104 protein-coding genes, 5 tRNA genes, 1 other RNA gene, 5 pseudogenes and 1 riboswitch (1 of these 116 running past the window's edge) are annotated in these 115343 nt (G+C 37.2%); of the genes and pseudogenes, 47 read left to right on the top strand and 68 right to left on the bottom strand.

Features of this window, described 5'->3' with window-relative positions:
* Positions 1-780 precede the first annotated feature (780 nt).
* Positions 781-1824, top strand: coding sequence for a hypothetical protein (locus tag H529_RS0100895; protein WP_022854698.1), 1044 nt, complete (start codon positions 781-783; stop codon positions 1822-1824).
* Positions 1821-4493 carry a cytochrome ubiquinol oxidase subunit I gene (locus tag H529_RS0100900; protein ID WP_022854699.1) on the top strand — a complete coding sequence of 891 codons (2673 nt, stop codon included), beginning with the start codon at positions 1821-1823 and terminating at the stop codon, positions 4491-4493. Before H529_RS0100895 ends, H529_RS0100900 begins: the two co-directional genes overlap by 4 nt.
* 4 nt (positions 4494-4497) lie before the next feature.
* Here the strand turns inward: H529_RS0100900 and H529_RS0100905 are convergent, their stop codons facing one another.
* The 7 genes from H529_RS0100905 to H529_RS0100935 are packed head-to-tail and all read right to left on the bottom strand — an operon-like array spanning position 4498 to position 13676.
* Positions 4498-6297, bottom strand: a complete 1800-nt coding sequence (locus H529_RS0100905) for a KUP/HAK/KT family potassium transporter (RefSeq protein ID WP_022854700.1) — start codon at positions 6295-6297, stop codon at positions 4498-4500.
* Positions 6298-7995, bottom strand: a complete 1698-nt coding sequence (locus H529_RS0100910) for a proline--tRNA ligase (RefSeq protein ID WP_022854701.1) — start codon at positions 7993-7995, stop codon at positions 6298-6300.
* Positions 7996-8009: 14 nt separating this feature from the next.
* Positions 8010-8501: a metallophosphoesterase gene (locus H529_RS0100915; RefSeq protein ID WP_022854702.1), complete on the bottom strand. Its 492-nt coding sequence runs from the start codon at positions 8499-8501 to the stop codon at positions 8010-8012.
* A gap of 1 nt (position 8502) precedes the next feature.
* Positions 8503-9969: a menaquinone biosynthesis decarboxylase gene (locus H529_RS0100920; RefSeq protein WP_022854703.1), complete on the bottom strand. Its 1467-nt coding sequence runs from the start codon at positions 9967-9969 to the stop codon at positions 8503-8505.
* Between the two features lies 1 nt (position 9970).
* Complete coding sequence (gene purF / locus H529_RS0100925; RefSeq protein ID WP_022854704.1) at positions 9971-11347, bottom strand: amidophosphoribosyltransferase; 1377 nt, start codon at positions 11345-11347, stop codon at positions 9971-9973.
* Positions 11348-11362: 15 nt separating this feature from the next.
* Positions 11363-12688 carry a TldD/PmbA family protein gene (locus tag H529_RS09595; protein ID WP_022854705.1) on the bottom strand — a complete coding sequence of 442 codons (1326 nt, stop codon included), beginning with the start codon at positions 12686-12688 and terminating at the stop codon, positions 11363-11365.
* Between the two features lie 28 nt (positions 12689-12716).
* On the bottom strand, positions 12717-13676 hold the full coding sequence (locus tag H529_RS0100935; protein ID WP_022854706.1) for a carbohydrate kinase family protein: 960 nt from the start codon (positions 13674-13676) through the stop codon (positions 12717-12719).
* Positions 13677-13812: 136 nt separating this feature from the next.
* Between H529_RS0100935 and rnpB the strand changes: the two genes are divergently transcribed.
* From rnpB to H529_RS12035, 8 genes and pseudogenes are all read left to right on the top strand, one after another.
* Positions 13813-14200, top strand: an RNA gene (rnpB, locus tag H529_RS11120) — RNase P RNA component class A.
* A gap of 25 nt (positions 14201-14225) precedes the next feature.
* A complete protein-coding gene (gene yihA / locus H529_RS09600) occupies positions 14226-14819 on the top strand; it encodes a ribosome biogenesis GTP-binding protein YihA/YsxC (protein ID WP_022854707.1) in 594 nt (197 codons plus the stop codon).
* Between the two features lie 137 nt (positions 14820-14956).
* Positions 14957-15250, top strand: coding sequence for a DUF485 domain-containing protein (locus tag H529_RS0100950; protein ID WP_022854708.1), 294 nt, complete (start codon positions 14957-14959; stop codon positions 15248-15250).
* A 24-nt stretch (positions 15251-15274) separates the two neighbouring features.
* Positions 15275-16813, top strand: a complete 1539-nt coding sequence (actP, locus tag H529_RS0100955; RefSeq protein WP_028842966.1) for a cation/acetate symporter ActP — start codon at positions 15275-15277, stop codon at positions 16811-16813.
* A gap of 1 nt (position 16814) precedes the next feature.
* Positions 16815-18629 (top strand): putative nucleotidyltransferase substrate binding domain-containing protein, encoded by a 1815-nt coding sequence (locus tag H529_RS0100960; protein WP_022854710.1) that lies wholly within the window; start codon positions 16815-16817, stop codon positions 18627-18629.
* A gap of 17 nt (positions 18630-18646) precedes the next feature.
* Positions 18647-19294, top strand: a complete 648-nt coding sequence (locus tag H529_RS0100965; protein ID WP_169357074.1) for an exonuclease domain-containing protein — start codon at positions 18647-18649, stop codon at positions 19292-19294.
* Position 19295: 1 nt separating this feature from the next.
* Complete coding sequence (locus H529_RS09605) at positions 19296-20735, top strand: putative nucleotidyltransferase substrate binding domain-containing protein (RefSeq protein ID WP_051132396.1); 1440 nt, start codon at positions 19296-19298, stop codon at positions 20733-20735.
* 187 nt (positions 20736-20922) lie between these two features.
* A pseudogene (locus H529_RS12035) lies at positions 20923-22608 on the top strand (sulfite exporter TauE/SafE family protein).
* Between the two features lie 105 nt (positions 22609-22713).
* On the opposite strand, the gene hydE reads toward H529_RS12035, so the two are convergent.
* The 10 genes and pseudogenes from hydE to H529_RS11935 all read right to left on the bottom strand — a co-directional run.
* A complete protein-coding gene (gene hydE / locus H529_RS0100985) occupies positions 22714-23751 on the bottom strand; it encodes a [FeFe] hydrogenase H-cluster radical SAM maturase HydE (protein WP_022854714.1) in 1038 nt (345 codons plus the stop codon).
* Positions 23712-24992 carry a [FeFe] hydrogenase H-cluster maturation GTPase HydF gene (gene hydF, locus H529_RS09615; RefSeq protein WP_022854715.1) on the bottom strand — a complete coding sequence of 427 codons (1281 nt, stop codon included), beginning with the start codon at positions 24990-24992 and terminating at the stop codon, positions 23712-23714. Before hydF ends, hydE begins: the two co-directional genes overlap by 40 nt.
* On the bottom strand, positions 24989-25249 hold the full coding sequence (locus tag H529_RS09620; protein ID WP_022854716.1) for a hypothetical protein: 261 nt from the start codon (positions 25247-25249) through the stop codon (positions 24989-24991). Before H529_RS09620 ends, hydF begins: the two co-directional genes overlap by 4 nt.
* Positions 25224-26732, bottom strand: a complete 1509-nt coding sequence (gene hydG / locus H529_RS0101000) for a [FeFe] hydrogenase H-cluster radical SAM maturase HydG (RefSeq protein ID WP_022854717.1) — start codon at positions 26730-26732, stop codon at positions 25224-25226. Before hydG ends, H529_RS09620 begins: the two co-directional genes overlap by 26 nt.
* A complete protein-coding gene (locus tag H529_RS0101005) occupies positions 26723-28165 on the bottom strand; it encodes an aspartate ammonia-lyase (RefSeq protein ID WP_022854718.1) in 1443 nt (480 codons plus the stop codon). The genes hydG and H529_RS0101005 overlap by 10 nt, the downstream gene beginning before the upstream one ends.
* 96 nt (positions 28166-28261) lie before the next feature.
* On the bottom strand, positions 28262-28588 hold the full coding sequence (locus H529_RS11095) for an iron hydrogenase small subunit (protein WP_022854719.1): 327 nt from the start codon (positions 28586-28588) through the stop codon (positions 28262-28264).
* A 33-nt stretch (positions 28589-28621) separates the two neighbouring features.
* On the bottom strand, positions 28622-29998 hold the full coding sequence (locus tag H529_RS0101020; RefSeq protein WP_022854720.1) for a [Fe-Fe] hydrogenase large subunit C-terminal domain-containing protein: 1377 nt from the start codon (positions 29996-29998) through the stop codon (positions 28622-28624).
* A gap of 26 nt (positions 29999-30024) precedes the next feature.
* A complete protein-coding gene (locus H529_RS0101025; RefSeq protein ID WP_022854721.1) occupies positions 30025-31788 on the bottom strand; it encodes an NADH-dependent [FeFe] hydrogenase, group A6 in 1764 nt (587 codons plus the stop codon).
* A gap of 27 nt (positions 31789-31815) precedes the next feature.
* Entirely contained in the window at positions 31816-32142 is a 327-nt protein-coding gene (locus H529_RS11930) for an NADH-ubiquinone oxidoreductase-F iron-sulfur binding region domain-containing protein (RefSeq protein ID WP_245540262.1), read from the bottom strand.
* Between the two features lie 102 nt (positions 32143-32244).
* Positions 32245-32640: pseudogene (locus tag H529_RS11935) on the bottom strand (hydrogenase iron-sulfur subunit); the annotation flags it as partial.
* 331 nt (positions 32641-32971) lie between these two features.
* On the opposite strand from H529_RS11935, the gene H529_RS11100 reads away from it, so the two are divergent.
* The 3 genes from H529_RS11100 (at position 32972) to ftsY (ending at position 35330) form a co-directional block, all read left to right on the top strand.
* Positions 32972-34102 carry a YhjD/YihY/BrkB family envelope integrity protein gene (locus H529_RS11100; RefSeq protein WP_022854723.1) on the top strand — a complete coding sequence of 377 codons (1131 nt, stop codon included), beginning with the start codon at positions 32972-32974 and terminating at the stop codon, positions 34100-34102.
* A gap of 57 nt (positions 34103-34159) precedes the next feature.
* Positions 34160-34249 (top strand) — tRNA-Ser (locus H529_RS0101045).
* 28 nt (positions 34250-34277) lie between these two features.
* On the top strand, positions 34278-35330 hold the full coding sequence (ftsY, locus tag H529_RS09635) for a signal recognition particle-docking protein FtsY (RefSeq protein ID WP_022854724.1): 1053 nt from the start codon (positions 34278-34280) through the stop codon (positions 35328-35330).
* Here the strand turns inward: ftsY and H529_RS0101055 are convergent.
* Both H529_RS0101055 and H529_RS0101060 read right to left on the bottom strand, forming a co-directional pair.
* Complete coding sequence (locus H529_RS0101055; RefSeq protein ID WP_028842970.1) at positions 35314-35985, bottom strand: formate dehydrogenase subunit gamma; 672 nt, start codon at positions 35983-35985, stop codon at positions 35314-35316. The genes ftsY and H529_RS0101055 overlap by 17 nt on opposite strands.
* Entirely contained in the window at positions 35975-36949 is a 975-nt protein-coding gene (locus H529_RS0101060; RefSeq protein ID WP_022854725.1) for a 4Fe-4S dicluster domain-containing protein, read from the bottom strand. The genes H529_RS0101055 and H529_RS0101060 overlap by 11 nt, the downstream gene beginning before the upstream one ends.
* Before the next feature lie 131 nt (positions 36950-37080).
* Between H529_RS0101060 and H529_RS0101065 the strand changes: the two genes are divergently transcribed.
* The 3 genes from H529_RS0101065 (at position 37081) to ispG (ending at position 39125) form a co-directional block, all read left to right on the top strand.
* Positions 37081-37152: transfer RNA gene (locus H529_RS0101065), tRNA-Thr, on the top strand.
* Positions 37153-37207: 55 nt separating this feature from the next.
* On the top strand, positions 37208-38020 hold the full coding sequence (locus H529_RS0101070; RefSeq protein WP_022854726.1) for a YkgJ family cysteine cluster protein: 813 nt from the start codon (positions 37208-37210) through the stop codon (positions 38018-38020).
* 1 nt (position 38021) lies between these two features.
* Positions 38022-39125, top strand: a complete 1104-nt coding sequence (gene ispG / locus H529_RS0101075; protein ID WP_022854727.1) for a flavodoxin-dependent (E)-4-hydroxy-3-methylbut-2-enyl-diphosphate synthase — start codon at positions 38022-38024, stop codon at positions 39123-39125.
* Here the strand turns inward: ispG and rsmI are convergent.
* The 4 genes from rsmI to H529_RS0101095 all read right to left on the bottom strand — a co-directional run bounded on the left by rsmI (position 39109) and on the right by H529_RS0101095 (position 43972).
* Positions 39109-39948 (bottom strand): 16S rRNA (cytidine(1402)-2'-O)-methyltransferase, encoded by an 840-nt coding sequence (rsmI, locus tag H529_RS0101080; RefSeq protein WP_022854728.1) that lies wholly within the window; start codon positions 39946-39948, stop codon positions 39109-39111. The genes ispG and rsmI overlap by 17 nt on opposite strands.
* A gap of 108 nt (positions 39949-40056) precedes the next feature.
* Entirely contained in the window at positions 40057-41907 is a 1851-nt protein-coding gene (locus H529_RS0101085) for a TonB-dependent receptor plug domain-containing protein (protein ID WP_022854729.1), read from the bottom strand.
* A gap of 16 nt (positions 41908-41923) precedes the next feature.
* A riboswitch (cobalamin riboswitch) is annotated at positions 41924-42197 on the bottom strand.
* 65 nt (positions 42198-42262) lie between these two features.
* Positions 42263-43294, bottom strand: a complete 1032-nt coding sequence (locus tag H529_RS0101090) for a sensor histidine kinase (RefSeq protein ID WP_022854730.1) — start codon at positions 43292-43294, stop codon at positions 42263-42265.
* Between the two features lie 3 nt (positions 43295-43297).
* On the bottom strand, positions 43298-43972 hold the full coding sequence (locus H529_RS0101095) for a response regulator transcription factor (RefSeq protein ID WP_028842971.1): 675 nt from the start codon (positions 43970-43972) through the stop codon (positions 43298-43300).
* A 245-nt stretch (positions 43973-44217) separates the two neighbouring features.
* On the opposite strand from H529_RS0101095, the gene pstS (H529_RS0101100) reads away from it, so the two are divergent.
* The 12 genes from pstS (H529_RS0101100) (at position 44218) to H529_RS0101155 (ending at position 54805) form a co-directional block, all read left to right on the top strand.
* Positions 44218-45237, top strand: a complete 1020-nt coding sequence (gene pstS, locus H529_RS0101100; protein ID WP_022854732.1) for a phosphate ABC transporter substrate-binding protein PstS — start codon at positions 44218-44220, stop codon at positions 45235-45237.
* A gap of 123 nt (positions 45238-45360) precedes the next feature.
* Complete coding sequence (gene pstC, locus H529_RS0101105) at positions 45361-46302, top strand: phosphate ABC transporter permease subunit PstC (protein ID WP_022854733.1); 942 nt, start codon at positions 45361-45363, stop codon at positions 46300-46302.
* Positions 46290-47174: a phosphate ABC transporter permease PstA gene (gene pstA, locus H529_RS0101110; protein ID WP_022854734.1), complete on the top strand. Its 885-nt coding sequence runs from the start codon at positions 46290-46292 to the stop codon at positions 47172-47174. The genes pstC and pstA overlap by 13 nt, the downstream gene beginning before the upstream one ends.
* A gap of 2 nt (positions 47175-47176) precedes the next feature.
* The gene (gene pstB / locus H529_RS0101115) at positions 47177-47938 is read left to right on the top strand and encodes a phosphate ABC transporter ATP-binding protein PstB (RefSeq protein WP_022854735.1); all 762 of its coding nucleotides are present in this window, start codon (positions 47177-47179) and stop codon (positions 47936-47938) included.
* A gap of 5 nt (positions 47939-47943) precedes the next feature.
* The gene (argJ, locus tag H529_RS0101120; protein WP_022854736.1) at positions 47944-49092 is read left to right on the top strand and encodes a bifunctional glutamate N-acetyltransferase/amino-acid acetyltransferase ArgJ; all 1149 of its coding nucleotides are present in this window, start codon (positions 47944-47946) and stop codon (positions 49090-49092) included.
* 7 nt (positions 49093-49099) lie between these two features.
* Positions 49100-49864: a 5'/3'-nucleotidase SurE gene (surE, locus tag H529_RS0101125; protein WP_022854737.1), complete on the top strand. Its 765-nt coding sequence runs from the start codon at positions 49100-49102 to the stop codon at positions 49862-49864.
* A gap of 348 nt (positions 49865-50212) precedes the next feature.
* Positions 50213-50611, top strand: coding sequence for a response regulator (locus tag H529_RS0101130; RefSeq protein ID WP_022854738.1), 399 nt, complete (start codon positions 50213-50215; stop codon positions 50609-50611).
* 199 nt (positions 50612-50810) lie between these two features.
* Entirely contained in the window at positions 50811-52070 is a 1260-nt protein-coding gene (locus tag H529_RS0101135) for a sulfite exporter TauE/SafE family protein (RefSeq protein ID WP_022854739.1), read from the top strand.
* Between the two features lie 3 nt (positions 52071-52073).
* Positions 52074-52814: a hypothetical protein gene (locus tag H529_RS0101140; protein WP_022854740.1), complete on the top strand. Its 741-nt coding sequence runs from the start codon at positions 52074-52076 to the stop codon at positions 52812-52814.
* Between the two features lies 1 nt (position 52815).
* Positions 52816-53607 carry a universal stress protein gene (locus H529_RS0101145; protein WP_022854741.1) on the top strand — a complete coding sequence of 264 codons (792 nt, stop codon included), beginning with the start codon at positions 52816-52818 and terminating at the stop codon, positions 53605-53607.
* 121 nt (positions 53608-53728) lie between these two features.
* Positions 53729-53820: transfer RNA gene (locus H529_RS0101150), tRNA-Ser, on the top strand.
* A 13-nt stretch (positions 53821-53833) separates the two neighbouring features.
* Positions 53834-54805 (top strand): biotin--[acetyl-CoA-carboxylase] ligase, encoded by a 972-nt coding sequence (locus tag H529_RS0101155; protein WP_022854742.1) that lies wholly within the window; start codon positions 53834-53836, stop codon positions 54803-54805.
* Between the two features lies 1 nt (position 54806).
* On the opposite strand, the gene H529_RS11785 is transcribed toward H529_RS0101155, so the two are convergent.
* The 7 genes and pseudogenes from H529_RS11785 to H529_RS0101175 all read right to left on the bottom strand — a co-directional run bounded on the left by H529_RS11785 (position 54807) and on the right by H529_RS0101175 (position 59698).
* Positions 54807-55334, bottom strand: a complete 528-nt coding sequence (locus H529_RS11785) for a universal stress protein (RefSeq protein ID WP_211209626.1) — start codon at positions 55332-55334, stop codon at positions 54807-54809.
* A 6-nt stretch (positions 55335-55340) separates the two neighbouring features.
* Positions 55341-55391: pseudogene (locus tag H529_RS12135) on the bottom strand (hypothetical protein); the annotation flags it as partial.
* Positions 55388-55729: an adenine nucleotide alpha hydrolase family protein gene (locus tag H529_RS11790; RefSeq protein ID WP_211209627.1), complete on the bottom strand. Its 342-nt coding sequence runs from the start codon at positions 55727-55729 to the stop codon at positions 55388-55390. The pseudogene H529_RS12135 and the gene H529_RS11790, both read right to left, overlap by 4 nt.
* Positions 55730-55746: 17 nt before the next feature.
* Positions 55747-56697, bottom strand: a pseudogene (locus H529_RS12125) (ArsB/NhaD family transporter).
* Between the two features lie 35 nt (positions 56698-56732).
* Positions 56733-57467 (bottom strand): SLC13 family permease, encoded by a 735-nt coding sequence (locus H529_RS12045; protein ID WP_281166807.1) that lies wholly within the window; start codon positions 57465-57467, stop codon positions 56733-56735.
* 15 nt (positions 57468-57482) lie between these two features.
* Positions 57483-58193, bottom strand: coding sequence for a hypothetical protein (locus tag H529_RS09650; RefSeq protein ID WP_022854743.1), 711 nt, complete (start codon positions 58191-58193; stop codon positions 57483-57485).
* 20 nt (positions 58194-58213) lie between these two features.
* Positions 58214-59698, bottom strand: coding sequence for a DASS family sodium-coupled anion symporter (locus H529_RS0101175; protein ID WP_022854744.1), 1485 nt, complete (start codon positions 59696-59698; stop codon positions 58214-58216).
* 148 nt (positions 59699-59846) lie between these two features.
* Here H529_RS0101175 and H529_RS0101180 point away from each other — a divergent pair, with 148 nt between their 5' ends.
* Positions 59847-60347 carry a hypothetical protein gene (locus tag H529_RS0101180; RefSeq protein WP_022854745.1) on the top strand — a complete coding sequence of 167 codons (501 nt, stop codon included), beginning with the start codon at positions 59847-59849 and terminating at the stop codon, positions 60345-60347.
* Here the strand turns inward: H529_RS0101180 and H529_RS0101185 are convergent.
* Positions 60344-60763 (bottom strand): sigma-54-dependent transcriptional regulator, encoded by a 420-nt coding sequence (locus H529_RS0101185; RefSeq protein WP_022854746.1) that lies wholly within the window; start codon positions 60761-60763, stop codon positions 60344-60346. The two genes, H529_RS0101180 and H529_RS0101185, sit on opposite strands and share 4 nt — an antisense overlap.
* Positions 60756-63011: an ATP-binding protein gene (locus tag H529_RS0101190; protein WP_022854747.1), complete on the bottom strand. Its 2256-nt coding sequence runs from the start codon at positions 63009-63011 to the stop codon at positions 60756-60758. Before H529_RS0101190 ends, H529_RS0101185 begins: the two co-directional genes overlap by 8 nt.
* Positions 63012-63188: 177 nt before the next feature.
* Here H529_RS0101190 and H529_RS0101200 point away from each other — a divergent pair, with 177 nt between their 5' ends.
* The 4 genes from H529_RS0101200 to H529_RS0101215 all read left to right on the top strand — a co-directional run bounded on the left by H529_RS0101200 (position 63189) and on the right by H529_RS0101215 (position 67660).
* Positions 63189-64550, top strand: a complete 1362-nt coding sequence (locus H529_RS0101200; protein ID WP_022854749.1) for a sigma-54 interaction domain-containing protein — start codon at positions 63189-63191, stop codon at positions 64548-64550.
* Position 64551: 1 nt separating this feature from the next.
* Positions 64552-64866: a NifB/NifX family molybdenum-iron cluster-binding protein gene (locus H529_RS0101205; RefSeq protein WP_000697865.1), complete on the top strand. Its 315-nt coding sequence runs from the start codon at positions 64552-64554 to the stop codon at positions 64864-64866.
* Between the two features lie 72 nt (positions 64867-64938).
* Positions 64939-66171 carry a molybdopterin molybdotransferase MoeA gene (locus H529_RS0101210; protein ID WP_022854750.1) on the top strand — a complete coding sequence of 411 codons (1233 nt, stop codon included), beginning with the start codon at positions 64939-64941 and terminating at the stop codon, positions 66169-66171.
* Between the two features lie 100 nt (positions 66172-66271).
* The gene (locus H529_RS0101215) at positions 66272-67660 is read left to right on the top strand and encodes an alginate export family protein (protein WP_022854751.1); all 1389 of its coding nucleotides are present in this window, start codon (positions 66272-66274) and stop codon (positions 67658-67660) included.
* Between the two features lie 67 nt (positions 67661-67727).
* Here the strand turns inward: H529_RS0101215 and H529_RS0101220 are convergent, their stop codons facing one another.
* From H529_RS0101220 to ispF, 15 genes are all read right to left on the bottom strand, one after another.
* Complete coding sequence (locus tag H529_RS0101220) at positions 67728-68999, bottom strand: TIGR04013 family B12-binding domain/radical SAM domain-containing protein (protein WP_022854752.1); 1272 nt, start codon at positions 68997-68999, stop codon at positions 67728-67730.
* Positions 69000-69006: 7 nt separating this feature from the next.
* Positions 69007-70200 carry an aspartate aminotransferase family protein gene (locus tag H529_RS0101225; protein WP_022854753.1) on the bottom strand — a complete coding sequence of 398 codons (1194 nt, stop codon included), beginning with the start codon at positions 70198-70200 and terminating at the stop codon, positions 69007-69009.
* 14 nt (positions 70201-70214) lie between these two features.
* Positions 70215-71018 (bottom strand): glutamate racemase, encoded by an 804-nt coding sequence (murI, locus tag H529_RS0101230; RefSeq protein ID WP_022854754.1) that lies wholly within the window; start codon positions 71016-71018, stop codon positions 70215-70217.
* Positions 71015-71308, bottom strand: coding sequence for a hypothetical protein (locus tag H529_RS0101235; RefSeq protein ID WP_022854755.1), 294 nt, complete (start codon positions 71306-71308; stop codon positions 71015-71017). Before H529_RS0101235 ends, murI begins: the two co-directional genes overlap by 4 nt.
* Positions 71305-72066 carry a Rossmann-like domain-containing protein gene (locus H529_RS0101240; RefSeq protein ID WP_022854756.1) on the bottom strand — a complete coding sequence of 254 codons (762 nt, stop codon included), beginning with the start codon at positions 72064-72066 and terminating at the stop codon, positions 71305-71307. The genes H529_RS0101235 and H529_RS0101240 overlap by 4 nt, the downstream gene beginning before the upstream one ends.
* 19 nt (positions 72067-72085) lie before the next feature.
* Positions 72086-72880, bottom strand: a complete 795-nt coding sequence (locus H529_RS09655; protein ID WP_022854757.1) for a P-loop NTPase — start codon at positions 72878-72880, stop codon at positions 72086-72088.
* A 14-nt stretch (positions 72881-72894) separates the two neighbouring features.
* Positions 72895-73707, bottom strand: coding sequence for a 4-hydroxy-tetrahydrodipicolinate reductase (dapB, locus tag H529_RS0101250; RefSeq protein ID WP_022854758.1), 813 nt, complete (start codon positions 73705-73707; stop codon positions 72895-72897).
* A 157-nt stretch (positions 73708-73864) separates the two neighbouring features.
* The gene (locus tag H529_RS0101260) at positions 73865-75055 is read right to left on the bottom strand and encodes a metallophosphoesterase family protein (protein WP_022854760.1); all 1191 of its coding nucleotides are present in this window, start codon (positions 75053-75055) and stop codon (positions 73865-73867) included.
* Complete coding sequence (locus tag H529_RS09660; protein ID WP_022854761.1) at positions 75033-75662, bottom strand: RlmE family RNA methyltransferase; 630 nt, start codon at positions 75660-75662, stop codon at positions 75033-75035. The genes H529_RS0101260 and H529_RS09660 overlap by 23 nt, the downstream gene beginning before the upstream one ends.
* Before the next feature lie 17 nt (positions 75663-75679).
* Positions 75680-76039, bottom strand: coding sequence for a molybdenum cofactor biosynthesis protein MoaE (locus H529_RS0101270; protein ID WP_022854762.1), 360 nt, complete (start codon positions 76037-76039; stop codon positions 75680-75682).
* A gap of 17 nt (positions 76040-76056) precedes the next feature.
* Complete coding sequence (locus H529_RS0101275; RefSeq protein WP_028842975.1) at positions 76057-76614, bottom strand: epoxyqueuosine reductase QueH; 558 nt, start codon at positions 76612-76614, stop codon at positions 76057-76059.
* Positions 76615-76695: 81 nt separating this feature from the next.
* Complete coding sequence (locus H529_RS0101280; protein ID WP_022854763.1) at positions 76696-77910, bottom strand: cation:proton antiporter; 1215 nt, start codon at positions 77908-77910, stop codon at positions 76696-76698.
* Positions 77911-77940: 30 nt separating this feature from the next.
* Positions 77941-79935, bottom strand: a complete 1995-nt coding sequence (locus H529_RS0101285) for a monovalent cation:proton antiporter family protein (RefSeq protein ID WP_211209628.1) — start codon at positions 79933-79935, stop codon at positions 77941-77943.
* Positions 79936-80071: 136 nt separating this feature from the next.
* Positions 80072-80536, bottom strand: a complete 465-nt coding sequence (locus tag H529_RS0101290; RefSeq protein ID WP_022854765.1) for an FKBP-type peptidyl-prolyl cis-trans isomerase — start codon at positions 80534-80536, stop codon at positions 80072-80074.
* A 140-nt stretch (positions 80537-80676) separates the two neighbouring features.
* The gene (gene ispF, locus H529_RS0101295; RefSeq protein WP_022854766.1) at positions 80677-81153 is read right to left on the bottom strand and encodes a 2-C-methyl-D-erythritol 2,4-cyclodiphosphate synthase; all 477 of its coding nucleotides are present in this window, start codon (positions 81151-81153) and stop codon (positions 80677-80679) included.
* Between the two features lie 205 nt (positions 81154-81358).
* Between ispF and H529_RS0101300 the strand changes: the two genes are divergently transcribed.
* Positions 81359-82660, top strand: a complete 1302-nt coding sequence (locus tag H529_RS0101300; protein ID WP_022854767.1) for a hypothetical protein — start codon at positions 81359-81361, stop codon at positions 82658-82660.
* Here H529_RS0101300 and H529_RS0101305 read toward each other — a convergent pair.
* The 6 genes from H529_RS0101305 to H529_RS0101330 are packed head-to-tail and all read right to left on the bottom strand — an operon-like array spanning position 82657 to position 90897.
* The gene (locus H529_RS0101305; RefSeq protein ID WP_022854768.1) at positions 82657-83583 is read right to left on the bottom strand and encodes a hypothetical protein; all 927 of its coding nucleotides are present in this window, start codon (positions 83581-83583) and stop codon (positions 82657-82659) included. The two genes, H529_RS0101300 and H529_RS0101305, sit on opposite strands and share 4 nt — an antisense overlap.
* Positions 83584-83605: 22 nt before the next feature.
* On the bottom strand, positions 83606-85129 hold the full coding sequence (locus H529_RS0101310; RefSeq protein WP_022854769.1) for a tetratricopeptide repeat protein: 1524 nt from the start codon (positions 85127-85129) through the stop codon (positions 83606-83608).
* Positions 85126-85923, bottom strand: coding sequence for a polysaccharide deacetylase family protein (locus H529_RS0101315; RefSeq protein ID WP_022854770.1), 798 nt, complete (start codon positions 85921-85923; stop codon positions 85126-85128). The genes H529_RS0101310 and H529_RS0101315 overlap by 4 nt, the downstream gene beginning before the upstream one ends.
* A complete protein-coding gene (locus tag H529_RS0101320) occupies positions 85910-88294 on the bottom strand; it encodes a tetratricopeptide repeat protein (RefSeq protein ID WP_022854771.1) in 2385 nt (794 codons plus the stop codon). The genes H529_RS0101315 and H529_RS0101320 overlap by 14 nt, the downstream gene beginning before the upstream one ends.
* Positions 88295-88298: 4 nt before the next feature.
* Positions 88299-89702, bottom strand: coding sequence for a glycosyltransferase (locus tag H529_RS0101325; RefSeq protein WP_022854772.1), 1404 nt, complete (start codon positions 89700-89702; stop codon positions 88299-88301).
* Between the two features lie 10 nt (positions 89703-89712).
* Positions 89713-90897 carry a HEAT repeat domain-containing protein gene (locus H529_RS0101330; protein WP_022854773.1) on the bottom strand — a complete coding sequence of 395 codons (1185 nt, stop codon included), beginning with the start codon at positions 90895-90897 and terminating at the stop codon, positions 89713-89715.
* 279 nt (positions 90898-91176) lie between these two features.
* On the opposite strand from H529_RS0101330, the gene H529_RS0101335 reads away from it, so the two are divergent.
* Together H529_RS0101335 and coaBC are read left to right on the top strand one after the other, a co-directional pair.
* On the top strand, positions 91177-91620 hold the full coding sequence (locus tag H529_RS0101335; protein ID WP_022854774.1) for a hypothetical protein: 444 nt from the start codon (positions 91177-91179) through the stop codon (positions 91618-91620).
* A gap of 41 nt (positions 91621-91661) precedes the next feature.
* Complete coding sequence (gene coaBC / locus H529_RS0101340; RefSeq protein ID WP_022854775.1) at positions 91662-92873, top strand: bifunctional phosphopantothenoylcysteine decarboxylase/phosphopantothenate--cysteine ligase CoaBC; 1212 nt, start codon at positions 91662-91664, stop codon at positions 92871-92873.
* On the opposite strand, the gene ahbD is transcribed toward coaBC, so the two are convergent.
* From ahbD to H529_RS0101370, 6 genes are read right to left on the bottom strand one after another with little or no spacing between them, the layout of a single operon-like run.
* Positions 92834-93904, bottom strand: coding sequence for a heme b synthase (ahbD, locus tag H529_RS09665; protein WP_033396682.1), 1071 nt, complete (start codon positions 93902-93904; stop codon positions 92834-92836). The two genes, coaBC and ahbD, sit on opposite strands and share 40 nt — an antisense overlap.
* A gap of 11 nt (positions 93905-93915) precedes the next feature.
* Complete coding sequence (locus tag H529_RS09670) at positions 93916-95082, bottom strand: metallophosphoesterase (RefSeq protein WP_022854777.1); 1167 nt, start codon at positions 95080-95082, stop codon at positions 93916-93918.
* 12 nt (positions 95083-95094) lie between these two features.
* Positions 95095-96138, bottom strand: a complete 1044-nt coding sequence (pstS, locus tag H529_RS0101355) for a phosphate ABC transporter substrate-binding protein PstS (protein ID WP_022854778.1) — start codon at positions 96136-96138, stop codon at positions 95095-95097.
* Positions 96135-97103, bottom strand: a complete 969-nt coding sequence (gene pyrE, locus H529_RS11105) for an orotate phosphoribosyltransferase (RefSeq protein WP_022854779.1) — start codon at positions 97101-97103, stop codon at positions 96135-96137. Before pyrE ends, pstS (H529_RS0101355) begins: the two co-directional genes overlap by 4 nt.
* A complete protein-coding gene (locus H529_RS09675; protein ID WP_022854780.1) occupies positions 97103-97390 on the bottom strand; it encodes a FeoA family protein in 288 nt (95 codons plus the stop codon). The genes pyrE and H529_RS09675 overlap by 1 nt, the downstream gene beginning before the upstream one ends.
* Positions 97391-97406: 16 nt before the next feature.
* Positions 97407-97841 (bottom strand): Fur family transcriptional regulator, encoded by a 435-nt coding sequence (locus H529_RS0101370; protein ID WP_022854781.1) that lies wholly within the window; start codon positions 97839-97841, stop codon positions 97407-97409.
* 914 nt (positions 97842-98755) lie between these two features.
* Here H529_RS0101370 and H529_RS0101375 point away from each other — a divergent pair.
* Positions 98756-98828 (top strand) — tRNA-Lys (locus H529_RS0101375).
* 36 nt (positions 98829-98864) lie between these two features.
* Here the strand turns inward: H529_RS0101375 and H529_RS0101380 are convergent.
* Complete coding sequence (locus tag H529_RS0101380) at positions 98865-99665, bottom strand: hypothetical protein (protein WP_022854782.1); 801 nt, start codon at positions 99663-99665, stop codon at positions 98865-98867.
* 764 nt (positions 99666-100429) lie between these two features.
* Here H529_RS0101380 and rpmE point away from each other — a divergent pair.
* The 3 genes from rpmE to H529_RS0101400 are packed head-to-tail and all read left to right on the top strand — an operon-like array spanning position 100430 to position 102132.
* Complete coding sequence (rpmE, locus tag H529_RS0101390; RefSeq protein ID WP_022854783.1) at positions 100430-100651, top strand: 50S ribosomal protein L31; 222 nt, start codon at positions 100430-100432, stop codon at positions 100649-100651.
* Positions 100652-100653: 2 nt separating this feature from the next.
* Positions 100654-101757 (top strand): peptide chain release factor 1, encoded by a 1104-nt coding sequence (gene prfA / locus H529_RS0101395; protein WP_022854784.1) that lies wholly within the window; start codon positions 100654-100656, stop codon positions 101755-101757.
* A 21-nt stretch (positions 101758-101778) separates the two neighbouring features.
* A complete protein-coding gene (locus H529_RS0101400) occupies positions 101779-102132 on the top strand; it encodes an Mth938-like domain-containing protein (RefSeq protein WP_022854785.1) in 354 nt (117 codons plus the stop codon).
* Positions 102133-102145: 13 nt separating this feature from the next.
* Here the strand turns inward: H529_RS0101400 and H529_RS0101405 are convergent, their stop codons facing one another.
* Both H529_RS0101405 and H529_RS0101410 read right to left on the bottom strand, forming a co-directional pair.
* On the bottom strand, positions 102146-103396 hold the full coding sequence (locus H529_RS0101405) for a hypothetical protein (RefSeq protein ID WP_022854786.1): 1251 nt from the start codon (positions 103394-103396) through the stop codon (positions 102146-102148).
* 159 nt (positions 103397-103555) lie between these two features.
* Positions 103556-103765, bottom strand: a complete 210-nt coding sequence (locus tag H529_RS0101410) for a transposase (RefSeq protein ID WP_022854787.1) — start codon at positions 103763-103765, stop codon at positions 103556-103558.
* Positions 103766-103914: 149 nt separating this feature from the next.
* Between H529_RS0101410 and H529_RS11540 the strand changes: the two genes are divergently transcribed.
* Complete coding sequence (locus H529_RS11540; protein ID WP_155984453.1) at positions 103915-104148, top strand: hypothetical protein; 234 nt, start codon at positions 103915-103917, stop codon at positions 104146-104148.
* 84 nt (positions 104149-104232) lie between these two features.
* Positions 104233-104915 (top strand): annotated as a pseudogene (locus H529_RS12140) (sulfite exporter TauE/SafE family protein).
* A 43-nt stretch (positions 104916-104958) separates the two neighbouring features.
* Here the strand turns inward: H529_RS12140 and H529_RS0101425 are convergent.
* Together H529_RS0101425 and topA are read right to left on the bottom strand one after the other, a co-directional pair.
* Positions 104959-105031, bottom strand: a tRNA-Lys gene (locus H529_RS0101425).
* Between the two features lie 74 nt (positions 105032-105105).
* A complete protein-coding gene (gene topA, locus H529_RS09685; protein WP_022854788.1) occupies positions 105106-106764 on the bottom strand; it encodes a type I DNA topoisomerase in 1659 nt (552 codons plus the stop codon).
* Positions 106765-106994: 230 nt separating this feature from the next.
* Between topA and H529_RS0101435 the strand changes: the two genes are divergently transcribed.
* Both H529_RS0101435 and H529_RS09690 read left to right on the top strand, forming a co-directional pair.
* Positions 106995-108539 (top strand): AAA family ATPase, encoded by a 1545-nt coding sequence (locus tag H529_RS0101435; RefSeq protein ID WP_022854789.1) that lies wholly within the window; start codon positions 106995-106997, stop codon positions 108537-108539.
* Between the two features lie 41 nt (positions 108540-108580).
* A complete protein-coding gene (locus tag H529_RS09690; RefSeq protein WP_022854790.1) occupies positions 108581-109153 on the top strand; it encodes a CDP-alcohol phosphatidyltransferase family protein in 573 nt (190 codons plus the stop codon).
* On the opposite strand, the gene mtaB is transcribed toward H529_RS09690, so the two are convergent.
* The 4 genes from mtaB to H529_RS0101460 are packed head-to-tail and all read right to left on the bottom strand — an operon-like array spanning position 109129 to position 113399.
* Positions 109129-110472: a tRNA (N(6)-L-threonylcarbamoyladenosine(37)-C(2))-methylthiotransferase MtaB gene (mtaB, locus tag H529_RS0101445; RefSeq protein ID WP_028842978.1), complete on the bottom strand. Its 1344-nt coding sequence runs from the start codon at positions 110470-110472 to the stop codon at positions 109129-109131. The two genes, H529_RS09690 and mtaB, sit on opposite strands and share 25 nt — an antisense overlap.
* Positions 110473-110478: 6 nt before the next feature.
* A complete protein-coding gene (locus H529_RS0101450; RefSeq protein WP_028842979.1) occupies positions 110479-111273 on the bottom strand; it encodes an ATP-grasp domain-containing protein in 795 nt (264 codons plus the stop codon).
* A 46-nt stretch (positions 111274-111319) separates the two neighbouring features.
* On the bottom strand, positions 111320-112294 hold the full coding sequence (locus tag H529_RS09695; RefSeq protein ID WP_022854791.1) for a radical SAM protein: 975 nt from the start codon (positions 112292-112294) through the stop codon (positions 111320-111322).
* Positions 112287-113399, bottom strand: coding sequence for a 3-deoxy-7-phosphoheptulonate synthase (locus H529_RS0101460; RefSeq protein WP_022854792.1), 1113 nt, complete (start codon positions 113397-113399; stop codon positions 112287-112289). Before H529_RS0101460 ends, H529_RS09695 begins: the two co-directional genes overlap by 8 nt.
* Before the next feature lie 166 nt (positions 113400-113565).
* Between H529_RS0101460 and H529_RS11655 the strand changes: the two genes are divergently transcribed.
* The 3 genes in view from H529_RS11655 to H529_RS0101470 are tightly spaced (at most 7 nt apart) and all read left to right on the top strand, a layout consistent with a single transcriptional unit that may run on beyond the window.
* Entirely contained in the window at positions 113566-113991 is a 426-nt protein-coding gene (locus tag H529_RS11655) for a glycosyltransferase family protein (protein ID WP_051132397.1), read from the top strand.
* Positions 113988-114776: a glycosyltransferase family 4 protein gene (locus H529_RS10920; protein WP_051132398.1), complete on the top strand. Its 789-nt coding sequence runs from the start codon at positions 113988-113990 to the stop codon at positions 114774-114776. Before H529_RS11655 ends, H529_RS10920 begins: the two co-directional genes overlap by 4 nt.
* Positions 114777-114783: 7 nt before the next feature.
* Positions 114784-115343 carry the 5' end (the start) of a glycosyltransferase family 9 protein gene (locus tag H529_RS0101470; RefSeq protein WP_022854793.1) on the top strand. It continues 568 nt past the right edge of the window, so 560 of the gene's 1128 nt are visible here — the first part of the coding sequence; it begins with the start codon at positions 114784-114786; the stop codon falls past the right edge of the window.

Genomic DNA, 115343 nt, shown 5'->3' on the forward strand with positions numbered 1-115343 from the left:
AATAGTTTAGAATTTACTTAGTTGGTAAGTTTTCTTAAAAAACATAAAGATGGTCTGCAAAGAACCATATATTGTCGGATATGGGGCAAAATATAAGGGTAAAAAGTTTAACAAATATTCAAAAATTCATTTTTTAAGCGGTTTAACTCAAAATACTATGTCCCTGAAACAGATATTAGTTAGATCATTATTCTCTCACGGTAAAAGTGACCTCCATCGTGTTCTGCAAAGTCTACTTCTATATAGCCTAACCCCCCTTGAGCATACTTCCCAAAATCAGCTGAAATCGGAACTTGATGATAGATGACCAGGAACTCTTTTTAGGGTTCCAAGGGAAATAAGTTTTAGTTTCGTTGATAATATTGGTGGAATAATGTTTTAAGTGTCCTTCTTTGAGTAAAGTATCAATGGTAAGAGGGACAACAGGGTAAAGTCTTTTATCACAGGGACAAAGAAGGATTTTCCAGCAGATTTTAATGATTTCTTGATGGAGGATATGGTATTTGGAAGCGTTTTTTAGCAGTTTCTTTTAAGACCTGGGTGAGTTTGCCAAGTTGTGATAAAAATTGAGACTTTAACTTTTTTTGATTTAGCTCGTTTGTATCAAGAGGGCTAATTTTTCAACTAACTTTATTTGAAACTCCTTTTCTGTAATCATTTTTTTCCTCACTGTGCTTTAAAAATTGGGGTGTCAGGGAGGAAATTTTAATTTAAGGGACATTTTTATGATCTAATGCCGTTGACTTGACTCATTTCAAAAATTTTTCTAAAATTTTTTATATGGAAGGGTTAGTTTTTTATCCTGAAAAACTTCCCTTTTATCCTTCGATCTTGAATTTTCTGGAGCATACCTTTTTTCTCGTCCATATCTTGCTTGTTAATCTTATTTTAGGATGGGCGCTGTTTTTTGCATACCAACAGTTTAAAAAAAACTTCCTTCCGGAAATTGCTCTCCTTTTTCTTAAGAAAAAACCGATTCTGTTTGCCTTAGCTATCAACATGGCCATCCCTGCCCTTCTTTTCCTTCAGGTAGTCTATGGACCTCTATTTTTTACAAGTTCTATCATACTTGCTAACCATTGGATGCTTATCATCCCTTCTGTTATCTTGGTCTACTATCTTTCTTACCTCATCTCTAAAAAAATTTCTTTACAAAAATTCTTTAAACCCTTTATTTTTATTCAGGTTTTTATCCTCCTCTATATAGCCTTTATTTTAGTAAACAATCTCACCCTTATGGAAAATCCCGAAAAATGGAATGTCTATTTTACTAACAGAAAGGGCACCTATCTGCCCTTAGACATACCTTATCTATATTTTAAATATCTGCACTTTTTAGTAGGGTCTTTGGCTGTAAGTGGTTTGAGTTTGGGGATTTTAGGACATTATAAAAAGGATAAAATGTGCCTTATAAAGGGACTAAACCTATTTTTTAGCTTAACCCTGTTGCAAATAGTAGTAGGAATAGCTTTTCTATTATCTCTACCTTCAGAGATAAGAGGCTTATTTTTAGGCAATGCCCCAAAAGTTGCTTTCTTTTTTTACTTAAGCATTGTTTTTGCCCTCACTTCTCTATATTTTAGCAAAAAGCATCACTTAAAACTAACCACATCGTTTTTTATACTTACCCTTATTTTTATGGTAGTAAATAGGTTTAACTTGAGAACCCTTCAGTTGTCTTCTTACTATCAAACAAATTTGTTGCAAGTTTCTCCTCAAATGGGTGTTTTCTTGTTGTTTTTACTGTTTTTGGGGTTAGGGATTGTTACGGTGTATTACTTTTTAAAACATAGTTTCTCTAAGCAGGGAGAAAGAAAAATATGAACTATCCTGTTTGGGAAACTTATTTTATAAATCCTGGGCTTTGGGTAGCAATTATTGCGGTTTTTCATGTTTTTATTTCTCACTTTGCCGTAGGAGGAGGAATCTATCTCTGGTATACAGACAGACTTTCTGTGTTAAACAACGATCAAGACTTACGAGAATTTGTGCGTAAACATACCTGGTTTTTCCTTTTGATCACGATGGTTTTGGGCGGGGTTTCTGGAGTAGGTATTTGGTTTATCATAGGGATTGCAAGCCCTGAGGCTACCTCAATCCTTATAAATCAGTTTGTTTTCTTCTGGGCTATAGAATGGGTGTTTTTCTTTGTAGAAATAGTAGCTCTTTTGATATATCACTACAAGTTCGATGAACTGTCTGACAAACTGCGTCTTAGGGTAGCGATGATATATGCTATCTCTGCTTGGATGAGTTTATTTGTCATAAACGGGATTATTTGTTTTATGTTAACTCCTGGAAAATGGTTAGAAACCAGAAATCCTTGGCACGGTTTTTTTAATCCTTCAAGTTTTCCAAGCCTATTTTTTAGAACAGGTATCTCTCTTATGTTAGCTGGTCTTTTTGGAATCTTCAGTACCTTATTTTTTGCCCCCAAAGAAAAAAGACCCTTTCTTTTAAAATATAACGTAAAATGGCTTTACGTAGCCTTTCCCTTTATATTTTTTTCAAGTATCTGGTACTTTCTAACCGTCCCAGAACTATCTAAAGTGTTTAACTTTGTGTTTAACAGACAGGTTCTGATGGCTAAAAAACTTCTTTATGTTTCCTCTGCGTTGATTTATTTAATTTCTCTTGCTTTTTTAGTAAAAGTCAATCCTGGTTTACAAAGGGTATTAGCTTTTCTCCTTCTTTTTATAGGGTTGCTATGGTTAGGAAGTTTTGAACATATAAGGGAGTATGCACGAAGACCTTATGTAATATATGGTTATCTTTATTCTTTTGGGATAAGGATTGAGGAGGAAAAGAAACTTAACAGCAAAGGTTTTTTAAAACATGCAAGATGGGCTATGGTTAAAGAAGTTACAGAAGACAATAAAATTTTGGCAGGAAAAGAAATTTTCAACCTACAATGTCTATCCTGCCACACCATAAAAGGGCTAAGAAACAATGTGGTTGAAAAAGCCCGGGGGTTTACCTACTTTGGGATGATTTCCCAGTTATATGGACAAGGAAAAGTTCTTGGTTATATGCCTAAATTTATAGGTACAGAAAAAGAGAGAGAAGCTCTTGCTGCCTTTATTACCAAAGAACTTTTAGGAAAACCTGAAAATCCTCCAGAACTTAAACCTGCTATCAGGGAACTTAAGGCCCAGCCTTTTACCTTTGACCCACAAAAAGACCAATACGTTGTGTTTGTTTTTAGTCCTCTGGGCATGAAATGTATTACCGATGCAGACAGGTGGTTTAGCTTTTTATATCCGGGAAGCACTTTTGAAGCTGTGGTTATTAAAAGAGGGTCTAAACCTGAAATTCTTGACAACACAAAAGTTCAATTAGTTTACAAAGTTGAACCTGGTTTTGAAACACCCTCTAAACATGTCCTTTTCTGGGATTATGCTAGAGAATTTTTTAATAAGACTATTCCTAAAGATTTAGGTTTAACTGGGAAAGGACTTAACGGTACTTTCGATTGGGATGAAAAAAGAAAAATTTTTATAGCTAAGGGGATCCCGGTTTTACCTTATAAAAAAGACGGTACATATAACCCTTATCCTGTTTTTGAGATAGAAGCTGTAGATAAAGTTTCAGGCAAAGTTTTACAGCGCACCAAAGCCGTTTCTCCTGTAGCGACTGAGTTCCGTTGCTATGTGTGTCATGAAGGAAGCCCAAGATGGAATGGTGTAGCCGGTATCTCTGATCAAACAGCCATTAACATACTTAAAGCCCATGATAAAAACCATCAAACCAACTTCTATAAATCTGCTCTTCAAGGGAAACCTGTTTTCTGTCAAAAATGTCATGCCGATTTTATCGTAGGGAATGAGGGAATAAAGGGTCATAATAGTTTTTCAGCAGCCATCCATGGATGGCACGCAAACTATATGCCATATAAAGATGTAAAAGCTTGTTATTTATGTCATCCTGATCATCCTAAAGGCAATACAAAATGCTATAGAGATATACATAAAAAATTAGGGTTAGAGTGTGTCGATTGCCATGGGAACATAGATTTTCATGCTACCTCTCTTCTTAAGGAAACCAACACAAAAACTTCCAAATTTTTGCTTGCTCATCTCAACCCCCCAATACCTAAAGACCAGATAACACCAAGAAAGCCCTGGGTACAGCAACCTGACTGTCTTAACTGCCATAAAGGCTTTCAAAAACCAGTAAAAGAGGCTAAGGGTTATAATAACTGGACTGAAGATGTCTCAGGCCTTTTCCGGGTAAGGAAAGATAACACACAAAAACTACCTTGTCTTGTCTGTCATGGCTCTCCCCATGCATTATATCCAGCTTTTAACCCTTATGGTATGGGTAGAGATAACCTGCAACCTTTACAGTACCAGAAAAACATCCTACCTATAGGTGCAAACTTAAAATGTGAAGTATGTCATGTAAAAAAGATGAAGGTCCCTTTCCATCATCCAAACCTGATAAGAACCTTTAGAAACAGTAAACTTTTACCTTCCCAGACGGACTTAGAATAAAAGCTTACATTTCTATTCTGGTTAATACTCCGTGAAGTTTAGCAGGAGGAAGGTTAAGAAATTTGACAAAATGGGGGCTGATTTGCTTGATAAAGGCATAAATTTTCCAGATAGGATGTTGAGTCTCGATATCCTCAAGACCATAAAAGATAACCCGTTCGTTGATACCATGTTCTTTTAAAATGTCTTCAACCTTGAGCCTTTCCATATAACCGTAAGCAATCTCAAAAAACTTAGCTCCAGGGCAGATTTCTTCTAAAAAACTGGTGGTAATACCATAAGGCTCGTTTTTTCTTATTAGGGAAACAAAGATGTTTTCTTCATAGAGAATCCCATGAACAAAGATGTTTTCGATAACATAGGGGGGGAAATGTTCAGGGTCACGGATAAAATAAAGTGCCTTGCCTTGGATTTTAGGATTTTCTCTATAAAATTTAGTAAAATTAGTCACAAATTCTTTCTGATTGAAAAACCTCAGGCTTTTATATAGTCTTTTTTGTCCTTGGGTATAAATAAGGATTACAGAAAAAGGGATTCCAGCAAGCACCAAAGCCCAAAATCCTCCATGAGGGAGCTTAAAAAGAGTTGCGGTAAAGTATAAAAAGGTGACAGAGGTGGTTAAGACTGCAAGAAATAAAAAAGAATATCGTTTTTTAAGACAAAAAATCGTGATGAGAAAAAGTCCTGTGATGGTCATATCTCCTGTAACTGCAAGACCATAAGCTGCTGCTAAATTGGTAGAGCTTTGAAACTCAAACATGATAAAAACCACAGCAAAGAAAAGAAACCAATTGATCGTTCCTATGTAAATCTGAGAATGTAGCTCAGGAGAAGTATACTTTACCCTCATTAAGGGCAAATATCTGGCAGACATCGCCTGATAAACTACACTAAACATACCGCTTATCATCGCTTGAGAGGCGATTACCGTTGCCATCAACGCTAAACACAAGAAAGGCACATAAGCTGAAGCAAAGGTATTTAAACACATCTCAAAAAGAATGCTTTTTGACTCAGGATGTCTTAAAAGAAAAGCCCCTTGGCCAAAATAATTCACCACCAGGGCTGTTAGAACTAAATACCAAGCCCTTTTTATAGGTTTTGCCCCGAGATGCCCCATGTCAGCATACATAGCTTCACTACCTGTAGCACAAAGGATAACCTCTCCTAAGATCAGGTAGGCCTTCCAACCGTTTTGTTTAAAAAACTCAAAGGCATACCAGGGATTTATCGCTAAGATAACCTCAGGACTCAAAAACAAGTTTAAAAAACCAAGGATAAAAAGACTTAAAAACCAAAGGCTCATGATAGGGCCAAAGGCCCCTGAAACCTTTTCTGTCCCTCTTTTCTGAAAATAAAACAAACCTAATGCAATTAACACACTAAGTAAAACTACCTCTGTTTTTTCTAAAGGCCTTAAACCCGGTATATAAGAAATTCCTTCCACCGCACTCATTATACTTATAGCAGGGGTGATAACACCATCTCCCATAAGAAGGGAAATACCTATAAAAGACAAAAAAACAACCAACCCTAAAAGTCTCTTACGACCTCTTAATAACGTACGCAATATCTCAGAAAGAATTAAAGTCCCTCCTTCTCCTCGCAAACTAAGACTCATGGCTAAGACGGTGTATTGAATGGTAGGGATGATAATCAAAGTCCAAAAAATCAAGGATAATACGCCTAAAACATTTTCTTTTGTGGGTGGCAGAAAAAGGAAAATAACAGGTAAGGTATAGATAGGGCTTGTTCCTATGTCTCCAAAAACAAGCCCTATAGCCTTGACAATTTTTTGGATCATCTAAACTCCCTTTTTCGCAAACCCTTGAACATAGTTTTCTATTTCCTCAGGCTTAAGATATACCCTTTCTCCTGTCTTCCTTTGCTTGATTTCTACCTCTCCTTTTTCTTCAAAAGCCTTACCTAAGATGATTTGCAGAGGCACCCCTATGAGATCAAGGTCGTTAAACTTTACCCCTGGGCGTTCATCTCTGTCATCAAGCAAAACATCCCACTTTTGACTTAAACCCTGGTATAAACTTTCTGCCTTTTCTTTAAAACTATCTTTTAAAGGTATAATTCCTATTTGAAAAGGTGCTATTTGCCAGGGGAAAATGATACCTTTTTCGTCATGGTTCTGTTCTATGGTTGCCGCAAGCACCCTGCTAACCCCTATACCATAACAACCCATGATAAAAGGTTTCATCTGGCCGTCTTTATCAAGAAACATGGCTTTCATGGAAAGGCTGTATTTAGTGCCAAGCTTAAAAATATGTCCTACTTCAATCCCTTTCAAAAAACTTAATGGTTTTCCACAACGAGGGCAAAGGTCTCCTTCCGTTGCTTTTCTGACATCAGCTATTATGTCTGGTTTAAAGGTTTCTCCAAGGTTAGCGTTGATATAGTGATATTCGTCTTCGTTAGCACCTATAACAAAGTTAGGATATCCAACTAAACTTTTATCGGCAATTATCTTTATCTTTAATCCCTTAGGACCAATAAAACCAGGACTTGCTCCTGCTATTCTTCTTATTTCTTCATCCTTTGCCATCCTAAAGGGTTTACCACCTAAAATCTTCTCAAGTTTTATTTCGTTTACCTCATGGTCTCCTCTTATACAAACTGCTACAGCCTCGTTTTCTTCTACGATATAGATTAGGGTTTTGGTAATTTTTGCCACAGGTAAACCTAAGAAATCTGCTACCTCCTTAGCTGTCCTTACCCCTGGGGTATAAACCTTCTCTAAAGGCTTAGAAGGTTCTTGAGAATAGGTTTCTGAAGTTTCGGCAGGGGTTAACTCTATGTTTGAAGCATAACCACAGGCTTCACAAAAGGCTATGGTATCTTCTCCAGTTTCTGCAAGTACCATAAACTCGTGAGAAACATCGCCTCCTATAGCTCCGGTATGAGCCTCTACAGCCTTAAACTTAAGACCACAGTTTTCAAAGATCCGATGATAGGTTTCGTACATTTTCTGATAACTTTTTTCTAAACCTTCTTCGTCAGCATCAAAACTGTAGGCATCTTTCATGATAAACTCTCGTGCCCTCATGATACCAAACCTGGGGCGTATTTCATCTCTAAACTTAACCGCAATCTGATAAAGGATTAAAGGTAGGTCCTTATAAGACTTAACATCCCTTCTCACGATATCGGTTACCACCTCTTCATGGGTAGGCCCAAGACAAAAATCATGGTCCTTTCTGTCTTTTATCCTCAGAAGCTCTTTTCCATAAAGCTCCCATCTCCCTGTTTCTTGCCAAAGTTCAGCAGGCTGGACCAAAGGCATAAGTATTTCAAGAGCACCTGCCTTATTCATTTCCTCTCTCACTATTTGTTCTATCTTCTTTAAGGCCTTAAAACCTAAAGGTAAAAAGTTATAAATTCCAGAGGCTAACTTTCTTATCATTCCGGCCCTTAAAAGCAACTTATGACTAACTGTTTCAGCCTCTGAAGGGTCTTCGCGAAGGGTAGGCATAAAATATCGGCTTAATCTCATGGTTTACTCCCTCCTTACAGAAGGTCTAATTTTTCCCAAGTCTTAGAGGTTAAATCAAGGACTACCATAGTAGGAACACCTTCTTTACCCAAAACCTCTCCTGGGTTCACCACCAAGGCCTTTCCTATCTCTTTTACTTCAAACTTATGGGTATGACCACAAAAAACATAATCAAACTCCTGACTTTTTGCTAAAACATAGGCAAGTTTAGGGTAATGCACCATCGCTACATTAAAACCCTTTATCTCCAAAAACGCCTGATCTCCGTGAAACTTAACCCACGGATATTTTTTAAGATGTTCATACATCAAGGCTATATCTCCTCGATTATTTCCAACGATAAGATGTACCTCTTTCTGAAAAGAAGCTAACAGAGGTATCATAAAAGGAGAAATAAGGTCTCCACAGTGGAAAAGGATTTCACAGCCTTTTTGTTGAGCAACCTTTATAGCCTTTTCTGTGTTAAAAATGTTGTCATGGGTATCACTGATAACCCCGACCAACATCTTACTTTATCCTCCTCATCTGTTCCTCGATTTTTTTCCAAACCTTTTCAACCTTAGCTTTGACTTCATCAGACATAACCGCCTCTTCTGGCCATTCCCTTAAATATCCCTCTTCTCTCCATTTTCTGGTAGCATCGATACACATCTTAGACCCATAGGCTGGATAAGGGCTTGCATGGTCAAGGGCATCAACCGGTCCTTTAACTATCATGATATCCCTTTCTGGGTCTACGTTGCCTGACATGTAAAACAGCACCTCACTTATATTCTGAACGTTTACCTCTTTGTCAACCACCACGATTATTTTGGTAAACATCATCTGCCCAAGGCCCCATAAGGCTGAGGCTACTTTAAAGGCATGACCTGGATACCTTTTATCTATTGATACAAAGGCTAAGTTATGAAAAACTCCTTCCCAAGGAAGATGAATATCTATTATTTCAGGGAGCACCTTTTTAAGCAGAGGTAAAAACAACCTTTCTGTAGCCTTACCAAGAAAACAATCCTCTTGAGGAGGTTTACCTACGATGGTAGCCGGATAGATAGCATCCTTTCTTAAGGTGATACAGGTAACTCTAAACACAGGGTAATAGTCTGGAGGGGTGTAATAGCCAGTATGATCTCCAAAAGGGCCTTCAAGCCTTCTTTCGAAGGGCTCTACATATCCTTCAAGGACGATCTGACTTTCTGCAGGCACCTCAAGGGGCACAGTCAAACATTTTACCAGTTCAACCGGAGACCTTCTTAAAAATCCTGCTAACAAAAACTCGTCTATGTCTTCAGGTAAAGGAGCTGTGGCTGCATAGATAATTACAGGGTCAGGGCCTATAGCTACAGCTACCGGCAACCTTTCTCCTTTTTTTTCTGCTTTTCTATAGTGCTTAGCCCCGGTCTTATGTATTTGCCAGTGCATACCGGTTTCGTTCTTACTAAACACCTGCATCCGGTACATACCTACGTTATAAGTCCCGGTTTCAGGATCCTTGGTGATCACACAAGGAAGTGTTATAAAAGGACCTCCGTCCTTAGGCCAGCATTTAAGTATGGGAAGTTTGTAGAGATCTACCTCATCTCCCTCCCAAACTATCTCCTGACAGGGGGCTTTTTCAACCCTTTTAGGAAAAAGATTGGAGGCACGTAAAAGCTTAGGGACAAGCTTCAATTTCTCAAAAAAAGACCCAGGTTTTGTTATTTCTATAAACTCAGCAACCTCTTTTCCAAGCTCATCAAGATCCTTTACCCTCAGGGCTAAACATATCCTTTTATAACTTCCCATAAGGTTGGTAACCACAGGGATTTTATGGCCCTTTACTTTTTCAAACAAAAGAGCTGGGCCAAATTTTTTACAAACCCTGTCGGTAATCTCGGTTATCTCAAGTTCAGGAGAAACCTCTTCTTTAACCCTTATCAACTCCTTTTCCTGTTCCAGCACCTGTAAAAACTCTTGTAAACTTTTAAAACTTGCCATTTTATGCCTCTGCGATGTCTTTTTTAAAACTAAAATCAACCTCTATCGGATATTCCCCGGTAAAACAGGCTAAGCACAGCTTGTTTCTTAGATCACCTAACGCATCAACCAACCCTTCTATACTGAGATAATAAAGGGTATCTATGTCTAAAAACTTTCTTATCTCTTCCACACTATGTTTAGCTGCGATAAGTTCTGACCTTGAAGGAAAATCTATCCCAAAAAAGCAAGGGAACCTTATCGGGGGACAAGAAAGCAAAAAATGAACCTTTTTTGGCCCAAGCTCCTTTATCCCTCTAAATCGATTTTTACTGGTTGTTCCTCTTACCAAGGAATCGTCTACTATAATAATTTCTCTATTTTTGATAAGTTCCTTTACCGGGTTTAATTTCATCTTTACAGAAAGGTCCCTAAGACGCTGTGAAGGTTGGATAAAAGTTCTTCCTATGTAATGATTCCTTATCATTCCAAACTCAAGAGGGATACCACTTGCCTGTGAATACCCGATGGCTGCGTAAGTACCTGAATCAGGAAAGGGCATCACAAAATCTGCCTCTAAAGGACATTCTTTATAAAGATTTTTTCCTAACTGTTTTCTTACAGGATATACGGTTTTGCCAAAGATATGGCTATCAGGCCTGGCAAAATAGATAAACTCAAAAACACAGTGGCTCTTGGGAAGCTTTTCTTTTTTAAAAGGAAAATAAGATTTTGGCCCTTCTTGAGTTATAACCAAAATCTCCCCTGGGGCTACCTCTCTTAAATACTGAGCCCCGATAAGGTCAAACGCGCAGGTCTCAGAGGCTATCACATAACCTCCGTTAATCATCCCTAAACAAAGGGGACGAAAACCCCAAGGATCTCTAAAGGCAACCAAGGTGTCATCGTAAAGAAGAAGGACAGAATAGGCTCCCTTTATTTTTTTTATAGTCTCAGCAATAGCCTCTACCAGACCTTTTTTAAGATTTCTCACTATCAGATGGACGATAACCTCACTATCCATCGTGGTTTGAAAGATATGTCCTTCTTCCTCGAGGGAGCACCTGATCTGATAGGCGTTGACTAAATTTCCGTTGTGAGCTATGGCTATCTTTTTTTTAGCAAAACTCACACAAAAAGGCTGAGCATTTTGTACTATACTTGACCCTGTGGTAGAATATCTCACATGACCGATAGCTACCTTTCCTTTAAGACCTTTCAAAATCTCCTCATTAAAAACCTCACTTACCAGTCCTAAGGCCTTCCACTCTCTTATGGTTTCTCCGTCATAAACTGCAATCCCAGCACTTTCTTGACCTCTGTGTTGAAGTGAATAAAGTCCAAAATAGGTATAGTTAGCAGCTTCTTCTACACCAAAAATCCCAAAAAGTCCACACATCTTGTCTCACCTCTTTTATTCTTCTACTGTACCTCCGACAGTCAACTCAGGAATTCTTAGAGTAGGTTGGCCGTCTGAAACAGGAACCCCTTGACCGTCTTTTCCACAAACCCCAGGTTCAAAATGCAGATCCTCTCCTACCATGTCTGTGATTTCTAATACCTTGGGACCATTTCCTACTAAAGTAGCCCCTTTAACAGGATAGGCTATCTCTCCTTTATCTATGTAATAACCCTCTCTTACTTCAAACACAAAATCTCCTGTTAAAGGGTTGACCTCTCCTCCGCCCATCTTTTTTACCAAGATTCCTTTTTCTATGCTTTTAAGGATATCTTCAGATTTATGAGGCCCTTTAGCTATATAGGTATTGGCCATGCGAGGTATAGGGATGGACCTATAATCTTGTCTTCTCCCGTGTCCATTAGGTGTTTTCTGGTACTTAAATGCGGTTAACCTGTCATAAAGATAGGTTTTAAGCCTTCCGTTTTCTATCAAAACTACCGGTTGAGCATAAACCCCTTCGTCATCCACCTGATAAGAACCATAAAGACTTTCTATCGTTGGGTCGTCAACCACCGTAATCAAAGGACTGGCTACTTTTTCCCCAATCTTACCTGAATAAACCGAAAGTCCCTCTTCTGCATGGTCTGCCTCAAGACCATGTCCTACAGCCTCATGTATCATCGTTCCTCCTGCCTGACCTGCTAAAACTACAGGCATAACCCCAGCAGGAGCCTTCTTAGCTGAAAGCATCGTCATGGCCAACCTTGAAGCTCTTTCAGGAAGAAGTAAAAACTCTTCTGAATCCTTTACCTGTTCAAAGTTTATCTTTCTCCCTGCGACCTCATAACCTCTCTCAAGCCTACCGTCCTTTTCTGCAACCACTATCACTCCTAACTTGGTATATTCCCTTTTATCAGACAAAAATTTCCCCTCTGAGGTAAAAATCCACACCTCTTTTACAACCTCGCTAAAAAAAAGACGATAGTGTTTTATCTCTTTCGTAGACCAAACCTTCCTTTTTAATTCTTCTAAATATTCAAGCCTGGTGGTTAGTTTTTTAGAAACCTCTTCCTCACAAGGTCTTTTTGTCTGTAAAATCAACTCTCTTAAACCTTTCTCAAAAAATCCATTAGAAAAATAGAGTTTGTTGGTAAACTCTGGGGTGATTTTTCTTATGGCTGAGCCTTCTTCTACTCCCCAGTTGACCTCGTCTATTCTGTCTGGCTCAACCACTATTTTAAGAGTTTCAACCCTTTCTAAGTAAAGGTCTCCATAAAAAGCGTCTTTAAACCATTCTTGAGTAAGACTTTTTAAATATTTTAGGTCAACTTCTGACATTTTAATACCTTCTTAAATTTTTCATCTGTTATTTTAACAAACTTACATAATTTTGAAACTCCTTTTTGTTTAAGCAACCCCTTCTTCCGTAATCCCTGAGGCTTATTCCTGCGGTATAAATCCCAAGGTTTAAAGCTCTTTCGTCAGGCAATCCTAAGGCTATACCTGCAAGCACCCCAGCGTTAAAATAATCGCCTGCCCCGGTATTATCTACCACCTTTTCTATCTTTAGACTTGAGGCTGTGATAACCCTATCCCTACTCACCAAGGTTGCTCCCTTTTTGCCTTGTTTTAAAAATATCTTTTCTATCCCTAATTCTAAAAGGTCATAAGGAGTTTTGTTTAACATGCTCAGTTCTTCCTCTGTGATAAAAAGATATTTAGTCTTTTTTAGCCAAGGCAAAAGGAAATCCCATCCCAAAGAAGTGTATATTCTACCTGGGTCAAAACAAAGAGGAGTAACCTTGCTAAGAAGATTCAGCTGAAAATTTCTTCCTTCTTCAGAGGCAAGGGAAGAAAGGTGATAAATCCCTGTAGGTAAGACCTTGGTTGATAAAAGGGAAGGGAGATATTTTTCTGCATCCCCTGGACTTACGAGGATAAACCTGTCACGATATGGGCTTAAGATTATCAAAGCTAAACTGGTAGTTTCTTTTTTTATGATATACTCAGAAACAAGGTTTACCGAAGAAAATTCTTCTAAAATCTTCTTGCCAAAAGTGTCTTCTCCCACCGCCCCTAAAAAACTACACCTAAACCCCCAAAGACTAAGGGCATAAAGGGTATTAGCTGCAGACCCACCTCCTCCTTCAAACAAAAAGTTGCCTTTTTTCTCTAAAAAATTAAGCACCTCTAAAAATTCCTTTCTTTCTAAGGCTATTTCACCTCCTGGTATAGCTGGTATGTTTTTTTCCTTTAAAACCTCAAGGTCTTCTACCTCAAAAAAAATATCCCAATTAAGCGCCCCACAACCTACGAAATCAAACATTAAGCCTCCTTATGAAACAGTTTTATAGGTAATTTTAACGTAGAGTCTATTTTTTGGATAGGATCAAACTTTGAAAAGCCGGGTCAGTTCTGGTTGAAAAATTTTAAAAAGAACCTATGTTTTTAATATTGAGGGCAGGGTTTAAGAGGTGATTGCTCCAGGGATTAATTCCCTGGGGAGGAAAGTCCGGGCTCCACAGGGGAGGACGCCGGGTAACACCCGGAGGGAGTAATCCCTGGAAAGGGCCACAGAAAACAGACCGCCAGCGGCCAGAAAGGATTTTTTTCCTTTCTGGTGCGGGCAAGGGTGAAAAGGTGGGGTAAGAGCCCACCGCACCGGGTGGTAACACCTGGTGGCACGGCAACCCCCGTCCGGAGCAAGGCCAAACAGAGCCATGGGTGCCCCGCCCGCTAAGGCTCAGGTAGGCCGCTTAAGAAGAGGGGTAACCCTCTTCTCAGAGAAATAATCACCGCCTGGGTAATTTTTACCCAGGTAACAGAACCCGGCTTACTTAAACCCTGCCCTCGTAATCTTAAAACAAGATTGACTATGTTTAAACATATCGAGTTTGTTAAAAGTGTTTTTAAGTTGGAGGACCTGCCTCCTCCAGAATTTCCTGAAATTGCCTTTTTAGGAAGGTCAAACGTAGGTAAATCCTCTTTAATCAATGCCTTTTTAAACCGTAAAAAGGTAGCCAAAGTGTCCTCTACTCCTGGCTTTACCAAAGCCTTAAACTTTTTTAGGATAGATTTTAAGTTTTATTTAGTAGACCTACCTGGTTACGGGTTTGCTAAAGTCCCTGTTGAGGTTAAAAAACACTGGCAATACCTGGTAGAGGGATATTTAAAAGCAGTGAGAGACTTTAGAAATCTTGTACTTATTTTTGATATAAGACGTAATCCCGATGAAGCAGACATCCAGCTGGTTGAGTTTGTAAAACACCTTAAAAAACCTTACTGTATAGTTCTAAACAAGATAGATACCTTATCCCTTAGAGAAGTAGAACGTCAAGCCTCTGTTTATCAAAAAACATTCAAACCTAATCCAGAAACTTCTCTTTTCCTAATCTCTTGTAAAGAATCTAAGGGAATACCCCAGTTAAGATCTTATCTCTTGTCTTGTTTGGGCTTAAAAAATAATTGAGGAATTTTTCCTCAAAGTTTTTACTATTTTTGGTGTTTCTCCATCTAATCATTGATAATTCTATATTCTTTGTTTTGGCATAACTATTGCTATCTATTTTATCAGAAAATAAATCTCAAAAAAGGAGGTGTTTAAATATGAAAGAGGTGTTAAGTTCTCCTAAGTTTCAAACGTTAATGTCTCAAAAAAACAAGGTAGCTTTTGCTTTAACTTTTATTCAGTTGTTAATCTATTATGGTTTTATCTACCTTTTAGCGTTTAAAAAAGACTTTTTAGCCATTAAGGTTACCGGATCAATACCTTTAGGAATTCCTCTGGGGATTTCAGTAATAATTTTTTCCTGGCTGTTAACTGGGGTTTATACCCTTTGGGCAAACAGCGTCTATGACAGGTTGGTTGAAGAGATTAAAAGAGAAATAGGAAAACATTAAAATAAGGAGGGATGTAAGATGGAAATGCAGACAACCTTAGGGCAACCTAACGTGGTTTCTATTTTGTTTTTCTTTTTATTTACTTTAACTACTCTTTATATTACCTACTTGGCAGCTAAACGGACTAAAACAGCTTCTGAGTACTATGCAGCAGGAAGAAGTATCACTGGATTTCAAAATGGACTTGCGTTGGCTGGAGATTTCATGAGTGCAGCCTCTTTCCTTGGGATTGCTGGGTTGGTAGCGTTAAAAGGTTATGATGGTTTGATTTATTCCATCGGATTTTTGGTAGGCTGGCCGATAGTGATGTTTCTTATAGCTGAGCAATTAAGAAACCTTGGTAAGTATACCTTTGCAGATGTGGTAGCTTACAGGCTTAAGCAAAAGCCTATAAGGATTGCCTCTTCTTTTGGGTCTTTGGCTACCGTTCTTCTTTACCTTATTGCTCAGATGGTAGGAGCTGGTTCTCTTGTAAAACTTTTGTTTGGATTACCCTATGAGTTGGCGGTTGTTTTAGTAGGGACTATAATGATTATCTATGTTCTTTTCGGTGGCATGATTGCTACTACCTGGGTTCAGATTATCAAGGCTTGTCTTTTGCTTGGTGGAGCTACGGTGCTTGCCATTCTCACTCTGGTTAAGTTTGGTTTTAGCTTTAATGAATTGTTTAGTTTTATCAGTGAAAAGTATGGAGAAAAAAGGCTTCTTCCAGGAGGCCTTGTAGCCAATCCATGGGATGCTATTTCTCTTGGTATAGCCCTTATGTTTGGAACAGCAGGGCTCCCTCACATACTTATGAGATTTTATACCGTTCCTGACGCTAAAGAAGCCAGAAAGTCGGTTTTTTATGCTACAGGATTTATCGGATATTTTTACATTCTTACGTTTATCATAGGTTTTGGTGCGGCTGCCATAGTAGGAGAAAACTTGATTAAAAGTATAGAAAAAGGCGGAAATATGGCAGCTCCTCTTTTGGCAGAGGCTGTGGGAGGGACGATATTTTTAGGATTTATTGCTGCGGTAGCCTTTGCTACCATCCTTGCGGTGGTTGCAGGACTTACTTTAGCAGGAGCAGGAGCCCTTTCTCATGACTTATACACCAACGTAATAAAAAAAGGAAAAGCTACAGAAGAAGAACAGGTAAAAGTGGCAAGGTTAGCCACCCTTATCTTAGGTATCCTTGCGATTTTTCTTGGTATAGCTTTTAAGGGACAAAACGTGGCTTTTATGGTAGGACTTGCCTTTGCTATAGCTGCCAGTGCTAACTTTCCTTCTCTGCTTCTTTCTATCTTCTGGAAAAAAATTTCTACTGCAGGTGTGGTAGCAGGCATCTTGACAGGGGTTACCCTTTCTGTGGTTCTTATCATCTTGAGCCCCACTGTTTGGGTAGACATTTTTAAAAACCCTGCTCCCATCTTTCCTTGGAAAAATCCTGCTCTTATTTCTATGCCAGCAAGTTTTATCATGGCTATCTTAGTATCTCTTTTGACACCAGAAAAAGAAGCTCAAGAAAAGTTTGAAGAGGAAAAGGTTAGAACCTATCTGGGTGTGGGGATAGAATAGCATGCTTGATGCAGAAAGGTTTATAAGGGAAGTGCCCCCTTTTAGGGGGCTCCCCTCATCTGTTATATCTACTTTAGTAGAAAAAATAAAGGTAAAAGTCTATCCTAAAAACGAGGTTATCTACCGGGAAAAAGACCTCTCTGAATATTTATATCTTATAAGGAAAGGATATGTAGTCTTAGAAAAAAAAGGTACTATCTTAGACCAACTTCAAGAAGGAGAAACCTTTGGTTATTTACCCTTAATAACTGATCAGGAACTTGACCATTCAGCCCGTGCGGTAGAAGATACCGTGGTATTTTTAATTAAAAAAGAAGATTTTTTAAAACTTTTTCAAAACTATTCAGTAGTCCAGAGTTTTTATACCCAAAAACTGGCTCAAAAACTGGCAGAAGCTTTAAACCAGAAAAAAGACCAGTGGGGAACTTTTAGCTCTGTCCCTCTCTCAAAATTGAACCTAAAAACCCCTGTCATCGTAGATGGAGAAAACTCCGTAGAAAAGGTTATTCAGGAGATGGTAGAAAAAAACGTCACCGCTTGTTTAGTTAAATTAGAAAAAGGATATGGGATTATAACTGAGCGAGACGTTATAAAAAAACTTCTATATCAGGGGTTGGATAAAAAAGAAACTAAAGCCAAAAATATAGCTTCTTTCCCTTTGGTGTATTTAGAAAAAGAAGCCCCCTTATCTCAAGCTATGCTTCTTATGACACAACACCGTATAAGAAAAATTGTGGTGGTTGATGAAGGAATACCTGTGGGTATTTTAGAGGATACCGACATCATCTCTCTTGGCAGCAAAAACCTTATTACCATAACCAAAGAAATAGAAAGAACCAACTCTTTAGAAGAACTAAAAAAAATTTATTACCACTGTTTTTATTCTGCCATAGATTTTGCCATAAAAGAAAAAGACCCAGAGTTGATAGGAAGATATCTTTCTGAAATAAGGGATGGGATCATCAAAAAGGTATTTCTTCTAACCCTATCTGAAAGAAACCTTTCTCTTCTACCAAGCCTAATGGTTATCGGAGCCCATGGGAGAAGAGAAGCCAGTTTTAAAACAAAACTAAAAATTTTTCTAATTAAAAACAGCTCAGAAGAAGCTTTTGAGGTTGCTTTATTATTGGTCAAAAATCTGAAGTTTTTAGGGGTTGAAATAGAAGAGGAATATCTTACCCAACCTTACTGGATAAAAACCATAGACGAATGGGAAAAAACCTTTTCTCATTGGATAGCCTATCCTGACCTAAAAGATATAGGTAAAAAAGCTAATTTCTTTGACCTTCGTTTCATAGGTATCCAACCTGAAAAGGCAGACTTTTTTTACCAAAATATTTTACAAAAGATTAAAAAAAACGACCGTATTTTACCATATTTAGCCTTGGACGCAGTTAAACTCAAACCACCTTTAGGTTTGTTTAAAGAACTCCTGGTAGAAAAATCTGGTCCTTTTAAAGGTAAATTAAACCTGTTTAAATCAGGGGTTTTACCTTTGGTTTGTCTGGTAAGGGTACTTAGTTTAGAACAGGGAATTACAAACGTAAACACGTTTAAACGGATTTCTCATTTAGAATCCTCAGGAAGTATTAGACCTGAAACAGCTAAAGACCTGAAGGAGGCCTATAAATTTCTTACCACCTTACGTTTTAAAATTCAGATAGATAATTTTAACCGAGAACAAGAACCTCACGATTATTTAGACCCATCTGAGTTAGAAAAAGGAGACCTAAACCTTTTAAAAGAAGTCTTTAAATTCATAGAAAATTTGCAAAAAATGATTTTTGAAAAATACCGTCTAAGCTATTTAAGATAAACGAGGATCTTAAGAAGGTGTGGAAAGTGTTAACCACAACTTTAAAGAGAACTTACTATACTTTTTTTCGAAAAGAGAAAAACTTAAGTTGGGAGGTCGACCTAGATAAAAAAGTAAAAGATACCACCTTCGTGGTGATAGACACCGAAACCACAGGGCTTGATGTTAAAAAAGACGAGGTTATCTCTGTAGGTGCTTATAAGATTGTTGATCTTACCCTTTCTTTTTCTGAAAAACTAATTTTATATTTTAAAACAGACCTGTTCAGGGCTGAAGACTCTATCAAGATTCACGGGATTACACCAGACAAACTTAAAAACGGTCTTGAAAGAAAAGAGGCCTTGCATCAATTTTTAGAGTTTACCAAGGGTGCAGTATTGGTAGGATATTTTTTAGAGTTTGACTTAGAAATGCTAAAAAAACATCTCAAAGAAGAACTAAACCTAAACGTCTCTTTTTATGGGTTTGATGTCTTAGACCTTTATCCTAAAAAGACCTTAGATAGAATTCCTAAGCTTAACGAACTGTTAGCAGAATATGATTTACCTACCACCAGTTTTCACAATGCTTTAGAAGATGCCTACATGACTGCTTTGCTTTTTTTAAAATTAGTTTATTCTTACAGGAATAAAAAACTGAAAAAACTACCGCTAAAAATTATTTAAAATGCTCCAGAATTCATTTTTTGATCAACCTTTAAAAAATCTACCCTTAAAAACTCCTCTTATTGTGGGGGAAGAAGATTCCTTAGATAAAGTAATTAAACTTATGGTAGAAAAAGAGTACAGTTTTGTTGTGGTGCAAGGAAAAGAAGACTTAGGGATTATCACTGAAAGGGACATTTTACAAAAAGTGGTATATCAACGGAAAGACCCTTTTGGAATAAAAGCTAAAGAAATAGCCACCTTTCCTCTTGTCAGCCTTTCTACAGACCACCGTTTGTTTGAAGCCATCCTCCTTATGGCAGAAAAAAGGCTAAGAAAAGTAGCGGTTTTTGATAAAGGAATCCTTCAAGGAGTACTTGAAGACACTGATATCATAAGTTTTCAAAGCAAAAACCTGGTTTCTCTTCTATATCAAGTGGAGTTGGCCCACGAGTTAGAGGAGTTAGCCAAACTTTACAGCCTGGTAAAAGAAGCATTGTTAAATCAAATTTACGAAGGTTTTAACCCGGAGTACTTAGGGAAATACCTTGCAGAAATAAACGACAGGTTTATAAAAAAAACCTGGGAGATAACCTTAAAGGAGATAGAGCTTCATTTTCCGGCTAAGTTTGGATTCTTTGTACTTGGAAGTGAAGGAAGAAAAGAACAAAGTTTTAAAACCGACCAAGATAATGCCTTAATCTATGAAGATTTACCAGATAGAAAAAAAGAGGTAGACCTTTTTTTTGAACGCTTTTCTTCTACTTTTATCGAAAATCTTTTAAAAGTAGGATTTCCTCCTTGTCCTGGTGGGGTTATGATTTCTAATCCCCTTTGGCGAGGAGATCTGCAAACCTGGAAAAAGCGGCTTTCTAACTGGATGGACTGTTCTCAAAAAGAGGCTTTGCTTAATCTTTGTATTTTTTTAGATTTTCGAATGGTTTATGGGAATGAAGAGATAGAAAAGGAGATCAGAGATTGGATAAAAGAAAAAATAAGTAAAAATAAAGGACTTATCGTGTGTCTTGCGGCAGAAGCCATAAGGTTTGAACCACCTCTTAATTTCTTGGGAAGGTTTATAACCGAAAAAGAAGGCCCTAACAAAGGTAAATTAGACCTTAAAAAAACAGCCATTTTCCCCATAGTCCAGGGGATTAGAGCTCTGGCTTTAGAGTACAACCTTTGGCATACAAACACTTTTGATAGAATCGATGCTCTAAAAGAGGAAGGGATTCTCTCTGTAGACTTTGCCTCTGAATTAAAAGAAGGATACAGGTTTATCCTTTCTCTTCAATTTTTGCATCAAGCCAAAAAACTCCAAACCGACCCCCCCCCTGACAACTATTTAAACCCGCAAGAACTTTCTAAAAAAGACAGAGATCAACTAAAACAGGTTTTCAAAACGATCAAAACCTTCCAAGAATTCCTTTTCAGAAAATACAACTTAAGGTTTTTTACCTAACTAACAAAACCTTTTGTAACGCTCTGTCCTTAATGGGACAACCCCCTGCGCTTAAAGGTCCAAAGAATAAAAAACTTATATATTTTTAATCTTTTAAACCTCTTAATTCTTTTAATCTTTATAGTTTTTTGTTCAGGCATGATCCTTGATAAAGCCATCAAAAAAATCCAAAGGAGGGAGGCAGGTTATGCGGTACAAGTTTAAGTTAAACTTATGGTCTTTTCTTTTGTTTTTCTTTTTATTAGTTTTTTCTAAAAACCTTTTAGCTCAGCCACAGGGGAATACTACCAAACCTGAGGCTGAAGCACCACCTTTAAAGATTGAGTTAAAGGCTGACAAAACCTCTTTCAAAGGTGGTGAAAAGATCAAACTTACAGGTAAAGTCCCTGAGGGCTACAAAGTAAACTTCATCGAAATCACTTCAAAAGAAAAAGTTCAGGTAAGTAGACTTGATAGAAAAGAGTTTAAATTTTATTTAAGTAAAGAAATACCTGCTTTCTATCAAATTTGGATTAATGAGGAATATATAGCTAAGATAGACAAAAACGGTACGGTAGAAGAAAAACCGGTAAAGGAAATCTATCAAAAGTATAAACAAAATAAGAAATGGAAAATAGGAGAATTTTTAAGAGAAAGCAACGCTAATGTTGCCTTTATCACTCCTCCCAAAGAAATCAAACAAATCGATGTGTGGAAATCTACAGTTCTAAGAGCCATTATAGGTTCAAGAGGTATTAAATTAGATCCCCTTACTGATAAAAAAGAGATAAGTAAAGAGGCTGCCAGATTAATTCAAGTCAGGTTTAAGAAATTTGAAAAAATCTTTGTGCTTACTAAAATCAAGAATAATCCTGATGGGACCTTTGAAGCAGAGATAACCCTTCCTGGTAATGCCCCTAAGGGAGATTTTACTGTTTTAGCTGTAGCTAGCAAGGAAGTAAAAAGCGATCCGATTCAACTAACCCATCAAATTTCCTTTCCTACTGTATATTTTCCTGTAGCTGGAACTTCTACCAACATTTTTGGGCCCCTTATTTTATCCTTTGCTATTTGTACGTTCGGAGTAATCATGGGAGCAGGTGGTGGTTTTATCTTAAATCCCTTATTGATTCTCATCTATGGATTGCCTCACGGTGTGGTTGCTGGTTCAGTTATGCCAACAGTTCTCTTTAGTCAAGCCGCAGGAATCTATAACTATTCAAAGATAGGATTTATCAACTGGAAACTTGGTATAGGAGTAGGTATTTTTATGCTAATCGGTGGGTTCATAGGGCCTCTATTGAACCAGTTTGTGACTTTAGAAGAGTATAAGTTCATCTTCGGGGTAATCCTGTTGATCCTTGCTGCCCTTCTCTTCTGGCAGACAACACCAGGATATCTTGAAAAGAATAAGAAGGAAAGGGCTATACTTCAGGAGTACCTAAAACGTGCTAAAGAAGCTAAGGAAAAAAAATCTAGTTAGGAGGTGAAAACCATGAAGTTAAGAATAGAATTTTGGGGACAAGAGTTTTATGCTAACATGATAATAGGTGCCATAGGAGGTTTCATCATAGCAGTTGCCTCCAGTTTAGGTGGTTTTGGAGGAGGACCTTTTGTAGTTCCCCTTATGACAGTAATCATGGGTCTTCCGATTTATGTGGTGGTCGGTAGTTCTCTCTTAGCCATTTTCTTCAACACCTTGATGGCAAGCTCACGTTACTTCTTTTTTGGACAAACTGACCTTTTATTGTTTGTAGTCATGGCTGTGGGAGCAATTACTGCCGGATTCGTAGGTCCCAGAATCGCCAAAAAATTAAGCCCTATCTGGGTTAAAAGAGTGGCTGCTGTAGGAGTAACTGTCTTGGGGCTAAAACTTTTAAACGTTCTGGGTTAAAAGAGTGGCTGCTGTAGGAATAACTTACTTGGGGCTAAAACTTTTAAACGTTCCGTTTATTCCTTAATCTAAAATCTTTACACCTAAGGGCTGACCTAACTTAGACTAAACAGGTTTCAGGTCAGTCCTTAGGTTTTCTTTTTCAAAAAACCGAAAATATTCCTCTAAATTTATCCGGTAACTTCCTTTTCCTGGATATATTTCATAATGGAGTTTATACCGGTCTGGGGTTAAATCTGGCATAAGCACATTGGCACCAGCCAGGAAAGCCTTAAACCTTAAATCAGGTGCTAAAACGTTTAAAGCTGTAGTTGCAGGAATGTTAGCTTTTGGAAGAATCATCCTGGTTAAGGCTATCAGTTTAAGGGTTAACCAGGGGTCTCCCGAAGGGAAAAAAGCCAGAGGAGTTTGAGGATGAGGAATAAATGGGCCATGCCCTACCATCTCTAGGTTAATTTCTTGTAAAAAAAGAAGGTCTTCGACCAAGGTCTCTATTCTCTGTCCTGGCAACCCTACGATACAACCTGTACCAACTTCATATCCAAGCTTCTTCAACCAGTTTAAACAACGAACCCTCTTTGTTAAACTAGTATCTGGCTTTAACCAACTAAAAAGTCTTTTGTCTATCGTTTCATGTTTGAGTAAAAATCTGTCAGCTCCAGCCTCTTTTAAAACCTTATAATCCTCATAATCCATTTCACCTACAGATAGGGTAACTGCCACCCCTAATTTTTTAATTTTTTTAATTAAATGACTCAGCCTCTTAGCATCCCAAAAAGGGTCCTCACCAGATTGTAAAACTATGGTCTTAAAACCTTGTTTGCTTATTTTTTCTGCTATTTCTAAAATTTCTTCTTCCTTCATGCGATAACGTTTGAGTTCCCTGTTATCTCTTCTTATGCCACAATAAAGGCAGTTGTTTCTACAATAGTTGGAAAACTCGATGATCGCTCTTAAATAAACTACATTTCCCTTTACTCGTTTCTTTATCTCATTAGCTATTTCATATACCCACTCAGGGTCGGCTTCTAAAAGAAGAAAGGCAATTTCTTCTTTTGAAAACTTTATCCCTGATAAAGCCTTTTCTATCAGGTTGTTTTCGGTTAGTTGTTTGTTCTTTTTAAAAAGAAAGCTTTTATGCATTTAAAGTCATCTGCGATTTTTTTATAATCTCTGATTTCAGAAACAATCAACCGTTGCAAATGAGGAAAAGGAGAAAGAGCTCTTTTTAAAATCCCATGCATGTAGGCCAACATTACCCCATAATTTACGATAGGAACCTTGGCACTCTTAGCCTGCATAATCCTTGAAAGCATTTCTTTTCTGTTGAGCATGCAAGCTCCGCAATGAACGATCAGTTTATATTGCTCAAGGTTGTCAGGTAGAGGACCTCCTCCTGCTTTTACCTCTATTTCAAGGTCTTGTCCTACCTGAGCCCTAAGCCATCTGGGAATTTTTACCCTACCTATGTCATCTTCTACAGGATGATGGGTACAAGCCTCTGCGATCAACACTTTATCTCCCGGCTTAAGCATCTTTACAGCAAGAACCCCTTCTACCAGGGTTTGCAAATCCCCCTTATATCTTGCAAAAAGGATAGAAAAAGACGTAAGCCTTATGTCTGGTGGAGTGTCTGCAGAAACTTTGGTGTAAACCGAGGCATCCGTTATCACCAGAGTTGGTTTAACCTTGGTCTTTTCAAAAACAAACCTAAGCTCCCTTTCTTTTACCACCAAGGCGATAGCTTCATTATCTAAAATGTCTCTTATAACCATCTGTTGAGGCAAAATAAGTCTACCTTTAGGAGCTGCTTTATCTACCGGGACTACACATACCACAAAATCTCCAGGTTTTATCAAATCTCCTACTATAGTTGGAAGAGACCAGTCTTTGGGTGCATGCTTTATGATCACCTGTTTTAACTCGTCTATCCCTTCTTTAGTCTTAGCACTTACGAAAACCTTAGGTTCTGGAAATTTTTGTGTTTTAGCCTGAGGATAGAGGTCTATTTTATTTATCACGCACACTAACGGAGTATCATACTCCTTAGCCTTCTTTACCACCTCTTCCTCAAATTCTCCGAAACCTGTCATAGGGTCTATTATCAATAGAATTAACTCTGCTTTATTGAAAACTTCGTAAGACTTTTTCTTTCTTAACTCCCCAAGTTTACCTACATCGTCAATTCCAGCTGTATCTATGATTACCACAGGCCCTAAAGGAAGAATTTCCATGCTTTTTTCTACAGGATCGGTGGTAGTTCCTGGGACGTCCGAAACAATCGCAAGTTCTTGTCCGGTTAAAGCATTAATCAAGGAGGATTTTCCCACGTTTCTCCTTCCAAAAAGGGCTATGTGAAGCCTTTGTCCCTTAGGTATATTCATTTTAAAAGATCCTCTTTTAAAAAACTTATCAGTTGTTTTCTTTCTTCCTCTGGGATTTTCTCCCACTCGTTAGAAACAACCGCAAATCTGTCGTTAAGGTATATAGGTTCTGGAGGCAAAAAGCTATCTTCTTTGTGGCCAGCTACATAAGAATGCCTTTTTCCAAGCACCTCAACCAACCAAAGATTTACTCCATAAGTTTGTTTTATCCTTTCAGCTAAGGCTGTAAACTTAGAAATAAAGGTCTCTCTCTCCATTCTCAATCCTCTGATAATACTCTAAAAGTTTTTGATAAACCCCTTCAGGAACCATACCCTTAAGTTCTTCCATCTCTTTTTCTATAACCCTTTGGGCTACCTTCTTGGTTTCTTCTGAGGCAAAATCATCAAGCCATTCTTTAAAGGTAAGGACAGCATTTAACTTGCAAAAGATTCGTTCTTTCCCCTTAACCAGGAGGTCCATTATCCTTTCTCCTGTTCTTCCACAACGATAACCTGCGGTACAAAAGCTTGTGATGTACCCCATCTCAGCAAGTTCCCTTATTACCTCTTCAAGACTCCGAGGATCTCCTATCTGAAACTGCTGTCTTTCTAACTCTTGTTCTGTATACCTATCAGAATAAGCTCCTATTCCTATCTTGGTTGAGGCATCCGTTTGGGTCACAATTCCTAACCCCAAGATTTCTCTTCTTATATGAGCAGGTTCTCTTGCGGTAAGTATCATACCCGTATATGGTACAGCCAGCCTGATTAAACAGATTACTTTTTTAAAATCCTCGTCTGAAACTTTATATTTTGTCTCCTGCACAAAGGGGGTATTAGCCGCAGGTTCAAGCCTGGGAAAGGAAATGGTATGTGGGCCTATCCCAAACTTTCTCTCAAGGTCTCGTGCATGGTATAAAAGCCCCATCAACTCAAACCTCCAGTCATAAAGACCAAAAAGCACCCCCAGTGCTACATCATCTACACCTGCCTCTAAAGCTCTGTGATGACAATAAAGCCTCCACTGATAATGATGTTTTACCGTTCCTTTGGGATGGATTTGGGCATAGGTTTCGTGATGATAGGTCTCTTGAAACACCTGATAAGTTCCTATGCCTACTTCCTTAAGCATCTTAAGCTCGTCTATAGACATAGGGGCAGCGTTAACGTTTACCCTCCTGATCTGTCCATATCCCCTTCGGGTCTTCACCTTTACCGAATAGATAGCCTCTATCGTATCTCTAATATATTCAGCCCCGGTAGCAGGATGCTCTCCATAAACCACTATCAGCCTTTTATGCCCTATCTCTCCTGCTAAAACCTCTGCTTCTCTTTTAACCTCTTCTATGGTAAGTACCCTTCTCTTGATTACCCTATTTTCTCTTCTAAAACCACAATAAAGACAATTGTTGATGCAAAGATTTCCACAATAAAGTGGCGCAAAGGTAACAATCCGGTTGTCGTATACCTTCTTTTTAATCTCTCTTGCCGTAGCAAACATTTCTTCCCCAAGTTCCGGGTCTTTGACGTTTATCAAAACAGCCAGTTCATCAGGTTCAAGGGTCTCGATAGCAAGAGACTTAGCTAAAATTTCTCTTACCCTAACCGGGTCTGGCTCAACATGTTTGTTTAATTTTTCCCAAATTTCCTCGTCGTTGATAAAGTCCCTTCCCTTCTCTAAATACCGTTCTATTTCATTTTCTTTTATTATCTGATCTGCCAGACTTTGTGTCTCTACCGTTTCAAAATTTAAAAACATTCTTTATCCCCCCTTTTTTGTATTATTTCTTTTAGCTTTTCTAACCCGGCAATTCCTGGGGTAGTAAGCTCCTGAGGATCAAGTATCAACCTTAACTCTTCTTCAGTAAAATAACCTCGAGCCAACAAGATCTCTTCTACCCTTTTACCTGAACTCACAGCCTCTTTAAAAACTTCTGCACAAACTTCATAACCTAAATAGGGACTAAAGGCTGTGATCACACAAGCACTTTGATCAAACAATTCTTTACATCGTTCTTGATTCACAGTTATGCCTGAGATACATTTTTCTCGAAAGATGTTACAACTTTTCTTAAGAAGCTTTAAGCTTGTGATAAGTTCTTGAGAGATAAGCGGTAAAAAAGGGTTTAACTCTAAATTACCAAGGCTACATCCTAAGGTTATGGCATGGTCTGCTGCTATCGTCTTTATACCTACTTGAATTACCATCTCAGGAACAACCGGGTTCACCTTTCCTGGCATGATAGAGGAACCAGCCTGCAACTCTGGAAGTTTAATTTCTCCTATACCTGCCTTAGGTCCAGAAGAAAGAAATCTTAGGTCTCCTGCTATTTTCATAAGGTTTGCTGCCAAGGTTTTCAAAAACCCAGAAACTTCACAAAGACCATCCAGGTTTTGTGTAGCCTCAAAGAGGTTTTCTGCTTTTGCCACCGGAAGTCCTGTAATCTCTCTCAACTTTTCTATGGCTATTTCTCCGAATTCCTTAGGGCAGTTCAGACCTGTACCTACAGCTGTTCCTCCAAGGTTTACCTGTCTTACCCTTTCTGAGGCTTTATTTAACCTCCACCAATCTCGATTTAAAGCTTCAGCCCAAGCTCCAAATTCTTGCCCTAGAGTTACAGGGCAACCATCTTGCATCTCAGTCCTACCAACCTTTAAGACTTGGGCAAAATCTTTTTCCTTTTTCTGAAACTCTCCTTGAAGAAGTGCTACCTCTTGAGCCAACTCCTTCAAAAGTCTTAAAACTGCTACCTTCACCGCCGTGGGAAAGACATCGTTGGTTGACTGATGTAGGTTTACGTCTTCTATAGGATGCACGATCTCATACCTTCCTTTAGGATGACCCAGAATTTCAAGAGCACGATTAGCAATGACTTCGTTAACGTTCATGTTAAACGATGTACCTGCCCCTCCTGCCAGAGGATGGATTAGAATTTGGTCATCAAACCTTCCGTCAGCAAGTTCTTCACAGGCCTGTAAAATAGCATAAGCTTTTTTTTCCTCTAAAAATCCCAGTTCTTTATTGGCAAAGGCACAAGATTTTTTAACCAAACCTATAGCCCAGACAAGCTCTCTATGAACCCTTTCTTCAGATAAAGGAAAATTTTCTGAGGCCCTTAAAGTATGGATACCATAGTATACTTCTTGTGGAACAAGTTTTTCTCCAAGAAAATCAACCTCTTTTCTAAACAAGTTTTTTAAACCTCCCTAAAAACACCCCTTGGGGAAGGAGGGGAAGGGTATGCAGAGATGGCCTCCCAAATAGTTTTTACCCCCAAGGGATTGAAGTTATCCTCTTTTCTTATAGTAAGTATGTAAAAGTCTTTCGCTTATTCCACTTAAAGGATGATGGGCAAACTTTGTATAAAATTCTTTAATCATCGGATTTTGATGGCTTGCAACTATTTTAAATTTTTCTCTTACTATCTTATCGTCTTTATACTGAGCAGACTGTCTTGCTTTAATAAGCTCAAGCTTTTCTCTACCTACAGAGGTTTCAAAAAAGTTTTCTTTAACCTTCTCCTGAGAATAAACTGCCTTAGGCACCCCTATGGTAAAGGCTACATAGCTTATACCTAAAAACTTTATAAAATCTCTTCTGTTTACTTTTTGCATAGTTTCCCTCCTGTGTTCTAACTTAGTTTATGTTTAAGCCCTACCCAGCTTATAAAATACTTTTTGAATAAACCCTATACTCATCGCCTGCTTGGGCTGACCTCCTCCATTAATACAGCCCCCTGGACAGTTCATAACCTCTATAAATTGATAAGGGCTTTTTCCTTTAAGTACTTCTTCAACCACTGGCTTTAAATGGGCCCCGTTATGGCCAATACCGTTTACTACACAAACCTTAAGCCTTATAACTTTATCATTAAAAACTTTTTGATATTCAGGTCTCAAAGGTATGGTCACTGTAGCTCTGACCACAGGGTTAGTAAGCCCTCTTACATCATGAAACTCCCATTCTGAAGCAGTAGGAGAAGGAGATTTTCCAGAGAGAACATGAAAAGCAAACCTTATCGCAGCCTCCATCACCCCTCCACTTACACCAAAAATGGTAGCACCTCCTGAATACCACATAAAATTTTTAGGATCCCTTTCCTCTGGTAAGCTCATAAAATCGATGTTAAGTCTTCTAAAAATTTCTGCCAAATCTCTGGTAGTAAGTACCGCGTCTACATCCCTTATATTCTCATTTTTATGATATTTACCGGCAGAATTAAACTCAGGCCTAAAAGCCTCAAAAATCTTAGCTGTACATGGCATAACCCCTACGGTATAAACTTTTTCTACCGCAACTTTCCACACATCTTTAGCTCCATAGGTCTTAGCCGTAGCTCCAGCCATCTGCTGAGGAGATTTACAGGTTGAAAGGTATGGAATAAGATCAGGATAATAAAGCTCTGCATACCTTACCCAAGCAGGACAACAAGAGGTAAACTGTGGTAAAGGTTTGTGTTTATATTCCTCTACCTCTAATACCAATTTTTTATCCCATAAATAAACAGGCAGTTCCTTTAATCCTGCATGTGCGGCAATCCTTGCTAAAAGTTCTGTACCTTCCTCTAAGATAGTCTGGTCAGCCGCAAAGTTGTTGTCATAAATCTCAAATCCAGCCTTTTTAAGCGCAACCCAGAGTTTTTCTAAGGCTAAGGTCCCAGGCCTTGCACCAAACTCCTCTGCTATAGCTACCCTTACCGCAGGAGCCACTATCGCCACCACCTTGGTTTGCTTGTCTTTTAGTTTGGCCAATACATCCTCCACAAAGCTCATCTGCTCAACAGCATCAAAAGGACAGTTAACCAAACACTGCCCACATACCACACATTTGTCTAAGTTGATCTTATGCTTTTCTCCTACAGAACCTTCTATAGCCTCAGCAGGACAAACTCCTCTACAAGTATCACATCCTACACAAACTTCTTCGTTTATCCGAATGACACCTCTAAGTTCTCCTCTTCTGTAAGTACCTACATCCTGAGATAACCCTTTTTCTGATTTGAAAGTTCTAACTTTACTAACCATGGTTTCTCCCTCCTGCTAACGTATTTTTACCCTCTTGGAGTGTAATGGGTATGGAGAAGCTTATGAGATTTTTCTCCAAGAGGTTCCTTTAAAAACTCTTGGTAAATTGCTTTTATTTCAGGGTTTTCATGGCTTTTTCTTATAGGTAACTTTTTATCCCTTTCATATATTCCTTTAATACGCTCCTCCCTTGCCTCAACTGTGGTAGGAATGGGCTGACCACCACCTCCGATACATCCACCAGGGCAACACATTATCTCTATAAAATGATAATCCTTTAATTCTCCGGATCTTATCTTATCCATCAGCTTTCTTGCAGCCCCTAAGGAATGGGCTACCAACACCTTAACGGTTATCCCATTCATCTCTACAGCCGCTTCCTTAATATCCTTCATCCCTCTTACTTCCTCGAAATCAAGTCTTGGTAAAGTCTTCCCTGTGACTACCTCATAAGCTGTTCTTAAGGCTGCCTCCATAACTCCTCCAGTTGCCCCAAAAATTTGAGCAGCTCCTGTACCTTCCCCCATAATAGGGTCATAAGGACTATCTGGTAGATTGGCAAAGTCTATCCCAGCCTCTTTTATTATCCTGATAAGCTCTCTTGAGGTTAACACCACATCTACATCTCTGGTGATATTAGGGTTATTCCAGTACTTTTGGGCAGAAACCATTTCAGGACGAGCAGCTTCATATTTTTTTGCAGTACAAGGCATGATGGAAACCACAAAAATGTCTTCAGGATTGATACCCTTCTTTTCTGCATAATAAGTTTTGGCTACAGCTCCAAACATCTGTTGAGGAGACTTGCAGGTTGAAAGATGAGGTATTAGGTCTGGGTAGAACTCCTCAACAAACTTAATCCATCCAGGAGAACAGGAGGTAAACTGAGGAAGGACTCCATTGTTTTTAATCCTGTGGATCAACTCATACCCCTCTTCCATGATGGTAAGATCCGCCGACCAGTTAGTATCAAAAACCGCATCAAACCCAAGCATTTTCAAAGCTGTAACCATTTTTCCGGTAATGTCTGTCCCTCGAGGTAACCCAAAGGCCTCACCTATGGTTACATGGGTAGCAGGTGCTGTCTGAACAACCACATGTTTCTTAGGATCACTTAACGCCTCCCAGACAAGAGACGTGTCGTCTTTTTCTACGATAGCCGCGGTAGGACACACCAAAGCACACTGCCCACAGGCAACACACTTAGTCTCTATAAGAGACTTGCCACCCACCGGCCTTACTATGGCCTCAAACCCATTCCCATAAAGTTCTAACACATCAACCGTCTGTAAAACCTTACAAGCAGTGATACATCTCTGACAGACAATACACTTGTTAGGATTTCTAACGATCGAAGGAGAAGAACTGTCTATCTCATAAGTCTTCATCTCCCCTTTAGGTCTTATGCTTCTTATGTTAAGCTCAGCACATAAACTTTGGAGCTCGCATATCCCATTTTTAGGACAGGTAGGACAATCCAAATGATGGTCGCTTAACATAAGCTCAAGGTTCAATTTTCTGGTAGAAAGAACCCTTGGAGTATGTGTGTAAACCACCATACCTTCTTCTACCAAAGTATTGCAAGAAGACAACAAATCGTTTTTACCTTGAACCTCTACCACACAAACCCTACAAGCCCCCACATCATGTTTGATATGGTTTAACCCTACTCCGTTTAAATAACACAACGTAGGAATTTTTATCCCCACTTTTTTAGCAGCCTCCAATATAGTAGTCCCCTCAGGAACTTTAACGCTTATACCATCGATGGTTAACTGAACCTCTTTCATCTTTTCACCTCCGACAGATTCTTATTTTTATAAAGGCACTACTTTATCCCACCCAGGATGTCCCGGGATGGTTTCTTTACATCTACCTTGCTTATGAGAAAGGAGATCTTCATAACAACATTCAAGGGCATACTTAACCGATTTGCCAGCAAGCCTCCCAAGGTCACATTTGCTTGAATATCCTATGTCTTCTGCCAAAAGTCTTAACAATCTTTCGCCATCTTCATCGATACTACCTGCTAAAATCTCTGATAAAACCTCTTGCATTCTTTTAGTTCCTATCCTGCAAGGAATACATTGGGCACAAGAATTTTTTTGAACAAACTCAAGAAAAGAAAGAATAACATCGGTCATACATTTTGATTCATCCCAGAAGACCTTACCTGCAGAACCAACCCCAGCAACCACCCTACTAAGTTCCTTCCAATCCAGCTTATCCTTAAGCTCTATCTTGACAGGACCTAAGGACTTAATTTTTTCGGTAAATTCCGTAGCTACCTGAGCAAACTTTAATCCCTCTGCTCCAGATATCCATTCAAGCCTAAGCCTCTCTTTTTCGATCCCTATAACCTCTAAAAACCTCTGCAAAAGGTTATACCTGCGATGGGCATAATAATTACCATAGCGATAGTGACAATCCCCAGGATGACACCCGCCTATAAGTACCCCATCTGCCCCGCTAAAAAAAGCATGAAAAACAAACTCTGGCTCTACTCTTCCGCTACAAGGAACCCTGATGAGATAAACGTTAGACGGATAAGCATACCTTAAAGACCCAGCCAAATCAGCTCCAGCATAAGTACACCAATTACAAGCAAAAACAATAATCTTGGGTTCAAAACCTTGACACATTTCCTCCTCCTTAACCAAGGCATTTATGTTTTACTATCTTAGTAATACTAATTTTAGAATTATGTTATTAAATTTTAAAAGTCAAATATTTTTATTCGAAGTTTTTCCTAAAAAATTTTGATTTTTCTCATATTTTTAAAAAATTTTTTATTTTTTTACACTTTTTTAAATTTGATAACAAAAAACATCATAAAGAACCTTTTAAAAAAGTTTAGTTTTTTAGACTTCTAAAAAGTGTTTAACGGTTTATGGATGAATCAAAAAGTCTGAAAATAACTGTTAAGAACTAAGGTCTTTGTGGTTTTCTATAAAAAGGTTTATAATAGAAAGTATGCCTAAAAGACCTCTGTTTTTCTTTAAAACATTTTTGCAAAAAATATTAAAAGACGAGGTTTTGGTATATGCCCAAGGACTTTCTTTTAACACCATACTTACCCTCATTCCCCTTTTGGGGCTAATTTTATCTATAGCTAAAGTTTTTATTCCTCAGGAAAAGATAATAGACGAATTTCTCCTACAGGTTACCAAGTACCTTACCCCTGAAGCCACCCAAAAGGTCACTCAGGTGCTGATCAAACTTATCAAAAAGCTTGAGACCTTTCCCTTGGGAAAGTTTAGCGTTTTGTTCTATTTCATAATGAGTGTGGGACTTTTGTTTCAAATAGAAGATGTTTTAAACAAAATATTTGAAAGTACCAAAAGAAGAAGTTTCTATCAAAGGTTGCTTTTCTTCTGGCTTTGTATCACCCTTACCCCTTTTATCTTTCTTGTACCCTTTATTTTTTCTTCCTACGTAGGAAAATTTTTTATTTTTTTAAATTTTTTGTTTATGGTCTTTTTCTTTTTGTTGATCTATCTTTTTTTTCCTGCCAAAGACGTCCCTAAGAAAGAGGCTCTGGTTGGTGCGGTTTTTTCTACCTGTCTTTGGTTTACCAGCTCTTATCTATATTCATTTTATGTAAAATATGCCGTAAGTTACTCTAAAATCTATGGTTCATTAGCGGCTTTTCCGCTTTTTTTGCTTTGGATCTTTTTAAACTGGGTGGTGTTTTTGATAGGGGCAGAACTTATCGTTTTTTTAGAAAAAAAGGCCTGGGAGTCAGAACCCTCAAACATCCCTAAAAACCTTTTTGCGCTTTTTGTGATGTATCTTTTAGGAAAAAATTTTTACTCTGAAGGTCCTATAGAGGTTTATACTCTTTGTCAAAGATTAAAAATTTGTCCCATTGAATTTGAGACCCTTTTACAACAGCTTGAAAACCAGGGTCTGGTGGTATTAAAAGAGGGTAAGATTTACTTAATTAAAGCCCCTGAAAAAATAAGCCTTTTCGAAATTCTAACCTTAGAAAATAAACCTGATTTAAAAGACCTAAGCAAGGTTTTTCCTGAAGATTTTATCCAAAAACTCTCCTCCATAATGGATCAAACCTCAAAATTCACCTTAAAAGACCTTTTAAACTAAAATCAGAACCTCATTTATAGCTTTACTTATTTGGGTTTTGTATTATATTTAGTGATTGGAGGAGTGCCCGAGTGGACGAAGGGGGCGGCCTTGAAAGCCGTTGAGGGAGTTCACCTCCCTCCGGGGGTTCGAATCCCTCCTCCTCCGCTTATAAAATCCTTTTAAACCTTGCCTAATGTTTAATTTCTTCAAGAGAAAAAAAGAAGAAAAAAGAGAAGCCCAAGAACAAACTCAAAATCTTATTACCTCTTCTCAAGAAGTTTCTCAACCAGAGCCTGAAGAAGAAAAATCTGGGTTTTTAGGTTTTTTTAAAAAAGAAAACCTGATAGAAAAATTTAAAAAAGGTCTTTCTAAAACTAAAGAAAAGCTTTCTGAGTCCCTCTCGGATCTTTTTGAGGTTGAAAGGGTAGTAGACCTTAAAACCTTAGAAGAAATCGAAGAAAACCTTATCCTTTCAGACCTCGGAGTCGAGACTACTTTGGCTCTTATCGAACCTTTTAAAGATCGAGTAATAAACGGAGAAACCCTAACCACCAAAGAGCTTAAAAAGTTTCTTAAATCTCAAATGTTGTCTTTTTTAAAAGAGGCAGAAGCCCCTTTTCCTCCTCAAGGACATCCCTCTGTGCTTTTTTTTCTCGGGGTTAACGGGGTAGGTAAAACCACTACCATCGCCAAAATAGGTAAAAAACTCAAAGAAAATGGATTTTCTGTGGTGCTGGTTGCTGCTGACACCTTTAGAGCTGCAGCCATAGACCAGTTAAAAACCTGGGGGGAACGGATAGGAGCACCTGTTATAGCCCTTCAAGAAGGCTCTGACCCGGCAGCTGTTATCTATCAAGGTATAGAGTATGCTAAAAAAAACAACATCGATGTAGTTTTAGTAGATACAGCTGGAAGGCTTCATACTAAATACAACCTTATAGAAGAGCTAAAAAAAATGGTAAGGGTGATGCACAAATTAGTTCCACCTGATGCCTGTGAAAACATCCTGGTGCTTGACGCAACCACAGGGCAGAATGCTCTAAGTCAGGCCAAACATTTTACCGAAGCTGTGCCAGTAAACAGCGTAATCATTACCAAGATGGATGGAACCGCTAAAGGAGGTATTGCCATAGCCCTTTCTTATCAATTTAACCTACCTATTAGATTTATAGGATTAGGGGAGAAGGCCGAAGACCTCGTCCCCTTTAACAAAGAGAGTTTCGTAGACGCTATCCTTCCAGATTAACCTTTCCCTTTATTTTTTCATACCAAAGATGATGTCTCTTTTTTACATATTCTTCGTCCACATATCCGGTGATCATGGCTTTAAGTAAAGGCCAGTTAGGTTTTACCGCTAAAACAAAAAATACATGAATTATAAACATCAGGATAAAAATCCCCCCACTTATGGTATGAGTAAGGTTAAGGAGAGTTTCTGCTTTCGGGGAAAAGACCACCCATTCTAAGTTTTTAAGCACCTTTAAAAAGCCTGTACCTCCTACCACCAAGATGTTTAACCCGATAAACAAATAAGCTACCCTTTGTTCTGGAAGCCATTTATCACAAGGAGGCTCCTTACCTATACCAAAAGAAGCAAGTATTACCTTAAAGGAATCTATAAAATCCCTTGGTCTCGGAATAAGGCCGAAGTCTTTTCTCAAGCCATGATAAAAGAGATGAAAAAGGACTCCCATCACAAAAAAGATGGCAGCTATATAATGGATCTTAGTTACCGTATAAAAATCAGCCGTCCAGCCAAATCCTGGTAGTTCAATGATATAATACCGCTTAAAGAGAGGAAGACACCCAAGGCCTGTAAAGATAAGAGCTATGCCTGATAAAGCCACTGTCCAGTGTTCAAGCCTAACCAAAATACCATATCTTTGGATTCTATTCTTCATCTCTATCTACCTCCTTTTGCTTCGAATCATCCTGTGATCTATTCATCAAAGCCCCAGCTATGCCAGCTAAAGAGGAAAGCACGGCAGTAGCTACCATCCCTTTGCCTATAGGATTAATTTCTTGATGATACCTGTTAGGTATGTTTACAGGCATCCGGAACCTTGCTTTGGTTTGAGCAAGATATTGGTCTATCCTTTCAAAAGGAACAGGAGAAAGATATAAGGTTGAAGTACCTCCGTTTTGTTTATCACCATAGATATACAACCCTTCTTTTTTAGCTCTTTCGTAGGCCATCTGATATACTTCTTTTCTTTCTCCAAAATAAAAGACCTGATTTTTACAGGCTATGACACAAGCTGGGATTTCTCCTTTTTTAATCCTGCTATCGCAGAGATCACACTTATACATCACCCCTCCCCCAGCATACTTGGGAAGAAATTTAAGATAAAGCCCAACCCCTGCCTGACGTTGAGGGATATGCCAAGGACATACATCTCTACATTTTGCTCCACCAAAGCAAAGGTTGTGGTCGATTACGCTGTTACCTTCAGGCTGTCTGGTTAAAGCACCGAAGGGGCATCCCTTTACACATGGAGGAGAATCACAGTGCATACATCGTCTTGGGAGGTAAAGAGTTTTGCCTTCTACCTCTACTTTTTGTACAAAAATCCAGTTGTAAGGGGTAAGAGTGGTTATTAGCTCTTTTTTGTCTGACCAGTCTTCGTAATTCTTACGAGGCCAGTAAGGTAAAATTGGCTTTTTGGGATTAGGAAACCTTTCTTTGTTTTCTTCTCTACAGGCCCTGACACAAAGGGGAATTTTTTCTCCCTGGCAGCCATCACATCTGGTTATGTCGATAAGGGTGGCATATTTTTTGGCGTTAGCATAGGACTCACGAGGTATGATTGCTGCCCCAAGTAAACAACCTCCCAATTCAAAAAACTGTCTTCGTGTAAGCTTCATCCCTCACCCTCCGTTGACGTTTTAATATAAATATAAATTGTTTACTAAAAAATTCAACTAAACTCAAACTAAAAAATCTTTTAAAAATCTAAAAAGGTAGTAGAATTATAACTAACCTTTAGTTTTTTGTTGCCGGCGTAGCTCAGTGGTAGAGCAGTGGATTCGTAATCCACAGGTCGAGGGTTCGAAACCCTCCGCCGGCTCTTTTTTTAAATTACTTTAGGTGTCTAACAAATTTCAATAGAAAGGAGTTTACCGATGGAGGCCTTACAAAACTTAAGAGGGTTAGATAAAATCCTTGTTCCTGTTAGACTTACAGGGAAATCCAAATTCGTCTTTCAATGTAACCCTGGAGTTCCTTGTTTTAAACTCTGTTGTTCTGACCTGTTTTTACCCCTTACCCCCTATGATATCATAAGGATTAGAGATAAACTTGGGCTTACCACAGATGAATTTTTACTTCAATATACAGAGCCTTTTATCCTTCCTAAATCTGGGCTTCCTATCGCAAGGCTAAAGATGAGTGAAACCGAAGAAAAAACCTGTCCTTTTTTAGGAGACGGTGGATGTAACATCTATGAAGTAAGGCCTCTTGCTTGTCGCTATTATCCTTTAGGTTTTGGGCTTTTTCGCAACAAAGACGAAAGAAGAAACGAAGAAATCTATTACCTGGTGAAAGAAGGTTTTTGCCAAGGCCTTGACTCTGGGGAAGAGATGACTGTGGATGAATACAGAGAGTCTCAGGGCATTCCTGAGCTTGAAAAACCTATCGTAGAATGGGCAGAAATCATCATGAAAAAAGAATCTCTTGGGCCTATTTCTGTCCCAGAAAAAAGTCTTCAGTTATTTTTTATGGTAAGCACCAACCCAGAGCGGTTTAGAAGTTTTGTTTTTGAAAGTAAGTTTTTAGATATGTTTGAGGTGGATGAGAAAACCTTAGAAGAAATCAAGAAAGATGACCTAAAACTCCTTCAATTTGGGTTTAAGTGGCTTAAGACAGTTCTTTTTGGAGAAAACCTGATAAAAAGAAGGAAGGAAAGCCCAGCAGTTAAAAAGGTCAAACCCTTTTAACATGTATCCCAGGATCAAAAGAAGACCCACACGTAAGGTCTGGGTAGGGAACGTTTCTGTAGGTGGAGACAGCCCTATAAGGGTCCAAAGTATGACCAACACCCCTACCACAGACCTTTCTGCCACACTTTCTCAAATCCAAAAACTGGTTGAAGCAGGTTGCGAAATCGTAAGGGTAGCTATCCCTGATGAAAAAGCCGTTAAAGCCTTAAAAGATGTGGTGAAAGAAAGCCCTATTCCTGTAATCGCTGACCTGCATTTTGCTACCTCTTTAGGGGAAAAGGCTGTCAAGGCAGGATGTGCAGGTATAAGGATAAACCCAGGGACTTTTAAAAATAAGGCTAACTTAGAAAGGTTACTTAAGGTTTGTAAAGATTATAACTGTTGTGTAAGGATAGGGATCAACGCCGGTTCTCTTGAGCCAGAGATTTTAAAAAAATACAAAACACCTTCTTATCGTGCGATGGTAGAAAGTGCCTTAAGATGGGTAGAATACGTGGTAGAAAAAATAGACTATTACAACCTTAAGGTGTCTCTTAAGTCCTCTAACTGGTGGGAAACAGTCAAAGCTTACCTTGCTTTTTCAAAAAAATCTGATTTTCCTTTGCATGTAGGGGTTACAGAGGCAGGGGGCCTTATTCCAGGGACCATAAAAAACACGATGGCCATCTCTTACCTTTTGTTAAAAGGTATCGGGGATACCTTGAGGGTTTCCTTAACAGGCGACCCTACGGAAGAGGTTTACGTGGCTTACGAAATACTTAGAAACTTAGGGCTTAGAACCCTTCATCCTGAGATAATCGCCTGTCCTACCTGCGGAAGGTGTGAGATAGACCTCTCTTCTCTTTACCAAAAGGTAGAAACCTGGGCTAAAAAGGTTAAGGCAGATATAAAGCTTGCTGTGATGGGTTGTGTGGTTAACGGTCCAGGGGAGGCTAAGATGGCTGATGTTGGTATCGCCGGAGGTAAAGGAGTAGGGGTGATTTTTAGAGAAGGTAAAATCGTTAAAAAAGTGCCTGAAAAAACCTTACTTGATGAGTTTTTTAAAGAGGTGGAAGCCTTTTTACAAGCCCATCCTGAAAGGGTAATCAACCCTCGACAATAAGCTGATAAACCTCTTTTACAGGTATGTTATATTCTTCGGCGATTATTTTAGCCATTTCCTTAGGTTTTAGCCCTTCTTTTTTAAGTTCCTTTATCCTTTTTTTTATACCAGCAAGCTTTTTCTTAACTAACGGTTTTTCTTCTGTTTTTGGGTTAGGAAGAATGATAAGGGTAATTTCACCTAAAAACTCCTCTCTGTTAGCTAAGGTTTGCAGATCTGTCCAGGTAAGCTCTTCATGAAATTTGGTTAGTTCTCTTGCTAAAAAGCATTCACGATTTCCAAGGATTTCAAGTAGATTTTTAGCTGTTTTCTCCATCCTGTGCGGGCTTTCAAAGATGATGAAAGGAAGATTTTCTGGTAAGTTTTCTAATACCTTTTTTTGTTCTGTCTTTTTTCTGGGTAAAAATCCTAAAAAGATGAAACCAGAACTCAGGTCAACCCCTGAGGCACTAAGGGCACAGGTAAGGGCAGAAACACCAGGCACAGGAACTATCTTAATCCCCCTTCTATGGGCTTCTCTAACCAAATAAGCCCCTGGGTCTGAAATCAAAGGACAACCTGCCTCACTGGTAAGGGCAACCTCTTTCCCTTCTTCTAAGAGCTTTAACACCTTATGGGTTTTTTCAACCTCTACATCTTTATAAAGACTTATAAGTTTTTTAGGTCCACATCCATAATGGGTAAGAAGTTTTCTTATAGACCTTGTATCTTCAGAAACGATAATTTCAGTATTTTTTAATACCTCCAAAGCCCTGAAGGTAATGTCTCCAAGGTTCCCTATCGGCACTCCAACTACATAAAGTATCCCTTTAGGCTTTTCCATCATTCATCCAAGTTTTTTAAACTTGTTTTAAAAGCCAATTAATTTTAATTTTTATCACAAACCACAGAAAGGGCAACCAACCAGTTGGTTGCCCTTAAAACTTATAACTTAATAGCTAAAACTTACTCCTGCATAAAAAGACCTGTCAGGGGTGTTATAATTTTCCACTTCTTGGTAGTTAGCGTTTAATAGATTATCTATTTTAAAGTAAATTTTCAGGTTTGAGGATACATAGTAGTTGGCAGAAAGGTTTACCAAAGAGTAGGGTTTTAGCCTTTGGGAGTTATCAACGTTAGCAAATCTCTGGCCTGTATATGTGTAGTCAGCTAAAAAAGCAAGTTTTTTCAGGGAATATTCTAAGGTAGCTCCTACCTTGTGGAAAGGTCTATAAATAAGATACTTGTCTTTGTCTCTATCTTCTGGGTCTAAGTAAGTATAATTAGCCTTTAACCTCAGGTTTTGAGTAAGTTTAAAACTCAGATTAGCCTCAGCCCCTTTAATCACAGCCTTACCAACATTTTGAGGTTTCCAAGTTTCCAAATTAAACTGTATTAGGTCTTTATACTTTTGATAAAACATACCTGCTCCCAAAACCAACCTTTCTTGTAAAAGATCTTTTTCCAGGTAAAGGTCCCATCCCTTAGACTCTTCTGGTTTAAGATTAGGATTATTATAACCAGGATAAAAAAGATCATCAAAAGTTGGCACTCTAAAGGCAGTACCGTAATTTCCCTTTAAAACCAAGTTTACCTTTGGGATTAAGTACCTAAAACCTATCCTGTAGGTAGTTTTCTCACCAAAGTTTTTGTAATCATCATGCCTTAATCCTGCGTTTAAAATCAGCGTATCATTTAAGAGAGAAACTTTGTTATTTAAAAATACCCCTAAATGTTCTCTTTTTTTGTCGTAAAAATCATTAGAAAAACTACTCTCATAATAACTTTCTACTTTTTCTCTCTTAAAGTCTAAACCAAAGACAATAGAATAAGCTTTGTTTAAGTTCAAAAGATTTTCCCAGGAAAAACCCTCTGTAGAAGGATTATACCGAGTATAAGTAAACCAGCCCTTAGGTGTATAGTCTTTTCTCTGATAGTTATTTTTATAAAACGAAAAGGTTTGCTTATAGTTATCCAAGAAAGACAGATCAAGCTTTGCTCCTACCAAATAGCTGTGAGATTTTTTAACAGCTTCTTTATCATTATAATCATCGTATTCCACTCTTCCGTAGTTATAACTTCCTAAAAATTCAAGTCTTACTTTGGGATGAAGATTAAATCCTATTTTAGAAGAAAAGGAAGTGTTCTTAAAGCTGTCCTTTTCATTTTCTTTTTCATTCTTAGCAGAAAAACCTTCGGTATAATAATGTAAGGCATTTATTCTGAAATCGATAATTTTAGCTTCTCCTGAGAGTTCAAAAGAGGTTTTAGAGGTTCCATAAGACCCTCCTGCAACTAAGAGTCCTGCCTTAGGTTTTCCCTTTCCCTTCTTGGTTATGATGTTTATCACCCCACCTACAGCTTCAGACCCATAAAGAGTGCTTTGAGGGCCTTCTATGATCTCGATCCTTTCTATGTCATCCACAGATAAACTACCAAAATCAAACATCCCTGAAGATGGGTCGTTTACCTTAAAACCATCTATTAACACCAAAGTATGGGCTGATTTTGTCCCTCTACCAAGAATAGCTCCTGCTGTCTGTCCAGGGCCTCCGTTTGCTGTTAGGTATATTTGAGGAAGACTTCGTAAGACATCACCAACAAACATAAAGTTTTTCTTTTCTAATTCTTCTTTAGTGATAACCGTCACTTTGGCTGTAGTTTCTTTTAGTGGCTCCTCGATCCTGTCTGCTGATACCACTACCTCTGGGACTGCTTGACTGTTTTCTGCACAAAAACCAGTAGAGGCTGCAAGTCCTAAGATTAAAGACAAGCTAAGGTTACAAAGAAACTTTTTCTCCATGACTTCACCCCCTCGGGTTTTTTTTAGGGTTGAGGCGGTCTTCCGGCTTCCGGATCAACCTACTTGCCGCACCTTCCCAGTGCCTTTCGGCACCAGTGGTGTGTCAGCTAAAGGCTATTAGCTTCAAGCCTTTAGCCCAAGGAAGGAAGCCTCCTTTCGGGAAATCCCTACTTGGGACCTCCTCCCCCAGAGGTCAGGTAAACCTCCAAGCGGCTTTCGTCCCCGGTCACGGCTGCGGGGCAGCGGGGGATTTTCACCCCTCTTCCACAACCTCAACCCGACAGATTATTTTAAACAGTCAGATTCAAAATGCAACCAATTTTATTTTTAATTCAATCTTTAAGACATCCGATCCTTAAGACATCGGAAGCTCTATCAAGACCTCAAGCCCTCCTTGCGAAGGCAAACTAAACTTGACCTTACCATTATGAGCCTCTACTACTTTTTTGGTGATAAAAAGTCCAAACCCCAACCCTTTGTCAGCGCTTGACTTAAAAAAAGGCATTCCTAAAAAAGGAAGGTCCTTGGGGTTCACTCCAGGGCCTTCATCTTTTATGAGGATGTTTATCATTTGATTTTCTCTTGTATAGGCCTTAACTGTTATTTTGCCGTTCTTAGGGGTAAACTTTACGGCATTTTCTAAGGGATTCAAAAAGGCCTGCATAAGCCAGTCTTTGTCTCCCTCTATCCAAACACTTTCTGGAAGGTCCACCTCTAAACTTATGTTTTTATCTTCACAAAGAGGCCTTATCCAGAAAATTACATCCTCTAAGGCTAAACTTAAGTCAAACCTTTCTTTTTTAAGAGGAAGTTCCTTCACAAGATATTCAAGAGAGGTAAAAAGTTTAGACACCAACCGTTCAATACGTTCTAAGGCATTTTTAAAAGTCACAAAATAGTCGTGGATTTGAGTATATTGGTTTAAGCTAAGGATTTCACCCTCCAGTTTTTCTGCATAACCCCGTAGAATGGTAAAAGGCGTCTTGATTTCATGAGAAAGATAAGAAAGGGCTAAGGTATAACTTTTTTTAAACATCTCCTTTTCGGACTTATCTATAAAAACATAAACCTGTTTCCCCTCTTTTAATAAATAAGTTTTCATCTCCCAGTTTTTTGTTATCATCTCTTCTAAGACTGTATCAAATCTTTTTCCTCTCAAGTCCCCAAAAAGGCTTAAAGAGATTTTGTTTTGCCAAAAGATTTCTTCTGTTTGGTCTACGATAAAAACCGGGATTTCTAACTGATAAAGAGTTTCTTCCCAAAAAACTTGCTTTTGTCTGATCTCTTCTTCCTTTTGTTTGTTCTCTTTTAATTTTTTTAACAACCAGAACAGGATTAAACATAGAAAAATGTTGAGCAAAATAGAAAATGCGAGAACAAAATTCATCGCTCACGCAGGCTTTTTTAGTCTATATCCAAAGCCTCTTACGGTTTCTATTAACTGTCCATATTTCCCAAGTTTATCCCTTAGACGGCAGATATAAGCATCAAGTACTCTCGAATAATATTCTCTTTCTAAAGCCCAAATATGATTAGAGAGCTCCTCTCTGGAAAATACCTTTTCAGGGTTTTCCATAAAAACTTCTAAAATTTTGTATTCTGTTGGGGTCAAGTTTAAGGGATTATCTTCTAAAAAGATGGTCTTTTTTTCTTTATCAAGGAGTAAAGGGCCTACCCTAACCTGAGAAATAGGGTAATCTTTGGTTTTTAAAATTTTTTTAATCCTAATAACCAGCTCTCTCAAACTAAAAGGTTTAACCACATAATCATCAGCCCCTAACTCAAGCCCTAATACCCGGTCTAATTCTGCACCCCTGGCTGATACGATCACCACAGGAATGTTAGAAAATTTGGAGGAAAACCTAAGATATTTCAGAAGTTCTATACCGTCTCCATCCGGAAGTATCAGGTCAAGCACAACCAGGTCTACTAAAGACTGTATTAAAAATGAATAAGCCTGAGCAAGAGAGGTAACTAAATAAGTTTTAAACCCTTGAGAAGTTAGAGCTTCTGAAATAAGATTGGCTATGTCTTTGTCATCCTCTACTATAAGTATCTTTTTCATGTTGTTATAAACCATAAAAGTTTTTACAAATATGTCAACCCATCTGACAGGGTTTTATGTTGAAGGTTTCGGATGTTGGGCTTGTAGGTTGAACCAAAAGAAAGCGTTCAAACTCTTTTTTCGATGTCTAAATCGTAAAAATTTTCTAAAGTTTTTAGGTTTAAACCAAAGATTAACAAAATTTTAACAAAATTTTAACAAAAGAGTTTTAAGTTAGTTATAAAAAAATTAAGGGGGGTTTTGAGATGAAAAAGAAATGGTTTAAAAAGGTGATTGCGTTATTCCTTGGTATTGGATTTTTCACTACCTCTGGAGCTAAAGCTGCTGAGATTACTGGAGCTGGTGCGACCTTTCCTCAGCCAGTTTTTCAAGCCTGGGCTCATGAATACCATAAAGCTACAGGGGTCAAAGTAAACTACCAAGGGATAGGTTCTGGAGGTGGTATCAAACAAGCTCAGTCTAAAACCGTTGATTTCGGAGCAAGCGATAAGCCTTTGACCTCTCAGGAACTTAAACAATACAATTTGGCTCAGTTCCCTGCTATCATAGGTGCGGTAGCCTTGACTTATAATTTACCTGGATTTAAAAATATATCTTTAAATCTTGACGAAAAGGCAGTTTGTGGTATATATCTTGGCAAAATTACCCGGTGGAATGACCCATATCTACAAAAACTTAATCCAGGGGTCAAACTCCCAGACGTTCCTATTACAGTAGTTAGAAGGTCAGATGGTTCAGGAACCACCTGGCTTTTTACCACCTATCTTTCTAAGGCTTGCCCTGAATGGAAAGAAAAAGTTGGAGCAGGTACTTCTGTAGACTGGCCGGTTGGAATAGGTGCTAAAGGTAATCCAGGGGTCACCAACTATGTAAAGCAAAACACCGGTTCTATAGGCTACGTAGAATATACTTATGCTAAAGAGAACCTTCTCCCGGTAGCACGATTACTTAATAGAGATAAAAATTATTACTTATTACCAAGTATAGAAACTATCCAAGCAGCAGCTTCTAACGCTAAATGGTCGATGGAAAAGGACTTCTATGAAGATTTAACTTATCAACCTGGTAAAATGTCTTATCCTATCGTAGGGGTTTCTTTTGTTCTTTTAGTAAAAGATAGCCCCCGTGCTAACGAGGTAACCAAATTTTTTAAATGGGCCTTTGAAAATGGAGACCCTATTGCCCAAAAACTTTACTACATACCTCTTCCTAAAAATCTAAAAACTATGATTTATAAGTACTGGCAAAAACATAAGGTCAATTAAACCCTTCTTATAACCTCTCTTAAAGAGGACTTCCTCCTTTCTGAGGAGGTCCTCTTTACTTTTTTTTACCCTTTTTATCTATAATTTTTATGTTAAAATTACTTAAACTAATAAGGACGGTATATGGGAAAAAGCTTCTCTTACTTAATAGAAATCCTTACCAAATATTTCTTAGGTTTTTGGGCGGTTTTTACAGGTCTTCTTTTCCCGTTTGTTGTCTTTTTAATACTGCTTTACGAATCTAAACTTGCCATCCAAAATTTTGGTCTCATAAACTTCCTAATGTCTACAAAATGGGACCCTGTTAGAGAAAGTTTTGGTGCCCTTCCGATGATAGTAGGTACTTTGATCAGCACCTTTATAGCCATCCTTCTTGCTGCCCCAATCTCTATAGGTATCGCTATCTTTATTACCGAACTTGCCCCTTCATGGCTTAAAGGAATTTTTACCACAGCTATAGAGCTTCTGGCTGCCATCCCAAGTATAATATATGGGATGTGGGGCTTCTTAGTGTTTGCCAAGTATATGCGAGAAGATATAGAACCAGCATTACAAAAAATCTTTTCTCCTTTCCCTATATTGTCGCAACTCTTTTCAGGAAACCCAACGGGGATTGATGTCCTTACCACCTCTGTAGTTCTTTCTATCATGATAATTCCCTTTATGTCTTCAGTAGTGAAAGATGCCTTTAACCTGGTACCTTCGGTGATGAAGGAGTCTGCCTATGGGCTTGGAGCTACCAAATGGGAGGTAGTAAAAGATGTAGTTATTCCTTATACTGCGTCAGGAATCGCAGGAGGACTTATCCTTTCTACAGGAAGAGCCTTAGGAGAAACCATGGCTGTTACCTTTTTGGCAGGCAATGTTCCTCAAATCCCTAAGTCTTTACTCGAACCCTTTACTACGATTACCGTAGCCTTAGCCAATCAGTTTACTGAGGCTGACACCCCCTTATATCTTTCTTCACTTTTTTATCTTTCTTTGTTTTTGTTTGTAATATCCTTTGGGGTGTTGATCTTAGCTAAACTTATGATATTGAGGATTGAAAAAAGATGGAAAAAGTAGTCCTTTACAGAAGAAAACTTATAAGCAAAGTGATGCTTTTCTTATCCTTTATAGCAGCCATTTATGGACTTTTTTGGCTTTTTTGGATCCTTGGCACACTTTTTTTAAGCGGATTTAAACACTTAACCCTTTCTCTTTTTATAGAAGACCCCGGTCCCCCTGGTATAGAAGAAGGAGGGTTAAGACATGCCTTTATAGGGCATGCTATCATCACTTTTATAGCCAGTGTCATCGGTGTACCTATAGGTATTTTTTCTGGAATATACTATTCTGAATATGGAAGAGACTCAAAATTTTTCAAGGTTTTAAGGAACATTACAGACGTTATGGTAAGCACCCCTTCTATCATCATGGGTGCGGTGATGTATGCCCTGCTTGTGGTTCCTTTTAAACACTTCAACGCTCTTGCAGGATGTTTAGCCTTAGCGATGCTTATGGTTCCTGTAATCAGTAAAACTACAGAGGAGATGCTTAAATTAGTCCCCTTTACTTTGAGGGAAGCTGCTTATGCTTTAGGGGCTTTTAAATGGCAGCTGATAAAAGACGTGGTTCTGAGATCAGCTAAAATTGGAATTTTAACAGGTGTTTTACTTGGTATGGCAAGGATCTCCGGAGAAACCGCACCTTTATTGTTTACTGCCTTTAACAATCATTATCTTTCTTTTGATGTTTTCAAACCTATGGCGTCTCTTACAGTCACCATTTTTGACTATGCCATGAGCCCATATGAGTTTTGGCACAACCAAGCTTGGGCAGCCTCTTTCTGTTTAGCCCTTTTTGTGCTAATTCTTTCTATTTTTGCTAAAACTTTGGTACATTCAAACTTTGGTTGGGTAAAAATCTTTAAGCGAAAAAAAGGACAGAGGAATTAGGTATGGAAGATAAAAAAGTAGAAATAGAAGTTAAAAATTTAAATTTTTATTATGGCAAAGACTTAGCCCTTAAAAACATAAGCATGAAGGTTTATCACAACAAGGTTACTGCTCTGATAGGTCCTTCAGGTTGTGGAAAAACTACCTTCCTTAGATGTCTAAACAGGATGCATGACCTTTATGTAGGAAATCGTTATGAAGGAGAGATAATCTTTGAAGGAAAAAATATTTTAGATAAAAATATAGACCTGATTGAGCTTAGGTCTAAAATAGGTATGGTTTTTCAAAAACCTACTCCCTTCCCTATGAGTATTTTTGATAACGTAGCCTATGGTTTAAAGCTAAAGGAAATAAAAGGTTCTGAGCTAAAAGATAGGGTTGAAGCTGCCCTTAAAGATGCTGCCCTCTGGGATGAGGTTAAGGATAGACTTAAAGAAAGTGCCTTTTCTCTTTCAGGAGGTCAACAGCAAAGACTTTGCATTGCAAGAGCTATCGCTGTTGAACCAAAAGTATTACTTTTTGACGAACCAACCTCAGCCTTAGATCCAATTTCTACTGCTAAAATCGAAGACCTCATAGTTGAGCTTAAGAAAAAAATTACCATAGTTATAGTTACACATAACATGCAACAAGCAGCAAGAACTTCAGACTACACTGCTTTTATGTATCTTGGCGAACTTATAGAAGTTGGTCCCACAGAAAAAATCTTTACCAATCCCGACAAAAAACTTACAGAAGACTATATTACAGGAAGGTTCGGGTAAAAGCCATGAAGACACCAGAAGGTTTTTTCTTTTCTGCGGTAAAATGTGGTATCAAAAAACCTGATAGGTTTGACCTTGGGTTGATTTATTCACCAAATAGACTTACTGCCTGGGGGGTTTTCACCCAAAACACCGTTCAAGCAGCCCCTGTAGTCTTAGGAAAAAAGCTTATAAAAGAGGAAAATCTACATGGTGTAGTAGCAAACAGCGGAGTAGCCAACGCCTGCACCGGAGAAGAAGGAATTCAAAGAGCTACCAAACTTTTAGAAGAGGTAGCCAAAGGATTAGGAGTTAGTCTAAGGAGTTTATTGCCAGCTTCAACCGGTGTGATAGGAGAACAATTGCCTCTTGAAAAAATGCTTCCCAAAGTCTCAGAACTTGTATCCAACCTTTCTCCAGAGCGTTATTTAGACTTTACGAAGGCTATCATGACCACCGATACCTTTCCCAAGATAGCCTATAGAAGTTTAGAAAACGGGATTTCTATCCTTGGGATAGCCAAAGGGGCAGGGATGATAGCCCCAAACATGGCAACGATGCTTGGTTTTATCCTTACAGATGCAAAGGTTGCTAAAAACACCTTGAAAAAGGTCCTTCCCAAGATAGTAGACCATAGCTTTAATCAGATAACCGTTGACGGAGATACCAGCACCAACGATACGGTTTACATGCTTTGTAGCAACCAGAAAGACCTTAAAAACTGGGAAGATTTTGAAAAGGCCTGCTTAGAGATAGCTCAAGAACTGGCCTATCTTATCGTAAAAGACGGTGAAGGTGCAAGTAAGGTTATAAAAATTATGGTAAAAGGAGCTAAAACCAAAGAGGATGCCAAGACTTTTGCCTTTTCTGTGGCCAACTCTCCTTTAGTAAAGACTGCAGTTTATGGAGAAGACGCAAACTGGGGAAGAATTTTTGCTGCCCTTGGGAAAACGACCATTCCTTTTGATTTCGAAAAGGTTGAAATCTATCTTAATGGAATTCCCTGGGTAAAAAACCTCCAGGTAATGACTGACGAGGAACTTTTAAGAAAAGAACTACAAAAAGAGGTAGTTGAAATACAGATCAAGTTAAAAGAGGGTAAAAAAGGGTTTGAGGTCTGGGCAAGTGATTTTACCGAAGAATACATCAAAATAAACGCCCATTATCGCACATAGCTTAGGGATGAAACTTCTCTTAACCAACGACGACGGGATCTATGCAGAAGGTCTTTGCTCGCTTTATAACGCACTTTCTCTTGAACATGAGGTCTACATCGTAGCACCTGAGGCAGAGAGAAGCGCTGTAGGACATGCCATAACCATACATTATCCCCTTAGAGTAACCAAAGTAAAAAGAGGCAAAAAATTCTGGGGATATGCGGTCAGTGGGACCCCTGCTGACTGCGTAAAGTTAGCTTTGTATGAACTTATTGGCCCTGTAGATTTGGTAATCTCAGGAATTAACCGAGGGGCAAACGTAGGGATTAATCTAGTATATTCAGGGACAGTTTCTGCCGCAACAGAAGCCAAAATTTTAGGTTATCCCTCTTTAGCGGTTTCTATAGATGCCTACGAAGACGTAGATTACTGTTTTGCTGCAAACTTTATAGCCAAATTCTTGAACGTCCTAAAAGATTTACCTTTAAACAAACCCTTCTGCCTAAACATAAACATCCCTAACGGTAATCCCTCAAAAATAAAAGGAATAAAGTTTGTAAAACAATCTAAAGCAAGGCTTAAAGAGGTCTTTGAAAAGAGATTTGACCTCCATGGGAAGGCCTATTACTGGCAGGGTGCAGAAGAACATACAGAAACAGATGAAGACACAGATGTCCTCGCTTTAAAACAGGGGTACATCACCATTACTCCCATTCATTTTGACCTAACCAACCACAACTCCCTAAAAATTCTTAAAAAGCATAACTTAAACTTTAATTTAGACTTCTAAAATCACCTTTCAAACAGTCTTACCTTTAAAAATTTACAAAAGAAAAAGACATAACATTTAAACTTGAATATAAGATATGATATGACATTTATAACAAAATCAAAAAAGATAATAAACTTTTTTCTTATAAACTTAAAAATTATATATATTTTATTGTATTGTATTGTTTAATGTTTTAAAATGTTTTAAAACATTTTGAAACATTAAAAGGGGTTTTGTCTTTTAAAAAGGCTTAGAAAGTCTATTTTTCAAAAAAGACAGATTTGGCATAATAGTTGCTTCAATTGTTTAAAAGTTAACAAGCCTTTTTTAAAAGAGGTATTAGAGACTAAAAATTAAAAAACAGGTATGAAGGTAAGAAACGTACAAGTGCTTATAAAGACTGAAGATAAAGACTTAGAGGAGAGATTAAAAGAAATGATAATCAAAATAGGGGCGAAGGTGGTTGAAACCGAAAATCTTTCTAAGGATGAGTTTAAAAAGATAGAGCTATTAATCATAGATACCCGTGAGATGGAATATGAAAGCATGTTTGAGTTTATTAGTGAAATAAGAAAGTTAAACCATAAAATAAAAATTATGTGGTTAACCTGTAAAGATAACATTAAGTCTTCTCTCTTGGCTATGAAGGTTGGGGTTACCGAAGAAGTTTTCTTTCCTATAGATGTAAAAACTTTAAAAAATAAAATTAAGGTTTTATTAGAGCTATCTCAAAGAGAAAAAAGAGAACAAACCAGAGCGTGTTAAAGATGGAGAAAATTGACTTTGTTTAAAAATTTAACTAAAATTAAAAATATAAACAGGGAGGTGATGCTTATGGGAAAAAGGTGAAGCATTTTGGGGTTAATTTAGGTGTTTTCGTTTTTATCGTTACCAGAAAAGGTAAGAGGAAACTATGAAAAAGAAAATTAGTAAAACAAATGTAAAAATCAAAAGGAGGTAGACAATGGGTAAGTTAAGATTTCTTTATGAATTTATGATGAGTGCTTCTTTGGCTCATGCACGTTGGGAAAAAGAAATGGCAGACAACATTTTTCGAAACAAAAAGCGTTTATTACTTTTGTTGGTGCTCTTATCTCCTATTTTGGTAACCTCTCTCTTAGGGGCTGCTGACATACTCGGAGGTAAAAGTGCATATGCTCCCGCTCACTATACACCTATAGTTTTTTGGGTTTCTACTGTGGTGGGCTTTGCCGCTGGGTTGATTACTGGATGTATCGGTGCAGGAGGTGGATTCATAATCGCCCCAGCCCTTATGTCTGTAGGGGTAAAAGGTATAATGGCTGTAGGAACAGACCAGTTTCATATTTTTGCTAAAGCTATCATGGGAACGGTGTTGCACAAAAAATTAGGGAACGTAAGTGTAGCTTTAGCCATCTTTTTTATCTTAGGATCTATTGTAGGGGCTACTACCGGTGGTTATATAAATAGATTGCTATATTCTAAAGATCCTGTTCTTAGTGATGCTTTTATAAGTATAGTCTATGCAGTAATCCTGGGATTTTTGGGTTTTTATGCCATGTATGACTATTTTAGTACAAGAAGAAAAATAAAAATAGGGCGAGCTTCTTCTTCGGAAGGTGCTCACGGTGGAGTGGTTGGAACCACTAATTTAGCCATACAAATTCAAAAGATCAATGTTCCTCCTATAATTAAGTTTGACGAAGACTTTGGAGGTAGACAGATTTCAGCTTGGTTTATCATTGTAGGTGGTTTTGTGGTTGGTTTCTTGGCTGCAATCATGGGAGTGGGAGGTGGTTTTGTTACCTTCCCGATGTTTGTTTATGTTTTTGGGGTATCTACTCCTACTACTGTTGGTACTGACATCTTCCAAATCATCTTTACAGCAGGCTACTCCTCCCTTACCCAGTATGCTATATATGGTTATGTTTTTTATACCTTAGCTATGGGACTTCTGATAGGATCTTTGATAGGAATTCAAATAGGAGCACTTACCACCAAAGTTGTCCCTGGAACTACAATCAGAGCTTTTTATGCCTTAACCATTATGGCAGGATTTTTTAACAGAGTATCTGTTTTACCTGACAAATTTAGGTCTTTAAACCTTGTTTCCATCTCTAAAGATGTTTGTGAAACCTTTATTTTTATAGGTAACATTTTGTTTTGGGGAGCTGTAGGTTTGTTTGGGGTTTGGGTCTTACTCAGTTTCTTTAAAAACATAAGAACTTTAAGAGAGGAGGGATAAGCCATGGGAGCTACAAGAAAAAAAGAGTTAACCCTTGGAGTAGTTTTTACACTGGTGTTTGTAGGGATTCTGTTTTTAATGTTTCAACCTTATTTTGGTAGAGGTCAAAACTTTTTAGCTTATGCTGACGAACTTTTCAACAGCTTGGCTAAAGGGTCTGCATATTTTATACCCCAAACAAAAACTAAAGTAGAAAAGTTTAAAGGGAAAATTTTAGATATCGAAATCAATCTTAAGAAACCCACCGATACCCCACAAGACCTTCAAACAAGAATAGCCTTAAACACCAAACTTTATACCTTGGCAGGAGCACAAGTAGAAGATAAAGGAAATGGTAAAATCAAAATAGTAGGAGATTTGGGTCAGATACTAAGCTCTGCCTTAGAAGATGCAGATGCTATGTATTGGAATAAGGGAGATTTTATCAAAGAAAAGTATGGATATCAAGACGAAAAAAAGATGTTCAGACAATGGCATAACAGTTTGAGTGCTATTAATAAAAAGCTTGTTTTGGAAAAAAAGGTAGAAATGGCTCAAATAGTAAATGAGGTTGTCACAAAAGCCATCGAGCCTGGCTATAACTTTTATGGAATTACTCCTGAAAGTGTTAAGAGTAAAACTGGATTGCTTACAGGTCTACTTATTTTTTATGTATTTTACACGGTATGGTGGGGCTTTGCTATAATGTATCTAATGGAAGGGCTTGGACTTTCTACCAAAAAAGGTAAAAAGAAGGAGGTGTAAAATGGAAAAAATACTTATCACCACCGACGGCTCTCAAGCAGCTGAAAAGGCTGCAAAATTAGGGGTAAAGTGGGCTAAAATCTTTAACAGTAAACTGTATGGCTTAAGTGTAGCAGAGGTGATTCCTCTTGGGCCTGAATTGATGGAAGTTTACCCTAAACTGATAGAAATTTTAGAGAAAAAGGCCTATGAGGCAGTAGACTTTATCAAAAAAGAGGCAAGTCAAGAGGGATTAACTTGTGAAACCTTTGTTTTAAGCAGTTCAGACCCTTTAGAAATAATTTTGGATAAAGTACAAAGATTGGGAATTTCTATGTTAATGATGGGAAGAAAGCATACCTTAGGAAGAGTAAGTAGAAGTCTTATCGGTAAGTCTCCGTCACCGGTTACGGTGGTTCCGGCAGAGGCTTCTACTACCTCAGAAAAGATACTTTTAGCTACAGATGGGTCTGTTTATAGCCAAAAAGCTACCTCTTGGGCGATCGATTTTTGTAAAAAAGTAGGAAGCACTTTGTTTGTTATATCAGTAGCTAAAACAGACAACGATGTTGCTTTTGCTGAAGAATGTATAAATGCGGCAGAAGAAAAGGCTAAAAATCAGGGAATCAAGGTTGAAATCTCTTTAGTCAAAGGTGAGCCCTTTGAGAAGATTTTAGAATTTTCTTTTCAAAAAGAGACAGACCTTATTATAATGGGATATAAAGGGAAAACCGGTTTAGAAAAAATCTTAGTAGGAAGCGTAGCAGAAAGGGTGGTAGAAAACTCTAAAGCTCCTGTAGTGTTAATAAAATAACTCCGTAAATCCTTCTAAGGTCAAACTTTAGGGCAACCTATTCAAGGTTGCCCTTTTATTATTTCAAGCTTCGTTCAAGGTTGACTAAAAATAAAAAACGTTTAAAGTTTATTTATAAAAAGGAGGAGTGCCCGAGTGGACGAAGGGGGCCGACTCGAAATCGGCTGAAGGGGTATTAAACCTCTTCCGGGGGTTCGAATCCCTCCTCCTCCGTGTTTTAACTGCTATGCGTAACTATAATGTTAAAAAACTTAAAATTTTAGAACTGTTAGCTCAAACTTCCTGTATCTCAGGGGAGGTTTTGGCACAAAGAATTGGAATTTCAAGGACTGCAGTCTGGAAATACATTCAAGCTTTGAAAGACGAAGGATATCCTATCGTTACCACCAAAAAAGGTTATAGCCTCTCTACTACCTCAGACTTAATCTTGCCTGAAAACATCACAAAAGCCTTAGAAACATGTAAGATTGCTCTTGTAAACAAGGTTTACTATTTTAGGTCTGTAGCCTCAACGATGGAAATAGCTAAAGAACTTGCCGAAAAAGAAAAAAATTTTTTAGTTATAGCTGAAAAGCAAACCGCAGGAAGAGGGAGACTGGGAAGGCACTGGATTTCAAACGAAGGTGGGATATGGATGAGCCTACTGATTCGCCCCTCCATTTCTTTAAGAGAAAGTTTTATTCTTACCTATCTTGCAAGTCTCTGCGTATGCAAAGCCCTTAGACAGATAACCAACCTTTCTTTCTATCTAAAGTGGCCCAATGATGTAGTCTTTTTAACAAACGACGAGATAAAAAAGGTAGCAGGTATTCTGCTTGAACTAAAAGCAGAAGTAGATAAGATTGACTACGCTATCATAGGCATAGGAATAAACGTAAACAATCAGATAAACTCTTTTGAACCTACGGGAATTTCTTTAAAAGAACTTACCAACAGGCTTTGGAACAGAACAGACATAATCATAGAAATCTTGAAAAATTTTTATCACTATTTTCAGGTTAAACCAGAAGAAATATTAAACGAATGGAAACAACTTTGTTTAACCTTGGGGAAAAAAGTTAAAATCATAAGACCTCAAGGAGAATTAATCGGAAAAGCCCTTGATATAGCAGAAGATGGCGCCCTTTGGTTAGAAGCTGAAAACCAAAGGGCGGTTAAAATCTATTCAGGAGACTGTATTCACTTAAGAGTGGCTTAACCTATAGGTTTACTATCGCAATCGTAGGTTCTAAACATTCGTTTATTACTGCTGAACTTACCCCACCTAAAACAAGGTCTTTAAAGGCTGAACGTCCTTTTCTCCCCATGATTATTAGGTTATAACCCACTTGATTTATTTCTTTAACCACCTCGTCTTTAGGGAACCCGACAGAGATTTTTGTCTCGACCAACTCCTCCTTAATTCCTTGTTCTAAAAATCTTTTTTTAGCCTTATCAAGGATTTCTTTGGCTTCCTCTTCTGGGTCTATGCCTGCCTGTACTCTTTCAAGGTAAAGAGAAAGATTGATAACCCTTAACAGGGTTACCTTCCTTATATCCTTGATGTACTTGGTGATACACACTGCATGCTCTACTGCCTTCATTGAATACTCGGAACCATCCACAGGAACTAAAATGTCAAGAACAGGCCCTTCTTTTTCTCCTACCAGATAGATGTTTCGATTGGTCAACCCATGTAAAATTTTGTTGGATACACTTCCAAGAAAATAACTTTTTATTTCCGACATACCTCTTCTTGCAAGGATTACGGTCTGAAAATTTTCTCTTTCTGCAAATTCGATTATCTTATTCCCCGGATCTCCTTCCTCAACTTTTTTTCTATCAAACCGGTTATACCAGCCTTTTTAAGCACACCTTCATACTCAGATAAAAAGGGCATTATGTTTTCTTCCACGTGTTTCTTTTTAATTTTTGTTATGATTTCTGAATTTTTTATAAGTTCTGCCCTAAAATCGAGGTTTTTCATGTGTTCACTTAAATATCCACCTGCCATCACATAAAAAAGGGTTATGTTTTCAACCCGAAAGTTTCTAAGAAAGTTTCCTGCAAACTTAACAGCTCTAAAAGAATTCTCACTTTTATCAACAGGTAGTAAAACCTTCTTGAGACCGCAATTTACCATAGTTTTCCTCCTACGTTTTAATAAAAAAGCAACAACCAGATATTACTAATTATGATAGTAATTAACATATAAACAAACGCATATTTCATAAAGCCAAAAAAGCTTATTTTATAACCTGCAGATTCTGCAATTCCTATGGTTACTACATTGGCAGAAGCACCTATTATAGTCCCATTTCCTCCCAAGCAAGCTCCTAAAGCCAAGGCCCACCAGAGTACATTACTTTCAGCTCCAGGTATTACCTTTGTAAGATAGGCAACTATAGGTAACATCGTCGCTGTAAAAGGTATGTTATCCACAAAGGCGCTCATTATGGCAGAGACCCATAAAATAAGACATATGGCCACTGTAAGATTACCTGCTGAAAGATTATGCACCCAGTCGGCGATAATCGCAAGTAATCCTACCTCTTCTACAGCCCCGACTATTATAAAAAGAAAGATAAAAAATAAGAGAGTTGTCCATTCTATGTCTTTTTCGATCAACTCAAGCATTTTTACTTTTTTAGTAAGCACTGCATAGGTAAAAAGAATCCCTGCACCAAACAAAGCCGGGATACTTACCTCCATATGTCAGTATCCATGTGTAGCAAAAAATCCAACTACTATCAACATCACGATAAGTCCATAGGTGAGAAGGGTTTTATCTGTAATTTTATATTCTTCCCTTAGATAACTCAGGAAAGCATCCACATCATCAACTTTTCCTTTTTTGTATTCCTTTGAATAGAAAAATTTGTTGTATATAATAAGCGCTATCATGCATATTAGTACCACCGGTGTTAATGCATAGACAAACTGCATAAACGTAAGCCCTGTGTAGGAACCAATCATGATGTTTGGAGGGTCACCTATGAGAGTGGCAGTTCCACCAACGTTTGAGGCCATTATACCTGGTATTAAAAGAGAAAGAGGATTAATTTTTAGTGCTATAGATATCTCGATTAAAACCGGTGTATAAAGGAGCATAGTCGTCACATTGTCAAGAAGAGCAGAAGTTATGGCTATGAAATGCTAAGAGCCATTACATTACCACGAGCAAGTTTATAGAACATGTAAGCGCACCACTGGAAAACCCCTGTGTGTTTAAGAACCCCGATGATTATCATCATCCCCATAAGCAGGAATATCACGTTCATGTCTATGGCTTCTATGGCCCTTTCAAAAGAAATGATGTGAAAATCAGGATTTATGGTGCCTAAGGTATAAGTAAGGATAAGCATGGTTACAGCTCCAAGCATGGCTGCAACCGTTCTGTGAAGAAGTTCAAAAGATATAAGCGCATAAGTTATTATAAAAACTATGGTAGCAATCCAGAAAGCAGGGCCTATATATCGCTCAAGGATGATATTTTTGTTGGCATAAAACTCATTACCTTTTACGGCAAAATCTTCCTTTTTAATCTCAACCACAGTTTTTTTTTTAAACGAAGTTTTGGAAATCTCAAGTTGAATCTTTCCGGTTTCAATTAAACCCTTTGGCAGTTGAAACTCAAGCTGAAAGGTCCCATGAGAAGAACTAATAACTTTATCAAGCTTACCATATTCTTTAAGTCTCTTATAAGGCTTTCCATTAACTAACAGTTTTATTTCTGCCTCTTTAACCGGCTCTTTATGATTATCAAGGATTATACCTGAAATATGAAACTTATCCATGTTTTGCTGAGAATTATCCTCGGCAAAAGCCAAAAAAGGTAAAATTAAAACAAAAAGGGCAAACAAAAAGAATATTTTTTTCATGAAAACCCCCTAAATCTAAATTTTTATTTCTTTCTTTTCACCGTTAACCACTACATAAGATTCGTCAGGAATGATGTAGTTTTCCTCTGGTCCATGCACCTGAATTCCTGAAATAACGGCATAATCAGCCTTTTTAGTATCCACAACCTTTTCTATTATATGCTCAAGATCTTCTACGATTACCTTAAGGGTTTTTTTGGTAAGAGTAAGAAGGTCTGGGATCTCTCCGTATTTCAATTCTCTAAGCAATCTTCTTTTTAAAAGACTTTCTTCGATATCCTCTTCATCAAGTCTTATACTTATCTTTCCTGACTTAAGTTCATTAAGAAAAAGACACAAAGCCCCACAAGCATGAGATTTTTCAAGCCCTTTCCTTTTGCATACTCCCATGTTTCCCTTTTCATCGATAGCAATGTGAGAAAAAGCATAAAAAATATATCTTTCTTTACCATCTACTTGAGGAGCGTGGCTTATAAAAGCTTTCATACCAGTCTTGCCGGCTGTAAAAAGCCCAGCAAGACTGGAAAAATTAAAGGCTTCTCCCCACATTCTTTTTATATGACTTCTTACTGTCTGGGAAATCTCATCCCTACATACACAAACAGAGGCTATGGAATTTCCATCGTTAAAACCAAAATCTTTTAATGTCTCATATGACATCTTTATAAAATCATACTCTCTAAAAAACCTTCCAAAAATTTTCTCTAAAATAGGCTTAATAACCATATTCTACCTCCTCCTTTTTTTTATTTTAATAGTATTGGCATTCCCAAAAATGGCCAAATTGTGACAACAAAAAATGCAATGACTAAAATAAGAACTATACTCATTAAAATACCGTATTTAAAAAATTCTCCTGGAGTAAACTGTCCTGACTGATAAGCAATTGCGTTTGGAGCTGCTCCAATCAATAGTAAGAATGGCATGCCAGCTGCAACCAAAGAAACATAAAAAATAACATCAGGAGAAACACCAAGATACTCAGCGATAACCATAGATACGGGTAAAGATATAGCTATTGCAGCAACGTTCATGATAAAATTGGTCATTATCAACACAAAAACGGATACACCCAAAACAAAGATAATCCAAGGTGCATCCTTAAACATTGCAAGCCAATTAACAGCGATCCAATGAGCTGCACCTGTTTTCCACAAACAAAAACCAATACTCATAGCTCCACCGAAGAGAAGGATTATATTCCATGGAATTTCTTCAAGTTCTTTCACAGTAAGAATTCCCAGGAGAAAAAACAGCAAGGTAGAGCAAAGCATAATAGCTGCACGATCTAAGGGTTGTAATGCAGGGACAAAAGATTGAGCTGACATAAACAAAACAACTGCAATTATTATAATAATAACCAATTTCTCTTGGATAGTCATAGGCCCAATTTCTTTCATCATGTGTTTTACCTTTTCTTTTAATCCCTTAATAACGGGTTTTTCTGGCTTAAGCACGATAATAAAATAAAGCCAGATAAGGAAAACCATCAACCAACCAATCAAAAACATATACTTAGTTAGTTCAAAAAATCCTATATCTCTTCCTGTAAACTCTTTAAACATACCTGCAGCTGCAGGGACTCTTGCTGCTCCTAAAAAAGTAACAATACTTCCTGCTCCAGCAGCATAAGCCATCCCTATAAACAAGGCTTTTCCAAACTTCGTTGGTTTTTCAGATTCCCCATATAAAGAATTTATAGCCAGTAAAATCGGAAAAACTGTTGCAGCGGCTGCGGTGTGTGCCATAAAATGAGTTAACACTGCTGTGACTACAAAAGCTCCTAAAAGGATCATGCTTGTTCTTTCACCTACTATTTCCAGCATCTTGTAAGCAATTCTTTTAGTAAGTCCTGTTTTGGTGAAGGCAATCCCGATAACCACAGAACCAAAGATAAACATAACAGAAGGATCCATAAAATCACGAAAAGCATCTTTGGCAGAACGAATAGCAAATAGAGCCTGGAAAACTCCTATTGCGATGCTTGTAATCCCTATAGGAACGACCTCAAAAACCCACCAAATACCTGCCATAAGAAATAATCCTATAGCTCCCTTTGCTTGTTGAGATAAGGGGAAATGTTTTCCTAATGGATCCACTGCATCTGGCCATGGAGGTGAAAAATAAACAGCAAAAAAACAGGCTAAACCAAGAAAAATAAAAAAGATTCTTTTCCAATTAATCTTTCTTTTTTTCTCACCAACATAAATCTCCTTTGGTGGTTCAGGCAACCCACATGCCGTTCCTCTTTTAGCAGGTATACCGGTAGGAATTTTAATCCTTGATATAGAAGGAGGGTTAAAAGAAGGAATTAAAAAAGCTACACCAGAAGATATTCTTTCTATTCCCTTTAAGGCTATTCTTAAGGGAATGCAATCTATGAAATGGCCTGAACCTCCTCCTGTGGATGCTAAGGGCTTTCTTGGGATGATAGCTCATACAGCAACCATCCCAGAAGAAGAGCTTCAGGAAACTGGGAAAAAAAGTTTTTGTGTGGTCACCAAAAACTACATGAATTTTAGTCTTCGGCTTGGATACCATTTTTCCATGATCGAAGCCTATGTTGGTGAAAACATAAACGATAACTATGTTAAATTTTTCTTTAAAGGAGGGGGGGCAGCCCTTGATAGAAGGTTACGAAGGGTAAATTTAATAACCAAAATCCTAAAAGATTTGAGATTTAGGGTAAAAGTAAAAGAAGATTTAATAGATGCCGTGTTGTTTAAATATGATAGTCCTACGATTGAAAAAACTCTTGAAATCTTAGGCAAATTAACTGCTTTTACTAAACAACTTGATATGGTACTTTTTAACGATGCCATAACCCAAATGTACTTGGATGAGTTTAGAACAAAATATATAAAAGAACTAATAGATTAGGTTTGAGATTTTAGTTTTTCTTTTAGCATCTTATTTTCTCTTTGGACTTTTTGCCATTTTATAGCTTTTTCGATGGTAAACAAAATTTGTTCCTTTTTAAATGGTTTTGTTATAAAATCAAAAGCCCCTATTTTCAGCGCTTCTGTAGCAGCATCGATCGTTCCATATGCGGTGAGTATAATTACCGGAATATCTTCATCTTTCTTTTTTACTTCTTCAAGAAGTTGTAGACCATCAAGCCCTGGCATTTTAAGGTCGGTGATGACAACGTCAAACTCCCCTGTTCTTACCAGTTCAACCGCTTCCACTGGATTGTTGGTTACAGTAATTTCATAAGGTGTTTTTTCTTTTAAAATCATGGATAAAAGCTTAAGCATATCTGGTTCATCATCAACGATTAAAATCTTCTCAGGCATTCTTTGTCCCCCTTGTTTGATCTTTTGCCACCGGTAACTTTACTATAAAAGTTGTGCCCGTTTGTTCAGACTCTTCTTTTGTTTTTGTTACAAAGGTAATTATTCCATTATATTTTTTCACTATATTATACGACACCCATAACCCAAGTCCAGTCCCCTTTCCCACTTCTTTTGTGGTAAAAAAGGGGTCAAAAATCCTATGCCTATATTCTTTAGGAATCCCACAACCAGTATCAGAGATGCTAATTTCAACCCACTCTCCTTCATCTTTAGTAGAAACTGTAAGTATCCCCCCACCTTTCATCACGTATATAGCATTATTGATGATGTTAAACAAAACCTGCTGTATTTCACCAGGATCTACCTTTACAAACGAGATATTTTCCTGTAAAAATTTTCTAACTTCAATGTTATTTATAACAAACATGTTTTTCATAATCTCAAGCACTGTGTTTACACATTCATTAATATTAACCAGTTGTTCTTGATGTTCTTTATGTCTAACAAAACCTAACAAATTTTCTACGATTCTTTTAGTATCTGTTGCGTGTTTTTCTATAATTTTTAAAATTTCGTATTCTGGAGATTCCTTTGGTATTTTTTCGAGCAAAATATCTGTAAACCCTAGAATTATGGCAATAGGATTGTTGATTTCATGAGCTACACCTGCAGCTAGAGTCCCTAGGGATGCCAACTTTTCTGTATAATAACTTTGCTCTTCCAGCTTTCGGCGTTCGGTAATGTTTCGTGAAATACCTAACACAGAATATATATTGCCTTTTTCGTCTTTTAAACCTCTCAAGTTGGTGTTAAACCAGAAATCTTTATCATCTACCCCTATTTTATGAATAACCTGTTGGCTTTCTCCTGTTTCAAATATTTTTTTAATACTCCCCATCAAGATTTCTCCATCTGGGACAAAAACCTCTACCATACTTTTTCCAATTATCTCTGATTCAGAACGGTTAAAAAAATTTTTGCCAAAGGTATTCATCGATAGGATTTCTCCTCTTAAATTTGCGGTAAATATTATATCCTCTGCGTTTTCTACCAAAGACCTATATCTTTCTTCTGATTTTCTTAACTCAGCGGTTTTTTTAGCCACCTCTTTTTCAAGAATGTTTGACCAAGTAACAAGAATAAAATTTATAAAAAGCCCCACCGATAAAATAATAACGATGACCATTCCTTGCAAGACCAATTGTTGAAAATGGATGGTTTTTATAGCTCCTTCTACTTCACTTATAGGAGCCACCACCGCAATAGACCAGATTAAAGGTTCCGGTTTTTCTTTTAATTTTATCGGAGCGTACGCAATAAGCTTCTTTATTTCACCTTTAACCCCTCTATGCCACCCTGAAATATACCAACTTGTCCCTTCTTCTCCTTTAAGCATTTTTTCTCTTTGGATTTCGTTAATTCTTGTAAAAGCTATGGTTGGTTTTTTACCTTTTCGGGCCTCAAAGGCATTTTGACCTATAAAAGACTTTTCTTCATGATAAAGAAAAATGCCTTTGTTAGAGATTACCCATGCATATCCTGTTTTTCCTGATCTTATGTTAAAGGCAACCTTACCTACCAAATAAGTCACGTCTACAGTAAAAACCAAAGCCCCTGAGAACAAATTGGTTGCCACAGGGTGAGATTCATCTATCGATACCTGCCATACCGGTGTTACCATTTTCATGATAAGCTTTGGAGGGTTTTCTTCGGGAGTATTGGGACATCTTACTATTTCACTAAATAATATTTCTCCTTTATTTGAAGGAAGGGCTGCCCATTTTAAAAATTTTTTGTCTTCGCTATCACATTTTTCTATAACATAGTTTGGGTTCTCCATAACTTTATAAATTTTACCAGTCTTAGCCTCGATAAACTTTATCTCTTTAACCCCCTCATACTTTACACTTAAAAAAGTTATGTTCATTCTGTTCAATAAAGCAGGTTTTTCAGAATACTGAATCGCAGGGGAAAGACTAAGAAGGGTGAGTTCTCTTTCTAATAGTTCTATAGAATTCTCTATTTGACTCGCAGCATGCTTGGCAAGCATGAGTTGCTGCTGGTTAAAATCCTCTATCACAATCTCTCTAATCTTCCTGGTAGAAAACCATCCAAACATTAACGCTATGGTAAGAAGAAAAAGCATCACAAAACTAATGGTTATTTGAAAGTATTTCAGATTAAAAGTAAATGGATGATATTTTTCTATTAGAGCTATTATTTTACTTACGATTGTTTTAGAAAACATAATGTCGGTCTTTTTTAGTATTCAAGTTTAGAATTAAATTAATCTGTTTTTTTAGCTAAGTCAAGCAACTCTTTTTTCAAACCACAGGTTGATTTTTCTAAAGAAGTTTTTAAAATTAAATTTTTAGATGGAAAATATACTTTTTGGTTCATCTATTCACATAAAATTTGGTTAACCATGAAGGCCAAGTATAATGAATCTTTTATAAAAATTAAAGATATTTTAGAAGCAATCCCTTATGGAACTGCTTTTTTAGACGAAAACTTTCGGGTGGTATTTATAAATTCATTTTTAGAAGCTTTAACCGGATACAAGTCTGAGGAAGTTAAAGGGTTAGATATAAATCAAATAATAAAAACCAACGTTTTTAAAGAATTAATAGCTAGGTTAAGAAAAGAAGAAAAATTTTCGATAGAAGGAGACATAATAAACGTTCACCGACGCAAAATACCGGTAAAGATTACTGTAACGAGCCTTTCTCAAGGAAAAAATAGATGGTTCATGTTGGTGCTTGAAGATCTTTCACTTTTAAAGGACAAATCTCTTTTCTTGCCTCAATTTGGAATGGATTTCATTTTAGGCAACAGCCCGGCTATTTTAAAAATAAAAGAAATGTTACCTATTTTTGCGAACTCTAACGCCACTCTCTTGATAGAGGGAGAAACAGGCACAGGAAAAGATTTGTTAGCAGAGGTAATACATAAACTTTCTCCGAGGGCAAACCATCCTTTCATCAAAGTAAATTGTGGGGCTCTTCCGGAGCCTCTGTTAGAGTCAGAACTTTTTGGCCACGTAAAAGGTGCCTTTACCGGAGCTAATGCTGACAAACCAGGAATGATAAAATTAGCCAATGGAGGGACTCTTTTCCTTACAGAAATAGGAGACCTACCCTTTACCCTTCAGGTAAAACTACTAACTTTTTTAGACGATAAAGAGTTTTATCCGTTAGGTAGTTCCCAAAAAGTAAAAGTAGACGTAAGGGTGATTGTGGCAACCAATAAAAATTTAAGACAGATGGTTAAAGAAGGAAAATTTAGAGAAGATTTGTTTTATAGACTGAATGTGTTAAAAGTACAACTTCCCCCTCTTAGAGAAAGGGGAGATGACATATTGATTTTAGCTGACTATTTTCTCAAAGAATTTTCTGAAAAAGCTCATAAAAAAATCAAAGGCTTTTCGGAACAAGTTTTAAAGGTGCTAAGGTCTTATAAATACCCTGGAAACATAAGAGAGCTAAAAAACATAGTGGAATATGCTGTTCATGTTTGTTCAGATGAATTGATTACAGAAAAACATCTCCCAGAATATTTATTTACTGCCATAAAAGAAGAGGAAGAAGACCAACAACAAACTTTAGCTAAAGATTGGTCTGCTATAAGAACTCAAAAAATTGAAAGTTTTACCTGGGCTGAGATCGAAAAAAAAAGAATTATTGATGCGTTGACAAGTTGTAGGGGTAAGAAGACTGAAGCAGCTAAAATGCTTGGTTGGGCAAGAAGTACCCTTTGGAGAAAGTTAAAAAAATACGGGTTAGCCTAAAATGAAAATATTGATTACTCTAGAAAAAGACCATGTAGCCCCAAGGTTTGACCTTACCAGAGAAGTACTTATCGCAGAAAACAAAGGGGAAAAAGTAAGGACAGTTATTCTGCCACGTTCTTCTCCTGAAGAACTTTGCAGTTTTATTTTAGCAGAAAACGTTGACCTTGTAGTTTGCGGGGGGATAGAAGAAACTTATTATCAGTATCTTTTATGGAAAAAGATAAGAGTAATAGATAGGGTCATAGGCCCTGCAAAGGAAGTCTTAAAAAGAGTTATCGAAAATAATTTAAAAGAAGGAGAAATCGTAAAATAAAAGTTCTTTTCAAACCTATCTAAAACCAAAAAGCTTGGTAGTAATTTTTTAAAAGTCTATTATAATTTTTTTATGCTGGATAAACAATACCTATCCCTTAAAGAGGCCTTAAACCTTCTTTTAGACAAAGTCCCGTTTAAAAATCTCTCTATCGAGGAAATCCCTATAGAAGAAGCCTATTTTAGGGTCTCTGCAGAAGACATTTTTTCTCCTGAAGACCTCCCTGGGTTTAGACGTTCTACGGTAGATGGTTTTGCCGTAAGAGCTCAAGACACCTTTGGGGCTAAAGACACCATGCCTGCTTACCTCATGGTAAAAGGCGAGGTGTTGATGGGAGAAGCCCCCTCTTTTGAGTTAAACCCAGGAGAGGCAGCTTATATACCTACCGGTGGTATGCTTCCTAAAGGAGCAGATGCGGTTGTGATGGTAGAACATGTAAACGTAGTATCCTCAGACCTGATAGAGGTTTTAAAACCAGTAGGTCCTTTAGAAAACGTTATCTTGGAAGATGAAGATATTAAAAAAGGAGAGCTTGTTATCCCTGCAGGAACCAAACTTAAACCTCATCATATAGGAGGTCTTGCAGGGTTAGGCTTTACTAAAATAAAGGTGGTCTCAAAACCTAAAGTAGGAATTATTCTTACCGGAGACGAGATCATCCCTCATCATGAAAAGGTGTCTCCGGGGAAAGTTAGAGACATAAACTCCTTTACCTTAGCAGGAATGATTATAGAAGAAGGTGGTATACCTGTTAAGTTTGGTATAGTCCAAGATGACTATCAAGCCATAAAAGAGGTGGTTACCGAAGCTCACCGTCAAACAGACATAGTGCTTATTACCGGTGGGACCAGTGCAGGGACCAAAGACGTAACTGCTAAAATAATAGAGGAACTTGGTCCTCCAGGGGTTCTTTTTCATGGGGTCTCTATAAAACCCGGAAAACCTGTTATCGCCGGGATATGCAACCATAAACCTGTATTTGGATTGCCAGGACATCCTGTAGCTGTATACATCTGCTTTTTTCTTTTTGTTAGACCTGTTATGCAAAAATTGATGGGATTATCCTCTAAAACTTATACTCCTTTTGTCAAAGCTAAAATGGCTAAAAGCATCCAATCTCAAGCAGGTAGAACTGACTTTATCCGGGTTTATCTTGAGGAAAAAAACGGAGAACTTTACGCTGTGCCTCTTCTTTCTAAATCAGGGCTTATTATGTCGTTGGTTAAAGCTGATGGATTACTAATCATCCCTGATGACCTCCTTGGAGTAGAAAAAGACGAAGAAGTAGAAATCCTCATTTGCTAATTTTTTCACAAACATTTTAAAAATTTTTCTGGTTAACTAATCTGTACAAATAACGTTAACGAATTGTCTTCATTTAATTAATTTAAAAACGGAGGAGGTTATGAGAAAGGCTCTGTTTAGCTTTTTATTTCTTTGGTTTTTGCTGCTAACCCCAGGATTTGGGTTGGGTTTGGACCACGAATTTGGAGGCTCTGTAAGGCTACGTTATGAGTTATGGGACAACATAGTGTCTATGGGGTATCAAAATCTCACAAAGAATACCAATAAAGACCGCAATTTCTTTAGACTCAGAATACAGGCTTGGGATAAAATTACCTTTAACAACTCTACTTCCCTTTATGTAAGATTAGCTACAGAACCTAAGTATCACATGGGACCAAATTATCTGATCCTAAAGGATAATCAAGAAAGAAGGCATTTTGATCAGGATGAAATCTTTGTAGACAATCTGTATATAGACCTTAAAAAACCTTTCGGCTTACCTGTTAACTTTAGGATTGGGAGACAAGATTTTCTTGGAAAAGATATGTATGGAGAAGGCTTTTTGATTTTAGAAGGGACCCCTAACGATGGCTCAAGGTCCTTTTACTTTAATGCTTTGAAAGCTACCTTACTTTTTAGCCCCAAACACACGGTAGACTTGGTTTTTGTCTCAAACCCTCAAAGGGATATTTACCTTCCTGTGATACATCCTTCTTATGATGATGGGAAAAACATAAGTTATATAGAACATAAAAAAAGGCTTACAGCGTCTAACGAAAGAGGTTTTTGGGTTTATGGAAGGCATACTCTTTCTGAGGCTTTAAAAGTAGAGCCCTATTACATCTACAAAAAAGAGGAAAAATCTCAGGTAATAAGCACATCAAGTTATATCCATACTGTAGGAGTTAGGGCAGTTTACAAAATCGGCAGTTATACGTTAAGAGGTGAGATTGTCAAACAATGGGGAGAATACCACAACGGTACCGATAGGTCTGGTCTTGGAGGATATGTCTTTTTAACCAGAAAGTTTGAAAAATGTCCTGTAAAGCCTGAAGTAGAAATAGGTTATGTCTATCTTTCAGGAGATGACCCTAAGACCAAGAAAAACGAAGGATTTAACCCACTTTTTTCCCGTGCCCCTCTTTGGAACGAACTTCTCTTTTATACCTATATCTATGAAACCTCCTCTAAAGGTGGGCCCATTCCAGGATACTGGACCAACCTAAAGGCTCCGATGATTACCGTAAAATTACATCCCTTTACAAACACTGAGTTTAAAATAAGCTATCAAAAACTTTTAGCAGACGAAAAGGCTACCTCTACTCCTAAGGATATGTTTGGAAACGGTAAAAACAGAGGGGACCTTTTAGCCTTACTTTTAAACCATAAGTTTAACAAAAACCTCTCTGGCTTCTTACAGTATGAGGTTTTAAACCCGGGAGATTTTTACTACGACCATTCTCTTACCGCAAACTTCTTTAGAGCTCAACTTCTCTACCAGTTTTAACCAGAGCTTTTATCCCTCCTTAGGCCCCAAACCTAAGGAGGGATTTTTTTCACTTTTTGGATTAGGCTTAAGAGTTAAAATACTCATAAATCTTCTGAGAAAGTTTCTGTTGAGCCTCCCAGTCTCCGAATAAAAGACCTTTACCTGTAAGGGATTTTATCAGTTTTATCAGATTTTCTGAAAGCTTACCAGGAGGTTTATGTAAGAAAGGGGTTTGGGGAAGTGGCATAAAGGTGTGGGCATGCACCACCGCCCCCATCTTTACTAAGTCCTCTATAACCTTTATGGTTTGTCTAACATCCTCTTCTGTTTCATAGGGCAATCCAAAGATAAAATCTACTTTTGGGATTAAACCTGCTTTTACGGTTAATTTGACTGCCTGGTATACATCTTCTACGGTATGGCCCCTTTTACAAAGTTGTAAAATCCTTTCACTGCCTGACTGAGCTCCTATCACTAAATTATCGTTTGATGCGTAAGTTTTTACCAAAGAGATGGTCTCTGGGGTTACATGTTCAGGTCTTACTTCAGAAGGAAAACTTCCGAAAAAGATCCTGCCTTTATCTTTAAGCAATCCCTTTATCCCTTTTAACAACTCCTCAAGGCGTTCTAAGTTTATGGTTTTTCCGTCTTCTGAGCCGTAAGAAAAGGCATTTGGGGTGATAAACCTTATATCACTAAGTCCTCTTTTTAAAAGCATCTCAACCATAGATAAAACCTTTTCTATAGACCTATGTCTTACTTTAACCCCAAAAATCCTTGAGGTTTGACAAAAGTTACAGGCAAAGGGACAACCACGCGTAATTTCTAAAGGACCAAACCTTTTGAACCTTGGGATAAAAGGTAAAAACTGGTCAAGATTAACATATGATTTTCGAGGATTTACCTTGATTTCTCCGTTTATATCTTTAAAAGCTAGGCCTTCTACTGTTTCAAAAGACTTTCTATTGAGTATACATTTCAAAAGTTCAACAAAGGTTTGTTCCCCCTCTCCTAAAACCACACAATCTGCACCTGCTTTAAGCACCCTTTTAAAATCCCCGGTAGTATGAGGTCCTCCGGCACAAACCAAAACCCTATCTTTATAAAGATTTTTAACCTCTGTAAGAATAGGGATTATTTCCCAGACCTGGGTGGTAAAAAAAGAAAAACAGGCTAACTGTAAAGGATAGGTTTTGAGACCTTCTGAAATCTCGGAAAATAACTCTTCTTTAGTCTTCGCAAAAGAGACTTCAACCTCAGAAAGTATTTCTTCCTTGGTTTCTAAGCTTCCTAAAAGAGCGGTTAGGCTGTATTTATTTTGAGGTAAGTCTAAAAAAACAATTTTAAGTGTTTTCACCCTAAACTTAGGTTTTAATGTCTTTTAGGATTTCTTCAAGCTGAATCATAAAGTAGTCTATCTCTCTGTAATTAATGATAAGAGGAGGAGAAAGTCTTAAAACATTAGGCTTGGGAGTAGTGGTTAAAATCCTTCTTTTTAATAGTTCCTGATAGATGGGTTTTACCTCTATGGTAAACTCAATACCTATCAACAGACCTTTTCCTCTTACCTGTTTGATAAGACCTGGATATTCTTCCTGATAAGCCCTTAATTTTTCCATGATAACTTTACCTTTAAGTTCTACCTCTTCAAGAAAGGTTGGGTCCGAGATCATTTCAACCACTTTACAGCCTACAGCACAGGCTATAGGATTCCCTCCGAAAGTAGAGGCATGGCTACCAGGGGTTAAAAAATCAATCACTTCTTTTTTAGCAATCATGGCTGAGAGAGGAAGTCCGTTGGCTAAGGCCTTGGCAAGACACATCACATCAGGCTCTATCCCATAATGTTCATAAGCAAAAAGCCTTCCAGTCCTTCCTAACCCAGTCTGGATTTCATCAAAGATCAACAAAGCCGAATATTTTTGGCAAAGTTCTTTAGCTTGAGCTATAAACTCTTGGGTTAGTGGATAAACACCTCCCTCACCCTGGATGGGCTCCATGATTACCGCACAGACACTTTCATCAAAAGCCTCTTTTAGTTCCTGCAAATCGTTAGGCTCAACAAAAACCACCCCTGGGACTAAAGGTTCAAACCCTTCCCAATATTTAGGCTGACCTGTTACCGAAAGAGAACCTAAAGTCCTTCCATGAAAAGAATTTTTTAAGGCAATAAACTTATGTTTAGATCTTCCAAAATTTTGATAAGCCCAGCGTCTGGAAAGTTTTAAGGCTGCTTCAACTGCCTCGGTACCACTGTTTGCAAAAAAAACCTTATCTCCAAAGGAAAGTTCTACCAACTTTTTGGCAAGCCTTACCTGAGGTTCGGTGTAATAAAGGTTTGAAGTATGCCATAAACATTCGGCTTGTTCTTTTAAAACCTGAACAAGTTGAGGATGGGCATGTCCTAAATTACAAACAGCTATCCCCGCAGTAAAATCTAAATATTCTTCTCCTTTATCTGTAAAAAGTCTTGTGCTTTCACCTCTAACAAACACAACAGGTTCTCTTTTATAGTTAGGAGCAAGATAAACTTCTCCAAGGTCTGCAAGATAACTCATCTTTCTCTCCTTTTTTAAAAGTTGACCATCTCTTCTATAGTAACTTTTTTCAACTCTACCTTTCTTCCTAAAAACATCCCGGCAATCTTTCCAAAATAGGCGGTTAAATCGGAAACAAAAATTTCTAACCCGTTTGTCTCTAAGGTTGACTTAAACTCTGGATGTTCTTCTATAAAATTAGCTACGTTAGAAGCTACCTCCTCTGATGGATCTACCAGTTTTATTCTTTTCCCTGCCTTTTCCTGGATAAGTTTTTTAATGATAGGATAATGAGTACACCCCAAGATTAAAGTATCTATACCTCTCATTTTAAGAGGGATCAGGTATTTTTTTACTATCCTTCTGGTTTCGGGTTTTTTAAGCCACCCTTCTTCTATAAGTGGCACAAGTAAGGGAGCTGGGTTTGAATAAAGCTTTATCTCCGGGTCTTTTTCTGCAAAAAGCCTGTCATATACCTTGCTTCCTACGGTTGTCCTGGTACCGATCAGTCCTATTTTTTTATTTTTGGTAAGCCTTAGGGCTTTTTCCATAGAAGGAGTAACCACCTCAAAAAAAGGAACCTCTGGGAAGGTCTCTTTTAATACTGGCATAGCGGTACTTGAAGCGGTATGACAGGCAACGACTATTATCTTAGCCCCAAGCTTTAGTAAAAACCTCGTGTTTTCAACGGCATATCTGGTAACTGTTTCTGGGCTTTTGGTCCCATAAGGAGTTCTTGCAGTGTCTCCAAAATAAACAATCTTGTAATTTTTTATCTTAACTAAAAGCTCTTTTACTACCGTAAGTCCACCTAACCCTGAGTCAAATACCCCTATCATTTCCCCATCCCAAAATAAAACTCAAGGCTTGCACCTACAGCCGTAAGCACAGCCAACCAAAGGGCCATTTTTATAAACTGGTCTCTGTTTAATCCTTTCTTAGTAAATTTAGCCAATAGTCCATTAAAAATGATCGTAATTCCTAAACCATAAAGTCCGCTTCCTATAAAGATCCTTCCAGAATGCAATAAGGTTTTTATCAAATCTGAAGGATAGATCCTTAAGCTAAAAAGCACCCATAAAACTATAGCAGCAAAAACCTTCGGCTGTAAAAACCATCGTAGGTTCATTTTGTTACCCTTAGGTTAATTTTTTCAAGTATAGGTTTTGAGGCATTAGCCTTAAAAAAGGCTTGAGTTCCTTTACCTTCACAAATTTTAATAAAAAGCTGATCAACGTCTCTTACTATGGCTCCGCAGAGCCAAGTTATGGGGGTAAAACGAAAAACCTCAGGACAAAGAGGTGTGGTTGGCCCCATCAAAACCACCTCAGGTACCCCATAAAGGCCCTCTAAAACCTGCTCTAACGTCTTGTTAACCAAGGTTGAAGAAGTAATTATAGCCAGCTTAATCTTATCTTTGATTTCTGCTAAAGGAAAAGTTCTTATGTCTTCCTCTTTTTCTAATACCCAGACCTTTTTAACCTTACCTTGAAGTTTGCGAAGCACAGGTTCAAATCTCCCTACCATAAGGATTTCATCTTTATAGTCAAACTTGAGTATTGAAAAAAGATCCCCCTCTACAGCATTTTTTAAATTTTCTTTCCTGCCAGAAAAGATAGCATTGATGGTTGCAAGTCCTACGATCGACTCAATCTGGTTAGGAGAAAGATAGCCTTTTATCGCTATGTCCGCAGGTAATTTCCAAAAGTTAATACTATCATCTAACTCGCAACAATTCTTAATTTCAGGCAAAAGTGTATAAGCAAGCCCTGTCCCACACCTTTCTACCTCAACCATCGTATAGTGAATTCCTATCACCATTCTTTTTATTTTTTTAGCCCTGGCATACGGAAGAGCTCTTTCTACAAGCTCGGTATAAATTCCCATCTATCAGACCAACCCTAAACTATCTTATCCTAAAGACCCTTTCAAGTATCTGGTCTACCAAATTTTGTAAGAGCTCCTTTTTCCCAGGCAATTGAAACAACTCGGTCAAATCCTCACACGAGGAAAGCTCCTCTATAAAGGGAAGCTCAAAAAGTAGAGGAAGTTTAGTTTTTTCCAAAAACTCTTTAAAAGCCTCTTGTTGTTCAAAGACCCCAGAAAAATTCTTGATTATACCTAAAACTGGTATCTCTTTTTCTCTTAAAATCCCCACAGTCCGCAAGGCATCTGCCAAAGCCATTTTGTTGGCAGTGGTAACCAGCACAAAACCCTCTGGTGCAAAAAGGTCAAGCATGGTAAGAAAGATATCTCCGGTACCAGGAGGTAGGTCGAGGACCAAAAAATCAAGAGGGCCCCATTCAACCTTCCCTACAAGCTCCTGTAAAAGTTTAGAAGCCATAAGCCCTCTCATAAAAACCGGCTCTTTTTCAGAAACCATAAGGGCTAAGCTCATTACCTTCAACTGAAAAGGACCTAATACCGGCTTTATTTTTCCAAATTCGATCAAAGGAGGGGTATTCTTCAAACCCAAGGCAAGATTAACGTTAGGACCGTAAAAATCCAAGTCAAACAGCCCAACCGAGTATCCGTTAGCTTTTAAACCAAGAGAGATAAGGGTTGAGGCGGTAGTTTTTCCTACCCCTCCTTTACCACTTCCCACAGCTAAAACAAATCTCACGTCCCTTAAGCCAGTATGTTTTTTAAGTTCTTCCCTTAAGGATTGTAAATCTTTAGTAGGACAACTTTTTCCTTCCATAAACCATCCAATCCCTAAAGATTTCTTAAACCAAGGACATCCTGCATTCCATAAACCCCGGGCTCTTTACCAACCACCCAAATCGCAGCTTTGATAGCCCCTCTGGCAAAGGTTTCTCTCGAGCTTGCTTTATGGGTAAGCTCTATTCTTTCTCCTATTCCAGCAAAAAGCACCGTGTGTTCTCCTACGATGTCTCCTCCTCTTATCGTTTGTATTCCTATTTCATTAGAAGACCTTTCTCCTATGATACCTTCCCTACAAAACCGATAATCCTTATCGCTCCTACCTAAAGCCTGAGCTATTACGTTAGCCAACTTCAAAGCCGTCCCACTGGGGGCGTCTTTTTTCATCCTATGATGGGCCTCTATGATTTCGATGTCATAACCTTCAGCAAGCACCTTAGCGGTAATCTCTACCAACTTGCAAAGCAGATTAACTCCCATACTCATGTTGTAGTCCTGAACTAAAGGAAAGTTTTGTTTAGCCAGTTGATGGATCTCTTCTAGTTCTTCTTTGGTAAAACCTGTTGTTCCCAAAACATAAGCCTTTTTGTACTTAGCGTTGATTTTTATGTTTTCTAAGGAGGCTTTATGGAAGGTAAAATCTATGATTACATCTCCTTTTTCTATAACCTTTTCTAAACTTCCTTCTACGATGATTCCTGTTTTAGGGAGACCTACCACTTCTCCTACGTCTTTTCCTACAGCAGGATGTTCAGGATGTTCAAAAGCCCCTACTAAATCTATTTCAGGATTATTAAAAATAAGGTTAATGAGGGTTTTACCCATCCTACCTGCAGCACCTGCTACTATGGCCTTTACCGGCATTTTGTCCCTCCTTTGGGTTGTTTTTGATTATTTTTCTTTCCTCCTTCCAGAGGAAAAGGGAATTGTCAACAAGAATGGCTCCCCGTCTTAGAAAACACCTTAACCAAAAACAACCAAACCACAACTATCCCTAATATTACCAAAATCCCTTCTAAGCTCATGAGGTTTTCTCCTCCTTACTTTTTAAAAATTCCTCTAAATATTCAGCAAAAACTTTAAAAAGAGGTTCTTCGATGTCTTCTCCCTCTACAAAACGATAAAACTTCCGAAAAAGATCCTTTTCATCTAAAATCTGGGTCTTATCTAAATGCCAATCGATACCTAATAAACTCCACTCCTTTTCTTCTTGCTTTACCTCCTCTTCATACTTTAATTCAAGAAGATTGGGGAAAACCTTTTTTAACCGCTCATAGGGATAGGCAACCGGGGTTTTGTCCTTCAAAATTATTCTTACAAAACTCTCATCACCTTTAAGTATAAGATCCTTAAAATAGCCTTCGTAGGTTTTTAATCGATAAGGAGAGTCTATAGGGATCAGTTCGTAGCTCACCATTTGTTTTTCAAAAGAAATAAACCCAAACCCTTTATTATAGTTTGCCTCATCAAAACTATAAGGCATAGGACTACCTGAATAAAAAATCTTGGAGTTAGGGGACTGAAACCTATGAAGATGTCCGAAAAGACAGAGGTCAAAACATTCAAAAAGACTTATCGGAAAAATTTCTTCATTTCCTACTGTATTTTGCCATCTACCTCTTAGAACCTCTTCTCCAGAAAAAACTGCCTTGTCTACCGCTAAATGCCCTACCAAAACCGCAGGTCTTTTTATTTCTATCTTAGAAAAAAGAAAACTTAAAAGTTCTGGTATAGACACCTGATCCTTTTCTTCTAAAAAGTCTAAACCCTCATTAGGAAACGATTCTTTTACCAGAGAAATCAACTCAAACACAGAAAGATGGGGGAGCAAATAAAAATAAACTCTCTCTCCGTTTTTCTCCCATACAAAGGGATTTATGAAAAAAGAGAGGTCGTCTGCTAAATAGATTTTTTCAGCCTCTAAAAATTCTTTAAAAAGACTGATCCTTTTAGAATCATGGTTCCCTAAGATAAAAAGGATGGGAACCTTGGTTGAAGTTAACATCCTAAGAACTTCTTTATACCCCTTTAAGGTCTCATAATCTGGAATTGGTTTATCCACTATGTCTCCTGATACTACGATAAGGTCAGGTTTTTGTTCTCTTACCAGAGGAAGGAATGTTTTTTCAAAGAAGCTGAGTTGATAATCTATCAATTTTTTGTTTTGAAGGATTTTTCCTAAATGCCAGTCAGAGCTGTGTAGAATCTTCATCGATCCTCAAGTCTGTTTTAGGTTTAAAATGTTGAGCAACGATAAACATCTCTCGGCTTTCTTTTCTCGAACTCTTAGGTTTAAAAAGTTTAACACCTTTGAAGTATTTTTCAATTTGTTTTTTAAGTTGAGGAAGCTTCTGACCTTCAAAAACTTTTGCTACAAAGTGTCCACCAGGTTTTAAAGTTTTCAAAACCAATTCTAAAGCCTTTTCGACTAAACTAACAGACCTTACATGGTCTACAAACTTATCTCCGGTGGTCTTAGGTGCCATGTCACTAACGATTACGTCAAACTTATCTATTCCCAAAGCTAAAAAGTCTTGAGAAGTTAACTCAAAAACGTCCTTTAGCAAAAAAGTAAAATTAGGATGACTTATCTTAACCTCTTGCAAGTCAACCCCTATAACTCTACCCTCTTTCCCCACAAGTTTACACAGATATTTAGACCAAGACCCAGGAGCTGCCCCTAAATCAAGTACCACATCTCCTTTTTTTACCAACCGATAAGCCTCTTGGATTTCCATCAGTTTATAAACCGACCGGGCTGGATACCCTGCCTCCTTTGCCTTTTTAGCCCATGTATCGAACCAAGGATTATTAGCCATAAGCCTCCCAAAAAAGTTTAGTGATATTTTTTTATTTCATCTATCAAGAACTGCAAAGCCTCAAAGGCTTCGTATCTATGTTTAGCAAATATCGCAAATCCTGTAACCCTATCACCTACCTTTAAAAATCCTTGGTTATGATAGATGATTACCTCTATCAAACCAAACTTTTCTATAGTTTTTTTTCTTATGTCTTCGAGATGGTTAAAAACTTCGTCTTTGATAAACATCCCTTCTGCAGGAACTACCTCTCCTCCCTTTAAATCATACTCTCTTACAAATCCATTAAACTCAACCACACAACCAAATTTTCCTAAAAGTTTTTTAGTCAGCTCTTCTTTTTTTTCTAAATAGGCTTGATAATCCTTAAAAACCATAAGAGCCTCCTCCTATTTCATTTTTTTAGCTCTTTTATACGGGCTTTAGAGTATCTTTCTTCTTCACTAAAGATACATCCACAATACGACTGCCTATAAAGTTCAAGAGTTATAGCCTCTTCCTGACCAAGTTTATACCCTTTTCTAAAATCTTCATAAAAAAAAGGGATCTGATATTTATGGCTCAGGTCTTCAGCTATTTCTTTTATGAGGTTATGTTTTTGGTAAATACTATAAAGTAAGGTTGTAGTAAAGGCTTCTGCCTTTAATTCTAAGGCTTTTTTTACCGTTTGTCTAAGCCTTATAACATAACAGCGTTCACATCTTTTTTCAGGATTTTCACAAATCATAAAAGTTTCTTTAACAAAAAATCTAAGACCATAAGTTTTGTCCCAGATTATTTTAATCCCTTTTAGCGTTTCTACCTGTTCTAAGGCTTTAACCCTTACTTTAAACTCTCGATAAGGGTGGATATTCGGGTTGTAAAAATATCCCAAAACCTCTATTCCTTTTTCCTTAAACCAAGACAGTGGATAAAGTAAACAAGGTCCACAACAAACATGAATTAATATCATAAGTAAATAATACAACAATTTTAGTAAAAACCAACTATTTTAAATCTACAACCTTGTTTCAACACCTATTTAGGCTAAAGGCTAATACTTAAACAAGGTAGGTTGTCTCCAAATTATTTTAAGGACTATAGGAGAAATAAAGGTAGTGATACCAACGACAAAAACCATTACCGCATATAACATTTCGTCATAAACCCCGCTTATCCTGCCAAATTCAGCAAAAATGAGGCCAACCTCTCCTCTTGGCACCATAGAAAAGCCTACGCTTAACCTTTCTTTCCAATTACCCTTAATCATAAACCCTACGACAAGTTTTCCTAAAATAGCTACTACTGAAAGAATAAGGCTTAAAAACCAAAAGGTAGCAGAGGAAAAATCTATCACTTTAAGGTTAAGTTGAAGGCCTACGTAAACAAAAAAGATAGGAGTAAAAAGATTTAATAACGGTTGGAGAGAGGTTTCTATCTTGTGAACGATTTCGCTATCGGTATTTAGTGTGATAGCAAAAGGAAGGGTAAACCTGCGAGAAAAGGCAATTCCTGCGGTAAAAGCTCCTAAGATTTCTGGAGATCCTATTTCATGAGCAGCATAGGCAAAAAACAACATCAAAGCTACCACAACAGGAGGAACAAAATCTACGGTAGACAACCTCTTAGCTATGAACGATATGATATAAGCTAAAAATTTTCCCAAAACCGGAGCTATCAAAAAAAAGGTTGCGATATATGTCATAAACAATAAAGTATTTTTTATCTCTACCGTTTGGGTTTTTGAAAACTCAAAAAGAATAGATAGAACAACTACCCCAAAGATATCATCAAGTACCGCTGCTCCCAACACTATTTGGGAGAATCTTTCGTTAAGTTTACCTAAGTCCTCAAGTACCCTTATGGTTATACCTATACTTGTAGCTGTAAGGGTACCTCCTATAAAAAGGGCTTGGGTGAGATTTAAGTCAAAAACAAAAAGAGAAACGCTCATACCTAACAAAAAGGGGAAAACTGCCCCGATTAGAGCCACTTCTAAGGCCCAAAAACCCACCTTTTTTAGCTGCTTTAAGTCTGCCTCAAAGCCTATATGAAACAACAAAAATATGATCCCAAGTTCTGCTAAAATTTGTATTACCTTGTTAACAGGAATTAATCCTAAGACACTCTGACCAAGCAAAACTCCTACTAAAATTTCTCCTATCACCGAGGGAATACCAAACTTTGCAAAAATATCTCCTGTTAACCTTGCCAAAAACAAAATAATCCCGATGTACAAGAAAAGTACATGAATTTCTAAGTTTTCCATCTATCTACACCTCTTTAGATATTACAAACTTTAAGGTTCAAACTCTTTTAAATAAGCCTGAGCTTTTGCCAAATCCTCTTCTTTGCCTATCAAAATTAACACATCCCCTTCTTCTATTTTTTCTTCAGGAGAGGGATTTATTAAAAACTCAGGGCCTCTTTTTATGGCTATGATGGTAACCCCTGTTTTTGATCGAAGTCCCAACTCTTTTATAGACTTCCCTGCCAATCTATTTCCCTTTTTAACCAGAAAGTTCTGGATGTTTTCTACTTTTAAAAATTCAAGCCCTTCTAAGAGTTCAAACTTTAAATCTTGGACGTTTCTAAAAGCGCTATAATGTTTGCTTCTCAGGTTCTCTAACAGCTCATAGATAACGTTTTTAGGAACTTTGTATACCTCTAAAACTTTTGCAAACATTTCTATAGAAACCTCAAACTCTTCAGGTATCACTTCATTAGCCCCTAATTTTAGCAACTCTTCCATCTCAGCCACAAACTTACTTCTTCCTATGATGTAAAGCTGTGGATTTTCTTTTCTAGCTATAGAAACGATCTTTCTGGCTGCTATAACATCTCCCATAGAAACCACTAAGGTTTTAGCTTCTCTAACCCCAAATTTAAGTAGTATCTCTCTGTTGGTAGCATCTGCAAAAAAGATAGGTTCACCTTTTTGTCTGTACTTCTTAACTGTATTAGGGTTCATTTCTAAAATAACGTAAGGTATTTTTAGGGTTTTTAGTCCATAAACGATGTTTTTTCCTGCTACCCCAAAACCTACTACTATCGTATGATCTTTTAACTCGGCTTTTTCCTCTTTTATCTTTACAGCCCTTCTCTTTTGATAACGAACATACAGTTTAGAAGAAATCTTTGACAGGAAAAATTCTGTAAGGTTATGACTAAACTGAATCCAAAAAGGAGTTATAAACAAAGAAGCGATCGAAGCCCCCATAAACACCTGATAAAACTCTTCAGATAAAAAACCCATCCTTTTGCCTTCTAAGGCTAAAACAAAAGAAAACTCTCCTATCTGTAGAAGATAGAAAGTGGTTAAAAGGGCTACCCTTAGGCTTCTGTTAACCAGTAAGGTCGCTATAAAAATACCTGCAAACTTAACCAGCAGCATAACTCCTAAAAGGGCTAGCGTTTTTAAGAAATTGTTTAAAAGAAAGGTAGGGTTCAGTAAAAGCCCTATTGACACGAAAAATATAGCCATAAGAAGGTCTTTTAAGGGTTTGATTTCAGCTACGCTTTGATAGGCATAGTCTGATTCAGAAATCACTAATCCTGCTAAAAAGGCACCCAGAGCCAGAGAAAGACCTATTTGATAGGAAAAAAAGGCTGTTCCTAAAGCAAGGCTCAACAAGGTCATCAGAAAAAGCTCACGACTTTTGGTTTTAACTATCTGATGGAAGATATAAGGAACGGCGTAATAAGCTACCAAAAATAAACCGATAATAAACCCAAAGGATTTAAAAATCGAAAAAAAGAGACCTCCTAAGCTACCCTCTTTTCCTGCTAAAATGGGCAGCATAAGCATTACAAACACAACGGTTAAATCTTGAAAAATTAATACCCCAAAAGAGGTGCGACCATACGGAGAGTTAATCTCTCCTCTATCCATCAGCATCTTAAGCACCAAAGCCGTGCTACTCATAGCTACAAGAAATCCATAAAAAACCCCATTTGAAAATGAGGTCTTTAAAAAGACTAAGCTTAATCCTAAAATCAAAAAGACTGTTAAAAAAACTTGTAGAAAACCCGTTAAGAGAACTTCGTTTCGGTAAGCTATTAACTTTTTAATAGAAAACTCTATACCTATAGTAAACATCAAGAAAATAACACCCATCTCAGCCAGAGTTTCTATTAAATGAACATCCTTTAAAAGACCTATACCATAAGGACCTACTAAAATTCCAGTGATTAAGAACCCGATTACAGAAGGAACTTTAAGCTTAGTAGTTGCCCAGACAACAGGAATACAACCTAAAAAAATGAGCAAAAAACTTTTTAAAACCTCAATCAAACCTTCCATAGTTATGAAATTATAACTAAAAAAACAAAAAAGTAAAAATTTTATGGGAAGTTAAATAAATCTGAGAGTTTTAAAGAGTTTTAAACAAAAAGCCCTGCTTCTAAACGAAGCAGGGCTTTTTGGACGATTAAAGAACGATGTTTTCTTCGTCTGGGGTGAGGATTTTTTCTAACTTGATTTTAAAAATCAAGTCTTCTCCTGCTAAAGGTGGATTAAGGTCTAACACTATCCCCTCTTCGGTAACCTCTAAAATGGTTGCAGGAAAGGTCATCTCTCCTTGAGGAGTATCAACGATGAGGTTTAACATCAAGCCTGGCTCTGGAGCTACATCCAAACTTAATGCCTCTTTGGGGATAGATCTTACCAAATTTTCATCCTTGGGACCAAAGGCCTTTTCTGAAGGAATAAGCACCTCTTTTTCTTCTCCCTCTTCCATTCCGATCACCGCTTCAGAAAGTCCAGGGATAATCTCAGCAGAACCAACCTGAAAGATAAAAGGTTCTCCATCATAGGTGTTTTCAAAAACCTCACCGTTTTTCAGCTGACCTACACAATGAATGCTTACCACATCTCCTAACTGAACCTTACGCATAACTAAACTCCTTATTTTTAGAAAATGATAGAAGCTGAAAGACAAGAGGATCGGACTCTTGAGTCTCTCATCCTTCTACCTTAATTTTTAACAATAACACATAAGAAGAAAAAAACAAGTCTGATCTAAAACAAAAGAATCTAACAATTGTCTTTTAACACTACCAAACCAAAACAAGCAATAACTTCCTTGTTACCTTCTAAAAGCAATCCTTCAGCACTTCTAGCTTTTATCCCTATATCTAAAGGAGAGAGCCCTGTAAGCTCTGCTATACGAGTTTTCATCAACTCGTAGTAGGGACTTAATTTAGGCTGGTCACAAACAAAGGTAAGGTCTATCTGGTGGATGGTGTACCCTTTTTCTTTTACTTTTGAAAGTGCTTGTTTTAAAAGCTCAGTACTATCTATATCCTTATACTTTGGGTTTTTATCAGGAAAAAGAATACCTATATCAGGCAAACCTGCAGCAGAAAGCATAGCATCTATAAGTGCGTGAAGCCCCACATCGCCGTCCGAATGTCCTAAAAGTCCCTTTTCAAAAGGGATTTCAACCCCGCACAACCTTAATGGCCTTCCTTCAACCAAACGATGCAAGTCAAAACTAAAACCAAATCGCAAACTCTTGCCCCTTATTAGAACTACATATAAAATATAGCATCTAAAAAGTTAAAAACCAAGGAATCTTGAAAAATATATTAAACTCTTTTAAAGATTGCGCTTTACAAGTCAAGCGTTACAAGTAGGCACTCTTTTGGTTGAACCTTTAGACAATTACGATATAATTTTTATAAATTACTTTAAATTAAACTAAAAAGGAGTTTGTTTGGTTAAAAAAGGATTAACCTCAGATAGAAAAGCATTAGTTTTATTGATAGGCACCAACCCTCTGGCAAACTATGTAATCCCTCTTTATTTTAAGACATTTCATAACTATAGAAATTTCGTTTTTATTTTTTCTGAAGATAACCAAGTACAAAAAGGTACCCAAATTTATGCTGAAAGGGTAAAAAATCTTCTTCATCTACACCCCGACCAGGTATTTTTTGTTCCGCTAAAAGACATAGGCAACGTTCAGCAGATTATCGAAGATCTTGATATGGTGGGCATCTGGGAAAAATTTGATGAAGTCCATCTCAACTACAAACCTGGGACCAAACCCATGGTAGTTGGGGTCTATAACTTTTTAAAAAATCTTTATCAGACCCGTTTTTCAGCTTCTTACTTAGACACAAGAAGGTTTAAAATTGTGTATGACAGCGGAGACATCTTTCCGGTATTAGGAGACCTGAGAAATTATCTTTTTCTTGACATTAAAACCTTACTTAAGTTATCTCTTTATGAAAAATTAAAAGCAGATAGCTGGGAAGATTTTAAGTTTAAAGAAACTTTACAAACCATTAAAAAAGTAGTTATAGAAGAAAACAGGATAGAAGAGTTTTTGTCCTGGCTTGAAAATCCTTTTAGAAGAATTTTTAAAAACGATAAAGACCTTTTTAAAACAGCAAAAAGGTTTAAAGAGCATCTTAAAAAACCTGAAATCAGAAGTTTTATAGAAACCTTAGAAACATCTACCCCGGATTTTGTCTGGGAAATATTGGAAAGTTTACCAGAAGACAAGAAGCTTACTGAAGGAAGAAGCCTCTGGGTTCCACCTGAAAACCTTGGTAAAGAAGCCCTTAAACAAAGGGTCAAGGATTCTATAGAATTTTTAGACGGTCTTTGGCTTGAATGGTATGTATATGGAGAATTAAAAGAAAAACTTGAAGACCTTGGGCTTAAAGAAAAAATGCAATTTGGGCTTTCTCTTAAGGCTCAAAAAGACTCAAAACCTTTTGAACTGGATCTTTTTATCATAAACGGTTATCAGTTAATAGGTATCTCGATTACCACAGAAGACAGGTCTAACATCTGCAAGCTTAAAGGTTTTGAGATTATCCATAGGGTTAAACAGATAGGAGGAGAAGAAGGGAGAGCTTTTCTAATAACCGGATTGCCTAAAGAAAAAGTCAAAGAAACCCAGAAAGACCTTTCCTTTGTAGACGGAAGTTTAGAGTCAAAAATCGTGATCTATGGAAGAGAAGACTGGAAAGAAATAGGCCTTAAACTTATAGACGAAGTTTTTTAATCTCCCTTTAGCTTAAGAAGTTCTTCCACCACCCTTCTAAGTCTTATAAAACCTTCTTTAGACCCTCCATGGTCTGGGTGTAATACTTTAGCCCTTTTTCTAAAAAGGCCTAATATCTCTTTTCTATTAGCTCTTTTTATTTCTTCTATAGGTACCTCAAGATAATAAGAGGCTTCTTGATAAATCTTTTCAATCGAAACAAAAATCATAGGCTCTCTCGGATACCCCTTATGCTTTTTAAAACCCTCATCAAAATATAACCAGAGGTATCTACAAAAATAATTTTTTAAAAGCTCTTCTTTGTTTAATCCCATACAAAAACTTTCATCCTCTAAAACTTGGCAAAAATTTTTTAAAAACAAAACATCTACCTCTTCTTCTTTCATCTTATAAGGTAGTCTTAACACCCCAAAAATTGCCCTTACATACTTTATTTTTTCCCTATAAGGTAGCTCATCCTCCATATCCCAGAAAAAGTTTTCAAGCTCGTCTCTTGATTTTTCCATAAGGTTTTTTAAAAAAGGAAAAGGATGAAAAAGAAACTTGTCTGGTTCAAGGACCCCAAGCTTCAAAACCAAATACCTTTTTATATCAAAGGGATGTAATACCTCTAAATTAAGCGATTTTTTAGATTGTTTTCTTGTTTTAGGTTTTTCAAACTGAAGGATGATTCTTTGGGCTTCGGGATTTAAAAATCTGAAAAATAGTTTTTCTAATTCATGCTGATCGGTAGGATATCCTAAGGATTCTAAAACCTCCTCTAATTCTATAGAAAAGGCTACATCACTATAATAGGTGATATATTTCTCTGGATTGGTCCCTAAGTTTAATACAAGTCTGCTTTTCCAGTAAGGTGCCTCATAGTAGGATTCTTTAAGGCTGTATTCATAACCTCCTGGAACCGGTCTTCTTGCTATGTACATAATATTATGTTTCTTTTTTTACCTAAAAAACATATTTTAGCAAAAATCCTGTTTGGTAGTACTTCCATCCAGAGGTCGTTCCTGCTGCGTAGTTTCCTCCCTCTATCGACATTTCAAAGTTCAAGTTTTCGTTAAGTTTAATACCTAAAGTACCTGTACCCCCATAGGCCTTATCATAAGACCAAAGTCCATAACGCCTAAAGGTTTGATGACCGATAAAGGGTTCCAAATAAACGTAAACTTTCGGGTTTTCGTAATAAATAGTTAAAAACAATTGGTTTGACCAAAAATCATCAGGGTCAAAATATCCGTGTCTTTTCTGTTTATCAAAGTCTAAATAAACCACCCTGTATCCAAGGCTTACTGTAGGATTACCAAAGTTAATCTTATAACGAACAGAACCTTGGACAGAGTCTGCTTGGTTATCATCTGAATACCAACGACGATTATAATTAGCATAAAAAGAAATACGGTCTGTAACCGACTGATTAATAAAATAATTTATCGATAAAACTCTTATTACGTCTTCCATAAGCTCTGCGGTATCTGTAAGGACACTTTTATTAACACTTAATCCTGTACTCCCTCTACCAGCCAATAGATTTAACCCCACCCCTCCTATCACAAAGGTCTTATCTTTTCCTCCTTGAGAAAAACCCAAGGAAACAGAACCCCATAGAGGATGGGTTAACCTCTTACCTACTTCAAAGATTAATTCATCAGAGTAAGAGGTTCGCAGATTATCTGAGCCCTCCCTATAAAAATAATTGCCAACCACCCTAAAGTCTTTCAGATAGCTTTCAAACCCTAACCGATAGGTATAAACTTCGTTTTCGTCGGTATCATGAAAATAAGAAAATCCTGTTAATACAGCAGGATTAAAGATAGATTTTTTATACAACTCAAGGTCTTTTACGTCTTTTTCCTGATAAGGATACCCTGGCTTTAAGAGTTTAAAATTTTCTTCTAATTTAGAAGGTATCCTTAAACTACCATAAGCATAAGCCTTACCTAACCTGGCGTCAAAATCATCCCTTTTGGCAAGGATTTGATCGTACAGATCTAAAGCCTTATCAGGCCTTACCAAAAACCTCAAAGCATTAGCCTTAACCAACAAAGCTTCTTCATCAGCAGGGTCTTTTTTAAGCAAAGCGTCAACCATACTTAAAGCTTCTATCTGTCTTCCTTGCCAAGAAAGCACCCTTGCCAGCTGTAGGATTGCCCTACGATTTTGAGGGTCTTTTCTTAAAACCTCTCTTAAAATCTCTTCTGATTCCTTTAGTTTTCCTCCCCAAGAAATTCTGGTAGCCATGGTAATAAGCTCTTCTATCTCATACTCTTTATACAACCGAAGAGCTTCTATGTACTCTGTAGCAGCTTTTTTGATCTCTCCTTTTTTAAACAGCTCATCTCCTGCTTTTTTATGCTGAAAGGATTGTTCTTTGTTTTTATCTTGAGGAGTTAAACCCACGGTTTCAGCCAAACCATATCCTTGTCCTAAAAACCATAAGGTTAAAATCAAGATTAAAACACCAAACTTTTTCATAGGTTCTCTCCTTTTGTAACCAAGTTTTTAAAATCTTCTAAACTAAAATAATGGTTTAAGTTAAACCTCGGGATAAATGGGGAATTTAAGGCAGGGTTATAATAAGTGCTCTCTATGGTTTCTTCTTCAGACATAAAGATATTTTTAAATCCAAGCTTTTTCAAAATCTTAACATGCTCAGAAGTTAACCTTTCTCCCAAAGGAGACGAAAAGGTAGTAACCTCGATTTTTAGGTGTTTAAAAGCCTCTTCTTTAAACCTTAAAAGATCCTCCTCAAACTTTTTCAAGCTCAACTTTTTACTCCAGTTAGGAAAGTGAAAATCATAGCTATGGCATCCTATCTCAAGTAAGCCTTCATCGAGAATTTCTCTGTATTCATCCCAGCTTATGAACCAGCCTTTACCAACTTTACTACCTATAACATTCATCACCACCTTAAACCTATACTCTCTTAAAAGAGGATAGGCATATTCCAAAAAGGTATAACTCCCGTCGTCAAAGGTAAGCATAATCTTTTTTCTTTTTTTTGCCAAACTTTGGTCTAATTCCTGTGGCAAGAGGGTCTCAAACCCTGATGAGTAGAGAAATTCCATCTGAGAAAAAAACTCCTCAGGGGTAACGGTATAAGGTGTAAGAGGTTCATAGGCTATCTCATGATAAAGTAAAACCGGGAAACTTTCCTCTTGAGAGGCATTTTTTTCCTCAAAAGAAAAAACCAAAGATTTAGAGGTCAAACTTCCAAGGCTTGATAAAAGCAGTAACTTTAACGTCTCTCTTCTGCTAATTTTTCTCATTTTTTAAGTACCTTTGTAAAATAAAATAACTCTTTTTTAAACGGGTATGAAAAGAGGGAACGTTCCATTTTTCCCAAACATACGTATTAATTTTGTCTTTTTCTAAAGGATTAGGCCTAAAATCAAGTACTTTTAAAGCTCTGGGAGGGTTTAATGGGTCAGGCTTGTAACTTATCACCACCACCCTAATACCGTCAGACTCCTTCCAAAGGATGTTTTTTTCCTTCCAAAACATCTTTCTTGAGCTTGGGTCTGAAAAATTTAAAAGCTCCCAAGGTAGCCTGATCTCTATCAAGTTATCTTTTATGTAAAAATCTGCTAAACTATCAAAAACTGGATTTTCTGGCTTAAGGCTACCAAACCTTAAACTACTTAAGTTATAAAACTTTGGACCAAAAAGTTTTTTAAAATCTTTGGTAATCCTTCTCATGTTGGTTTTACATAATATCAAGTTCCATTTTCCTGCAAGGCTTTTTTGCGGAAAAACCTCTTCTTTAGGAGAAAACAACTTATCGTGAGAAAGCATTTTATTATAAGACGAGGCTACAAGTAGTCTGGAATCTTTTTTTCCGGTAATATGCAACAAAAATTTTAACCCCACAGGAGAAATAAGGTTGATACCTGCAGGAAAAGAAAATTCGCCATATTCTTTATGCCCAGTATCTATCCCGACAAAAAATTGAGTCTCTTTTAAATTTATCTTTGTTGAGACCTCTACCAGGATGTACAAAAAACCCTCATCATTAGTAAGTCTTATCGATTTTATCTCTCCTTCTTTGTTTAGAGGGTTAAAGTTTTTGTAAGCTATGAAAGCTTCTTCCCATTCTTTAAGTTCACCAGATAAAGAAACTATCTTTTTAGGATATCCAGGATATACTTCTAAAAGTCCGTAGTTTTCCTCTGGGTCCTGCAGATTAAACCATAGAGACTTTCTCTCTCTTGGTAAATAGTACTTCATAAAAAGCCAGTTTACTTTAAACCATTCGTCAGCCCAGCTAAAAATCACATATCCTGTACAGTTTGCCTTTTCAATGTCTTTGATCATCTCTACCAAGATTCTTCCTTGTTCAACCTCATTTTTTCCACCATGAGTCCAACCATGGACTTGCCAGTGAGCAGAAGCTCTACTTGTAGGTATACCAAACTCTGCGATTAACAAGGCTTGCCCTTTATGATGTTCTTTGAGACGCTTTAAGTAAGCCAAATAAGGTCTTTTTTCTGTTAAAAACTCATAGTTCATAAAATCTGGATAGTAGGGATAAACGTGATATGAAGAAAAAAAACAGTTAAAAGAGCTTTTTATTTTATAGGTATCAAAAACTTCCATGTCTTCGTTCTCGTTACATTTTTTTAAGTTAGGTTTTACTCCGATAAAAAAAGACTCTTCATCTTCTATGTTGCTTTCCGTAGGATGTTCTATAGGGTCAAGGGGTATCCAGTTTACCACAGAAACCAACGGTAAATGCCCATAGGTCTCATAAGAATAGTTTAAAAGATAGTCTAAAATCTGAGTATTCCACACCTCAAAGGGATTCCCTTTTTCTATGTAAAGATATTTTCCGTAGAAATCTTTATCTTTTCTCGCATAACGTTCGTTATATCCTTTAACCAAACAGGCTTCAGGTTCTCTTCCAAAAAGATATCCTAACAAGAAAGGGGATATATCCCACAGATATTTTCCCGAAGGGAACCCAGGTCTTTCAGAAAGGCTGGCATTTCCATGGACAGCGTCCACCACATCCTTTATATGGGTTTTCAACCTATTTAAAAACTCTGGATCATCGAGCACCTCTGCCCTCTCAGGTTCATACCAAATTCCCTGCAGCAAAAAAAGCTTAGGCTCTTTTTGATTAAACTCATATAGTGCCTGATAAAAACCAGGAGACTGAAGAGCATATACTCGAATGGTGTTTATCCCCATTTCATGGATTAATTGAAACCATTCCAAATAAGTTTTCATCTTTATCGGATACTCTCCAGGGAAATAACCTGGAAGAGCAAGCCCGAGGTTAACCCCTTTTATCCAGAATTTTTCCCAATGTTTTTGTTTTTTAATGTAAACATAGTCTCCTTCAGCCTTAAATCTAATTTCTTGATGGGAACGTTTAATTTGCACGTCTTTTAATAGCTCTCCTATTTCTTCTATCTTTTTTTGAGCCTTTTCATTTTGTGGGTCTATTTCAAGTAATTTATGATAAGCCCAAAGGGCAGAGGAGAAATCATTGAGATGATAGTAAGCCTCAGCCACACCTAACCATCCCTCTTTTTTAAATCCTTGATTTATAGCCTCTTTAAATAAGTTTAAAGCTTCTTGATAATCCCCTCTATTTAAAGCCTCTTGTCCTAAAAACAAAAATTTATTCAACACCATTTAGTTATAACACCTTGGCTTTTTTGACTACCTCCCATTTCTTATAGCCCAACCAAAATTGGAGGGTAGCCTGAAACCTGAAAAAGCTGGTGATTTGTCTATAACCCAAATTTTCGGCTATTCCATATAGCATAAGCCTCAAAACTTGAGACCATCGAGGATACCTTTTAAAACTCATCTCTTCCAAAAAAATACCTCCTACTGAAAGAAAAATACCATAACCTATCGCTAAGGTTAAAAATAAAACCAAAAACTCAAAGCTTAATATTCCAAAAAAATAACACAAAAAAACTATAGGATAGCCTAAGGTTTCTACCACTGCCCCAACTGCTTCAAAAAGGTAAAAAGGCATAACCAAACATCCTATCCTTCCGTATTTGGGATTAAAAAACATTCCTTTATAAAACCATAAAGTCTGTAATAATCCTAAATGCCATCTCCTTCTTTGTTTGGAAAGCTCTCCCAAGGTTTCAGGGACCTCAGTCCAGCAAACAGGGTCAGGAAGAAACCTTATGTAATAGGGGTCTCCTTTTTGTCTAAAATGTTTATGCAAACGTACTACTATTTCAAAATCTTCTGTAACCGTAAGGTTGTTAAAACCACCTACTTGAAGCAAAGCCTCCCTGTTAAAAAGGCTAAAAGCACCTGAAAGAATCAAGGTACTTTTTAATCTTTCCCAGCCCAATCTTCCGAAAAGAAATCCACGAATGTATTCAACTATTTGAAAAATAGGCAAGGCTTTTTTAGGAAGTTCTATCGTAGAAACCTTGCCTTCTTGTAATTTTACCTCGTTTAAAACCCTAACTACCCCTCCCAAGGCTAAAACAGGAACCTCACTTTCTAAAATCTTTCTACCTAACCTTAAAAGAGAATCTACTTCAAGTACAGTATCTGCATCTACGGTACAAACATAAGGATATTGAGCAAAGTTTAACCCACAGTTAAGCGCATCAAACTTACCTCCTCTTTCTTTATCTACCACCAAAAGGTTCGGATACAGCAAAGAGCGATAAATTCCCCTTACCTCTGCTGTTTGCAGAGTTTTACGATAGATGAAAAATGGCAGTTTTTTCAACTGAAATCTTTCAGTCAGAATCTTCCAGGTTTCATCGGTGGAACCATCGTTAACCACTATTATTTCAAAATAAGGATAATCAAGGCTTAAGGCTGAGTGTATTGTCCTTAGAATTACCTCTTCTTCATTATAAACCGGTATGATAACACTGACAGGAGGAAGCTGTGGATAAAGCTTTAATTCTTGGAAGTTATAAAACCTAAGGTATTTTAAGTATTCAACTATAGACAAAAAAGAAAGCAACAAAAGTAGAGTATAAAAGGTGTTTAAAGTAGCATAATAAAAACCAATAAAATAATTAAACCCGATTAAAAAACTTTTTAGAATTTCCATCTTCCCTCTCTTATGCCATTTTATAGTTTAAATCCAAAAAAGACTTTATCTTTTCGACATAACTTTTTAAAGGACCTTTAATCCCATCCTCTTTTAATCTTTCCCAAACCCCACTCATTACCATTTCTTCTACCAAGCTATCCCTACCATATGGGTCTTTAATCTCAAGCAAAGAAGGCAATCTGACGATTAGCTCTTCTATAGGAAACTTAAATAACACCTTGGCTGCCTCTCTTCTTACTAAGGCATTTTTATCTTCTAACAGTGGGGTAACATAATCTACCATCTCAGGGGTTATCTTCTTTTCTAAAACCTTTAAAGCTGAAAGCCTAACAAACCAGGATGGATGCCTCAAAAAAGGCAAAATTTCCTCTAAACTAACTTCTTTATCCAATTCAACGGCTTTGCTCAACACTTTCAAGGCTTTAGCCAAGATTTCTGGATGCTCAAAATTAAGATGCTCTTTCACTATTCTGAGCAAGGTTTCATCTAAATGTTTAGAATAATAAAATCCTTCCAAAAGAGCCATCCTAAAGGAATTAGAGGGAGGTTGTTCTTTTAGGAAATCATAGATGGCAAAACTTGCCTGTTCCTTAAATCTATCTATAAAATCGTTGATTATCAGACTAACCGATCTAAGGTTCAAAACCCTTTGTTTTTGCTTTTCATAAAGAAGATTTAAAAACGTTTTAAAATAGGCTTTATCAAGGAGTTTACCGCAACTCAAAAAACCTACAAAAGCTACCTCCGGGTCATCTTCCTTTTGTAAGGCCTCTAACATCCTTTCTAAACTTTTTCTCGAACCTAAAGTAGCCAATATTCTGAAGGCTTCTCCTCTTTCATAAGGTTTAGACGAATGAAGCTTTTTCTCGTATTCCTCTATAAAACCAAGCTCTTGAGCAAAGATTAAACTCTTTTCAGGTAACCTTGAAGAATAATTTAGAAGTGTCTCTAAAAGGGCCTGTCTCTCTAACGAAGAAGAAACTTTTAGCTTTAGTTTAAGTTTAGACAAATCTACTGAAGGGGCACGAAAGGGCTCCTCTAAAACCCGAACAAAATAGTTGCGAGCACGGTCTAATCTTTGATATTTTATCTGGGCCAAAAACCTCCTGATAAAATCATAAATAACCAAAAAGAGATTAACCGAAAAGATAACTAAAATTATAAAAGATAACACCTTTACCGTAAAAAACATAAAATAATCCTTTTTTAAAAGTTTATTTTTTAACTTACTATGTATTAATTGTAGAAATAAATAATTTTAAAGTCAACTAAAAATTTGGACATCGCAGGTTCAAAATTAAAATGTTACATATTACTTTCAAAGTCTAAATGTCATACAGGGGAAAAAACCTTTTTAAAAGAATAAAGAAATTTGGCATTTTAAAATCCTCTGTTACCTTTGACAAACCTCAAATTATCCTTATAATATTTGTTTAATATAAAGCAAAATCGACTTTTATCGGAGGTAAAAATGAAAAAGATGGTAAGATTACTTATGGTGTTTACAGTCCTTTGCCTAATGGTTAACTTTAAGGAACTCTCTGCTCAAGAGGTCATAGATGTTACTAAAGAAGTAAACGTAACAGGTAACAACCCAGAGCTTATATATTATCCTGTTCCATTTATTCCTGTGTTAAAAGACCTTAGTTATCAGGGGGAACAAAGCGCTCTTTTAAAAACTGAAAAGATTATTACCGGGATGTTGGTTTTTAAAGGAAATTACAAAGCCAATTCTTTGTTAGAGTTTTATAGAGTTCAGATGAAAAACAACGGTTGGGAAGAGGTGGGAAGTTTTACCTCTAAGATTACCTTTGTAGCTTACAAACGCCCAGAAGGGCATGCCTTTATCTCTGTGTCTGAAGGTTATTTTTCTACTGAATTAAGGATCGTAATCATCTTTAATAAAACTAATTAGAATTAATTTTTAAAATTTTAAAACTCTTAGAGGAGAAAAAATTGGTAGCTAATGGTCTTAAGGGGAGAAACATCCTTGTAGGGCTCACTGGGGGGATAGCTGTCTATAAGATCTGTGAGTTCATAAGAAAACTCAAAAATTCTGGAGCCAACGTTAAAGTAATCCTTTCTAAAGGTGCTGAAAAGTTTGTTACCCCTTTACTTTTGGCAAGTCTCTCTGGAGAAAAAGCTTATACTGACGAAGATTTCTTTAAACCAACCGGAGAAATTTTGCATATAGACCTTGCCAAGTTTCCTGACGTTGTAATAATAGCACCTGCTACAGCTTCCTTTATGGCTAAACTTGCCTCAGGTCAGGCAGACGAGCTTTTACTTTCTACCCTGTTAGCCACCAAAAGCCCTGTATACATCTTTCCTTCCATGAATACTAACATGTGGGAGCATCCTGCTACCCAGAGAAATGTAGAAACCTTAAAATCATGGGGATACAGGGTTTATGAACCTGCATCTGGGGCTCTTGCCTGCAATACCACAGGTAAAGGCAGGTTACCAGAGGTAGAAGAGATCTTTGAAACACTGCAAGCCCATTTTGTAAAAAAAGATATGTTAGGGCAAAAGGTTTTGATTACCGGAGGACCTACCAGAGAGTACATAGACGAGGTTAGGTTTATCACCAACGATTCCTCTGGGAAAATGGCCTTTTTATTGGCTAAAGAGGCCTACTACCGAGGGGCTGAAGTATATCTTGTCTGGGGAGGAAAAGAACTTCCAGGTATCTTTCCAAGGATAAACGATTTTTTTGGAATACCTTATCCTAAGGTTTTTTCGGTATCTACCACCAAAGAAATGTTAGAAGTAGCTAAAACACTTTTTCCTAAGTGCAATTTGGCAATTTTCGCAGCTGCTCCATGTGATTTTAGACCAAAACAAACCCTGAAAGGTAAAATAAAAAAACAAGAAATTCTAACCTTAGAACTGGAAATCACAGAAGACATAGCCAAAACCCTTTCTTCTCAAAAACAACCCAATCAGATAACCATAGGGTTTGCCTTGGAAACTCCAGAAAATTTAGAAAAATACGCCCTTCTCAAGAAAAAAGAAAAGAACTTCGATTTTATCATAGCCAATCCCATCAGCACCTTGTCTGCCGAAACCTCTGACTTTATCGTTTTCACTCCCAAAGACAAACTTGAGTTCAAAGAGGTTTCTAAGGCTTACTTAGCTAAGGTTTTGTTTGATTTAATCGGGGTGTAAGGGCATAAGGGTTCTTCTTCTAAATAATCACCTGTAGCCTCATAGGCCCTGGCACGACACCCCCCACAAACCCTTATATATTCACATCTTCCGCATTTTCCCTTGTATTTAGAAAAATCTCTAAGATTATTAAATACCTCTGAATTCTCCCAAACTTCCTTAAACGTCTGTTCTCTAAGGTTCCCACAAGGCACCTCTAAGTATCCACAAGTTTGTACTATCCCTACATGAGAAATAAAACAAAATCCAGTACCAGCAAGACAACCTCTGGTCATAGCATCAAGTCCAAAGTTTTCAACCGTCACCTCCTTTCCCTCTTTTTTAGCCCTTTGTCTTAAAATTCGATAATAAGTAGGGGCACAGGTAGCTTTAAGCTGAAGATTACACCTATCTCTTTGTTCGTAAAACCACCCTAAAATCTCTTCATACTTTTCTGCATTAATTCCACCTGTGGAAAGTTCCTTTCCTCTTCCTACTGGGACCAACAAAAAGATATGATGTGCCACCGCACCTAAGGATTTTGCAAGTTCATGTACCTTAGGGAGTTCTTCTAAATTTTGTGGGGTAATCGTGGTGTTTATTTGGAAAGGAACCCCCACTTTTTTTAAGTTTTCTATCCCTTTTAAAGCCCCTTCAAATGCCCCTGGAACTTTTCTAAAATTATCATGGCTTTCCGGGGTACTTCCATCAAGGCTGATACTAACCCTGGAAATGCCTGTTTCTTTAATTTGTTGGGCTACTTCCTTGGTTATAAGAGTACCGTTGGTAGCAAGCACCGGTTTAAACCCTAAATCTATCGACCGTTTAGCTATCTGAAAAAGGTCTTTTCTTAATAAAGGTTCTCCGCCTGTAAGGATGATGATAGGCTCTGCCACCTCTTTTATTTCTTCAAGTATTCTGAAAATCTCTTCTGTGGTAAGTTCATTTGCATAAGGACCTTTAGAGGCTGCTGCCCTACAATGCACACAATCTAAATTACAACTTCTGGTAAGTTCCCAGGCAATAAGCCTTGGCTTAAATGTTTTTTCCATCCTTTTTACCCTCACATTTTATATCTTTCTCGTAAAAGAACTGCTCTACCTTCAGGCTGCTTTTCATTTTTTATGTTTATTAGTTCTATGATAACCACATCAGGAGGAGTTAAAAACCTCATAGGAGGGCCTCCGGTCCCAACCCCTTTTGATACAAAAAGATAAGACCCCTTTCCCAAATATTTTAATCCCCTATCAGTTTCGTATAAAAGTTTAACCAAAAAAGAGCCTATTCCTTTATATAGTCCTCCGTGGGTATGACCAGAAAGCATAAGGTTAAAACATCCGATGGTTTCTTTTTGAACCACCGGTTGATGTTTTAAAACTAACACAAACTTATCTCGAGGGATTTTACACAAAAAAGTGTTTTCATCAAAACCTGGACTACAGGCTTTATAATAACGACAATCTCTATCGTCAAGACCAACTAAAACCAAAAAACTTCCTACTATCTCTGTTTCGTCTTTTAATACCTTAAACCCTGACTTTTCTATAAACTCTAAAGCCTGTTTCCAGCCTCTGTAGTATTCATGATTTCCCATCACCGCATACTTTCCAAGAGGTGCGGTGATTTTAGCTAATTCTTCTACCAGATGGTCCTTTTTTCTCATGTTTCCATCAACTAAATCTCCGGTATTTACTATCAGATCTGGTTTTTCCTTTTCCCAGACTTTTTTAACCAGTTCAATCTTTTCTTGACCCAAAAAAGGCCCTAAATGCAGGTCAGAGATCTGCATGATCTTAACCTGACTTGCTTGAAGAGGAAGTTTATCTGTTCTTATCTGAAGCCTTATAACCTCTAAACCAAGGGTTTCATAGTAACTGTATGCAGAAAACCCTAAGGCTAAAGGAACGGCACCTAACAAAATCTTTTTTGAAGTAAGGGCTTCCCAGCGAAAAACGATCTTTATTAAGTCAAAAACTACACAAAAAACGCAAAGATAAAGCACAAAACCGATCCACATAAGCACCAAAAAAGCCAACCACTTAGAAAATAGAGGGTCTAAATATTGGTCAGCATACCTTATTAAAACCGGAGAGAATACAAGTAGGCTAAACAAAAAAACAAAAAATTTACGGAGATTACGTCTTTTAACTAAGGGCCTAATCTTAGTAAGATAAAGATAGAGATAAATCAGAGAAAATACAGTAAAAAAGACTAAAAGAAACCAGAACATAAAATCAAAATTTTATGGTTTTATCCCGTTTTCCTCCCAGTATTTATAAATTTTAGCTTTTACCTCTTCTGGAAGAGGAACATAAGCAAGCCTCACTGCTATAGCATCACCCTGTTTAAAGGCCCATTCAAAGAATTTAACCACTTCTTTGTTGACCTCCCCTTTCTCCTTAGATAGAAGGATATAGGTTAACCCTGCAATAGGCCAGGCTTTTTCTCCAGGGGCGTTGGTAATCCAAGCATAGAAATGTTTTTTTGGGTCTAAGTCTGCAGACTTAGCAGCTTCTTTAAAGGATTCTTCAGAAGGGGTAACCACAGCCCCTGAGGCATTTTTTAAACTTACCATAGAAAGTTTATTCTGTATAGCGTAAGCATACTCTACGTATCCAATCGTATAAGGGGTCTTTTTTACATAGTTAGAAACTCCTTCATTTCCTTTAGCACCTATTCCCGTTTTCCAGCTTACAGAAGTGCCTGTGCCTACCTCCTTCTTCCATTCAGGACATACCTGAGAAAGATAATGAGTAAATATGGCTGTAGTACCTGACCCATCAGCCCTATAAACCACTAAAATTTCTTTATCTGGTAAAACCAAATCAGGGTTAAGTTTCTTTATCTCTGGATCGTTAAACTTTTTAATCTTACCTAAAAAGATATAACATAAAGTCTTTCCATCTAAAACCAGACTTTTTTCTTTAATATCCGGAATATTCACTACTGGAACCACCCCTCCAATAACCGTAGGAAATTGAATAAGTTTGTTTTCTTCCACCTCTTTAGGAGTTAAAGGCTTGTCAGTAGCGCCAAAATCAACGGTTTTTTCGATAATCTGTCTTATACCTCCTCCAGACCCTATAGATTGATAGTTTATCTTAATACCGGTAGACTTATAGTATTCGTTTGCCCAGTTAGCATAAAGAATGTAAGGGAAACTTGCCCCTGCTCCGTTAATGAATTTAGAGGGCTTGGCAGGCTTTTCCCCTCCCCCTTTACAACCATAAAGACCTAAAAGTACCACCCAAACAAAAAAAAGTCCTAATAAGGATTTTATCTTCATAAGCTTACCCCCTGCATCTTTCTTTCATAAGCCTTAATGATTTCAGAGAAGGTAAAAATTGGCATGAATTCATATCCCTTCTCTTCTATTTTTTCCTTACCTCCTTCTTCTCGGTCAACCAACGCCATAACCTTTACTATCTTGATATTTTCCTTTTCCAAGGCCTCTATAGCCTTTATCACAGACCCCCCGGTAGTAACCACATCTTCTACCAAAACAACCTCCATGCCAGGCGAAACATTTCCCTCTATTTGTTTAGAGGTCCCATATTTTTTAGGTTCCTTCCTGATCAAAAGTCCTTCTAAAGGATAATCCTCTTCCTGTGCCTTAGAAAGAACAGCACAAACTATAGGGTCAGCCCCTATACTCATACCTGCAACTCCATCGACCCCAAGAAACCTTATTTCTTGCCAGAAGGCACAACCTATTAACTCAAAGCTCTTAGAATAAAGGGTAACCTTTCTGCAGTCTAAGTAATAAGGACTTTCTTTTCCGCTTGCTAAAACAAAAGGCTTATCTGGAGAATAAAGAAAAGCCCTTTCTAAAATAAACTCTAAAAGGGCATCCCTCTTGGCTTTTATACAGATTTCAATGACACTCTGCACTAAAGGATGAGCTTTCCCTAAAAACCTTCTTAGTTCCTTAAACGCTTTATCTTCAGAAGGAAGGTTATAATAAATCAAATTTTTTAGATGTTCAAAGCTTTCTGGAGAAATATAGGTAAACTTTATTCCAAACCCTTGTCCTGGAACCGTCCTAACAACTATTCCTTTGATAAAAATCTTTACTTCAGGGCTTAAAAACAAAACCAATACCACCTCTTTATCAAGGTCAGGGCAGAAATCACTTTCTAAGAATACCCCTCCATAGCTTATGTCTTTAATCTTTGCTGAGTAACTTGCGTTTCCTATCAAAAACTCCACATCTACTGGGATGGGAATACGGGTGAATTGACGTTTTTCCATCAGAGCCAACCCCACCTATGCTTTTTTTTCTTACAAGGCTTACATTCACATTCGGGCTTAACTACTTTACCTAAAAGATCTACCACTATATTCTTAGCTATGTCAAAACTTATAACCACTCTGGACGTATCGTTTTTAAGTAAAAAATTCCTTCCCCAGACCCTTAAGACCTCAAACACATCTCCTTTTCTTAATCCCATCGCCTCTATTTTTTTTATTATAGCATCTTCTCCTAAAAATTCCTCTATCTTTACCTTATCACCACATTTAGCCTCTACCAATAACATAGAAAAAAAACCCCCTCTATTCCTTATACCTACAACGACTACATATCCCGAAAATTTCAAGATGGTAGGTCAGAGGAGAAAAAGAAATTTTCTTCATCTCCTTTTTTAAAAGCTCATCTAATTTATTTTCTACCATCTCTTCTACTTGGTTACACTTTATACAGATAAAATGTAAATGAGGCTTTTTTTTCAAGGTTACTTCATAATAAGAACGACCACTTTGTCTGTAAACTTCTTGAATATAACCCCCTTCTATCAAAAGAGGAATGGTTCTATAAACTGAAGCTTTAGAAATTTTATGTCCCTTGTTCTTTAGACTAAGATATATATCCTCCACATCAAAATGGTCAGAATAACTTAAAACTTCTTTAAATATCTCTTCTCTTTCTGGGGTATATTTTAACCCCTTAGACTTGATAAATCTGCGAAAAGTTTCCACCTCTTCTAACATGAAACAAACTCCATATTATTTGATTTTCAAATTCAATTAATAAATAATAATTACCAAAACCTAAGATGTCAAGCCCCAGCATCATCCCCCATTTTGCCGATAGAAAATAAAAATAATCTCCCACATCCTCTTTTAACCTCAATAATTATAAATTCCTCTTTCAGATCCCTCTCCTGTTTTGGAACGATTTACCAACCTTCCAGGTGCCATATTTAAGGAAAGACATGAAAGTCAACAATGATCTGTCTACATTTCAGGAACTCACAAAGATCGTATAGTCTTAGGTGCTCAGGCTGACACAGTTTGGCATGATTTGAATTGTATCATTTTATAAATCCTACGTAGAAGTGGTCACTCTTTGCTTATTACAGATGAAAAGGAACTTGGACCAATAGGTAGGCATTTCTTAATAGAATGTTGTCTTGATATTGCTGAGGAACTGAAAAACTCGCATTAATTCATGGTACAGTTTGACAGAAAAAACTTCTGCGATTTTGAATGCTATAACGTAGGAATAGATGACTTCAGAGATTATATAAAATTAAAAAACCGGATATGAACACTAAATTACATCAGGTTATACAGATATCGTAATTCTTTGCCGCAATATTAATATTTGTGGAGTTAATCTTAGAATAGGATTTAAAGATGAACATACCTCAAACGAATATTATAATTAAATTCACTTGATATTGCGACAAAATGGCTCTCTAAAACCGATCTTCTCCATTTTCCTCTATTTTAACAAATTTTGTTATTCGTCCACCTTTCATCCATCAAACAAATCAATCTCGCTATTGCTAAATTGAATATTTTAACTTTATTTAAAATTAAAAATTAATTTGAACCTACACAATTTAAAAACCTGCCTTGACAAAAAAAGAGAAAAGAGTAAATTTAAAAATATCATCTCTGGGCCGTTAGCTCAAACGGTAGAGCAATGGACTCTTAATCCATAGGTTGGAGGTTCGAGTCCTCCACGGCCCATTTTTCTTAAGCTATTCAATCACATTCTCTAATAATTTAGTTGTCATCATAAATCTGTCCTTTATTAAACTCAAAAACCCTTAAAGTATTTTCTAAACTATTTTTCTTGCAAAACTTTTTAACATCAGCCCAAGAAATATAACCCCAATTTTCTATTCCCCAGTCTTTATTTTTACTGAATCTATAATTTTTCAAGGTTTCCTGATAAAATCTATTAAGCTCTGAAGTTTTACTTGGAACCAAAGCTACAAATAATGCTTCTTTACTATATGGAAGTAATAGTTCTGTTGCTGTTAAAACCACCTCGTTATTCCCAATTTTTCTGGGCAAACACTTTTTATGAGTTCTTTTATCTTGTTTTGATAAACATTCTGGGAAAACTACTCCTTCTTTTAATTGTTTTATACCTCCAGTTTGTAAAGCTTGAACCATTTTGACTTTAAAGTATAATTGAACAAACAAATTTGATCTTGATGAAGAACTTTTAGAGATTTTAGATGCCTCTTGATTATTTTCAATAAATAATGCTTCAAACTTATCAAACTCATCTTTTATATTCCAAGACGATTTTTGAAAAGTTTTTACTTTTGCTTCAATAAAAATAACTTGCTTTTTATCTTGATTATCAAGCAAAAGAACCACATCTGCATCGCCAAAATCAGAGAAAGATTGCTCAATTAATATTTTTGCTTCGGATATTTGAAAATCGACAGTTCGATATGGAAAAGACATCAAAGATAAAAACTGGTTAAGAAGATTTATACTTTTCTGAGAATACTTTATCTCATAAAATAGTGAATTAATAATGCCTCTTTCTGAGTACCCTATAATTTCCATTTCTCCTCCTTCTTAATTCTAAGTTTATCTTTATCATTTTTACCAAAAAGGGAGCCCTTTACCCCTAAAATTTAGACACAATTAATGAAGCACTACCGCCGATATATTAGAAATTTATATTCTTTCATGTTTTCCCATTTTTTAATCTGTCTAAACAATTTATAAATAATTCTATGCCTTTACCTGGTTCAAACAGAGATTATAGCGCCTGACAATATACAAGCAGAAAAACAGACAGCCAAGATGACTTAAGGAATTTCTTGGATATAAACCCATCCTTACGGCATTTAAAGAGAAACCTTTGATAGTCTATCATGAATTTAAAGAAGGCAATAGGAATGATTGGCATGTAAGGCAAGGCAGTTAGTTTTGAAGGTTGGGGTGGGGGTTGACAGGTTAAGTGAAAGTTTTTGAACATAAAAACACGTTTAGAGAAGTTAAATGGATTGATGTAAAAGGAGGGATAGTAGAGTTTATATTTGTGTAGATTAAGAGGAGGATAAAGGGAAATACGTTTAGAATTAGGGGAAAAAAGATTGAGAGAAGTAGTTTACAGGTAAAAAATGGAATAGATTTTATATGAGAAATGAGAAAAAACTATAAAAATTAACTAAGCAATATGATTTTTAAGTCTAAAGATTACAGAAAGATTTTTTATTTTATTCTCTATCGGCAAATTTGGGGGGAGAAAAGCTTCCTTGAGTTTTTGAAAATATGGGTTATATTTTCAAAATTAAATAAAATTTTTGGAGAGGTGTAAAGAGATGAAAAAGGATATTCATCCAAAATACTATCCTGATGCAGTTATTAGGTGTGCTTGTGGTAATGAACTAAGGGTAGGGTCTACTAAACCTGAAATTAAAGTAGAGATTTGCTCTAAGTGCCATCCCTTCTTTACCGGTGAGATGAAATTTGTTGATACTGAAGGAAGGATCGAAAAATTTATGAAAAAATACGCAAACTTTTATCAGAACCAAAGCAAATAAGTATGAGTTTATCTAATCTTTATTTAACCAAACTGGAGACGATAGAAAAGAAGTTTGAGGACTTGGCGGCTAAACTTTCAGACCCTGAAATTATTTCAGACCCCTCTGTTTATGCCAAGCTTGCCAAGGAACATTCCGAACTTACAGAGATTGTATCTGCTTTTAAAGAATACAAAAAAGTTCTTAAGGAGATAGAAGAAAACAAAGCCATCATAGAAGAAGAAACTGACGAGGAACTGGTAGATTTAGCTAAAGAAGAATTAAAGATTTTAGAAGAACGTTTAGAGGAACTGGAAAACTTGCTTCCCATACTTCTTCTTCCTAAGGATCCAAACGACGAAAAAAATGTTATCTTAGAAATCAGGGCTGGCGCAGGAGGAGAAGAGGCAGCTCTTTTTGCTGCTGAGCTCTTAAGGATGTACCAGAGGTATGCTGAAAGAAAAGGCTGGAAGTTTGAGGTCCTTGATGCCAACGACACCGGACTGGGTGGTTTTAAAGAAGTTGTGGCCAAAATAGAAGGAAAAGGGGCTTATTCTCGTCTAAAGTATGAAAGTGGGGTACATAGGGTACAAAGAGTACCTATTACTGAAAGTTCTGGAAGGATTCATACCTCTACGGTAACGGTAGCTGTTCTTCCTGAGGTAGACGAGGTCGATATCGACATCAACCCTGATGAGCTTAAGATTGAAACCATGCGTGCAAGTGGACATGGAGGACAACACGTAAACAAAACAGAAAGCGCGGTAAGGATTACCCATATTCCCACTGGCATCGTGGTCACCTGTCAAAACGAAAGAAGTCAGCATCAAAACAAAGCTACCGCGATGAAAATCTTAAGGGCCAAACTTTATGAGCTTGCTCAAAGGCAACAACATGAAAAAATCCAAAAAGAAAGAAAAGCTCAGGTAGGCACCGGAGAGCGCTGCGAAAAGATAAGAACCTATAACTTTCCTCAAAACCGGGTCACTGACCATCGCGTCGGTATCACCATCTACAACTTGCCAGAGGTCCTTGACGGAGACTTAGACGAGTTTATAGATGCTCTGATTGCCCATCACAGAGCAGAAATGTTAAAACAAGAAGAAAGTCTCAGCATGGCAGCCTAAACCCTCGATAAAAAGGGGCATATGATCGAACATTATAGCTTTGGAAGTCTTACTTTCAAAGGGCAAAACTATATCAAAGACCTTATCATACTCCGTACTCAAGAAGAAGAAAAAGTCTTTAGTTCTTGGTGGAGAAAAGAAGGGCACAAACTTCATGTGGAAGATTTAGAAGAAATCTGGGATAAAGGAATCAAATTTTTGATAGTAGGAATGGGGGCAAATGGATTGATGCAAGTTACCCCAGAAGTAGAAACAAAAGCTAAACAGTTAGATATAACTCTTGAAGCCTATCCTACCGCCAAAGCTACCGAAAGGTTTAATGAACTTTATTCTAAAGGTGTAGCTTTAGCCGGCGCCTTTCATCTCACCTGTTAATCTCTGTTAAAGTTTAGTTCCAACTCCAGAGATTTTCTCTGTTATAAGGCTTAGAAACTGTGGGTTGTTCTGTTTGGGTAAGGTTCGGTCTTTCCTGCAATTCCTGAGAATAGGTTTGAGGCTTTCCGGTATATCCCTGTGGTTGAGTTTCAGAAGGTGTTGGTTGAGGTTGATAAATTGGGGGAGGGGTGTTTGGTAAAGTAGTAGGATAAGAAGAGGGGGTTTGAGTTTGGGGGGAAGGTGGAGTATAAGGTTGGGGGGGCAGTTGAGGTACTTGGATAACCTGTGTCTGATATCCCTGTGGAGCCTTTTCTTTTTTCTCTTTTATAAAAGGAAACTGAGAGAGAAACTTGGAAAGTATCCCCTCTTCCTCTTCTTGATAATAGTAATATGGAGAAGCAGAGTAAGGATAATATGGAACTCCTCCATAATACCCAGGATAAGGTGCTGGTAATCCAGAGGTTGCGTTGGTTTGATTTGAAGAGGAAGATTTACGGTTAGTTTCTTCGTCTTCAGCCCAGCCAACAGTTCCCTTAGTAACGTCTATTACCAACCCTTTAGTAAGAGACTCTTCTACATCTACATCTGTAAAGCCTTTAGCCCTTTTTACCTTAGGCTTAGATTCACCTGTACGAGGAGGGAAAAGATAGGGATAATAGTAGTAGTATCCTCTCTCTGGATGTTCTTTGCTTATACCATAAGAAGACATGGCATACATAGGTTCAGCACGATAAAAATCTTCCTCTGTACCTTCTATGTATACCTTTGCCTTAAAGGCAAAACGCGTAAGCTGAGGGATAATCTCAGAAACACCCTTTAACTCCTGGAAAAACTGAACTGGCTTTTTAGGAGAGGTTAAACTAAGCATTTGAGCATCTATGCTTACCGCTTCTCCTAAAACCGTAACACTTCCCCAGATCACGTAATCTACATTAAACCTTTGCCCAAGGGATTGAGCTGTTTCTTTGTTGATTTTTTTTACTTCTTTTACTACCCCTTTTACCAACTCAGGGTCAACTACCTCTATTTTATTAGGAGCAAACAACCTGCTAACCAGCATCTCAGGGATGGCTTCCTTCAAATAAGATAAATCTCTCTCTGCATAAACGTCAAAAGGTAGGACCAAAACCCTTTTTACTGTCCCATTATCTTTAATCTCTTCAGCCTTTAATGAAAAATTCTCCAAACATAAAAAAACTCCAAACAAACTGAACAATACAATATTTATCACGATTTTTGGGAAAAAATTGGTCACTTTTTTCATGTTTACCTCACTTTAAACCGATTTTAAACATTTTTCCATCTAAAGGTTACCCTATTTTTAAATTTTGTCAAAAAATGAGAAATGGAATAGCTCTTAAATTTTCTCTTCTTACGTTAAACCCTTAAAATAAGGGTTCCACGTTACCATTCCTACTACCATCTAAAAAAGGATATTTACCTGCCATGGACTTTCTTGCTTGGATATGTGCTTGTTTAATCTAAACTTGGAAGCCTTTTTTATTACTGGATCTGTGCCTGTATATTTTATGAGTTTCTTTGCACTGGAAAATCTAAGAACATCTTTTACTTCAGCGATAAAATGGAGCTTTATTTGTTGATTTTGATCATGGTCTATTTCTTCAAGGAGCATATCTTCAAGTTTTTGGATTCTTGGTTCAAGGAAGAGGCACATTTCGAGTTAGAAGATGAGGGTTTGAGAAAGATAGAAGGTTGTGGATACCGATGAAATTTTTAGCAAGGTTTATGATGTCTTGAGGGGAGAAGTAAGGGTTTCTACCTTTGGAGGGAGGCGTTGATGATGTTGGAGAGGTCTGTGAAAGAAGCCTTTTTGAGGTAATGAGCTCCGGGGGACTTAAGAAGGATGTTAAGGAAGGAGAGAGGGAATTGAGGGGCAGAAGACTCCATTTGAGATTTTTAAGCCTAAGGGTTGTGGATTCCTTGTCCCGCTTTATTTTGTGGGTTTTCATATTATTACTATACACCACAAAATGCATTAAACAAAAACTAACATAAAAATTGCAGGAGATAGTTATGCAAATTGATAACCTACATATTATTTTAACTGCTGGATTGTTTGTTCTTTCTGTTATCTCTGGAATGCTTGGGCTTGGAGTAGCTTTTGCAGCGATTCCTTTTCTTGGACTTTTCCTGCAGGATCTAATTCATCAAATTCAGCCATTGAGTCTTTTGCTTAATGGTATAACTGCGCTTTTAGCTACTCTTGGTTTTGCAAAAAGCGGCCTTGTTGACTGGAAAAGGGCAATTGTACTTTCGATAGTAACCACTGTTTTTGCACCAGTTGGAGCATATATAGTGCAGTTTATAGAGCAAAAGTATGTCTGGTTTGTGTATTTTTGGCTGTAATTTATCTTGCCTACAGACTTTTTAAACCACCTAAAAAAAGGGAATCAAAGGAGAATTTTAACTTAGCTCTAATACTTGCTGTGCCAATATCTGTTTTAAGCGGATTTCTCGGAGTTAGTCCTGGATTTTTACTTATGCCCACCCTTATTATTGTCGGCATAGAACCAAAAAAAGCAGCAGGCATCAATGCCTGGGCATTAACACCTCCTTCCTTTTCTTCTCTTATTCCACACATCAAAACTGCATATTGGGATACTTCTTTGGTATTTCCTCTGGTAATAGCAGGTGCTTTAGGTTCTTTCATGGGTGCAAGACTTACGAGTCTATGGTTACCAAGCCACCAACTAAGACAGCTTTTCGGTGTATTAATTGTCTTAGTAACGCTATATAAAGTTTTTACTATGCTTAATCATTAAGATGTTAAAAAACCTTAAGGATGATATTTTAAGGATAAAAAAATGGGCTGTGGAGGACTCGAACCTCCAACCTATGGATTAAGAGTCCATTGCTCTAACGTTTGAGCTAACGGCCCAGAGATGATACTTTTAAATTTACTCTTTTCTCTTTATTTTGTCAAGGCAGGTTTAAAAATAAAATTTATCCTCCCTATGTGGAAACCCTCGAAGGAAAACGACAGGTCTTTATCAGTTCATAGGCCTCTTTTACTACACTTTCATAAGTAGCTTCGCCCCTGGCAACAAGGTCAAGCTTTTCTTCCATCTCTGCGGTATATTTATAGTCCATAAAAACTTTGGCTCCCTCTAAAAGCAAGCTACATACTAATCTACCTAACTGGGTGGGCTTAAGAAACTTTCCTTCTTTTTCTATGTAGTTCCTTTTAAACAACACATCCAGGATGGTTGCATAGGTAGAAGGCCTTCCAATCCCTAAGCTTTCAAGTTTTTTTACTAAGCTGTGGGGGGTATATCTTTCAGGAGGTTTGGTCTTATGTTCTCTTATTTCAAAAGAGAGCACCTTGAGCTGGTCTCCTTCTTTTAGCCCAAGAGGTAGGTCATAGTTGTCTGTCTCTTTTAAAACCTTTAAAAATCCTTCAAAAATCAGGGTTTTCTGCTTGGTAACCAAAAACCATCCCTTAGGTAAAAGAACTTTTCCAAAAACATAGGTTAACTCCAAAAATTCCGCCTGACTCATTTGGCTTGCTAAGAAAAAGTTTTTAATCAACGTATAAAGGGCCTTTTCTTTTGAGGTCAAATTTTTGGGATCTTGGAAAAGGTTGGTAGGTCTTATACATTCGTGGGCGCCTTGTTCAAACTTAGAGACTTTAACTCTCCTTTCCTTTCCCACGTATTTTTCTCCGAAATTGGCAAGGATAAACTCTTTAGCAGCCTTTTTGGCAACTGGACTGACTCTCACTGAATCAGTACGCATATAAGTGATCAATCCTTTTTCATAGAGCGCCTGAGCAAGTGCCATCGTCTCCTTGGGACTAAATCCTAATGAACTTCCTGCTGCCTCTATAAGAGTGGTGGTTTTTAAAGGATAAGGAGGTTGTTTTAGAGCCTTTTTTTCGGTTATGTTGTTTAACGAAAGGGTTTTACCAGCTAAATAATGGTTAAAAAAATCCTCTAACTTTTTAGGGTCTTTGTCTTTATATAGCCCTTTTTTAAACCATAAATCAAGTTCGTAAACGTTGTTATTTTTATCTTTTACCTTAACCCTTAAGGAAAAACTGGTTTCAGGGAGAAAGTTTTCTATCTCTTCTTCACGTTCAACAATCAGCCTCAAAGCAGGACTTTGGACCCTTCCTGCTGAAAGAGGAAGGTTAAGGGCTTTAGAAAGTTTAGGAGAAATTAGATATCCTATGATACGGTCTAAGACCCTTCTTGATTGGTAAGCAAGGTAAAGCCCTTTATCAAGGTCTCTTACAGAATTTAAGGCCTGTTTTACCCCGAACTCAGTAATTTCTATAAGGTCTACCCGTTTAAAGATTAAGTTTTTGTTAGCAGAACTTAGGTATTCATAGAGGTGAAAACTTATGGCTTCCCCTTCGCGGTCTGGGTCGGTAGCTAAATAGACTTCTTCAACTTTAGAGGCTAATTTTTTCAGGTCTGAAAGTATCTTTTTCTTTGAACTCATATAATAAAAGGAAGGGTGAAAGGTGTTTAAATCAACTCCCAAGGTTTTTGGAGGCAAGTCTTTAATATGACCAAAGGTAGCTCTAAAGATAAACTCTTTTGAGGATAAGATCTTTTGTAAAGTTTTAACCTTGGTAGGAGATTCAACGATAAAAAGCTTTTTACCCATTGCCGTGTTTTGCCTTAAAATTTTTATAAAATGTGTTAATATCAGGCACTACCGGTCAAAATAAGCAGATTTCAACGATAGAGGATTTTTACCACTAAATAACCGTTTTTCTAATATTGGTATCGCTAATATCAGGTATTTTTAAAATAGCACCATCTAAGTTTATGGCAACTGTTGGCTATTCTGAGTTTTATTTTTAGAATATAGAGGTTAAAATAAGGCTAAGTATTATGAAGGATATTGAGTTTAATCCACAGTTTAAAAAGGCCTGGGAACTTGTTGCCAACTCTCATCAAAATCTTTTAATAACCGGTCGTGCTGGGACTGGCAAGTCCACCTTTCTTAGGTATTTAATAAAAAAACTTCCTAAGTCTATGGTAGTCCTTGCTCCTACTGGGGTTGCGGCTCTTAACGTAAGGGGGCAAACCATCCATTCGTTTTTTGGTTTTAGGCCAGACATAACCTTAGATAAGGTATATCGGCTTCAACCCAACGAAGATCTAAGAGAGGTTTATAAACACCTTAACACATTGATTATCGACGAAATTTCTATGGTAAGGGCAGACCTTTTTGATTGTATAGAGGCTTTTTTAAGAAGATGGGGCCCTTCCCCTAAGAAACCCTTTGGTGGAGTTCAGATGGTGCTTATCGGAGACCTGTACCAACTACCTCCGGTGGTTACCTCAAAAGAAAAAGAAATCTTTAACCATCTTTATGAAACACCTTATTTTTTCTCCTCTAAAGCCTTTAAAGAAACCCCTTTTGAGTTTGTCGAGTTTGAGAAGGTCTATCGTCAAACTGACTTGACTTTTATCGAAATCTTAAACCAGATAAGGAACGGGATGTTAAAAGACGAAACTTTAGAAATACTTAATCAAAGGGTAATACCTAATTTTGAGCCTGAAGAAGACGAGGTATATGTCTATCTTACCACCACCAACGCTAAAGCAGAACAGATAAACCTTACCAGGTTAGAAAGACTTCCAGGCAAATCCTTTGAGTTTTGTGGCAAGATCCACGGTAAGATAGAAACAGAGGATTTACCAGCTCCGTTAGAATTAAAGATTAAAGAAGGTGCCCAGGTAATGCTTGTAGCCAACGACCCTCAAGGTAGATGGGTAAACGGAGACATAGGAAGGGTGGTATACATAGACCCTGAAGAGCAGTTAATAGAAGTAGATTTACAGCGAGGATATCTTGTTGAGGTAACTCCTTTTAAATGGGATATATATGAACATTATTTTGATAAAACCTCTTCTAAAATAGAGGTAAGATCTGTAGGACATTTTGTCCAGTTTCCTTTAAAACTAGCCTGGGCGATAACCATCCATAAAAGTCAAGGCCTAACTTTTAAAAACCTCGTAATAGACTTAGAAAGAGGCACCTTTGCCCATGGACAGTTATATGTCGCCCTTTCTCGAGGGATTAGTCTTGATGGGATCGTGCTTACCAAACCTGTTAAAAGGGGTCATATAAAGTTAGACAAAAAGGTGGTAAAATTTTTAACAAACTTTCAATATATCAAGGCAAGCGAAAAACTTGGCTTAAACGAAAAAATTGAAGCCATTAGAAAGGCTATAGAACAAAACAGAGAAATAGAAATTGTTTATTTAAAAAGTTCAAACATAAAAACTTGCAGAAGGATTGTGCCTTTAGAAATGAAAGAGATGAGTTATCAAGGTAAAACCTTCCTTGGTCTAAGAGCTTTTTGTAAACTTCGAAGTAAGGAAAGGGTTTTTAACATAGAAAAGATCCTTGAAATTTCCGAAGTCTAAAAACTTTATTGTTTTTAAAAATACGGTATTATTTAAAATCTATGAACCTTATGTTAAAAGACATGCTAAAACTTCCCAATCTTTTAAGCCTTTATCGACTGATTCTTGCGATAGTTTTTCCGATTTTATGGACCAAAAATCTTCCGGTTTATGTGTTTTTGCTTCTTCTTCTGACAGGGGGACTTAGCGATGCTTTAGATGGATTTCTTGCCAGGACTTTTCACTGGGAAACCAAGCTGGGAAAGATCCTTGACCCTATAGCAGATAAAACGTTTATAAACGTGATGTTTTTCTTGCTTTATTATGATCGTCTTCTACCTTTTGATTTTTTTGTCATCGTTTTAGTTAGAGACTTAGGTATTCTTCTTGGGGCTGTTTATCTTTATTTACGGTCTTCAAAAAGGATAGAGTTTCAACCAACCTACTTAGGAAAGGTTTCAACTGCCTTACAGATAGGGTTTATCTTTACCTATCTTTTCCATTTGCTGGTCCTTCGGTTAAACCCTACGTTTATTTTTGTGTTTGGCCAGCTGGTTATCTTTTTTACCTTAGCCTCTGGTTTTCATTACACCTTGCTTTTTATTAAGATTTATAAGACTTCACCTAATAAATAGTCTCCTTCTTTAGCTATAAACCTGACCTTTAATACCTTCCCTTTGGCTAAACATAAACCTTGAGGTAACATGATTTTATGGGAGATGTAGTTTTCTGAAAGGGCTTGAGCCTCAGTTTCTTTGATGGTCTCAACCACCGCCCTTCTAATTTGGCCCACTTCTTGGGATAAAAAAACTTCCCTTTTTTGGCTCCCTAAGTTTTTTAAAAAGTTTACCCGAGATTTTATTATCTCAGGGGGGACCTTTGGGGTTATTTTTTCTGCTTGAGTGCCAGGCCTTGGAGAAAAAGGGAAAACATGGAGCCAGTTTAAAGGAGACTTTTCTATAACTTCTTTGGTTTTTTGAAAATCCCATTCATCCTCTGACGGAAATCCTACGATTACATCTGCTCCAAAGGTTGCCTGGGGATAAAGGTTATAAAGTTTTTCTAAAACGATTAGGTAATCTTTAGCGGTATAGTGTCTGTTCATAAGGGCTAAGATTCTGTCAGAACCACTCTGTAGAGGGATATGAAAATGGGGGGCTAAAAAGGCACTGCTTTTAGCAAACTCTAAAAATTCAGGGGTTATTTCTGTTACTTCTAAAGAAGAGAGCCTTAAAATCAGGTCTTTTTTTTGTTTCTCAAAGAGTTTTTCTATTTCCCAAAGTAGGTCTGGTAGATTCTGTTTGGGCATCAGATCTTTTCCCCACTGCCCAAGATGGATCCCTGTAAGTACTATTTCTTCGTAGCCAGCAAGCAAGACTTTCTCGATTTCTGCTAAAACCTTTTCTAAAGGCAAACTCCGAGGCGTTCCTCTTGAATAAGGAACTATACAATAACTACAAAATTGGTCGCACCCATCCTGAATTTTGATAAAGGCCCTTGAGCGAGAAAAGTATCTTTCTATAAAAAGGGCCTCAACTTCTTTTTCTTTAGAAAGACCTTCGATAAAAACCTCTGGTTCAGAGAAGGTATAGCCTTTTAAAAAAGGAAGTTCTTCTAAAAAGATGTCAATTTTTAATTTTTCTTTCTGCCCTAAGAGAAGAAGATTTTTAATCTGAGCCTTTTCTCCCCAACCTTTAAGGTTATCCGGATAAGCCTGAGGGTAACAACCTGCAACGATGATTAAATCGGGGTTTAACTTATTCCATCTTTTAATAAGCTTCCTTCCCTCGGCTTCTGCTCTTGCGGTAACTATACAGGAATTAAGGATGAAAAAATCAGCTTCTTCCTCTTTTTCAGTCAGTATATACCCTTTTTTTGTGAGTTTTTCTACGATGTAAGCACTTTCTACTTGGTTTACCTTACATCCTAAGGTTTTGATAAAAAACTTTTTCATGATTTTTCATAAAACTTCTTCTAAAAATTTTTTGATAGCTTTTTTGAGTAAGGTCTCGTAGCGTTTTTCTCCTAAAGCTCGCCTTCCAAAGGTAAAATTAAATTCGTTTACCAGGGGTTTTTTGTCTTTAAAAAGAAAGTCTATGGCTACCAGATTAAATCTTGTTTTGGCTATAATTCTTTTGGTAAGTTCAACCACCCTTCTTTTTAACCCCCGTTGAGGAGGAGGGATTATGGTACCTTCTTGCACCAGGTTTTTCTTAAACCCTCCTGCCCTGAAGAAAACCAGAATGGTATCCCCAATAACCACACTTCTTGCGTCAAACTCCTCAGGTATGTATTCCTGGAAGACCACCCCATATCTACCAGACCTCTCCCAAGTCTTAAGCGTAGGTAAAAAGTTGTAAAAATCCTCTTTAGTTTTTAAGAGAAAAACCTCTGTCCCCTCATCTCCCCAGTTGCCTTTAACCACCACAGGAAAGCTGAGTTTTATTCCCTTGCGATAGGGGTTTTCTTCTAATCCACAAAGCCTTGGCAATACCACACTCTCTGGATGAGGAAGTCTTAGGTTTTTACACATAAAAATTTGTCCGATTTTCCCAGGATATTGAAACCTTAAAGTATATTCAGGAAAAACAGGAACACCTGAATTTTTTACCAAAAAATAAAGGTCTGAAGTAACTGTAGGAGGGAAGATCACTGCCTTGGCTTTGGATAAAAGGTCAAAAAAATCCTTATCTAAAGGTTCGAACAAAAAATAGTTAACATCACCTTTAAAAGTAGGCAAAAAGGATATAATCATAAGGACTTTATTTTACCTCTATTTTTTAATTTTACTACTTTAGGGATTAAAAGACTAACTCAATCCTTGCTTTGGGACAGGTTGCACAAACCGGTGGTTTAGCTCGAGAAAGATGAGCCTCTCGAAACTCTTTATATTCCTGTTTATTCCATATAGCCTTAAGGGTTTCTTGATGGATGTTACCAAAATAGACGTTTGTTTTTTGTTTGACTGGAATTCCTGTAAACACGCATGGGGATACCATTCCAAGGGAGTTAATGAAAAGGCTTTTTATCGGGTTTTCGCTACATACCCTTCCTTGAGAACAAGGCGACGGTAGGTTGAAAATCATCTTTAAGCCCAAGGATTTAGCTTTTTCAGCCACTTTTTCAGCCCGCTTTTTAAGGAGGTTAAAATCCTCTTCAGTTTGAGGAGCAAGACATTCCTCCTCTAAATCTTTAGAGGGGACGAAATCAAGAAGGCTAACTATGATTTCTCTTATACCATATTCTGCCAAAAATTCAGGTAATCTTTCCAGTTCATACTCGTTTGATCTGAGAAGCATGTAAGCTATATGAATTTGAGGATTTTGCTGTTTTAACGTCTTAACAGAGTTTATGGTTTCTATAGCTTTCAAAACCTGATTAAGAGAAGTTCCTTTTCTTAAACGGTCGTTGGTTTCTATCCCTGCTAAAGAAAGGGCTAAAACGTCAACCTTAGAAAACACTATTTTTTCTGCAAGGTCTTCGTTTATTAAGGTGCCATTTGTGGTAAAACCTACTTTAACTCCCTGGGCTTTAGCCAGCCTTACCATCTCAAAAAACTCAGGATTAAGAAGGGGTTCCCCCCAGCCCTGTAGATAAACAAGTTTAGTTTTTTTAAAATAAGGAAGGAGTTTCTTAAAAGTAGCTAAACTTAAATTGGCCCCTAACCAGTCTTTTCGCCAGACGGTATGGGGACAATAAAAACATTGTGCATTACACAGACCTGAAACTTCTATCTGTATCCAGTCAAAAGAAGGTAAAAAAAAGGCACTAAACACCCTTATCTTTTACCAACTTTTTAAGCTCTAAGTAGGTTTCTCTCACCTTATATACATACTCAAGATAAAGAGGAAGCTCCTCTAATGGCAAGGCCTGAGGCCCATCACATAAAGCCTTTTCTGGGCAGGGATGAAACTCTACCAGGATGGCATTGGCTCCGGCAATTACCCCCTGTGCAGTTATATGATAGATGTCTCTAATACCATCTGGAGCTTTTACTCTGGAACCTATAGGATGAGAAGGGTCTATGCATACAGGCAATCTGGTAAGTCTTTTGACTACAGGAACATGGGCAAAATCTACCAGGTTTCTATGAGGATCTCCTAAGTGAGTTCTAACCCCTCTTAGGCAAAAGATGATGTTGGTATTTCCTTCTGAGGCTATGTATTCTGCGGCATTCAAGCTTTCTTCTAAGGCAAGGCCATATCCTCTTTTATAAAGTACAGGAAAATCAAGCTGTCTGCCTACAGCTTTTAATAATTCAAAATTTTGGGCGTTTCTTGTCCCTATTTGTAGGATAACCCCACAAGGATGGCCTGTTAGGTCCAGGGCTTCTCTGATTTCATCTATATGATGAGGAGAGAGCACCTCCATCACTATTACTTTAATCCCATATTTTCTTGCTAAGTCAAACAGCCAGGGAAGACATTCTTTTCCTAATCCCTGGAAGTCATAAGGCGAGGTTCTTGGTTTATAAGCCCCCATTCTGGCACAACACACCCCGTTTTCTTTTAAAGCTTTAAAAATAGCTTCAGCATTTTCATAAGTATCTACAGCACAAAGCCCTGCAAAGATATGGAAAGAATCCTGACTAAATTTTAGGTCTTTATAGGTGAAACCAAAATCAGTAAGAACCCCATGCCTTCCTATCAACCTATATTTAGCAGTAACGTTTATGGCTTTTTCAACCCCTGGTAAGCTTTCTATATCTTCCTGAGACACCATATAGTCTTCTCCTATCAGGTGTACTTCAAGTAGCGTACGGGTAACCCCTTTGTTTTCTATCACCTTGATCTGTAAGTGAGGAAATCGTTCGAGATATTTTAATAGGGAATGAAACTCAGGGCTTTCTTGAGTAACATGAGGTTCCATAATGATGATCATGATAAACCCTCCTTGAAGTCTTTGATTAAACTTTTTTAAATTTTAGTTAATACCTATTTAAAAAAATTGCAACCCCTGTTTTTTACTGTTTCAGAGGCTTTTAAAAAACTTTTTTCAAGCTATATTTAATTTTGAGTTTGAATAAAAACTAACGAGTTGAAAGGAAATGAGCCATAAAATTCTAATCCTTGATACAGGAAAAGAATGGGGCGGAGGGACTATTTCCTTAATCGAACTTTTAAAACGAATAGACAAGAAAAAATATAATTTTACTGCTTTGTTTTATCACAACTATAACAAAGGGGTTGAATCTAACGTTCAAAAGGAACTTGAAACTTTAGGGGTAAAGTTTATTGTTTTGCCACAACAACCTAAATCGTTGAAAACCAAATTGATAAAGGAATTTTTGAGAGTTCTTCTGTTTTTCAATCAAAAATTAAGAAAATATGCAATTTTTTGGGTAGATTATTTCTTTCGCATAAAACCTAACGCCAAAATTATCGCAAAACTTGTAAAAGATTTAAAGATAGACTTGATATACATGAACAATCAGCCTGCAACCAATCTTGAAGGAATCTTAGCTGCAAAATGACAAATATTCCTGCTGTGCTTCATTGTAGAACAATACCTAAGTTAAATAAATTTTTAATAAAACAAACTAACCTCTGGGTAGAAAAAATAATCTGTGTTTCAGATGGAGTAAGGGATTTTTTGGTAGAAAATGGTATTTTCTCAGAAAAATGTGTGGTGGTTTACAATGGAATAGATATCCATTTAAACCCTTCTATGCCTCCTAACGAAATAAGAAAAAATTTAGGCATTTCTGAAAAAGATGTCGTTATAGGCACAGTTGGAACTTTATGTAAAAGAAAAAGAGTAGATGATTTTATTGAGGTAATGTTTTTGTTAAAAAAGCAAATCAAAGAACCTTTTAAAGCAGTTATAGTAGGAGATGGCCCAGAAAAGGAAGAGTTGATAAAATTGGTTAGAGAGAGAAATTTAGAAAAAGAGATTATTTTTGCTGGTTTTCAGTCTGACCCTATTTCGTATATTAACGCCTTTGATGTGTTTGTGTTGACATCAGAAAGGGAGGGATTCCCTCGTGTTATTTTAGAATCTATGCTTATGGGGAAACCGGTTGTGGCCTCAAAGATACCTGGAGTTCTTAGTTTGGTGGTAGATGGAGAGACAGGTTTTCTTGTTCCCCCTAAAAATCCTCAAGGATTTACAGAAAAAATTTCGCTGTTGATAAAGGATCCTCAGTTGAGAAAAAAACTAGGAGAACAGGGAAGAAAGAGGATTTTGAAGAATTTTTCTATTGAAAAATATGTAGAGGGAGTAGAAAAAGTTTTCGCAGAAGTTTTAGGAAAAAAGTAAAATTGATATGCTTTACCTATTGTTAAGTTACCTTTTTTATCCTTTAATCCAGTTTATTATCAGTTTAAAGAATAGAAACAAAGAATTTCGAAAAATTTTGGTCATTCAGGCTGCAAAAATAGGGGATTTTATTTGTACTACGCATGTGTTTAGAGAGATAAAAAAAGCCTATCCTGAGTCTCGTTTAACTGTAATGGTTAATCCTATGGTAAAAGAACTTGCAGAAAATAATCCTTACATCGATGAAGTTGTTTTTTTTTCACCCAAGGACTATAAAGGGTTTTTAGGTAAGATCAAACTTGCCAATTATATAAAAAAAGGAGGATATGATTTAGGTATAGCACTTAATCCAAACCTACCTTTTACCATAGGTCTTTTATGGGGGTTGGTTCCTACAAGGATTTCTATATTGCCTAATTTTTGCGGGTTAACCTTTCGCCTTGCCTCTAAATTTTATACCTATTTAGAACCGCATGTTTCAGGTCAGCTGGTGGTTGAAACCTATTTAAAACTTTTAGGAAAGATAGGAATCCAAAGCAACAACCTTTCTAAAGAAGTTTATAAAAC

Source organism: Thermodesulfobacterium thermophilum DSM 1276 (assembly GCF_000421605.1).
In the GTDB taxonomy this organism is placed as follows: Bacteria; Desulfobacterota; Thermodesulfobacteria; order Thermodesulfobacteriales; family Thermodesulfobacteriaceae; genus Thermodesulfobacterium; species Thermodesulfobacterium thermophilum.

Bases quoted from the DNA above. Each gene is read 5' to 3' on its own strand.
- H529_RS0100895 (WP_022854698.1), top strand. From the start codon at position 781: ATGGAAGGGTTAGTTTTTTATCCTGAAAAACTTCCCTTTTATCCTTCG.
- H529_RS0100900 (WP_022854699.1), top strand. From the start codon at position 1,821: ATGAACTATCCTGTTTGGGAAACTTATTTTATAAATCCTGGGCTTTGG.
- H529_RS0100905 (WP_022854700.1), bottom strand. From the start codon at position 6,297: ATGATCCAAAAAATTGTCAAGGCTATAGGGCTTGTTTTTGGAGACATA.
- H529_RS0100910 (WP_022854701.1), bottom strand. From the start codon at position 7,995: ATGAGATTAAGCCGATATTTTATGCCTACCCTTCGCGAAGACCCTTCA.
- H529_RS0100915 (WP_022854702.1), bottom strand. From the start codon at position 8,501: ATGTTGGTCGGGGTTATCAGTGATACCCATGACAACATTTTTAACACA.
- H529_RS0100920 (WP_022854703.1), bottom strand. From the start codon at position 9,969: ATGGCAAGTTTTAAAAGTTTACAAGAGTTTTTACAGGTGCTGGAACAG.
- purF (WP_022854704.1), bottom strand. From the start codon at position 11,347: ATGTGTGGACTTTTTGGGATTTTTGGTGTAGAAGAAGCTGCTAACTAT.
- H529_RS09595 (WP_022854705.1), bottom strand. From the start codon at position 12,688: ATGTCAGAAGTTGACCTAAAATATTTAAAAAGTCTTACTCAAGAATGG.
- H529_RS0100935 (WP_022854706.1), bottom strand. From the start codon at position 13,676: ATGTTTGATTTCGTAGGTTGTGGGGCGCTTAATTGGGATATTTTTTTT.
- yihA (WP_022854707.1), top strand. From the start codon at position 14,226: ATGTTTAAACATATCGAGTTTGTTAAAAGTGTTTTTAAGTTGGAGGAC.
- H529_RS0100950 (WP_022854708.1), top strand. From the start codon at position 14,957: ATGAAAGAGGTGTTAAGTTCTCCTAAGTTTCAAACGTTAATGTCTCAA.
- actP (WP_028842966.1), top strand. From the start codon at position 15,275: ATGCAGACAACCTTAGGGCAACCTAACGTGGTTTCTATTTTGTTTTTC.
- H529_RS0100960 (WP_022854710.1), top strand. From the start codon at position 16,815: ATGCTTGATGCAGAAAGGTTTATAAGGGAAGTGCCCCCTTTTAGGGGG.
- H529_RS09605 (WP_051132396.1), top strand. From the start codon at position 19,296: ATGCTCCAGAATTCATTTTTTGATCAACCTTTAAAAAATCTACCCTTA.
- hydE (WP_022854714.1), bottom strand. From the start codon at position 23,751: ATGCATAAAAGCTTTCTTTTTAAAAAGAACAAACAACTAACCGAAAAC.
- hydF (WP_022854715.1), bottom strand. From the start codon at position 24,992: ATGAATATACCTAAGGGACAAAGGCTTCACATAGCCCTTTTTGGAAGG.
- H529_RS09620 (WP_022854716.1), bottom strand. From the start codon at position 25,249: ATGGAGAGAGAGACCTTTATTTCTAAGTTTACAGCCTTAGCTGAAAGG.
- hydG (WP_022854717.1), bottom strand. From the start codon at position 26,732: ATGTTTTTAAATTTTGAAACGGTAGAGACACAAAGTCTGGCAGATCAG.
- H529_RS11095 (WP_022854719.1), bottom strand. From the start codon at position 28,588: ATGCAAAAAGTAAACAGAAGAGATTTTATAAAGTTTTTAGGTATAAGC.
- H529_RS0101020 (WP_022854720.1), bottom strand. From the start codon at position 29,998: ATGGTTAGTAAAGTTAGAACTTTCAAATCAGAAAAAGGGTTATCTCAG.
- H529_RS0101025 (WP_022854721.1), bottom strand. From the start codon at position 31,788: ATGAAAGAGGTTCAGTTAACCATCGATGGTATAAGCGTTAAAGTTCCT.
- H529_RS11930 (WP_245540262.1), bottom strand. From the start codon at position 32,142: ATGACCGATGTTATTCTTTCTTTTCTTGAGTTTGTTCAAAAAAATTCT.
- H529_RS11100 (WP_022854723.1), top strand. From the start codon at position 32,972: ATGCCTAAAAGACCTCTGTTTTTCTTTAAAACATTTTTGCAAAAAATA.
- ftsY (WP_022854724.1), top strand. From the start codon at position 34,278: ATGTTTAATTTCTTCAAGAGAAAAAAAGAAGAAAAAAGAGAAGCCCAA.
- H529_RS0101055 (WP_028842970.1), bottom strand. From the start codon at position 35,985: ATGAAGAATAGAATCCAAAGATATGGTATTTTGGTTAGGCTTGAACAC.
- H529_RS0101060 (WP_022854725.1), bottom strand. From the start codon at position 36,949: ATGAAGCTTACACGAAGACAGTTTTTTGAATTGGGAGGTTGTTTACTT.
- H529_RS0101070 (WP_022854726.1), top strand. From the start codon at position 37,208: ATGGAGGCCTTACAAAACTTAAGAGGGTTAGATAAAATCCTTGTTCCT.
- ispG (WP_022854727.1), top strand. From the start codon at position 38,022: ATGTATCCCAGGATCAAAAGAAGACCCACACGTAAGGTCTGGGTAGGG.
- rsmI (WP_022854728.1), bottom strand. From the start codon at position 39,948: ATGGAAAAGCCTAAAGGGATACTTTATGTAGTTGGAGTGCCGATAGGG.
- H529_RS0101085 (WP_022854729.1), bottom strand. From the start codon at position 41,907: ATGGAGAAAAAGTTTCTTTGTAACCTTAGCTTGTCTTTAATCTTAGGA.
- H529_RS0101090 (WP_022854730.1), bottom strand. From the start codon at position 43,294: ATGAATTTTGTTCTCGCATTTTCTATTTTGCTCAACATTTTTCTATGT.
- H529_RS0101095 (WP_028842971.1), bottom strand. From the start codon at position 43,972: ATGAAAAAGATACTTATAGTAGAGGATGACAAAGACATAGCCAATCTT.
- pstS (WP_022854732.1), top strand. From the start codon at position 44,218: ATGAAAAAGAAATGGTTTAAAAAGGTGATTGCGTTATTCCTTGGTATT.
- pstC (WP_022854733.1), top strand. From the start codon at position 45,361: ATGGGAAAAAGCTTCTCTTACTTAATAGAAATCCTTACCAAATATTTC.
- pstA (WP_022854734.1), top strand. From the start codon at position 46,290: ATGGAAAAAGTAGTCCTTTACAGAAGAAAACTTATAAGCAAAGTGATG.
- pstB (WP_022854735.1), top strand. From the start codon at position 47,177: ATGGAAGATAAAAAAGTAGAAATAGAAGTTAAAAATTTAAATTTTTAT.
- argJ (WP_022854736.1), top strand. From the start codon at position 47,944: ATGAAGACACCAGAAGGTTTTTTCTTTTCTGCGGTAAAATGTGGTATC.
- surE (WP_022854737.1), top strand. From the start codon at position 49,100: ATGAAACTTCTCTTAACCAACGACGACGGGATCTATGCAGAAGGTCTT.
- H529_RS0101130 (WP_022854738.1), top strand. From the start codon at position 50,213: ATGAAGGTAAGAAACGTACAAGTGCTTATAAAGACTGAAGATAAAGAC.
- H529_RS0101135 (WP_022854739.1), top strand. From the start codon at position 50,811: ATGGGTAAGTTAAGATTTCTTTATGAATTTATGATGAGTGCTTCTTTG.
- H529_RS0101140 (WP_022854740.1), top strand. From the start codon at position 52,074: ATGGGAGCTACAAGAAAAAAAGAGTTAACCCTTGGAGTAGTTTTTACA.
- H529_RS0101145 (WP_022854741.1), top strand. From the start codon at position 52,816: ATGGAAAAAATACTTATCACCACCGACGGCTCTCAAGCAGCTGAAAAG.
- H529_RS0101155 (WP_022854742.1), top strand. From the start codon at position 53,834: ATGCGTAACTATAATGTTAAAAAACTTAAAATTTTAGAACTGTTAGCT.
- H529_RS11785 (WP_211209626.1), bottom strand. From the start codon at position 55,334: ATGTCGGAAATAAAAAGTTATTTTCTTGGAAGTGTATCCAACAAAATT.
- H529_RS11790 (WP_211209627.1), bottom strand. From the start codon at position 55,729: ATGGTAAATTGCGGTCTCAAGAAGGTTTTACTACCTGTTGATAAAAGT.
- H529_RS12045 (WP_281166807.1), bottom strand. From the start codon at position 57,467: ATGAAAAAAATATTCTTTTTGTTTGCCCTTTTTGTTTTAATTTTACCT.
- H529_RS09650 (WP_022854743.1), bottom strand. From the start codon at position 58,193: ATGGTTATTAAGCCTATTTTAGAGAAAATTTTTGGAAGGTTTTTTAGA.
- H529_RS0101180 (WP_022854745.1), top strand. From the start codon at position 59,847: ATGAAATGGCCTGAACCTCCTCCTGTGGATGCTAAGGGCTTTCTTGGG.
- H529_RS0101185 (WP_022854746.1), bottom strand. From the start codon at position 60,763: ATGCCTGAGAAGATTTTAATCGTTGATGATGAACCAGATATGCTTAAG.
- H529_RS0101190 (WP_022854747.1), bottom strand. From the start codon at position 63,011: ATGTTTTCTAAAACAATCGTAAGTAAAATAATAGCTCTAATAGAAAAA.
- H529_RS0101200 (WP_022854749.1), top strand. From the start codon at position 63,189: ATGAAGGCCAAGTATAATGAATCTTTTATAAAAATTAAAGATATTTTA.
- H529_RS0101205 (WP_000697865.1), top strand. From the start codon at position 64,552: ATGAAAATATTGATTACTCTAGAAAAAGACCATGTAGCCCCAAGGTTT.
- H529_RS0101210 (WP_022854750.1), top strand. From the start codon at position 64,939: ATGCTGGATAAACAATACCTATCCCTTAAAGAGGCCTTAAACCTTCTT.
- H529_RS0101215 (WP_022854751.1), top strand. From the start codon at position 66,272: ATGAGAAAGGCTCTGTTTAGCTTTTTATTTCTTTGGTTTTTGCTGCTA.
- H529_RS0101225 (WP_022854753.1), bottom strand. From the start codon at position 70,200: ATGAGTTATCTTGCAGACCTTGGAGAAGTTTATCTTGCTCCTAACTAT.
- murI (WP_022854754.1), bottom strand. From the start codon at position 71,018: ATGATAGGGGTATTTGACTCAGGGTTAGGTGGACTTACGGTAGTAAAA.
- H529_RS0101235 (WP_022854755.1), bottom strand. From the start codon at position 71,308: ATGAACCTACGATGGTTTTTACAGCCGAAGGTTTTTGCTGCTATAGTT.
- H529_RS0101240 (WP_022854756.1), bottom strand. From the start codon at position 72,066: ATGGGAATTTATACCGAGCTTGTAGAAAGAGCTCTTCCGTATGCCAGG.
- H529_RS09655 (WP_022854757.1), bottom strand. From the start codon at position 72,880: ATGGAAGGAAAAAGTTGTCCTACTAAAGATTTACAATCCTTAAGGGAA.
- dapB (WP_022854758.1), bottom strand. From the start codon at position 73,707: ATGCCGGTAAAGGCCATAGTAGCAGGTGCTGCAGGTAGGATGGGTAAA.
- H529_RS0101260 (WP_022854760.1), bottom strand. From the start codon at position 75,055: ATGAAGATTCTACACAGCTCTGACTGGCATTTAGGAAAAATCCTTCAA.
- H529_RS09660 (WP_022854761.1), bottom strand. From the start codon at position 75,662: ATGGCTAATAATCCTTGGTTCGATACATGGGCTAAAAAGGCAAAGGAG.
- H529_RS0101270 (WP_022854762.1), bottom strand. From the start codon at position 76,039: ATGGTTTTTAAGGATTATCAAGCCTATTTAGAAAAAAAAGAAGAGCTG.
- H529_RS0101275 (WP_028842975.1), bottom strand. From the start codon at position 76,614: ATGATATTAATTCATGTTTGTTGTGGACCTTGTTTACTTTATCCACTG.
- H529_RS0101280 (WP_022854763.1), bottom strand. From the start codon at position 77,910: ATGGAAAACTTAGAAATTCATGTACTTTTCTTGTACATCGGGATTATT.
- H529_RS0101290 (WP_022854765.1), bottom strand. From the start codon at position 80,536: ATGCGTAAGGTTCAGTTAGGAGATGTGGTAAGCATTCATTGTGTAGGT.
- H529_RS0101305 (WP_022854768.1), bottom strand. From the start codon at position 83,583: ATGTACATAGCAAGAAGACCGGTTCCAGGAGGTTATGAATACAGCCTT.
- H529_RS0101310 (WP_022854769.1), bottom strand. From the start codon at position 85,129: ATGAAAAAGTTTGGTGTTTTAATCTTGATTTTAACCTTATGGTTTTTA.
- H529_RS0101315 (WP_022854770.1), bottom strand. From the start codon at position 85,923: ATGAGAAAAATTAGCAGAAGAGAGACGTTAAAGTTACTGCTTTTATCA.
- H529_RS0101320 (WP_022854771.1), bottom strand. From the start codon at position 88,294: ATGGTGTTGAATAAATTTTTGTTTTTAGGACAAGAGGCTTTAAATAGA.
- H529_RS0101325 (WP_022854772.1), bottom strand. From the start codon at position 89,702: ATGGAAATTCTAAAAAGTTTTTTAATCGGGTTTAATTATTTTATTGGT.
- H529_RS0101330 (WP_022854773.1), bottom strand. From the start codon at position 90,897: ATGTTTTTTACGGTAAAGGTGTTATCTTTTATAATTTTAGTTATCTTT.
- H529_RS0101335 (WP_022854774.1), top strand. From the start codon at position 91,177: ATGAAAAAGATGGTAAGATTACTTATGGTGTTTACAGTCCTTTGCCTA.
- ahbD (WP_033396682.1), bottom strand. From the start codon at position 93,904: ATGGAAAAAACATTTAAGCCAAGGCTTATTGCCTGGGAACTTACCAGA.
- H529_RS09670 (WP_022854777.1), bottom strand. From the start codon at position 95,082: ATGTTCTGGTTTCTTTTAGTCTTTTTTACTGTATTTTCTCTGATTTAT.
- pstS (WP_022854778.1), bottom strand. From the start codon at position 96,138: ATGAAGATAAAATCCTTATTAGGACTTTTTTTTGTTTGGGTGGTACTT.
- pyrE (WP_022854779.1), bottom strand. From the start codon at position 97,103: ATGGAAAAACGTCAATTCACCCGTATTCCCATCCCAGTAGATGTGGAG.
- H529_RS09675 (WP_022854780.1), bottom strand. From the start codon at position 97,390: ATGTTATTGGTAGAGGCTAAATGTGGTGATAAGGTAAAGATAGAGGAA.
- H529_RS0101370 (WP_022854781.1), bottom strand. From the start codon at position 97,841: ATGTTAGAAGAGGTGGAAACTTTTCGCAGATTTATCAAGTCTAAGGGG.
- H529_RS0101380 (WP_022854782.1), bottom strand. From the start codon at position 99,665: ATGGAAATTATAGGGTACTCAGAAAGAGGCATTATTAATTCACTATTT.
- rpmE (WP_022854783.1), top strand. From the start codon at position 100,430: ATGAAAAAGGATATTCATCCAAAATACTATCCTGATGCAGTTATTAGG.
- prfA (WP_022854784.1), top strand. From the start codon at position 100,654: ATGAGTTTATCTAATCTTTATTTAACCAAACTGGAGACGATAGAAAAG.
- H529_RS0101400 (WP_022854785.1), top strand. From the start codon at position 101,779: ATGATCGAACATTATAGCTTTGGAAGTCTTACTTTCAAAGGGCAAAAC.
- H529_RS0101405 (WP_022854786.1), bottom strand. From the start codon at position 103,396: ATGAAAAAAGTGACCAATTTTTTCCCAAAAATCGTGATAAATATTGTA.
- H529_RS0101410 (WP_022854787.1), bottom strand. From the start codon at position 103,765: ATGCTCCTTGAAGAAATAGACCATGATCAAAATCAACAAATAAAGCTC.
- topA (WP_022854788.1), bottom strand. From the start codon at position 106,764: ATGGGTAAAAAGCTTTTTATCGTTGAATCTCCTACCAAGGTTAAAACT.
- H529_RS0101435 (WP_022854789.1), top strand. From the start codon at position 106,995: ATGAAGGATATTGAGTTTAATCCACAGTTTAAAAAGGCCTGGGAACTT.
- H529_RS09690 (WP_022854790.1), top strand. From the start codon at position 108,581: ATGAACCTTATGTTAAAAGACATGCTAAAACTTCCCAATCTTTTAAGC.
- mtaB (WP_028842978.1), bottom strand. From the start codon at position 110,472: ATGAAAAAGTTTTTTATCAAAACCTTAGGATGTAAGGTAAACCAAGTA.
- H529_RS0101450 (WP_028842979.1), bottom strand. From the start codon at position 111,273: ATGATTATATCCTTTTTGCCTACTTTTAAAGGTGATGTTAACTATTTT.
- H529_RS0101460 (WP_022854792.1), bottom strand. From the start codon at position 113,399: ATGATCATCATTATGGAACCTCATGTTACTCAAGAAAGCCCTGAGTTT.
- H529_RS11655 (WP_051132397.1), top strand. From the start codon at position 113,566: ATGAGCCATAAAATTCTAATCCTTGATACAGGAAAAGAATGGGGCGGA.
- H529_RS10920 (WP_051132398.1), top strand. From the start codon at position 113,988: ATGACAAATATTCCTGCTGTGCTTCATTGTAGAACAATACCTAAGTTA.